General features: G+C 62.2%; 73 protein-coding genes and 1 pseudogene. 53 read left to right on the plus strand and 21 right to left on the minus strand.

The features are described 5' to 3' along the window. On the plus strand, positions 1 to 1,712 hold a 1,712-nt coding region (fusA, locus tag QM609_RS19625), incomplete at its 5' end, for an elongation factor G (protein WP_283337351.1). A gap of 125 nt (positions 1,713 to 1,837) precedes the next feature. Further along, a complete protein-coding gene (tuf, locus tag QM609_RS19630) occupies positions 1,838 to 3,028 on the plus strand; it encodes an elongation factor Tu (protein WP_003941926.1) in 1,191 nt (396 codons plus the stop codon). A 137-nt stretch (positions 3,029 to 3,165) separates the two neighbouring features. Here the strand turns inward: tuf and QM609_RS19635 are convergent, their stop codons facing one another. The 5 genes from QM609_RS19635 to QM609_RS19655 are packed head-to-tail and all read right to left on the minus strand — an operon-like array spanning position 3,166 to position 5,709. Next, on the minus strand, positions 3,166 to 3,729 hold the full coding sequence (locus QM609_RS19635; protein WP_042921019.1) for a hypothetical protein: 564 nt from the start codon (positions 3,727 to 3,729) through the stop codon (positions 3,166 to 3,168). Next, the gene (locus QM609_RS19640) at positions 3,726 to 4,700 is read right to left on the minus strand and encodes an Asp23/Gls24 family envelope stress response protein (RefSeq protein ID WP_007728390.1); all 975 of its coding nucleotides are present in this window, start codon (positions 4,698 to 4,700) and stop codon (positions 3,726 to 3,728) included. Before QM609_RS19640 ends, QM609_RS19635 begins: the two co-directional genes overlap by 4 nt. Then, the gene (locus QM609_RS19645) at positions 4,687 to 4,866 is read right to left on the minus strand and encodes a hypothetical protein (protein ID WP_003942043.1); all 180 of its coding nucleotides are present in this window, start codon (positions 4,864 to 4,866) and stop codon (positions 4,687 to 4,689) included. The genes QM609_RS19640 and QM609_RS19645 overlap by 14 nt, the downstream gene beginning before the upstream one ends. Position 4,867: 1 nt before the next feature. Beyond that, entirely contained in the window at positions 4,868 to 5,245 is a 378-nt protein-coding gene (locus QM609_RS19650; protein WP_042453130.1) for a hypothetical protein, read from the minus strand. Continuing rightward, complete coding sequence (locus QM609_RS19655) at positions 5,242 to 5,709, minus strand: Asp23/Gls24 family envelope stress response protein (protein ID WP_003941912.1); 468 nt, start codon at positions 5,707 to 5,709, stop codon at positions 5,242 to 5,244. Before QM609_RS19655 ends, QM609_RS19650 begins: the two co-directional genes overlap by 4 nt. Before the next feature lie 184 nt (positions 5,710 to 5,893). On the opposite strand from QM609_RS19655, the gene QM609_RS19660 reads away from it, so the two are divergent. Then, positions 5,894 to 7,072 (plus strand): NAD(P)/FAD-dependent oxidoreductase, encoded by a 1,179-nt coding sequence (locus QM609_RS19660; RefSeq protein ID WP_228232526.1) that lies wholly within the window; start codon positions 5,894 to 5,896, stop codon positions 7,070 to 7,072. A 42-nt stretch (positions 7,073 to 7,114) separates the two neighbouring features. Next, positions 7,115 to 7,879 (plus strand): glutamate racemase, encoded by a 765-nt coding sequence (locus tag QM609_RS19665; RefSeq protein WP_042921015.1) that lies wholly within the window; start codon positions 7,115 to 7,117, stop codon positions 7,877 to 7,879. A gap of 95 nt (positions 7,880 to 7,974) precedes the next feature. Here QM609_RS19665 and QM609_RS19670 read toward each other — a convergent pair whose 3' ends face one another. Beyond that, positions 7,975 to 8,343 carry an SPW repeat domain-containing protein gene (locus tag QM609_RS19670; protein ID WP_003941901.1) on the minus strand — a complete coding sequence of 123 codons (369 nt, stop codon included), beginning with the start codon at positions 8,341 to 8,343 and terminating at the stop codon, positions 7,975 to 7,977. A gap of 361 nt (positions 8,344 to 8,704) precedes the next feature. On the opposite strand from QM609_RS19670, the gene QM609_RS19675 reads away from it, so the two are divergent. After that, positions 8,705 to 9,442 carry a DNA alkylation repair protein gene (locus QM609_RS19675; protein WP_042921012.1) on the plus strand — a complete coding sequence of 246 codons (738 nt, stop codon included), beginning with the start codon at positions 8,705 to 8,707 and terminating at the stop codon, positions 9,440 to 9,442. A 38-nt stretch (positions 9,443 to 9,480) separates the two neighbouring features. Then, a complete protein-coding gene (locus QM609_RS19680; protein ID WP_042921009.1) occupies positions 9,481 to 10,785 on the plus strand; it encodes a glycosyltransferase 87 family protein in 1,305 nt (434 codons plus the stop codon). Here QM609_RS19680 and QM609_RS19685 read toward each other — a convergent pair. Next, positions 10,757 to 11,812, minus strand: a complete 1,056-nt coding sequence (locus QM609_RS19685; protein WP_003941851.1) for a ferredoxin--NADP reductase — start codon at positions 11,810 to 11,812, stop codon at positions 10,757 to 10,759. The genes QM609_RS19680 and QM609_RS19685 overlap by 29 nt on opposite strands. 361 nt (positions 11,813 to 12,173) lie before the next feature. Here QM609_RS19685 and mdo point away from each other — a divergent pair, with 361 nt between their 5' ends. From mdo to QM609_RS19705, 4 genes are all read left to right on the plus strand, one after another. Next, positions 12,174 to 13,448, plus strand: a complete 1,275-nt coding sequence (mdo, locus tag QM609_RS19690; protein WP_003942095.1) for an NDMA-dependent methanol dehydrogenase — start codon at positions 12,174 to 12,176, stop codon at positions 13,446 to 13,448. An 86-nt stretch (positions 13,449 to 13,534) separates the two neighbouring features. Continuing rightward, entirely contained in the window at positions 13,535 to 14,617 is a 1,083-nt protein-coding gene (locus QM609_RS19695) for a MadB family AAA-type ATPase (protein WP_047268919.1), read from the plus strand. Continuing rightward, positions 14,614 to 16,137, plus strand: a complete 1,524-nt coding sequence (madC, locus tag QM609_RS19700; RefSeq protein ID WP_050656403.1) for a MadC family VWA domain-containing protein — start codon at positions 14,614 to 14,616, stop codon at positions 16,135 to 16,137. Before QM609_RS19695 ends, madC begins: the two co-directional genes overlap by 4 nt. Positions 16,138 to 16,193: 56 nt before the next feature. After that, positions 16,194 to 16,541: a hypothetical protein gene (locus tag QM609_RS19705; RefSeq protein WP_047268921.1), complete on the plus strand. Its 348-nt coding sequence runs from the start codon at positions 16,194 to 16,196 to the stop codon at positions 16,539 to 16,541. On the opposite strand, the gene QM609_RS19710 is transcribed toward QM609_RS19705, so the two are convergent. Further along, the gene (locus QM609_RS19710) at positions 16,530 to 16,949 is read right to left on the minus strand and encodes an RNHCP domain-containing protein (protein ID WP_037129880.1); all 420 of its coding nucleotides are present in this window, start codon (positions 16,947 to 16,949) and stop codon (positions 16,530 to 16,532) included. The genes QM609_RS19705 and QM609_RS19710 overlap by 12 nt on opposite strands. Positions 16,950 to 16,960: 11 nt before the next feature. Then, positions 16,961 to 17,323 (minus strand): RNHCP domain-containing protein, encoded by a 363-nt coding sequence (locus QM609_RS19715; protein WP_003941922.1) that lies wholly within the window; start codon positions 17,321 to 17,323, stop codon positions 16,961 to 16,963. 435 nt (positions 17,324 to 17,758) lie between these two features. Here QM609_RS19715 and QM609_RS19720 point away from each other — a divergent pair, with 435 nt between their 5' ends. The 3 genes from QM609_RS19720 to QM609_RS19730 are packed head-to-tail and all read left to right on the plus strand — an operon-like array spanning position 17,759 to position 21,061. After that, complete coding sequence (locus QM609_RS19720) at positions 17,759 to 18,964, plus strand: iron-containing alcohol dehydrogenase (protein ID WP_003942060.1); 1,206 nt, start codon at positions 17,759 to 17,761, stop codon at positions 18,962 to 18,964. A gap of 43 nt (positions 18,965 to 19,007) precedes the next feature. Further along, positions 19,008 to 20,381 (plus strand): MadS family sensor histidine kinase, encoded by a 1,374-nt coding sequence (locus tag QM609_RS19725; RefSeq protein WP_003941844.1) that lies wholly within the window; start codon positions 19,008 to 19,010, stop codon positions 20,379 to 20,381. Beyond that, a complete protein-coding gene (locus QM609_RS19730) occupies positions 20,378 to 21,061 on the plus strand; it encodes a MadR family response regulator transcription factor (protein WP_003942005.1) in 684 nt (227 codons plus the stop codon). Before QM609_RS19725 ends, QM609_RS19730 begins: the two co-directional genes overlap by 4 nt. Here QM609_RS19730 and QM609_RS19735 read toward each other — a convergent pair. Together QM609_RS19735 and QM609_RS19740 are read right to left on the minus strand one after the other, a co-directional pair. Continuing rightward, positions 21,058 to 21,597 carry an RNA polymerase subunit sigma gene (locus QM609_RS19735; protein WP_050656407.1) on the minus strand — a complete coding sequence of 180 codons (540 nt, stop codon included), beginning with the start codon at positions 21,595 to 21,597 and terminating at the stop codon, positions 21,058 to 21,060. The genes QM609_RS19730 and QM609_RS19735 overlap by 4 nt on opposite strands. 83 nt (positions 21,598 to 21,680) lie before the next feature. After that, positions 21,681 to 22,175: a GbsR/MarR family transcriptional regulator gene (locus tag QM609_RS19740; RefSeq protein WP_047268922.1), complete on the minus strand. Its 495-nt coding sequence runs from the start codon at positions 22,173 to 22,175 to the stop codon at positions 21,681 to 21,683. A gap of 68 nt (positions 22,176 to 22,243) precedes the next feature. Here QM609_RS19740 and QM609_RS19745 point away from each other — a divergent pair, with 68 nt between their 5' ends. Beyond that, positions 22,244 to 23,179, plus strand: a complete 936-nt coding sequence (locus QM609_RS19745; protein ID WP_003942009.1) for an ABC transporter ATP-binding protein — start codon at positions 22,244 to 22,246, stop codon at positions 23,177 to 23,179. Next, positions 23,176 to 24,846 (plus strand): ABC transporter permease, encoded by a 1,671-nt coding sequence (locus QM609_RS19750; RefSeq protein ID WP_076948840.1) that lies wholly within the window; start codon positions 23,176 to 23,178, stop codon positions 24,844 to 24,846. The genes QM609_RS19745 and QM609_RS19750 overlap by 4 nt, the downstream gene beginning before the upstream one ends. Before the next feature lie 12 nt (positions 24,847 to 24,858). Here the strand turns inward: QM609_RS19750 and QM609_RS19755 are convergent, their stop codons facing one another. Together QM609_RS19755 and QM609_RS19760 are read right to left on the minus strand one after the other, a co-directional pair. Next, positions 24,859 to 25,647, minus strand: a complete 789-nt coding sequence (locus QM609_RS19755; RefSeq protein ID WP_042920993.1) for a thioesterase family protein — start codon at positions 25,645 to 25,647, stop codon at positions 24,859 to 24,861. Positions 25,648 to 25,880: 233 nt separating this feature from the next. Then, complete coding sequence (locus tag QM609_RS19760; protein WP_050656084.1) at positions 25,881 to 26,357, minus strand: MaoC/PaaZ C-terminal domain-containing protein; 477 nt, start codon at positions 26,355 to 26,357, stop codon at positions 25,881 to 25,883. A gap of 110 nt (positions 26,358 to 26,467) precedes the next feature. On the opposite strand from QM609_RS19760, the gene QM609_RS19765 reads away from it, so the two are divergent. Then, positions 26,468 to 26,893 (plus strand): DUF6314 family protein, encoded by a 426-nt coding sequence (locus QM609_RS19765; protein ID WP_003941962.1) that lies wholly within the window; start codon positions 26,468 to 26,470, stop codon positions 26,891 to 26,893. 16 nt (positions 26,894 to 26,909) lie between these two features. Here the strand turns inward: QM609_RS19765 and QM609_RS19770 are convergent, their stop codons facing one another. Further along, positions 26,910 to 27,122: a TOBE domain-containing protein gene (locus QM609_RS19770; RefSeq protein WP_003942061.1), complete on the minus strand. Its 213-nt coding sequence runs from the start codon at positions 27,120 to 27,122 to the stop codon at positions 26,910 to 26,912. Positions 27,123 to 27,263: 141 nt separating this feature from the next. Between QM609_RS19770 and QM609_RS19775 the strand changes: the two genes are divergently transcribed. Next, positions 27,264 to 27,467 (plus strand): DUF4287 domain-containing protein, encoded by a 204-nt coding sequence (locus QM609_RS19775; protein ID WP_007728313.1) that lies wholly within the window; start codon positions 27,264 to 27,266, stop codon positions 27,465 to 27,467. Between the two features lie 6 nt (positions 27,468 to 27,473). On the opposite strand, the gene mftM is transcribed toward QM609_RS19775, so the two are convergent. Both mftM and mftR read right to left on the minus strand, forming a co-directional pair. Further along, a complete protein-coding gene (mftM, locus tag QM609_RS19780) occupies positions 27,474 to 28,307 on the minus strand; it encodes a mycofactocin oligosaccharide methyltransferase MftM (RefSeq protein ID WP_050656074.1) in 834 nt (277 codons plus the stop codon). A 29-nt stretch (positions 28,308 to 28,336) separates the two neighbouring features. Beyond that, positions 28,337 to 28,936, minus strand: a complete 600-nt coding sequence (gene mftR, locus QM609_RS19785) for a mycofactocin system transcriptional regulator MftR (RefSeq protein ID WP_007728311.1) — start codon at positions 28,934 to 28,936, stop codon at positions 28,337 to 28,339. Positions 28,937 to 29,086: 150 nt separating this feature from the next. Between mftR and mftA the strand changes: the two genes are divergently transcribed. From mftA to QM609_RS19905, 24 genes and pseudogenes are all read left to right on the plus strand, one after another. After that, a complete protein-coding gene (gene mftA, locus QM609_RS19790; protein ID WP_063836238.1) occupies positions 29,087 to 29,182 on the plus strand; it encodes a mycofactocin precursor MftA in 96 nt (31 codons plus the stop codon). Continuing rightward, on the plus strand, positions 29,167 to 29,454 hold the full coding sequence (gene mftB / locus QM609_RS19795) for a mycofactocin biosynthesis chaperone MftB (protein ID WP_007728309.1): 288 nt from the start codon (positions 29,167 to 29,169) through the stop codon (positions 29,452 to 29,454). Before mftA ends, mftB begins: the two co-directional genes overlap by 16 nt. Positions 29,455 to 29,530: 76 nt before the next feature. Continuing rightward, on the plus strand, positions 29,531 to 30,748 hold the full coding sequence (gene mftC, locus QM609_RS19800; protein ID WP_003942089.1) for a mycofactocin radical SAM maturase: 1,218 nt from the start codon (positions 29,531 to 29,533) through the stop codon (positions 30,746 to 30,748). A 55-nt stretch (positions 30,749 to 30,803) separates the two neighbouring features. Further along, a complete protein-coding gene (mftD, locus tag QM609_RS19805) occupies positions 30,804 to 31,982 on the plus strand; it encodes a pre-mycofactocin synthase MftD (protein ID WP_003942047.1) in 1,179 nt (392 codons plus the stop codon). Positions 31,983 to 32,008: 26 nt separating this feature from the next. Then, positions 32,009 to 33,940 (plus strand): mycofactocin system FadH/OYE family oxidoreductase 1, encoded by a 1,932-nt coding sequence (locus tag QM609_RS19810; protein ID WP_050656075.1) that lies wholly within the window; start codon positions 32,009 to 32,011, stop codon positions 33,938 to 33,940. Beyond that, positions 33,937 to 34,764, plus strand: coding sequence for a mycofactocin-coupled SDR family oxidoreductase (locus QM609_RS19815; RefSeq protein WP_003941966.1), 828 nt, complete (start codon positions 33,937 to 33,939; stop codon positions 34,762 to 34,764). Before QM609_RS19810 ends, QM609_RS19815 begins: the two co-directional genes overlap by 4 nt. Then, the gene (locus QM609_RS19820; protein ID WP_050656076.1) at positions 34,764 to 36,713 is read left to right on the plus strand and encodes a mycofactocin system FadH/OYE family oxidoreductase 2; all 1,950 of its coding nucleotides are present in this window, start codon (positions 34,764 to 34,766) and stop codon (positions 36,711 to 36,713) included. Before QM609_RS19815 ends, QM609_RS19820 begins: the two co-directional genes overlap by 1 nt. Positions 36,714 to 36,765: 52 nt before the next feature. Further along, a pseudogene (locus tag QM609_RS19825) lies at positions 36,766 to 38,002 on the plus strand (HNH endonuclease signature motif containing protein). A 100-nt stretch (positions 38,003 to 38,102) separates the two neighbouring features. After that, positions 38,103 to 38,795: a mycofactocin biosynthesis peptidyl-dipeptidase MftE gene (gene mftE / locus QM609_RS19830; RefSeq protein WP_042922382.1), complete on the plus strand. Its 693-nt coding sequence runs from the start codon at positions 38,103 to 38,105 to the stop codon at positions 38,793 to 38,795. Between the two features lie 97 nt (positions 38,796 to 38,892). After that, positions 38,893 to 40,290: a mycofactocin biosynthesis glycosyltransferase MftF gene (gene mftF, locus QM609_RS19835; protein ID WP_050656085.1), complete on the plus strand. Its 1,398-nt coding sequence runs from the start codon at positions 38,893 to 38,895 to the stop codon at positions 40,288 to 40,290. Continuing rightward, positions 40,287 to 41,768, plus strand: coding sequence for a mycofactocin dehydrogenase MftG (gene mftG / locus QM609_RS19840; protein ID WP_050656077.1), 1,482 nt, complete (start codon positions 40,287 to 40,289; stop codon positions 41,766 to 41,768). The genes mftF and mftG overlap by 4 nt, the downstream gene beginning before the upstream one ends. Positions 41,769 to 41,873: 105 nt before the next feature. Further along, positions 41,874 to 43,187 carry a sigma-54-dependent transcriptional regulator family protein gene (locus QM609_RS19845; RefSeq protein ID WP_047268928.1) on the plus strand — a complete coding sequence of 438 codons (1,314 nt, stop codon included), beginning with the start codon at positions 41,874 to 41,876 and terminating at the stop codon, positions 43,185 to 43,187. 143 nt (positions 43,188 to 43,330) lie between these two features. Then, positions 43,331 to 44,854, plus strand: coding sequence for an aldehyde dehydrogenase (gene adh, locus QM609_RS19850; RefSeq protein ID WP_283337352.1), 1,524 nt, complete (start codon positions 43,331 to 43,333; stop codon positions 44,852 to 44,854). Between the two features lie 91 nt (positions 44,855 to 44,945). Next, positions 44,946 to 45,506 carry a DUF779 domain-containing protein gene (locus QM609_RS19855; RefSeq protein ID WP_003942021.1) on the plus strand — a complete coding sequence of 187 codons (561 nt, stop codon included), beginning with the start codon at positions 44,946 to 44,948 and terminating at the stop codon, positions 45,504 to 45,506. Positions 45,507 to 45,671: 165 nt separating this feature from the next. Next, positions 45,672 to 47,144, plus strand: a complete 1,473-nt coding sequence (gene eat, locus QM609_RS19860; RefSeq protein WP_149357742.1) for an ethanolamine permease — start codon at positions 45,672 to 45,674, stop codon at positions 47,142 to 47,144. Then, on the plus strand, positions 47,141 to 48,565 hold the full coding sequence (locus QM609_RS19865) for an ethanolamine ammonia-lyase subunit EutB (RefSeq protein WP_007730162.1): 1,425 nt from the start codon (positions 47,141 to 47,143) through the stop codon (positions 48,563 to 48,565). Before eat ends, QM609_RS19865 begins: the two co-directional genes overlap by 4 nt. After that, positions 48,562 to 49,335 carry an ethanolamine ammonia-lyase subunit EutC gene (gene eutC / locus QM609_RS19870; protein ID WP_047268929.1) on the plus strand — a complete coding sequence of 258 codons (774 nt, stop codon included), beginning with the start codon at positions 48,562 to 48,564 and terminating at the stop codon, positions 49,333 to 49,335. The genes QM609_RS19865 and eutC overlap by 4 nt, the downstream gene beginning before the upstream one ends. 82 nt (positions 49,336 to 49,417) lie before the next feature. Then, positions 49,418 to 50,716, plus strand: a complete 1,299-nt coding sequence (locus QM609_RS19875) for an HAD family hydrolase (RefSeq protein ID WP_042922506.1) — start codon at positions 49,418 to 49,420, stop codon at positions 50,714 to 50,716. A gap of 142 nt (positions 50,717 to 50,858) precedes the next feature. After that, positions 50,859 to 51,398, plus strand: a complete 540-nt coding sequence (locus tag QM609_RS19880) for a hypothetical protein (protein ID WP_003942083.1) — start codon at positions 50,859 to 50,861, stop codon at positions 51,396 to 51,398. Positions 51,399 to 51,729: 331 nt separating this feature from the next. Further along, entirely contained in the window at positions 51,730 to 53,007 is a 1,278-nt protein-coding gene (locus tag QM609_RS19885) for an MFS transporter (RefSeq protein ID WP_085998903.1), read from the plus strand. Between the two features lie 207 nt (positions 53,008 to 53,214). Then, the gene (locus tag QM609_RS19890) at positions 53,215 to 54,852 is read left to right on the plus strand and encodes an AMP-binding protein (protein WP_039973143.1); all 1,638 of its coding nucleotides are present in this window, start codon (positions 53,215 to 53,217) and stop codon (positions 54,850 to 54,852) included. Between the two features lie 4 nt (positions 54,853 to 54,856). Further along, positions 54,857 to 56,524 (plus strand): sigma-54-dependent Fis family transcriptional regulator, encoded by a 1,668-nt coding sequence (locus tag QM609_RS19895; RefSeq protein WP_003942072.1) that lies wholly within the window; start codon positions 54,857 to 54,859, stop codon positions 56,522 to 56,524. 108 nt (positions 56,525 to 56,632) lie between these two features. After that, a complete protein-coding gene (locus QM609_RS19900) occupies positions 56,633 to 58,132 on the plus strand; it encodes an aldehyde dehydrogenase family protein (RefSeq protein ID WP_019744236.1) in 1,500 nt (499 codons plus the stop codon). A gap of 45 nt (positions 58,133 to 58,177) precedes the next feature. After that, the gene (locus QM609_RS19905) at positions 58,178 to 59,290 is read left to right on the plus strand and encodes an NDMA-dependent alcohol dehydrogenase (RefSeq protein WP_003942086.1); all 1,113 of its coding nucleotides are present in this window, start codon (positions 58,178 to 58,180) and stop codon (positions 59,288 to 59,290) included. A gap of 55 nt (positions 59,291 to 59,345) precedes the next feature. Here the strand turns inward: QM609_RS19905 and QM609_RS19910 are convergent, their stop codons facing one another. After that, positions 59,346 to 60,794, minus strand: a complete 1,449-nt coding sequence (locus tag QM609_RS19910; protein ID WP_050656079.1) for a zinc-binding metallopeptidase family protein — start codon at positions 60,792 to 60,794, stop codon at positions 59,346 to 59,348. A gap of 223 nt (positions 60,795 to 61,017) precedes the next feature. On the opposite strand from QM609_RS19910, the gene QM609_RS19915 reads away from it, so the two are divergent. The 3 genes from QM609_RS19915 (at position 61,018) to QM609_RS19925 (ending at position 66,248) form a co-directional block, all read left to right on the plus strand. Then, entirely contained in the window at positions 61,018 to 63,264 is a 2,247-nt protein-coding gene (locus QM609_RS19915; protein WP_047268953.1) for an MMPL family transporter, read from the plus strand. A 183-nt stretch (positions 63,265 to 63,447) separates the two neighbouring features. After that, positions 63,448 to 64,887, plus strand: a complete 1,440-nt coding sequence (locus tag QM609_RS19920) for a hypothetical protein (RefSeq protein WP_050656080.1) — start codon at positions 63,448 to 63,450, stop codon at positions 64,885 to 64,887. Further along, positions 64,884 to 66,248, plus strand: a complete 1,365-nt coding sequence (locus tag QM609_RS19925) for an outer membrane protein assembly factor BamB family protein (RefSeq protein WP_050656081.1) — start codon at positions 64,884 to 64,886, stop codon at positions 66,246 to 66,248. Before QM609_RS19920 ends, QM609_RS19925 begins: the two co-directional genes overlap by 4 nt. Positions 66,249 to 66,293: 45 nt before the next feature. Here QM609_RS19925 and QM609_RS19930 read toward each other — a convergent pair whose 3' ends face one another. Then, the gene (locus tag QM609_RS19930; RefSeq protein ID WP_233405670.1) at positions 66,294 to 67,148 is read right to left on the minus strand and encodes a glycosyltransferase family 2 protein; all 855 of its coding nucleotides are present in this window, start codon (positions 67,146 to 67,148) and stop codon (positions 66,294 to 66,296) included. 549 nt (positions 67,149 to 67,697) lie between these two features. Continuing rightward, positions 67,698 to 69,095: a C4-dicarboxylate transporter DctA gene (gene dctA / locus QM609_RS19935; RefSeq protein WP_037129867.1), complete on the minus strand. Its 1,398-nt coding sequence runs from the start codon at positions 69,093 to 69,095 to the stop codon at positions 67,698 to 67,700. A gap of 188 nt (positions 69,096 to 69,283) precedes the next feature. Between dctA and QM609_RS19940 the strand changes: the two genes are divergently transcribed. Beyond that, a complete protein-coding gene (locus QM609_RS19940; RefSeq protein WP_003942027.1) occupies positions 69,284 to 69,544 on the plus strand; it encodes a GlsB/YeaQ/YmgE family stress response membrane protein in 261 nt (86 codons plus the stop codon). A gap of 158 nt (positions 69,545 to 69,702) precedes the next feature. Here the strand turns inward: QM609_RS19940 and QM609_RS19945 are convergent, their stop codons facing one another. Beyond that, entirely contained in the window at positions 69,703 to 70,449 is a 747-nt protein-coding gene (locus tag QM609_RS19945; RefSeq protein ID WP_024487832.1) for a GTP pyrophosphokinase, read from the minus strand. 48 nt (positions 70,450 to 70,497) lie between these two features. After that, the gene (locus QM609_RS19950; protein ID WP_003941968.1) at positions 70,498 to 71,097 is read right to left on the minus strand and encodes an SACE_7040 family transcriptional regulator; all 600 of its coding nucleotides are present in this window, start codon (positions 71,095 to 71,097) and stop codon (positions 70,498 to 70,500) included. 98 nt (positions 71,098 to 71,195) lie between these two features. On the opposite strand from QM609_RS19950, the gene QM609_RS19955 reads away from it, so the two are divergent. The 8 genes from QM609_RS19955 to QM609_RS19990 form a co-directional block, all read left to right on the plus strand. Beyond that, the gene (locus QM609_RS19955) at positions 71,196 to 72,785 is read left to right on the plus strand and encodes a carboxyl transferase domain-containing protein (protein ID WP_042453308.1); all 1,590 of its coding nucleotides are present in this window, start codon (positions 71,196 to 71,198) and stop codon (positions 72,783 to 72,785) included. 5 nt (positions 72,786 to 72,790) lie between these two features. Continuing rightward, entirely contained in the window at positions 72,791 to 74,830 is a 2,040-nt protein-coding gene (locus QM609_RS19960; RefSeq protein WP_050656086.1) for an acetyl-CoA carboxylase biotin carboxylase subunit, read from the plus strand. Next, positions 74,830 to 75,993 carry an acyl-CoA dehydrogenase family protein gene (locus QM609_RS19965; protein ID WP_007730190.1) on the plus strand — a complete coding sequence of 388 codons (1,164 nt, stop codon included), beginning with the start codon at positions 74,830 to 74,832 and terminating at the stop codon, positions 75,991 to 75,993. Before QM609_RS19960 ends, QM609_RS19965 begins: the two co-directional genes overlap by 1 nt. Next, positions 75,990 to 76,478 carry a MaoC family dehydratase gene (locus tag QM609_RS19970; protein WP_003942078.1) on the plus strand — a complete coding sequence of 163 codons (489 nt, stop codon included), beginning with the start codon at positions 75,990 to 75,992 and terminating at the stop codon, positions 76,476 to 76,478. Before QM609_RS19965 ends, QM609_RS19970 begins: the two co-directional genes overlap by 4 nt. Beyond that, on the plus strand, positions 76,475 to 77,302 hold the full coding sequence (locus tag QM609_RS19975; RefSeq protein ID WP_003942031.1) for an HpcH/HpaI aldolase/citrate lyase family protein: 828 nt from the start codon (positions 76,475 to 76,477) through the stop codon (positions 77,300 to 77,302). The genes QM609_RS19970 and QM609_RS19975 overlap by 4 nt, the downstream gene beginning before the upstream one ends. Positions 77,303 to 77,305: 3 nt before the next feature. After that, positions 77,306 to 78,061: a CoA transferase subunit A gene (locus tag QM609_RS19980; protein ID WP_050656083.1), complete on the plus strand. Its 756-nt coding sequence runs from the start codon at positions 77,306 to 77,308 to the stop codon at positions 78,059 to 78,061. A gap of 41 nt (positions 78,062 to 78,102) precedes the next feature. Continuing rightward, complete coding sequence (locus QM609_RS19985; protein WP_179090796.1) at positions 78,103 to 78,708, plus strand: 3-oxoacid CoA-transferase subunit B; 606 nt, start codon at positions 78,103 to 78,105, stop codon at positions 78,706 to 78,708. Between the two features lie 457 nt (positions 78,709 to 79,165). Beyond that, positions 79,166 to 91,355: non-ribosomal peptide synthetase (locus tag QM609_RS19990; RefSeq protein ID WP_283337356.1), on the plus strand; the 12,190-nt coding region annotated here is incomplete at its 3' end.

Below are 91,355 nucleotides of genomic sequence, written 5' to 3' on the forward strand. Positions count from 1 at the left end.
CGCGCATCTGCTTCGTCAACAAGATGGACAAGATGGGCGCGGACTTCTACTTCACAGTCCAGACCATCATCGACCGCTTGGGCGCGAAGCCGCTCGTTCTCCAGCTGCCCATCGGCGCTGAGGACGACTTCGACGGCGTCGTCGACCTGGTCGAGATGAAGGCCATCACCTGGCGCGGCGTGGTCCCGACGGGAACCGCTCCGACCATCGAGGAGATCCCCGCGGATCTCGTCGAGAAGGCTGCCGAGTACCGCGAGAAGCTGCTCGAGACGGTTGCAGAGTCCGACGAAGCTCTCATGGAGAAGTACTTCGGCGGCGAAGAGCTCACCATCGAGGAGATCAAGGGCGCCATCCGCAAGATGACGGTCGCCTCCGAGCTGTACCCGGTTCTCTGTGGCTCCGCGTTCAAGAACAAGGGCGTTCAGCCCATGCTCGACGCTGTCATCGACTACCTTCCGAACCCGCTGGACATCGGCGAGGTCATCGGCCACAAGCTCGGTGACGAAGAAGTAGAGATCACTCGCAAGCCGAGCAAGGACGAGCCGTTCTCGGCTCTCGCCTTCAAGATCGCTGCTCACCCGTTCTTCGGCAAGCTGACCTTCGTCCGCGTGTACTCGGGTCGTATCGATCCGGGTGCTCAGGTGCTCAACGCAACCAAGGGCAAGAAGGAGCGCATCGGAAAGCTCTTCCAGATGCACGCCAACAAGGAGAACCCGGTAGACGAGGCCGTAGCCGGCCACATCTACGCAATGATCGGCCTCAAGGACACCACCACCGGTGACACCTTGTGCGATCAGGCGAGCCCCATCGTCCTCGAGTCGATGTCGTTCCCCGCGCCGGTCATCCAGGTCTCCATCGAGCCCAAGACCAAGTCCGACCAGGAAAAGCTGGGCGTCGCGATCCAGAAGCTCGCCGAAGAGGACCCGACCTTCTCGGTCGAACTCGACGAAGAGACCGGTCAGACCGTCATCGGCGGTATGGGCGAGCTCCACCTCGACATCCTCGTCGACCGCATGCGTCGCGAGTTCAAGGTCGAGGCGAACGTCGGTAAGCCGCAGGTTGCGTACCGCGAGACCATCACCAAGAAGGTCGAGAAGCACGACTACACCCACAAGAAGCAGACGGGTGGCTCGGGCCAGTTCGCAAAGGTCATCATCGCTCTGGAGCCTTTCGTGGGCGAAGACGGTGCTACCTACGAGTTCGAGAACAAGGTCTCCGGCGGACGTATCCCGCGCGAGTACATCCCCTCCGTGGATGCCGGTGCGCAGGACGCGATGCAGTACGGTGTTCTCGCCGGCTACCCGCTCGTGAACCTGAAGCTGTCGCTCCTCGATGGTGCTTACCACGACGTCGACTCCTCGGAAATGGCGTTCAAGGTTGCCGGTTCGCAGGCACTGAAGGAAGCCGCCCGCAAGGCCGGCCCCGTCATTCTCGAGCCGCTCATGGCTGTCGAGGTCACAACGCCCGAGGAGTACATGGGCGACGTGATCGGCGACCTCAACTCCCGCCGTGGCCAGATCCAGGCCATGGAGGAACGCAGTGGTGCCCGTGTCGTGAAGGCGCTGGTTCCGCTCTCGGAGATGTTCGGTTACATCGGTGACCTGCGGTCGAAGACCCAGGGCCGAGCGAACTTCTCCATGGTGTTCGATTCCTACGCAGAGGTTCCCGCGAACGTCTCGAAGGAAATCATCGCCAAGGCGACGGGCGAGTAAGCACAGCGAGCTCCCCAGCCCGCGCCGGCAAGTAACCTCGGTTTCTTCCGGCACGAAGCACGACCTAGTAACAACCAACCGCACTGCTGCATACGGCAAGCAACAACAGTCCAGGAGGACACAAAGTGGCGAAGGCGAAGTTCGAGCGGACGAAGCCGCACGTGAACATCGGCACCATTGGTCACGTCGACCACGGCAAGACCACGACGACGGCGGCCATCACCAAGGTTCTCGCGGATGCATTCCCCGACCTGAACGAGGCTTCGGCCTTCGATCAGATCGACAAGGCTCCCGAGGAAAAGGCTCGTGGCATCACGATCAACATCTCGCATGTTGAGTACCAGACGGAAAAGCGCCACTACGCGCACGTCGATGCACCGGGTCACGCCGACTACATCAAGAACATGATCACCGGCGCAGCTCAGATGGACGGCGCTATCCTCGTCGTCGCAGCTACCGACGGCCCGATGCCCCAGACGCGCGAGCATGTCCTGCTCGCTCGCCAGGTTGGCGTTCCTTACATCCTCGTCGCCCTGAACAAGGCCGACATGGTTGACGACGACGAGATCCTCGAGCTCGTCGAGATGGAGGTCCGCGAACTGCTGGCCGCTCAGGAATTCGACGAGGAAGCCCCCGTCATTCCGATCTCGGCACTCAAGGCACTCGAGGGTGACCCGAAGTGGACGCAGTCCATTCTCGACCTGATGGCTGCTGTCGACGAGTCCATCCCGGACCCGATTCGTGAGACCGAGAAGCCCTTCCTCATGCCCGTCGAGGACGTCTTCACGATCACCGGCCGTGGCACCGTTGTCACCGGTCGTATCGAGCGTGGCGTTGTCAACGTCAACGAAGAGGTCGAGATCGTCGGCATCAAGGAAACCTCGACCAAGACCACGGTCACGGGTATCGAGATGTTCCGCAAGCTGCTCGACTCGGGCCAGGCCGGCGACAACGTCGGACTGCTCGTTCGTGGCATCAAGCGCGAAGATGTCGAGCGTGGACAGGTTGTCGTCAAGCCGGGCACCACGACTCCCCACACGGAGTTCGAGGGCCAGGCATACATCCTGTCGAAGGACGAGGGCGGCCGCCACACCCCGTTCTTCAACAACTACCGCCCGCAGTTCTACTTCCGTACCACGGACGTTACGGGCGTCGTGACGCTGCCTGAGGGCACCGAGATGGTCATGCCCGGTGACAACACCGAGATGTCCGTCAAGCTGATCCAGCCTGTCGCCATGGACGAGGGCCTGCGCTTCGCAATTCGCGAAGGCGGCCGTACGGTCGGCGCCGGCAAGGTTGCCAAGATCATCAAGTGAGACTCTTGTCTCGCTAGCTGATTCACAGCACTGAAAAAGGCGCTCATTCCCTTCGGGGAGTGAGCGCCTTTTCTGTGTCTTCCATCGGTTGGCCTGTGATCGAGTGTTCGGTGATCGGGTGCCTGCGTGGTTCTTGCTTACTTGTTGGCTTCCACCCGGTCGAGGTGCAGCAGAACCTGTACTGCGACGGTTGAGCCGTCGAGGCTGCGCCTGGTTGCGCCGGCGATACGTTCGGCCGAAGCGGTGAATCCGGCGACGTCGATCGACGGATCTGCAGTGACGACAATCGACAGCGTCGGCAATCCGCGATCGACCGTCGCTTTGCTCTTGGTGCTCCGCACGCCGGTCAGCTGAGCGAGCTCGGCCGCTACGCCGTCTGCGACGGGTCCGAGATCCACGCTGACGTCGGTACCGGATTCGTTGTGCCGCAATGTGACTGCGCTTGTACGGCGCCGGCGAAGGTTCAGGTACAACAGCCCGAAACCGGCGAAGACACAGAGGACGAAGGTGCCCGACAGTACCCAGTGCCACCACGGCTCCTCCGGAAGGCCGAAGAGGACCTCCCGATCGAGGCGTGACACCCAGGTTCGAATCAGCGACGCGCCCGCGTCCCACGCGATGGCGTATGCGCCCGCCGCGAGGAGTGCGATTCCGACGATGAGGACGATGATCCGATCGACCACGGAGATCCAACGGTTCACGAGGCGTCCTTTCGTCGTACTACAGTTTCTCGCACGACAACCGAAAGTTGCAGTGGCCGCTGCAGTATCGCGAGATGAGGCCGAACCGCCGCGTCGACGGCTGCGGCAAGTTCAGCTCGATCGCCACCGGTCGATTCGATGTGGACCTTGACGTGTTTACGGTCGACGCTGGTGTGAGCCGAGCCGACGCCGGGAACGACCGCTGCGTGGCTACTGCACAGACGTGCAATGTCAGTCGGCCGCATCCACACCGTCGATGCGCTCGGGTTCCCGAGTGGGACATGGGTTTTCGCACGGCGTTTGATCGCCGACATTATCAGGACAACACCCGCGACAACGGCAGCGATTGCCACCGGAAGTAGCCACGGTTGCCAGTGCAGACGAGACGTCCACTCCACGGAGTTTCGGATCCAGGGTGCCGATTCGAAAGTTCCACGGTTGATGAACCATTCGCGCGAGACGACGAAGGCGAGTGCGAGTAGACCACACGCGATGACGACGGCCGAAACTGCGGCCGCCGGGTTCGCAGAGGGGACACGCGGCGGAATCGGATCCGAGAGTGCCTGCTGTGCCGGGCCCTCCGCGATCTCGACGCCGGAAACACAGGAGTCGTCAGAACCCTCGGTTGCCGCGATCATCACGTTCATGTCGTGGAGTGGAAGCCCGGTCAGCGATTCGACGCTGCGTCCGACTTCCGTTCGCACCCGGCCGGTCAACTCGGTGACCGAACACGGCCAGGACACGGCGAGGAAGAGATTGATGGCGACGGCGTCGCTACCCATCGAGATGTCGGCTCGCGGAAGGTCGCGTCCTGTCAGGCGAGTCAAGCCACCGGACTGGCGGACCACCCCCGGGACGTTCACCGCTGCGGCCGTGGCGATCTTGGCCATCGCACGGTCCTTGATGACCAAGGAGCCGCGTAGACCAGGATCGTCCGCTGCGCTGGGATCGGACGGCTCAGCCACGGCCACGGCTTCGGAGGATCGCGCCGAGGTCGAGATGTCCGTCGCGGTGTGCTCCGATCGCCATACCGGCGGCGCCGAGCAGGACTGCGAAGACGAAACCGCTGAACCCACCCATGATTCCGGCGAGTGCGAGGAGCAGACCGACCAGCAGTCCGACGGTGGTGCTGTTCATGTCAGTTCCCTTCTCGAATGTTCGGTGCAATGTCTGTGACGGTGGCAGGCTCGGTGACTGCATTTTCGGCATCAACGGGTAGATATCCCGCTGTCGACAGGTCGCCGACGGTCACGTTCACCGGTACGTCGACCAATCTCGCCACCACCGCTCGTACGCGTTCGGCGACGCTGCGAACGTCTGCCGGATAGTGAACGGAAATGTGTACAGCACAGGAGTTTTCGTCGACGACGACGCCGGTGATGCGGCGTCCGGGGAGGTAGGTTCCCACTTCGCCGAACTGTCCTCCGTGCAGATCTGCCACTTCCGGGATGGCAAGAACCGCGTCGGCGACTACCTCGGCCGCGTCGATCTCGCGGCCGGCGTCGGCGGTACTCACTGAACCCTCGGCTTGGCTTCCGGATCGGTACTGCCGCCGCTCTCTGCATCCTCGAAGAGCATGACGTCGAAGACGGTGATGTTGACCTCGGTGACCTCGAGACCCGTCATGCTTTCCACTGCGGCAATGACGTTGCGGCGGATACCTACCGCCAGTTCGTGGAGTGCGACGCCGTACTCGGCGACAATGCCGATGTCGATGGCGGCTTGTTTCTCGCCTACCTCCACCGCCACGCCCTGGGCATGGTTGACGCGGGCGCCCGGTATGCGGTCGCGAAGTGCCCCCACCGCACGCGCTGTGCCCCCGCCGACGTCGTACACGCCGTTGATCTCGCGGGTCGCGATACCGGCGATCTTGGCGACCACGGCGTCGGCGATGATCGTCTTACCCTGGGTGCTGACTAGTTCCGCGCCACCGTCGGCGCCGAATCGGACGCTGTTCTTTTCACTGGAATCGCTGGTCATGGGGGCTCCCTGCTCATGTGTCAGTGCGTGCGTCTGAAGTACCTCCAACTGTAGTGACTGGTAGGTGACCATGCGGGATGCACCACACCTACTCCGGCATTTGGTATGGCAGAGTCGGAGGCAAATAGTGACGGCGTTCATAGTGAGCGCTGCAAGTGACGTGGGTCGGACAGGGTGGTACGTGGTGGCACGGATAGTGATCGTGGGTGCGGGTTTGTCGGGACTGCGGACCGTCGAGGAACTGCGACGAGCGGGTTTCGAAGGTGAATTGACGCTCGCGGGTGGGGAAACGCATCTGCCCTACGACAGGCCTCCGTTGTCGAAGGAAGTGATCCGCGGCGACAAGGACGAGACGACCTTGCGTCCGGCCGAGTTCTACGTCGAGAACAAGGTCGATCTCAAGCTCGGTTCGCCGGCAACCTCGGTGGACACGGTCGCCAAGTCGGTGGCGTTCGCCGACGGATCCACCCTGGACTACGACGAGTTGGTCATCGCGACCGGACTGACTCCGCGTCGCATCGCCGGCCTTCCGGAGTTGTCCGGAGTGCACGTTCTGCGCTCCATCGAGGAAGCGTTGGCCCTCCGCGCCGACCTTGCTCCCGGTAAGCGTGCGCTGATCGTCGGGGCCGGCTTCATCGGCTGCGAACTGGCCGCGAGCATGAAGTCTCACGGCGTCGACGTCGTGTTGCTCGAACCCCAGCCGACGCCGCTGGCGTCGGTGCTCGGCCCCACCGTCGGCGCCCTCGTCGAACGTCTGCATCGGAACGAGGGCATCGACGTCCGAGTCGGTACGGGCTTGACCTCGTTGTCCGGCGACGGAGCGGTTGCCGCTGCGACCTTGAGTGACGGTTCGGAAATCCCGGTCGACGTGGTCGCGATCGGAGTCGGTTCGGTGCCGGTCACGGAATGGCTCGACGGTTCGGGGATCGAACTCGACAACGGAGTGCTCTGCGACGGCGTCGGCCGCACCAGCACCGAACACGTCTGGGCGGTCGGCGACGTCGCGTCCTGGCAGATCGGAGATCGACGCAAGCGTGTCGAACACTGGACCAATGCTGGGGACCAGGCCAAGATCCTGGCGGGAGCGATCACCGGAACGGGTGATCCGGATGCGCCGGCGCAGGTTCCGTACTTCTGGAGCGATCAGTACGACGTCAAGATCCAGGCATTGGGGACCGTCGCACCCACGGACACCGTTCACATCGTGAAGGACGACGGCCGAAAGTTCGTCGCCTACTACGAGCGCGACGGTGTGCTGGCAGCTGTCGTCGGCGGCGGTAGCGCGGGAGCTGTGATGAAGATGCGCGCGAAGATCGCAGCCGGCACGCCCATCTCGGACGTGTTGGAGTCCACACCGGCCTGAACGGATGAGGCAGGACCGGTTCCGAGACGATAGATTTGTGCGGTGATCGTTGCACTCATCGACTCGGGACTGGGCCTGCTCCCTACCTCTGCGTGGCTCAGACGCCTGCGCCCGGATCTCGATCTTGTGCTGTCCCTCGATCCGGACGGCGCCCCCTGGGGGCCCAAGCCCGAGGAGTGGGTCGTCGACCGGGTACTCGGTGCGGTGCGCCGGAGCCTCGATCGTGGGGCTCAGGTCATCGTTCTTCCATGCAATACCGCGAGCGTCACCGCTCTCCCACACGTCCGTGAACTGGTCGGACCGGGTGTGCCGGTCATCGGAACGGTGCCCGCGATCAAGCCCGCGGCCGCCGCGTGCGATTCAGTGGCGATCTGGGCTACCGCCGCGACGACTGCCAGCCGGTACCAAGCCGATCTGATCGAACAGTTCGGCAACGGCGCCAAAGTCGTCGGGGTGCCGTGCCACGGCCTGGCCGATTCGATAGACCTCGGTGATCGTGCAGCCGCACTTGCAGCCATCGAATCCGCAGTGGCCCGGACGCCGGACGACGTCAACGGCGTTGTCCTCGGCTGCACGCACTACCCACTGCTCGCGGACGAAATCGCAGCGCGGCTACCCGCCGGCGTCACACTCTTCGACAGTGCCGAAGCCGTTGCACGACAGACCCTGCGGCGGATCGACGGGCTCGGTGACGCGGGTGAAGGATCGGGAACCGTCGAGGTTTTCGTGAGTGGTCGTCCGGGCGCGCTACCGCCCAGCGCCGAAGCCTTCGACGCCGGGCGGTTGTTGGGCGCGATCAAAGCCTGATCCAACCTGTATTCAGCCATTCATCAACGGGCAGCTACTCCGCTCTGTCAATGGGCGGCTACGCCGCTCCGTCAATGTGCGGCTACGCCGCTCCGTCAATGTGCGGCTACGCCGCCGTGACCCCCGTGATGCATCCGCGCACTCATCACCGGCATCGCACTCACCGCGACCACAACGGTCAGGACCCCGACCACCCAGGCCGTCCACGACGCACCGCGTAGAGCGTCGAAGCTCATGACCCAGGGTGAAATGAACATCAAGACGCCGAAAACGCCCATCGCGTAATCCGCCATGGCCATGTCCGGACGTGCCATGTGCGCCAGACCCGACAGTGCAACCAGGACACCCAGGACGACGAGTGACCACATTGCCCGATCGGTGGTGTCGAGCCACATCGGCGAGAGAGCCGCAAAGACGCCGAGAACCACCGCGACGGCATCTTGCATTCGATTCCACGACTTCATGACGAGACCTCCAAAGACGAGAGTGTGTCCACCTGTAGTACACGCCCGCGGCAGATCGAGATCAACTCTCCGCCAATTGCATTCGCGTTGCAGTTAGAGGCGATGTGGCGGCTCGAATATCAAGATTTGTGACTATTCGTCCGGATTGCCACGAGCCCGCGCGGAGCGCTGGCCGCGATATGTCCCGAGAGTGCCATGAGGGTGAGAGTGGTGAATGCGATAGCGGCGGTGATCATGGGTGGTCCTTTCACTGACTGTCCTCGAGTGTCGTCTGCCGACCTGTGGCCGAGCAGGGCACACGGTGTGAGGACGCTGAGAGAATCGAAGAGTCCGCACAGACGACCCGTGAGAAGGTTCTGGGGTGACGCAATCGAGTGCCCAGGACGTGATCGAACAGTTGGCCGACCTCGCGGATCCCGCGGATGCCGTCCAGCTACAGAAGTTCTTCAAGACAGCGCCGGGGGAGTACGGAGAGGGTGACGTCTTCATCGGCGTGCGAGTACCGAAGACGCGTTCGGTGGTGAAGAAGCATGTCGGTCTCGAGTTGCCTCAGGTACGCCTCCTTCTCGACAGCGACGTCCACGAGCATCGCTTGGCCGGTCTGTTGATCCTTGTTGCTCGATTCGAAAAGGTCAGTCGCCCAAAATTTTTCGACGACGAGAGTCGCTCCCGCATCGCCGACTTCTATCTCAGCGCTGTCGAGGACGGGCGGGTGAACAATTGGGATCTCGTGGATTCGTCCGCCGGACAGATCCTCGGCGGCTGGCTGTACGACCGAGATCGCCGGCTGATCTTCGAGCTTTCCGATTCGGGTGACCTGTGGCGACGACGGGTGGCGCTGCTGACGACGTACGGATTCATCACTCGCGGCGACGGGTCGACCACGCTCGAGCTTGCCGCGCGGGTGCTGGGTGATCGACGAGACCTGACCCAGAAAGCGATGGGCTGGATGCTCCGCGAGGTGGGCAAGCGGGTGGACCGGGATTTGTTGACCGGTTTCCTCGCGACGAATGCAGCAGACATGGGACGCACGGCACTGAGCTACGCGTGCGAACACCTGACCGCAGACGAGCGAGCGCACTTCCGGGCGGCCCGCTAGCGAAGTACCGCTCGGTAGGTTGTGGGACGATTCTCGGTATGCCCGCCACCCGTGTCGAGGCGTCTCGAATTGTGACGATCGGTTCACTGATCGCTGCCGGCGTCGCAGCTCTGTGTTATCTCGTGTACTCCGTTCGAGCCGTCGAACCCGTTGATTTTCTCGTCTACCGCTACGCTGCCCAGGCGTTCGCAGCGGGATCGAACATCTACGAGGGCAATCTGTCCGGCCCGTTGATCGTCGACGAGGGTATGCCGTTCACCTACACCCCGTTCGCGGTGATCTTCCTCTGGCCGACTGTCCTCTTCGACTGGTGGACTGCCTATCTGCTGTGGTCGGGATTGTGCATCGCGGCGTTGGTGTGGACGGTTGCGAGGTTCACTCCCGCTCGCGTCCCCAAGCGGCCGCTCGTCATGGCGGCATTGGTCCTGGCCGTGTCGGTGACTCCCATCGTCAGTGCGCACATCTCATTCGGCCAGGTGAACTTGGTGCTGATGGCGCTCGTACTGCTCGATGTGACTCGCCGAGAGGATTCGAGATTCGGCCGGTGGTTTCCGCGAGGACTGCTGATCGGCGTCGCGGCCGCGATCAAGCTGACTCCGGCTCTCTTCATCGTCTACTTCGTCGTCACGAAGCAGTGGCGACTCGCGATCTGGAGTTCGATCGGATTTGCCGCGGCGACCGCCGTCGCAGCAGTGGTGGACCCGGCCGTCAGCTGGACCTTCTGGTCGGACGTAGTCTGGAACCTCAGCGACCGGGTGGATTTGAGCGGGCAGGCGATCGCGAGTGCCGGCAACAGTTCGCTGCAGGGCGGACTTGCCGCGCTGGGCCCATGGACAGCGTCTCTGGCGATGCCGTCGACCGTGCTGTGCGCGGGGGTAGCGCTATGGATCGCCCGAGATGTCTATCGCGTCGGGCGAGCGGTCGATGCGGCGTTGGTGATCGGATTGAGCGCGCCGATTCTTTCGCCGATCAGCTGGATTCACCACTGGGTGTATCTCGTGCCTGCTGCCGTCACGGTTCTCTTTCGGCTTCGATCGCCGCTGCAGTTCGGTGCGGCCGCTCTGGGGTTGGCCATCGTCTACTGCGGGCCGAGTATGGGACAGCAGTTCATCGAGACGTCACCGCTCCTGCTGCCGTTCGGGTTGGTCCTTCGTGAGGGTTTCCTGATCGTGACCCTCGTACTGATTCTTGCCCTGTGGCGGTTGCCCACAACGGCGCCTGCGTGGGTTTCGCGGCGGGACTCGGGAGACTCCGAACATGACGAAGCCCCCGATTCCGCAGGGAATCAGGGGCCGTCATGCATCGAAGCAGGGTTCAGAACTCGATCTTCAGGTGATCGGTGATCGGCTTCGCCTGGCAACCGAGGATGTAGCCGTTCGCCACGTCCTCGGCGTCGAGGATTTCGGAGTTGTCCATCTGAACTTCGCCTTCGGTGACGGTGCAGGCACACGACCCGCACTCGCCTTCCTGGCAGGAGTACGGCACGTCGAGGCCCTTGGCGAGCATGATGTCGACGAGCGTCTGCTTGCGCGGCCAGACGAGGGTGTGGGTTTCACCGTCCAGTTCGACCTCGACGGTTGCGGCGTCGGCTGCTTCCTCGTCGGAGACCTCGGCTACCTCGACGTCACGGAACGGGTCACCCGCGAGTGAATTGAAGACCTCGGCGTGAACCTGCGTGCGGGGCATGCCGGCCTCTGCCAGTGCCTTGTGGACGGCGTCCATGAAGGGGCCTGGACCGCACATGAAGGCCTCGTACGCGACAAATGGCTTGGCCAGTGTCGCCAACTGTGAGACGGCGGGGAGTCCCTGCACGGTTTCGATCCAGTGGACAACGGTGAGGCGGCCGGGGTGTTGCGCTGCCAATTCGCGAAGTTCGGCGCCGAAGATAACGGACTTCTCGTCGCGGTTCGCGTAGATCAGCACGACGTTGCCGCTGCCCTGCGTGAGGGCGGACTTGAGGATCGAGATCACCGGAGTGATTCCGCTGCCTGCACCGAAGAGCAGGAAGTCGTGATCGAGCGACTTGGGCGTGAAGACACCTGACGGCGGCAGCACTTCGATGGTGTCGCCGACCTGGAGCTTGTCGCACAACCAGTTGGAGCCGTAGCCGTCGACGGTTCGCTTGACGGTCACCTTGGGGGCGTCGTCGGTGAAGGGTGAACTGGCCAGCGAGTAGCAGCGTGCGACCGAGCCGGTCTGATCACTCGGGATGCGCAGGGTCAGGAATTGACCTGGCTTGTAGTCGAACTTGTCCTTCAGTTCTGCGGGAATCTCGAACACCAGCGACCGGGCGTCGGAAGTCTCTTCGATGACTCCGGACACGGTGAGTACCGCCGATCGCGAGCTGTGCGGTACCTCGACTGTCGTCATCGCGAAGCTAGTCCTCTCGTGAAGCTGGGTAAAGCGCAGGTCAGTGAAGTGCAACATCTAGAACGTGTTCTAGTTCAATGTTAGCAGTGATGAAAAGCTACTGGGGATCGTAGTCGCCGAGCAACACGTTCCCGATCAGCGGGAACCACGGCGGTCTGATCCAGCCGTCCTGGCAGTCCGGGGTGGCGTCGACCTGCCCGAACGGGCGGTTCGTGAGTGGCGTCCGGGCGGTTGAGCTGCCGAAGTCTGTGCACGGGCTGTTTGTCGGTACACAGTGGGAACCAGGTGAGACGCCGGTCACAAAGATTCGGCTCGAATCCCTCCCGCAGTCACATTCGTGCACATCCCTGAGGAGATACCGATGGCTATCGAGCTCAACCAGATCTGGGACTTTCCCATCAAGGAGTTCCACCCCTTCCCTCGCGCCCTGATGGGTGTGGGCGCTCACGACATCATCGGGGTGGAGGCCAAGAACCTCGGCTTCAAGCGCACCCTTCTGATGACGACCGGTCTGCGCGGTTCGGGCATCATCGAGGAACTCGTCGGCAAGATCGAGTACCAGGGTGTCGAGGTCGTGCTCTACGACAAGGTCGAGTCGAATCCCAAGGACTACAACGTCATGGAGGCCGCGGCTCTCTACCAGAAGGAGAAGTGCGACTCGATCATCTCGATCGGCGGTGGTTCGAGCCACGACGCCGCCAAGGGCGCTCGCGTCGTGATCGCACACGACGGTCGCAACATCAACGAGTTCGAGGGCTTCGCCAAGTCCACCAACAAGGAGAACCCGCCCCATATCGCCGTATCCACCACGGCCGGAACGGGTTCCGAGACGTCGTGGGCGTACGTCATCACCGACACGTCGGACATGAACAACCCGCACAAGTGGGTGGGCTTCGACGAGGCGACCATCGTCACCCTGGCGATCGACGATCCGCTGCTCTACTACACCTGCCCTCAGCATTTCACCGCGTACTGCGGCTTCGACGTACTCGCGCACGGCAGTGAGCCTTTCGTGTCTCGTCTCGATTTCGCGCCTTCGCTCGGTAACGCGATCTACTCGGTCGAGTTGGTCGCGAAGAACCTGCGCGAGGCCGTCTTCGAGCCTCGCAACCTCAAGGCCCGCGAGGGAATGATGAACGCGCAGTACATTGCCGGGCAGGCCTTCAACTCCGGTGGCCTCGGCATCGTTCACTCGATCTCGCACGCGGTCAGTGCCTTCTTCGACAGCCACCACGGTCTGAACAACGCCATCGCGTTGCCGCGTGTGTGGGAGTACAACCTGCCTTCGCGCTACGAGCGCTACGCCCAGTTGGCCGGCGCACTCGGTGTCGACACTCGCAACCTCACCACGGTTCAGGCCGCAGATGCTGCCGTCGAGGCTGCCATCCGTCTGGCCAAGGACGTCGGTATCCCCGACAACTTCGGTCAGGTTCGCACCGACTCGTACGCGAAGAACCAGATGAACACCAAGAAGTACGAGGGCCGTGGTGATGTCATCAAGGGTGACGAGAAGACTGTGCGCGCCATCTCCGAGCACATTCAGGACGACTGGTGCACCCCGGGCAATCCCCGTGAGGTCACCGTGGAGTCGATGATCCCGGTTGTCGATCACGCGATCAACAAGTCGTACTTCTAGCAGGGCCTTCGGCCCCGTGCGCCTTTTTGGTAGCCCGCACTACCAAAAAGGCGCACATGGGCTGTGCCCCTATCGAAAGGTGTTCCATGTCCGGTCGCAGTTTCTCCAGCGGAATCGAAGTGAAAGATGCTCTGCGAGAGCAGGACTACATTGCCGATGACGAGTTCGCGGTAGTCGTTCATCTGGCGACGGCGCTGGGGCGCCCGCTCCTGCTCGAAGGTCCGGCCGGTGTCGGCAAGACGGAACTGGCGAAGTCTCTGGCTGCGATCGGGGGCCGCAAACTGGTGCGATTGCAGTGCTACGAAGGGCTGGACGACAATCGCGCCCTGTACGAATGGGACTACGCGAAGCAACTCCTGCACGTGCAGATGCTCCGCGACCGGATCAGCGATCAGGTTTCCGAATTCGACAGCGTCGCCGAAGCGTCCAAGTTTCTGGCCGATCAGGATTTCGGTTTGTACTCCGAGAACTTCCTGTCCGTACGACCGCTGCTCGAAGCAATCCTCTCACCCGATCCGGTAGTGCTTCTGGTCGACGAGGTAGATCGCACCGAGGAATCGATGGAAGCACTGCTCCTCGAGATTCTCGCCGAACAGCAGATCACCATTCCCGAGGTCGGTACGTTCGTTGCCCGCTCGCAGCCCTGGGTCATCCTGACGTCCAACGACACCCGCGAGCTCTCACCCGCGCTCAAGCGTCGTTGTCTGCATTACCATCTCGGCTATCCGACATCGGAGCGTGAACGCGAGATCGTCACGGCCCGAGCGCCTGAGGTGGATACGGCTACGGCCACCGAGGTTGTCGAATTGGCTCGCATCTTGCGTGATCTCCCGCTGCGCAAGAGCCCGTCCATCTCGGAGGTCATCGACGCGGCCAGAGCGGCAACAGTGCTCGCGGCCGGCGGATTCGACACCGCTTCCGACGCCAAGGTGCGCGACATCCTGCTCACGGCGTTGCTCAAGTACTCGTCCGATGTGACGCTGGCCAAGGAACGATTCGACGGAAAGCGTTTCGAATCATCGTCGCGTGACGGTGGCGAGCCGATCGAGCGGGCCACGGTGGCAAGCAAACCCGCCAACACGACGACGGCCGTGTTCCGGGGCACGGGTGGACGTGACCCTCATCAACAGGGAATCCGCGGCGGCAGCGGAATCCGTTCGACGCGATGACGACGCTCGGTGGCCTTGCCGTGTGGCAACCGTCGTTTGTTCTCGACGTGGTGTCCGCGAGTTTCGGCCGATTGCTGAGGGCGGCCGGAGTTTCCGCGTCACCGGCCGAGGTCATCGAGGTTCGGCGTGTTCTCGCGATGGTCGGCGCTTCGGATCGTGAGACGTTGCGAGCATGTCTTCGGGCAGTGTGCGCCAAGTACTCTCACGAGCAGGCCGGTTTCGATCGGGCGTTCGACGCGCTGTTCCGGCCAGCCGCAGGCAAAGCGCACGCCGAGCGGATGGCTTCGCGCGCCGAGGTGGCGGACGGTCTGCCCACCGCGCTGGGGATCGACGAGGATCAAGAAGTAGGCCGGTATGCCGAGTACAACGAGCGTGCAGCCGAGGTCGGCGACTACTTCGATACTCCGGAAGCGGAGAAGGGGTTCAACCCGCACAAGGACGACGACGATGTGTCGATGACGTCCAGCGATGCGGAACTGTCGGTGGATACCGGTTCGGAGACCGGTCGACGGGGAGTCAGCTACACGGTCGACGTGGACCGTGCCGCATCGGCAGTGGTCGGCGACTTGAGCACCAGTGTTGCTGCAGCAGTGGTCGGTTCGTTGTCCTGGGACGATCCGACGTCGATCCTCGCCTGGCTGGATGCATACGACCCGAGCAAAGCGTATGCGGACGTCTCCGACGACGGGCCGCTGACGCAGGCGCAACTGAACCGGCTCGTCGAGGCGGTCGAAGCGTTCGTGCAAGCACTCTCGGCCGCTGCACTCGCCGAAAGCGCTCCCGATGCGCCCGACAGCGAATCTGCTGCGGGCGCAACGCACAACGACATCGAACTCGCGTGCCACGAAGTGCTTCGGCGGATGAGAGGACCGTCCAGACCGCGGCCCCGAGAGCGCTCTCGTGGGCATCTCGACATGCGGCGCACGGTGCGTTCGAGCCTGCGCACCGACGGGATACCCTTCCATCTCGTCGTGAAAGCTCCTCGCCCCGATCGTGTTCGACTACTTCTCATCGCCGACGTGTCGCTGTCCGTGCGCCCCATCACCGCGTTCACTCTGCGCTTGGCTCAGGCAATGCATCGCCGAGCAGATCGTTGTGAAGTCCTCGCCTTCGTCGATCGTCCGGTCGACGTGACCGACACCCTTCTCGCCAGTAGTGGTGACGGCGCACTGGCCGCGGTACTCGCGCACCCGGGTCTGGATCTGGAAGCCAGCAGCGATTACGGGCGGGTGCTCACAGAATTGTTGGACGAGCACGGAAACACCTTGAACTCACGGACGTCTGTCATCATCGTGGGCGACGGTCGGTGCAACGGGTTGCCCCCGCAGGCGGACAAGCTCGAGGAACTCCGCCGAAAGGTCCACCGTCTGGCCTGGATTACGCCTGAACCACAGCGTTACTGGAACCAGGCATCGTGCGCGATGCCGGAGTATTCGGAGATCTGCGACGAGGTTGTTGTTGCCCGAGATGCCGCGCAACTGATGGCAAAGGCCGCCGAGCTGGGGCACGCACTTCGCTGATGTCAGTGCACTTCACCGATGTCACTGCGCGATCTGTCGTGAACTAGTTTGATCTCATGTCCGAAATCAGGGGATCGATCTGGCGACCGATCGCGGCGCTGACAGTGCTCGGCGCCGTGTGTGGGGTTGTGGCGCTCGGCGTGTTTCAGTGGTGGTGGAAGTCGTTGGCGTCACCGCACATTCTCACCGGAGGATCCTATCGGGAGCCGTTTTCCGAACCGACATACACCGGACCCGGATTCATGGACCTCTTTCCGGCAGAACCTGCCCCGTGGCTGTACTCGGGACTGGTCCTCGGACCGACGGCGGTGGGCTTGCTCGCCGGGATCGTGTTCGTGGTGTTCGTCCGGTGTAATCGTGCGCAGAACCGCACGATTGCACCGGACGAATCATCAGAGCGCTAGCAACGCGCGCGAGCGCAGGCGAGGGTCTGCCAACGGACGTAGCGCCAAGCGCAGCAGGACCAAGACGTTGTCGTCGCCGGCAATCCTGTTGACTTTCAACGTATTGCACTCGACACACTGGTGAACGAGCATCCATTCACCGTCTTGCCGGACCGACAGGCAGAGCGCCGCCATGGCACCTCGGCACTGTTGTGCTCGGTCGCCCGGAACGCGACCGTCCACGTGGCGGCTGGCCAGACAGTTCGGGCAGTGGTTCCGATGAGCGGTACCCGGCGCCGCAGTGGAGATGTCCAAACGGCATGTGAGACAACGGAAGCTCGATCCTTGTTCTCCGCCGATTCCGTGCAGTACGTGCTTGGCCCGTTGCGGTGCCCGCCGCGGGCGGGTGCTGGGATTCCTACGTGGCATCTGATTCCTCCTCACAAGTCGCCGAAGGCTTCGAGCGGGAAGGGCGGTTGCGCGAGCGGCCGCACTGCCATTCTCATCAACAACAACTGGTTGTCGTCTCGGCTGACGGGGTTGGAGGTGAGCTCGAGGCACTGTGCGCAGCGGTGGATGATCATCCAATCGCCACTGCGCAGTACTGCGATCGAAATGGGAGCCATCCGCATTCCGCAGTCCGACGGTCCACCTTCCACCTGGTCGAACAAGTGTCGGGAATGCAGGCAACTGGGGCAGTGGTTTCGGCGATCACCATCGGGGCCGTACGTCATGACTGTGAGTCCGCACTGAATGCACGAGAAGGTGTCGGTTTTCGAGATGGAATTGTGTGATTGAGGCACTGGAGAACTCCTAGCTGAGTGAACAAAGCAGTAGGAGCAGGCCGAGGGGGCCTCGCGGCTGTCAGTCCGACGTTTCGAGGATCAGCATGTGACCCTCGAGGTTGCCGGCAGTGCAGGGGCGGGAGGCGCGCTCGGCGCGGGCTGGGTCATAAACACCTTCTGAATCGGTTCTACGGGCCACTCTGGCCGCAACCGAAAGTACAGCGGGACCTTCTCGCCGCGCCATTCATTTTCCCGAGACGCCTTACCTGCCCGAACGGGTAGGTAAGCGCCTCTCCTTCGGTGGGTGTGCCCCGACTGCTGTCCGCGTAGGCTCGGGGCCAGCGATTGTAAGGTGGATCACACCAGTTTGTGCACGTGGGAGTTGATGCGCTGAGAGCGACGGATGCGAAATCCCGACCGGAGATCTCAGAGCAGCGAGAGGAGAGTGGGGTCGTGTCCGTGGCATACCCGGATGCTGTGAACCACGGTGTTCATCGCCGCGGCACTGCTGCTCGACTGGTCAAATTTCACGCCCCCGAGATCGTCTTCGGTATCGGTTCCCTGGTCGAGGCAGCACACGCGACTCTGAGGTTCGGCGGGTTCCGACCATTCCTGGTCACCGATCCCGGTCTGATCGACGCGGGATGGGTCAGCGAACTCGAAGACCATCTCACGGAGCAGGGATTGACGGCGACGGTGTGGTCAGGGCTGACGCCCAATCCCAAGGACTTCGAGATCGCGGCCGGTTTCGAGGTGTACCAGGAAGGCGAGTGTGACGTCATCATCGCGCTCGGCGGCGGTTCGGTCATCGACGCGGCTAAAGGTGTAGCCGTCCTCGCTGCCAACGGTGGCAACATACTCGACTACGAGGGGGTAGATCAGGCGACCAAACCGATCCCGCCGTTGGTGATGGTTCCCACCACGTCCGGCACGGGCGCGGACGTGTCGCAGTTCTGCATCGTCACGGACACGACCCGCGGCACCAAGATCACCATCATCGGCCGGGCGCTGGTTCCAGATGTGACGGTCATCGATCCGCGGTTGCTCACGACGATGCCCGAGTGGCTCAATGCGGCAACAGGATTGGACGCACTGACGCACGGAATCGAAGCCTTCGTCTCACTGGCGCACAATCCGTTGACCGATCATCACGCGCTCCGCGCTGTCGGCCTCGTGACCGAGAATCTGGTGCACACGATCCAGGACCCGATGGAGATGGAAGCTCGATCGGTGATGGCGCAGGCGAGCCTCGAGGCCGGGTTGGCGTTCACCAACGCGATACTCGGAGCCGCGCACGCCATGAGCCATCAGGTGGGCGGCATGCTCGACCTTCCGCACGGCGTCATCAACGGAATTCTCTTGCCCCACGTCATCCGGTTCAATTCCACCACGGACGCCGCCCCCTTTGTCGCCATCGCTGCGGCACTGAGTCTTCCCGAGCAGCGCGGCACCCCGGAGGAAGCAGCGCTGGCGGTGGCCGACCGTGTCGAACGTCTCGCCCGGGAGGTCGGTGTGCCGAAGGGGCTGGGGGAGTTGGGTGTTCGCGAGGAAGACCTGAGTAGGCTCGCCAGCTTCGCGTTGCTCGACGCCTGCATGTCCACCAATCCCAGGGAAGCGACGCAGGAACAGATGGTGGCGTTGTTCCGAGGTGCCTTGTGAAGATGGACGCTGTGAAGAGGGCCGCTGTGAATTGGTGCAGGCGATGACCGCGGACCTGTCCCGGCTCACCGGATTACGATCGGGTAAGAGTTCGTTCTACCCGCAGTATCGCGGTGCGGCCGAGCGCCTCGAACGCGTCGTGCATGCCTTGGAGTTGATCTCGCGGGCTTTGGTGCGCACCGTCGAGGGGCCGGAAACCCTCGTCTGCGCGGTCGCGGAAGCTGCCCGTGCGCATCTGAGTGCCAACTGGATAGTCTTCGCCTTGGCTGACGGAACTTTGCCCGACGCCGGACCACGGCGACTGGTTCTCGGCCCGGACGCCACCCCTTTTCTGGTCGACAATGTGGAGGGGCCGCCACTTCCGGAGGATGTCGTCGAATGCCTCGACGACATCCGGTACGGAAGAATCGAATCCAACTCGGTGATCGACGCGCACTACGCGTTTGTGCCGATCGTGCTCGGTGGCGGCGTGGTAGGTGCCTTTGCAGCCTGGACGCCGGCCAACCGAACCCTCGACACGACGGACGGAGCCGTGCTCAGCATTCTGGCCAGCCAGACTGCTGTGGCTCTGCAGAATTCGGCGCTCTATCAGCGCGGACAACTGCTGCTCGAGCGTGCCGAAGATGCGTATGCGGAGGCCAATCGTACTGCAGCCGACCTTGCGGTGCGCAACAGCGAATTGGAGTCCACCCAGCGTCAACTCGGAGTGGCGCACCGGCACCAAGTGGTCGACGACGAACGTCACCGGATCGCCCGCGAACTGCACGACAGTGTGACACAGGCGGTGTTGTCGGCCGGCATGCAGATCGAGGTCTGCCGGAGTGACATCCCGGAGGCTGAACGCAGTGAAAGACTGGACTTGGCAAAGGATTTGACCAGGAGGGCGGTCGAGCAGCTTCGTTCGGCGATCTACGCGCTCAATCATTCGTCGGACGCGGACCGGACGTCGTTGCCCGAGATGCTCGAGCAACTTGGCGTGGTTCACATGCCGGACGAGTTGGCGGTGAGCGTTCGCGTCGGCGGTACCCCGACCGAACTTCCGGGCGATGCCGAACACGCTCTTCTCCGGATCGCGGGGGAAGCTCTCTTCAATGCAGCGGTCCATGCTCACGCGAATCGGGCGGTGCTACGTCTGACCTATCGGGCGGACTCCGTGTTGCTGTCGGTCTCCGACGACGGTGACGGCGACCCTGCGCGAATGCGTCTGATCCTCAAACTCGCAGCCACCAACGACGTCGACGGCCGCCATCGCGGTCTCGCGAACATGCAGGCGCGAACACTCGAGTTGGGTGGTGCGCTCGAAGTACGGCGCGCGCGGATCGGTGGGATTCAGATTCTCGTGCGACTACCACTGCCGTTCGACTCGGGCATGGAAAACCTTTGCTCCACCACTGAAATCGAGAGCGAGGAATCATGACCACTGCGCGTCCCGTCATCACCCGCGGAGCATCGCCGGTTCAGGGATTGGTTCGAATCGTCCTGGTCGACGACCATGCAATTCTGCGGCAAGGGCTCCGCTCGGTTCTCGAGCGCGAAAGCGATCTCGAGATCGTGGGGGAGGCGTCGTCCCTCGCCGAGGCACTCGCCGTGGTCGACAAGGTCGGCCCGGACATCGTCCTGATGGATCTCAAACTCTCCGCCAGTTCCGACTACGAGGGACTGACCCTGTGTGGCCAGCTGTCCTCGGCGCATCCCGGCCTCGGACTGTTGGTTCTCACCACGTTTCTCGACGATCAACTGGTGGTGCGAGCGGTGCACGCGGGTGCTCGCGGCTATGTCGTCAAAGACGTCGACACCACCGAATTGGTGCGTGCGATCAGGGCGGTCTCGCGGGGTGAGAGTGCGTTCGATTCGCGCAGCGCGTCAGCTGTCGTGCGATCGCTCAACGGGCAGTCGTCGTCGAAAGAACGATTGACCGATCGCGAACTCGAAGTGCTCAGACTCCTCGCAAACGGCTTGTCCAACATCAAGATCGGTGAGAGATTGTTCATCTCACCGACCACCGTCAAGTTTCACGTCAGCAACATCATGCGCAAACTCGAGGTGAGCCGTCGAGCAGAGGCCGTCTACGCCGCGAGTAAGCAAGGTCTGATCTAGCTCTGCTCGGAGACCGTCCAGGCGCGCAGCGCTTGATGCTGTAGGAGGAGCACGCTCGAACGAGTTGTGCGCAGAGTCGACGCGGTCATCTCGGCAGTCAGACCCACTGCGATTCGTAGTACCAGAACCTCACGTTGGTCGTCGGTCAGGCGACGCGAGCGTTTGAATTGTCCGTCGATGTTGCGTGACTGGGGAATTGACGCAATTCGTCGAGAGGCCAACTCGTACGCGAAGGTCTCGATGCGTGTGTCGGCCGAGATCGTGTCGGACATTCGTGTGACGACGTCCAGGGTGCATTGGTGGGCGAGATCGTCGGCGAACGTCGCGACGGGCGTCCCGAGGAGTCTGGCGCGATAGTAGAGAACGACGCGAGGGTGCAACCGGGCCAGTAGTTTCGACAGTGCATGGTGATCACCGGCGAATGCCTCGGCGGCGGTGCGATTCAGGGAAATCGATCGTTCACAGGTTTCGGGTGAAGCGGTACGCGCGAAGGGTGGAGTCGGTGAAGTGTTCGCGCCCCTGATCGACAGCTTCATCAGCAACTCCTCGATTACACCGCACCTGACCATGCTGGAACGAGAATTGAGGTACCCCGCCGAAATTGCGGGTAAACCTGAAGTTACCTGCCAGGTGTCCGGTCTTTTCGCCGGGAGCGCCAGTCCGCGAGCATTCGCGGCATTTCCGCGGCCATGAAGTCGAAGAAGTCGCGCAGATCTGCCATTCGATCGCCGGCTGTTGTTCCTTCACCGAGGACTCGTATGCCCTCGTCCGCAACTGCCGAGACCTGGTAGAGCGAGGACTGTTTCGTGACAAACGCGTCGGCCCACATGTCGACGCTGACGCAGTAGTGCTGACGCCGCGATCCGGGGACGGCCACACGCTCGATCAATCCGACTTGCTGGAGGTATCTGACGGCTCCGGAAATGGCGGCGGGGCTCACTCCCAACCGAGATCCGAGATCTCCTGGCGTGGACGAGGGTGCCTCGCTGGTCATCAACGCGGCCCAGACGCGGGCGGGCATCGGCGGAAAACCCATGTTGCTCAGTACGAGTGAGAGTCGCTCGACATAGTGTCGGCTCTCGTCCGGTGCAACGGTGTGGCTGGTGTCGGTCATCGGAACCCTTCGATCTTTCCGTCTTTTCTATCTTCACACATTTGTGAAATCGGCGTACGGTCAAATTCATGGGTGCGGCAATTTCAGTGAAAAGCCTCGTCAAGACCTTCGGTACCACCCGCGCGCTGGACGGCCTCGACCTCGACGTCTCGACGGGTGAAGTGCACGGATTCCTGGGGCCGAACGGTTCCGGAAAGTCCACCACTATTCGGGTGCTCCTCGGCCTGCTCCGCTCGGACTCCGGAGACGCAACCGTTCTCGGCGGCGATCCGTGGCGAGACGCTGTCACTTTGCATCGACGTCTCGCCTATGTGCCTGGCGACGTGAATCTGTGGCCCAACCTCACCGGCGGTGAGGCTATCGATCTGTTGGCGGGCCTGCGCGGTGGCCTGGACCGAAAACGCCGCAGCGAGTTGCTCGATCGCTTCGAATTGGACCCGACCAAGAAGGCGCGCACGTACTCGAAAGGTAACCGGCAGAAGGTTGCACTCGTGGCCGCGTTCTCGTCCGACGTCGACCTTTACGTCCTCGACGAACCCACATCGGGGCTCGACCCGTTGATGGAGGCGGTATTCCAGGACTGCGTCGAGGAGGTGGCTCACGCCGGAAAGACGGTACTGCTGTCGAGCCATATCCTCGCCGAGGTCGAAGCGCTGTGCGATCGTGTGAGCATCATCCGCGACGGGCGGACGGTGGAAGAGGGAACACTGTCCGAACTCAGGCATCTCACGCGCACGTCCGTCGCGGCGGAGACGCAGCGTCCGATCGGTGGACTCGACGGACTCGGCGGTGTCCACGACGCGGTGATCGACGGTAACCACGTCACCTGCGAAGTCGACAGCGCGCAACTCGGACCACTCATGACGTACTTGGTCGGATTCGGAATCGTGGCGCTCACTTCCACTCCGCCGACTCTCGAAGAACTTTTCTTGCGGCATTACGGTGACGAACGGGCTAGGGAGACTTCGGTACACCTGCGAGCCGAGACCGGAGTACGGCCGTGACCGTTGTTGTCGAGGCCGCTCCACCGGTACCGGCCTCGGCAAGTCAATTCACCGGCACACGCCGACTGGTTCGGCTGGCTTTGCGGCGGGACCGAATTCAGCTCTCCGTGTGGGTTATCTCCATCGTCTTGTTCATGCTGCTGGTTGTCGCCAGTGTGACCGGGCTGTACTCGACACCCGAGGAATTACGAAACATCGCAGTCAGTTCCGCGGTATCGCCGGTCGCGCTGGCGACCAACGGGATCGTGTCCGGTGATTCGCAGGGCGCGATAGTCGCCAGTCAGTCGGTGCTCGTGTTCGCGTTGGTGGCCGCATTGATGAGCACCCTTGCGGTGGTTCGCCATACGCGACAGAACGAGGAGACCGGCCGAGCCGAGATGATCGGTGCAGCGGTGGTAGGTCGACGAGCGCTCCTGACCTCCGCACTGATCGTAACGGTCGGTGCGAACGTCGTTCTTGCACTGGGAATTGCACTGGGATCGATCGCCGTCGGTTTGCCTGTCGTCGGTTCGTTCGCGTTGGGCGCCTCGATAGGTGGGACCGGAATCGCGTTTGCCGGAGTGGCAGCCGTGACGGCGCAGATCACCGATGGTGCTCGTACGGCCAACGGCCTGGCGGGTGCCGCGATCGGCGTTGCCTTCATGCTGCGCGCGATCGGCGACGTGAACAGTACGGTCGTCGACGTCGGAACTCGCGTGGTCAGTGGCTGGTTGTCGTGGCTCTCGCCGATCGGATGGGCACAACAGATCCGGCCCTTCGACGACGACGCCTGGTGGATCCTGTTGTTGCTGATCGGATTTGCGGCTGTGCACGTGGTGGTGGCTTTTGTTCTCATCGGCCATCGCGATCAGGGAGCGGGACTCGTTCAGCCCCGACCCGGCCCGCCAGTCGCGGCATCGTGGCTACCGTCGGCCTGGGGCCTGGCGTGGCGCATGCAGCGAATGACGATGTTCTGGTGGATCTTTGCCGTTGTCATACTCGGGTTCGCGTACGGCGCTGTGGGCAACGAGATCGACGCGATGGTGGGATCGTCGCAGCAGACCGCGGAGATGTTCGAGAAACTTGGCGGCGGCGGATCGGATCTGGTGGATTCCTACTTGGCCACTGCTCTGGGGCTCACGTCGATAGTCATCGCGGCGTATTCGGTCCAGAGTCTTCTCCGGATGCGGGGCGAGGAAACATCGGGACGGCTCGAACCGTTGCTGGCAACGTCTTTGTCGCGGTGGAGGTGGATGCTTTCCCACCTGGGTGTGGTTGTGGGCGGCGTGATCCTCGCGCACGTCTTGATGGGTGCCTTCACCGGTTTTGCCTTCGGGCTCGTCACGGACGACATCGGCGGCAACACACTTCGTATGACTGGCGCCGCGTTGGCCTATCTGCCTGCGGTGCTCGTAGTCGTGGGGTTGGTGTCGTTGGCTTTCGGACTGTTTCCGACGTACGCGTCGGCGCTCTCCTGGGGAATCTTGGCGGCATGCATCGTGCTCGGGCAACTCGGCACGTTGCTGAAGCTTCCGCAGGTAGTGCTGGATCTGTCGCCCTACACTCACGTGCCGGGTGCCCCTGCCGAGCCGGTGACAGTTCTGCCACTGCTGGCAATGATCGTTGTGGCAGTGGTGCTTTCGACAGCATCGCTTGTTGCGTTCCGTCGTCGCGACCTCCAGGTGTAGGAGAGCTGAAACTCAACTCAGAATTCGACGAAGCTGGCGAGCCCGAGCAGCAAGTCGTCCGGTCGAGTCGAATAGTTCGGATTCGTCAACACAGAGAGTGTCCGTCGCCCAGGCAGTCCCGTGGCGTAGGCGATACCACGGTGACAGCGTTCGGGGATCTGCCGTGAGGTGCTCCGGGGTGAAATGCGCGGTGAACTCGATGGTCGGTATGGCCACGGGCATCGTCAGTGTCGCGAACAGTCCGGGCGGAAGCGCGTCGAGAAGGACCGCGGCGCGCTCTTGGGCCGTGAAATCGAGGTCTGTGAGCAGGCGGATCCAGACGTCGAATTCAGGGGAGTCGCCACCGGCGAACGGCCTCGCGGAATTGATCGGCCGGATGTCGAGGTGCTGGGCGAACGGCACAAAATCCACCGGGATCTCCAGCGGCGGCAGGGTTGACGGGTCGGCCGGAGCCGGTTCGGCGACAGGGGCGGACATTGTTGTAGCTCCTATGTCGCGGGCCAACCGAACGAGAGCGGATCCCGAACCGGTCAGCGTGACGTGGCAACTGACGGTCCGCCCGCCCCGCATCTCGCCGACAGTCAACTCGGCCGGCCCAGGAGGAACGGGGCGGTCCAGATGCGCCGTGACTGCCAGCGGTTCGGCTCCGGACGCGTCGGCCGCCACCCGCAGCATCCGTGCAATTGCGAGTCCGCCCTGGATGCCGTCGAAACTCCGCCAACTGGAGTCGAATTCGGTGTGATGACGCGCTGCGTCGGTCGACGGCGCGGCCGCCACTGATGCCTGACTAGTAATTGCCATAGTCAGCACCCTAGGTGCTGACTATGGCTATGGCAAGCTAGGGTCTATTCGGGAGTGCTGGACGACCCACCGAAGAGCATGTAGATGAGGATCTGAAGAATGCCGAGAGGATTGATCTCGCCGAGGCTGCTCATGTGTGAGGAACTCCTGATTGCAGGGATGGGTATTGTTGCGTCGCAACGTCACTGAAAGTACGGCAATTCGAACAGTGTGGTGCGAAATTTACCGATAATTCACTGTCCGCGAGTCGAGCGGCAGTGCAGGTAGGCGTCAGTGACCACGTCGAGAACGCGATTGCCGTGTGCATCGACCAATTTCGCTGTGATGGTCACCAATCCTCGCGCGCGATTGTCGAACACGACGTTGTCGACGGTGACCTTTCCGCTCAGGGTGTCACCGGGGCGAAGCGGACGGAGGAAGCTCACGTCGCGCATGGTTTTCCCGGCGATCACGTTCCACTGGTCGTAGAGACTGGCGACCACCAACTTCTGGCAGATCGACAGGGTGTGCAGCCCGCTGGCGATCAACCCGCCGAAGACGCCGGACTCGGCGGCTTCCTTGTCGATGTGAAACCACTGGGGATCCCACTGAGTTGCGAACTCGACGATTTCCTCTTCGGTCACCGAATACGAACCCAATGGGATCACTTGGCCGATCTCGAGATCCTCGGCGAACACTGCGCGTTTGTGAAGGGCGGCCGAATCGTTCATGGTTGTGAAAATCTCCTGCGTGTTCCGGGTGTACTCGGAACATACTCTCGCAGTGTGTTCGAGTCGGTCTCCGGTGTCGTCGGGCAATGCAGGGTCACTAGAATCGCCACATGGTCGACGACGCGAAAATCGAGCCGAGGGCGCTGGTAGGAAAGTGGCACTTCGAGCGGGACATCGTCGACCGCCTTTCCGGTTCCACCAAGCATGTATTCGGCGAGACCACTATCTCCGACGCCGGTGACGGTCGGATGCGCTGGTACGAGAGCGGCACGCTGCGTGACGGCGACCTGGAATTACCCGTGTTCCGAACTCTGTTCATTGCCGAGCGCGGCCTCGAGTGGGCCGTGACATTCGAAGACGGCAGAGAGTTCCACGACTGGGCGCCGGGGGAGGAAGTCGAGCACCTGTGCGGTGCGGATACCTACCGCGGGCGAATCGACGTCACTGCCGGAGATCGATCGACCTGGACTGTCGTCTGGACCGTGACGGGGCCGAGCAAGGACTACACGATGACCACGCATCTCACCCGGCCCTGATCACATCGCTCGCCAGTTACTCGACGCCGATCGTCACCTCGGTGGACTTCACGAATACCGTTGCGGCTTGGCCTGGTTCAAGATCGAGATCCAGTGCGGCATCGCGGGTGATCGACGAGGTCACAATCTGATTCCCGCCGTCCAACTTCACCTTGACCGTCGCCATGACGGTGCCGAGGTTGACCTCGGTGATGGTGCCGGTGAGTTGATTTCGTGTGGACAGTCGCATCGCTGAACTCCTGTGCTCTCGGGTGGGTGTTCTTCGACCATAATGCGATGGTCGCGTGTCTACCCAGCGATTCCGCAGGTGCGGACATGCGGGCGCCGCCGGTGCGCGAATATTGTCGGGCGGTGGAGGTAGATTCCGGTCATGACTGAACCCGTGAAAGGCCCGGCGTCGTATTTTCCGTCGATCGAGAAGAAGTACGGTCGGCCGATCGGTGAATGGCAAGAGCTGATCAGAAGCTCAGACCTCACGAAGCACATGGAATTGGTCAACTGGTTGAAGTCGGAGCACGGTATGGGTCATGGGCACGCGAATGCGCTTGTCGCCCATACGCTGAAAGAAGGCTAGTTCTTTTCAGGCGGCCGATGCGTCCAGCACCAACCAGCCGCCGTGATGCTCGAATACCTCGAAGGGCACACGGCTCTGCCGGCCGACCGCACGCAGTGACTCGAGATCGAAAGTGCGGATGTGGCCGTGGCACGCGGTGGCTTCGTCTTCGAAGGGGACTGCAATGACGACCCGTTGACGCGCGATCCGGAGTGCTTGCGCGATCACGGCCTCGCCGACTGCGTCGTCGACGTGTTCGAGGAGATGAATCGCGGTGACGGTGTCGGCGCTGTTGTCCGGTGCCGGTACTTCACCCGCGTCGCAGATCACCGTGTCGATCGTGATGCCGAGTTCGGGGGCGACCGCGTCGAGCAGGATCATCGTTCCGGGCAGGATGTCCGTGGCGGTCACGTCCATTCCGGCGCGCGCGAGCCGCAGGGGCAGGAAACCGAAGCAGGAACCCAGATCGAGTACGGAACCGCGAACCAGTTCTTCGGCTTTGTCGTGAATCGGCGCGAAATCTGCAGTGCCGTCCAATAGTTCGGCAAGGGAGTTCCGGTAGTAGGTGGTCCAGGATTCGAGAGCGCCGTCCACGGTGGACCGAACCAGTCCGACCATCGTCAACTCGAATTCGTCCTGACCGAACTCCGCGTCCTGGATCGACGAGGTGACTCCGGCTACGAGTCGCTCGCTCAGATCGGCGGGAGTGAGGGAGTGCCTGACGTGGAGTCGGCCGCCTCGACGATCGAGCGAGATCGGACCGGAATCGACACGTTCGACGGTGACATGCCCGAACGACCACAAGCCCGGCGTCGACGGTGCCAGCGAATCCAGGACGGGTTCGTTCGTGATGGTGGACATGATCGCCTTTCTCAGGTGGTGATGCTTTCTCAGGTGCTGATACCGGTCCGCAGGGACTGCGTACCTGTTTTCAAGAGTTCCGGTAGCTCGAGTGAATCGTCGGTGAGCCACTGCTCGTACGCCGACATCGCGACCCCGAGCAGAAGATAGCCGACCGTGCGTGGGCCGTGATCGGTCGGCTCGAGATTCATTCGGCGTGCGACGTAGTCGGCGACCACCTGCCGCCAACCTTCGTACATCACCACAGAGTATGCCTGAAGCGTCGGAACTTCGAGGATCAATTCCATCCGTTTGCGATGTACCGCAGTCTCTTCCGGTGGGAAGGTGTTGAACGTCAACAATGCGGATTCGAGTGCGTCGACCAACGGAATATCAGCGGGCAGTGAATCCAGGTGCTCGCGCATCTCGTCGAGATGTCCGTCGAAGTCTCCCCAGGGGACGGCGTTCTTGGACGGGAAGTAGCGAAAGAAGGTCCGACGCGCGATGCCGGCGGCATCGGCTATCTGGTCGACGCTCACCTCGTTGAAGCCGACTGTCGAGAACAGTTCGATCCCGATCGTGCTGATTCCCTCCTTCGTTGTGGAGGGGCGACGACCTATCCGAGCGGACGGTTTCTTGCGGCTACGCATACTTTTTTCGCTCCATGTGTGTCATTCTGCACTCGATGCCATTACAGTGGTGAACCGAGTCACAGTGAAGTCCCACTAGTGACCACCAACTCCCAGGTTGGAAGTCTGATCTACAGACTTCCAGACGGAGTGCGACCGCAGGAGGAATCCATGTCAGATCGTGACAACAAGGCGCTCGAGAACGACCTCGTCGAGGAGTCCCTCGTGGAGGAAGTTTCCATCGACGGCATGTGCGGCGTGTACTGACCGTGTCTGCTTTGGATCTCGATGCGGGGTGGAAACTCCACCCGCAGGTAGCGCTTCGCCCCGAACCTTTCGGGGCGTTGCTCTACCACTTCGGAACACGCAAGCTGTCGTTCCTGAAGAACACGACCATCGTTGCGGTGGTCAAGGCGTTGCCAGACCATCCTGATGTCCGGTCCGCACTACGTGCGCAAGGCATCGAAGATGACGCGGCTCCCCAATATGCCCGCGCGCTGAGCACTCTCGCCGACTCGCACATGATCGTGCCTGTCTGAGCCAGACGCTCGCCCCCACGTGCGGAACAGCCCTTCCGCACGTTCGCCCGCTTCATTTCTTCGCGAGGACACAGCCATGACCTCAGTTCTTGAACAGCCCTCCCCGCCCGCCAAGGTGGGTCGCCTCGTCGATCAGTTCGAACTCGGACTCGACGCCCCCATCTGCCTGACGTGGGAACTCACCTACGCCTGCAACCTGTCCTGCGTGCACTGCCTTTCGTCGTCGGGTCGTCGTGACCCCAACGAGCTGAGCACCGAACAGTGCAAGTCCATCATCGACGAGCTGCAGCGTATGCAGGTTTTCTACGTCAACATCGGTGGCGGCGAGCCGACGGTACGCTCCGACTTCTGGGAGCTCGTCGACTACGCGACCGACCACCAGGTTGGTGTGAAGTTCTCCACCAACGGCGTGAAGATCGACAAGAAGGTCGCGGCGCGCCTCGCAGCCAGTGACTACGTCGACGTGCAGATTTCCATCGACGGTGCCACCGCTGAGGTCAATGACGCTGTGCGCGGGCCTGGTTCGTTCGCGATGGCCGAGCGCGCTCTCGCGAACCTGAAGGAAGCCGGCTTCAAGGACGCCAAGATTTCGGTGGTCGTCACGCGGCACAACGTCAGTCAGCTCGACGAGTTCAAGGCTCTCGCGGACAAGTACGACGCGACCCTGCGCATCACTCGACTGCGTCCTTCGGGCCGCGGCGCCGACGTGTGGGACGACCTGCACCCGCGTCCGGAGCAGCAGCGTGAGCTCTACAACTGGCTGGTCGCCAATGGCGAAGGCGTCCTGACGGGCGACTCGTTCTTCCACCTCTCCGCCTTCGGCGATGCACTGCCCGGTCTCAATCTCTGTGGCGCGGGCCGCGTCGTGTGCCTGATCGACCCGGTCGGTGACGTGTACGCATGCCCCTTCGCGATTCACGAGCAGTTCCTCGCCGGAAACATCGTGAAAGACGGTGGATTCCAGGAAGTCTGGCAGCACTCGGACCTGTTCGAGGAGCTGCGCTCGCCCCAAACCGGTGGCGCCTGCAGCAAGTGCAACCACTACGACTCCTGCCGCGGAGGCTGCATGGCGGCCAAGTTCTTCACCGGACTGCCGATGGACGGACCTGACCCCGAGTGCGTCATCGGCAACGGTGAAATGGCACTGGCGTCGGCGGGAGAGGTCCCGAAGTCCAGCGTCGACCACTCCCGTTCCGGTCAACGTAAGACCCCACGTGCATCGGTGCCACTGACACTGATGATGCGTCCGCCCGCCAAGATTTGTGACGAAAACCCGCTTGCGGGAATGCAGTAACTACTGCGCGATACCGACAGTGCGGCGAAAGCTGCACCCCAGAGAGGTCAGTTCAATGGCTAAGAATGCTTTCTTCGAGACGGTGGCAGAAGCACAGCGCCGTGCGAAGAAGAGGTTGCCCAAGTCCGTGTACGCGGCGTTGGTAGCGGGATCCGAGAAAGGGCTGACGGTCGACGACAACGTCGCGGCATTCAGCGAATTGGGTTTCGCTCCCCACGCTGCCGGGCTGTCGGACAAGCGCGAGATGTCCACCACCATTATGGGTCAGGACATTTCGTTGCCCGTCATGATTTCACCGACCGGTGTGCAGGCAGTGCACCCCGACGGTGAAGTAGCGGTAGCCCGTGCGGCTGCAGCACGGGGAACAGCCATCGGACTGAGTTCTTTTGCCAGCAAGTCCATCGAAGAAGTTGCCGCGGCCAACCCGCAGGTCTTCTTCCAGATGTATTGGGTCGGCAGCCGCGACGTGCTCCTGCAGCGTATGGAGCGCGCTCGCGCTGCCGGTGCCAAGGGCCTGATCATCACCACCGACTGGTCCTTCTCGTACGGTCGCGACTGGGGCAGCCCGTCCATCCCCGAAAAGATGGACCTCAAGGCGATGTTCCAGTTCGCACCCGAGGGAATCATGCGCCCGAAGTGGTTGCTCGAGTTCGCCAAGACCGGCAAGATCCCGGACCTGACCACCCCCAACCTCGCGGCTCCCGGCCAGCCTGCACCGACGTTCTTCGGCGCATACGGCGAGTGGATGCAGACTCCGCTTCCGACGTGGGAAGACATCGCCTGGCTTCGTGAGCAGTGGGGTGGACCGTTCATGCTCAAGGGCATCATGCGCATCGACGACGCCAAGCGAGCTGTCGACGCCGGTGTCTCCGCTATCTCGGTCTCCAACCACGGTGGTAACAACCTCGACGGCACCCCGGCGCCGATCCGTGTGCTCCCGGGCATTGCCGAGGCCGTGGGCGATCAGGTGGAAGTTGTTCTCGACGGCGGCATTCGACGCGGCGGCGACGTCGTCAAGGCGCTCGCACTCGGAGCCAAGGCCGTCATGCTCGGGCGCGCCTACCTGTGGGGCCTCTCGGCCAACGGCCAGGCCGGTGTCGAGAACGTGCTCGACCTCATGCGGATGGGCATCGACTCGGGGCTGATGGGCCTCGGCCACTCGTCCATCACCGAACTGAGCCCGGCGGACCTGGTGATTCCGGAAGGCTTCACACGCACATTGGGTGCCAGCTGAGATTACGGCTCCGATAGAGCTGTGAGTTGACACTCGACGAACACACGACCCTGGCCGGACGCCTCGTCCGGTCCAGGGTTGTTTTCGGTCCGCACGAGACCAATCTTGCTGTGGGACGCTCGCTTTCCGATCGGCACCGTGCGTACTACCAGCGCCGCGCCGAGGGCGGAACCGGGATCGTCGTCACCGAAGTGGCCTCGGTATCGGAGAACGACTGGCCGTACGAGCGGGCGCCGTTGGCGTCGCAATGTGGCCCGGGGTGGCAGTCGATCGCGGCTGCATGTGCTCCGTACGGAACGCTGGTTCTGGCCGGGCTCGGTCATACCGGCATGCAGGGATCGAGCGCATACTCCCAGTCGGTGCTGTGGGGACCGTCAAGAGTGGCCGACCCGGCGACGCGTGAGTTGCCGATGGCAATGGGGCAGCCGGAAATCGACCAGCTGATAGTCGGCTTCCGTGAGGCGTCGGCGCTGGCCGTCGCTTCGGGAATGGACGGAGTGGAACTCGATGCCGGTCCTCGAAGCATTCTGCGACAATTCCTTTCGGGTCTGACCAACACTCGGCAAGACCGATACGGTAGCGATCGCGTTGCTCTTGTTCGCGAGGTCATCTCGGCAGTGCGCGAGGAAGTCGGGTCGGATCACGTTGTCTCCCTGCGGTTGTCCTGTGACGAGGAAGCTCCATGGGCGGGCCTGACGCCCGATCTTGCCATCGGTATCGCGCGTGAAGTGTCTCCGTTCCTCGATCTCCTTGTCGTCGTTCGTGGCGGACTCTATTCGTCTGACCGGTACCGCCCCGATTTTCACTGCCCGCCGAACTTCAACCTCGATCTGTGCCGTGAGATCAAGGCCGCTCTGTCGATTCCTGTTGTCGTGCAGGGGAGCGTCGTGGACATCGCCGACGCTCACGCGGCGCTGGAAGTAGGTGAGTTCGTCGAGATGACCCGGGCCCAGATCGCAGACCCGGACCTGGTTGTGAAAGCCGCGCGCGGCGATCGTCCCCGGCCGTGTGTGCTCTGCAATCAGGCGTGCCTCGTGCGTGATCCTCGCAATCCTGTCGTGACGTGCGTCGGGAATCCGAGCGCGGGTTTCGAGACGGTGGACCCCGATGAGCGAGAGCAGATTTCGACACCGGGAGCCGTGCTGGTCGTGGGGGGTGGCCCCGCTGGGATGGAAGCCGCACGGATCTCGGCGGTGGTGGGGCACTCGGTCACACTCGTCGAGAGTTCATCGCAGTTCGGCGGCATGATCCGAACTTTTGCGCGAGGTGACGGCCGTAGCCGGTTCGCACTCCTCGCGCAGTGGTTGGAGGACGAATGCCGTCGTAGCGGCGTGACGATGCGGACCGGGGCGGCGCTCGACGCCCAAGACCTGGGTGACGCACGCAGCCGGGGCGAGTTTGTTGTCGTTGCCACCGGTAGTGCTGCGAGGCCGCCGACGTATCCGGTCGACGATTCGGTTCGATGGTTGGATGCGTCGGAAGCCTTCGAGAAGTTGAGCACCGTGGGGCCGGGTCCGGTCGCGCTGATCGATCCCCTCGGTGGACCGATCGCGGTGGCGCTCGCAGAAGCACTCGCGGCCCATGGCATCTCCGTCTCGATTGTGACTCCCGACAGCATCGTCGGTTCGAGGCTCGGTGCGAGTGGGGATCTGGTCGGCGCCAACACGCGCATCCAGCAGGCCGGGGTCACCAGGGTGCTCGCGTCACGTGTCACCGAAATCGCTCGAGGGGCCGTCTGCGTCGAACACGTCCATACCGGCGAGCGGTCACAGCTCGAGTGCGAAGTGGTGATCGACTGCTCGCCTCGTCTGCCGAACGAAACGCTGAAGGAAGAGGCCGACATTCAGGTGGGCGACTCGGTTGCCCCGAGAACTGTTCTCGAATCCATCCGCGAAGGGCGCTTTGCAGGGTTTACTACTAGAACGAGTTTCAATTCTGCAGAGAGGGCTATCTCATGACACAGGGTTCAGTTCGTTCGCTCGAAGGTCGCGTTGCTTTCATCACCGGCGCAGCGCGCGGTCAAGGACGTGCGCACGCGGTCAAGATGGCGCGCGAGGGAGCAGCGATCATCGCGGTCGACGTATGCGCGTCGGTGGCGTCGGACAATTCCTACGACGCAGCAACTTCCGAGGACTTTGCCGAGACGATACGTCTGGTGGAAGCGGAGGGCGGGAAGATCCTCGCCCGCGAGGTCGATGTCCGTGACGGCGCAGCGCTCACCGCGGTGGTCAAGGACGGCGTCGAACAGTTCGGACGTCTCGACATCGTGGTCGCCAACGCCGGGGTCTGCAACTGGAATCGATTCTGGGAAATGTCGGACGAGCAGTGGGAAACTCTGATCGACATCAACCTGACCGGAGTCTGGAAAACCCTCAAGGCCTCGGTGCCGGCGATCATCGAGGGTGGGCGCGGTGGATCGATCATCGTGGTCAGTTCGGTGGCCGGACTCAAGGCGCTGCCCGGACAGGCGCACTACGCGAGCGCCAAGTTCGGTCTCGTCGGTCTGACGCAGGCCGCGGCAAAGGAACTGGGGGAGTACAAGATCAGGGTCAACTCGATCCATCCTTACGGAGTGAATACGCCGATGGGGGTCGACCAGGGCGCTCTCGAGGTATTTGCAAAGTTTCCGCAGTACCTTCCCAACTTCACTCCGATCCTCTCGGACATCGCGTTCGCCGAACCCGACGAGATCGCCGATACCGTTCTGTGGCTCGCGGGTGACGGTTCACGCACCGTCACGGCAAGTCATATCGCTCTCGATCAAGGAAACTCCAAGGTCTGATGACGCCGTACCCGCGCCTCTTCGCGCCACTGCGCCTGGGCAACCTGACACTCCGCAATCGGGTCGTGTTCTCCGCACACCTGACCAATTACGCGGAGAACGGGTTGCCGACGGAGCAGCACGCGAGCTACTACGAGGCGCGGGCACGCGGCGGTGCGGGTCTGATCATCACCGAGGAGCACTCGACGCATCCTTCGGATCGACCGTACGAGAAGATGATTGCGGGCTATCGGCCGGAAGCGATCGAGGGATACCGGCGGATCACCGACGCCGTTCATGCGCATGGTTCGTCGATTCTCGCGCAGATCAACCACAATGGGGGTCAGGGCGCTGGAACCTATTCGCGATCGCCGCTGTTGGCGCCGAGCGCCGTTGCGGATCCGTTGTTCCGCGAGGTGCCCAAGGCTGTCGACGCCGCGGACATTGCCGAGATTCTCGCAGGGTTCGCCCTTGTTGCGCGCAACTGCGTTGCCGGTGGCTTCGACGGGGTGGAATTGCAGGCGTCGCAGTCGTCCATCGTGCGCGCGTTTCTCGCACCCTCGACCAACCTGCGCACCGATCGCTACGGCGGGTGCGTGGCACATCGTGCACGGTTCCTTCTCGAAGTGCTCGGGGTACTGCGTAAGGCCATCGGCCCGGATCGTGTCCTCGGTGTGCGCCTGAGTGGACACGAAGGAACGCGGGGTGGCATCGAACTGTCCGACGCAGTAGCCACCGCTCAACTCATCGAAGCTGACGGTCACGTCGACTACATCAATACCACCGTCGGAATGGCCACGGAAACACTGCATCTGGTCGAAGCATCGATGGCTGTACCCACCGGCTACGCCAACTTCGTCCCGTCTGCGATCAGGGAGGTCATCGATCTTCCAGTCGTCGGAGTCGGCCGTTTCAAGACGCCGGAGCAAGCCGAAGCCGCACTCGAGGACGGTGTATGCGATCTGGTGGGCGTAGTTCGCGGGCAGATCGCCGATCCGGATTTTGTGAACAAGGCGCGTGCCGGTCAATCGTCACAGGTGCGAACCTGCCTGTCCTGCAACCAGGAATGCGTCGGGCGGATGGGTCTGGGGCGTTGGTTGGGGTGCACCGAAAATCCGCGCGCCGGTCGGGAATCGGTACCGCTGCCGATGCCGCGGCGACGGGGCCGCACGGTGGTGGTGGTCGGTGGCGGCCCGGCCGGCCTGCAAGCTGCGGCTACAGCGGCCCAGCGAGGTCATGCGGTGACGCTGTTCGAGCGTGAACGAAGACTTGGGGGACAGATTCTTACCGCCTCGGTGGTACCGGCTCGCCGTGAGCTCGCCGACCTCGTCCGGAATCTCGAATCTGAGTGTCGCCGAAGCGGCGTGACGATCGAGTTGGATGCTGGAGCTGATCTCGCGATCATGAAGGAGCGCGCGCCCGAGGTGGTCGTGATTGCAACCGGAGCGCGGCCTGTGCGACCGGCGTGGGCGGGTGGATCAGAGCGTGTGGTGGGTGTTCGAGACGTTCTCGACGGCAAGATTCTGCCGAGTGGAACGGTGCTCGTCTACGACGAACTGGGATTCCATCAAGGTACGTCGGTGGCGGAGTTCCTCGCTGATCGAGGCTGTGCCGTCACGATCGCGACCAACGGCATGGTGGTCGCGCAGGACCTGAGCATCACCCTGGATTTCGAGGGGTGGAACCGCCGAGCGTTCGAGAAGTCGATCGGTCAACGGACAGATCTGATGGTGACTTCGGTGAGCGCTGGGGCCTCGCCGCTCGTGAGCTTGGTTCACCTTCCGACGGGTGTGACCGAGGAAGTTGCAGTCGACTGGGTGGTCTTCGCGACACAGCAGGAACCTGTCGACGAGTTGTGGAACACCTTGCAGGGAAGCTGTTTCGAGAAATTTCGCATCGGTGACGCCTTGTCTCCGAGGCGTTCGCACGCGGCCGTCATCGAGGGGCATCGGGCCGCGTTGGCGATATAAGTCGTCCGTTTTGTCTCTGGTTCTCGAAAGTATGTTCGATTAAACTTTGAGCATGGACAGTCGGGATGCGTGGCAGCTGGATGGTGAGGGCCTCAAGAGTGAGGTTCTCGATCTGGTGCGCGCCCGGCACGAGTTGCAGTCGCGGATGGTGTTGCTGATCGTGGAGATGTTTTCCCGGGAGACTGTGGTCGGGAAGGGTTTTCGGGCGATCGCGCAGTGGTTGCACGGGTCGACGAATCTGGAGATCGGTGAGTGCAGTCTGCTGGTCGGGTTGGCGCGGTTGTTGATGCTCGAACCTGTTGTCGCGGATGCATTCCATCGCGGTGACGTGGATGCGTTGAAGGCGCGGCAGGTGGCGTCGTTTTGTCAGCATCCGCCGAAGAACATGACCCTGGCGGATGTGGACAAGGCTCGCGGGATTCTGTTGGGGTTGGCGTCGAAGAACATTGCGGATTGTGATGCGGTGCGGGCGGCGATTCGGCGGATCGAGAAGCAGTACGGCAAGCGTGAGGACGGTGTCCCGGTGGGTGAGGATTCGGAGCGTAACGAGTTCTATGCCTCGAAAGGTTTGTACGGGCGGGTCACTGTGAAGGGTGATCTGGATGCTGTAAACGGGGCGCGGTTGATCACGTTGCTGTCGAGCCTGTCGGCGCCGACGCCGGAGAAGGACGGCGTGAAGGACACTCGCACTCCGGCATTACGGCGGGCGGATGGGTTCTGCGAATTGTTGCGGCGGTACGAGCGGGCGGGGTTGGGTCCGGTCGAGGGCGGGGTGAAACCACACATCACCGTTACCGCCAGTGCGAAAGACGTGACCGACCTGAAAGCGTTGAAGGATTTGTTGCCGTCGACAGAAGAGCTCGGGTTTGCGTGGACGGATTGGGTGGGCCCGATCAGTATCGACACTGCGCGGATGTTGGCGTGCGACTGCACCGTGACGCGGATCTTGTTGGACGAGAATGGTGTTCTGCTCGACTGCGGCAAGGAAGTGAGAACGGCGACGGCGCCGCAGCGGCGGGTGTTGGCGGTTCGTGATGGTGGGTGTGCGTTTCCCGGGTGCGGAACTCCGTCGGGGTGGTGCGATGCCCATCATATTGTTCACTGGTGATGGTGGCCCAACGGATCTCGACAATCTGATTCTGTTGTGCGGTCATCATCACCAGACGCTGCATCACACGGAGTGGCGGGTGGAGATCGGTCCGGATCGTAAATCGGTGTTCTATCCGCCGATGTCGGTGGATCCGTATCAACAGCCGATCGGCGGGAACAGCCCACCGACAGCGGCGTGAACCGCGACAACTGACGAATACGCCGGGGCACAACAAAATGCCCCGGTGTATCCGCATGCAGTGTTGCGGTGGGAGGGGCCCACACCAATACGATCGGGGGATGAGTTCTCCGCGTGACCTTGCTGCCATCCCGAGTCCTGCGCTCGAGGGCACTGCGCTCACCGTCGTGGTCCCGGTCGGTTCTTTCGAACAACACGGACCGCACCTGCCTCTCGATACCGACACTCGGATCGCGAGAGCAGTCGCACAGGCTCTGCCCGACGTCGTCGTGGCCCCGGCCATCGAATACGGGGCGAGCGGCGAACACGAAGGGTTTGCCGGCACGATTTCGATCGGTGCCGAGGCTATGGAAACCGTCGTCGTCGAATACGGAAGGTCGGCGTTCCGATGGACGAAGCGGGTGCTGTTCGTCAACGGCCACGGCGGAAATGGTCCCGCATTGGCCAAAGCGGTGGCACTTCTGCGGTATGAGGGGCGTGATGCTGCTTGGGTGCCGTGCGCTGTTGCGGGTGCCGACGCTCATGCCGGACACACTGAAACGAGCCTATTGCTGCACCTTTCGCCCGATTTGGTGCACATGAGCCTTGCTGAGACAGGAAATTTGTCTCCTATCGCGGACCTGATGCCAGGAATGCGTTCGGGCGGTATGGTCGCTGTGTCGCAAAACGGCGTTCTCGGCAATCCAGTCGGGGCTACCGCCGAAGACGGCGCATACATCTTCGGTGAGTTGGTAGGACGCGTGACGGATGGACTGGCCCGGTGGGAGCCTGGTCCAGATGGGAGGCTTCGGTGACGACCACGACCGAGTGGGGGCGGACGGTCCACCTGCGACGGCTTTCGAGGCTGCGACGAGTTGCAGCACGACGGGCTACGTCCCTTACGATCATCTGATGCGACCAGCAAGACTCCCCGACGGCTTCGGCATTCGGTTGGACCCCAAGGTGCGCACGTACTCGGGTGGCCGGGTACTCATCGGCGGATCTCCGACGCGGATGCTCAAGCTGGCGCCGACGGCTGCGGCGATGATCGGTGACGGCTTCCTCGAGGTGGTCGATCAGCAGAGCGCTGCGGTTGCGCGACACCTTCTCGATTCAGGTGTCGCGAATCCTCGTCCGATGTCGACGCCGTCCGCTGCCGATGTCACGGTCGTGATTCCGGTCAAGGACAACCAGGCCGGCGTCGAACGCCTATTGCCCGTTCTCAAGGATCTGACCGTCATCGTTGTCGACGACGGTTCGGAAGTGCCGGTGGAGCCCCGTCGCGCCTGCCCGGGCACCGGCACCATCACAGTGGTCCGGCACGAGAGTGCCCGCGGACCCTCGGCAGCGAGAAACTCGGGATTGCGTTCGGCCCAAACATGTTTCGTAGCTTTTCTGGACTCCGACGTCATACCGCGTGCCGGTTGGCTCGAGTTGATGTTGGGCCACTTCAGCGATCCGGGGGTTGCCCTTGTTGCACCCCGCATCGTGGCCCTCGATCCGTACGGGACGGCGCTGGCGCGGTACGAGAACATGCGATCGTCTCTCGACCTCGGACGCAAGGAAGCTGCGGTGAAGTCGGGCAGTCCGGTCGCCTATGTCCCCAGCGCCGCCGTGATCGTCCGGCGCGACGTGGCACTCGAATGCAACGGTTTCGACGAGAGTCTCCAAGTAGCCGAGGACGTCGATTTCTGCTGGCGACTGCAGGCTGCGGGTTGGCGACTGAGGTACGAACCGGTTGCGCATGTCGCCCACGATCATCGAGTTCAGTTCGACAAGTGGTTCGCCAGGAGAGCGTTCTACGGCACGGGTGCGGCGCCGTTGGCTGCAAGACACGAGGGTTCGGTTCCGCCGATGGCGATGTCGTTCTCGACGCTCTTCGCGTGTATCGCCGCTGCAACACTGACCCGTTCCGGTCTTGCCGGCGCACTCGGCGCTTTGCTGTTTACCGTTTACCGGCTGCGAAAGATGTTCACCGGCCTGAGTCAACCCACCCGGATCGCGGCGATCCTCACCGCGCAGGGAGTTGTCGGCGGATTCTGGCAACTCGCCTCGGCAATGTGTCGTCACTACTGGCCCGTGACGCTCCTGGCGGTGATCGCCTCCAGGCGAATTCGGCGGCTGGCCGTCGCTGCAGCAGTCACCGAAGGTTTGGTGGACTGGTATCGCCACCGTGAGCCAGGCGGGCTGGGACCGGTTCGGTACGTCTTCTTCAAACGAGCCGACGACATCGCGTATGGGGCCGGACTCTGGCGTGGCGCATTCGACGCCCGCGACTGGGCGGCGCTGAAACCTCGAATCACCAAGTGACAGAAGCCGACTACGCAGATTTCCTGGTTGTCGGTGGTGGCACGTGTGGTTGCGTGGTCGCAGCCAGGCTCAGTGAAGATCCATCCGCCACGGTGATGCTCCTCGAATCGGGAAGCGGATATCGATCGGCGCTCGAACTCCCGGACGTCCTGGGTGATCCGTACCGACTGCCGGTCGGACCTGCGAGCGAATACACGTGGACCTATCCGGTCGAACTGACGCCGCGTCGGGCGTCCACAATTGCGCGGGGGCGGACACTCGGTGGATCCGGAGCCGTCAACGGTGCGTACTTCACCCGCGCGACCCGTGCTGATTTCGAGAATTGGCCGAGTTCATGGCGATACGACGACGTCTTGCCGTACTTCAAGAAGTCCGAAACGGATCGTGATTTCGAGAGCGAGTTCCACGGGACCGCCGGACCGATCCCGGTCGAGCGTCGAGCGTGGGACCAACTGCATCCACTGAGCGGCGAGTTTCATGCGGCAGCGCTCGGAGCAGGCTTTCCCGACGACGTCGACAAGAATGCGCCGGACTCGTTCGGGGTGGGCCGAGTGCCACTGAACGTGTCGGATCATCGTCGGATCAGTACGGCGATCGGGTATCTGATGCCGGCGTTGCACCGGCCGAATCTGCGGGTGGAATCCGGAGTGAACGTCATTCGTATCGCGTTCTCGGGTACCCGTGCGATCGGCGTCGACGTTCTCGGCGACGGCAATGTCCGACGCATTCGTGCCGACCATGTGGTCGTGTGTTCGGGTGCGGTGGCGACACCGCACATTCTCCTCAATTCCGGTGTTGGTCCAGCGGAACAACTTGTAGGGCAGGGAGTTTCCGTCGTTCTCGATCGACCGGGCGTCGGACAGAACTTCGTCGACCACCCGGAAGTGCTGCTGCCGTACCATTTTTCGAAGCCCCGCACGATTCGATCGCAGACTCCGGTGCTGGAGACGGCCCTCAACCTCGCTGAGATCGAAATCCGTCCGTACACCGCATCTTTCACCGAACTGGTTCCCGGTGTGCCTCGCATGGACCACGGCGTCGGAGTGGTCCTCATGGCGCCGCACAGCCGGGGAAGCATCGAACTGGCATCGCGGGATCCCGCTGGGGCGCCGCGTATTCGGTACAACTACGTCGCGTCGGCGCACGATCGAGCTGCCATTCGGGAAGGGATGCGGATCGCCGAGAATCTTCTCGAGTCGATCGCCGAGACGGGGTTGATCGATCGCCCCGTTGTGGAGTACACCGATGAGTGGGTCGAATCCCGCCTGGGAACGTCGCTGCATATGTCCGGTAGTTGCGTGATGGGTGCCGAGGCGGACCCGTTCGCAGTCGTCGACGGTCGGTGCCGTGTGATCGGCGCGCAAGGACTCAGTATTGTTGACACGTCAATCCTGCCGACGATCCCGACCCGCGGCCCGCATGCGACCGCGGTGATGGTCGCGGAACGAGCAAGCGCCATTCTGCTCGGCGACGAGTGACCGCGAGGGGCAGCAGGCTGGGTCGGCAGTCATACCGAATGGTCGTTCTCGCCTATGGGCTGTGATCGGCGTTACAGTGGTCCACGGAGCGGAGGAACGCAAAATATGGCACGTGAACAGGCTGTGCCCGGCAACCCGTGGGTGGCGGTCAGGCCAGGCGATGACGTCGCGTTACTCGCGCGGCGACTTTCGTCTGCCCATCAGTCGTTCATCGATGCCCGCGGCGTGCCCGGCCAGGGGCTGACCGACGACTCCCATGTCCGCTCGGTCGTACTCGAGTCCTGGATGCGTAGCCGCAACAAGGGGGTAAATCCCGATGTGGTCGGCAACCCTGAGATGCTCGAAGGGTTGGAGCTCGAAAAATATCGCTCCGCGCATCCCATGTCACTGATCCGTCCGGTGATTCGGAAACTCCTGGTGGAAGATGCTGCCGAGACCGGACTGCTGATCGCGATCAGTGACGCACACGGTCGATTGCTCTGGGTGGAGGGTGACAACTCGGCCAAGGACAAGGCGTTGTCCATGAACTTCGTCGAAGGCGCCGATTGGAGCGAAGATCGTGTCGGCACCAATGCGCCGGGAACGGCGCTTGCTCTCGATCACTCCGTACAGATTTTCGGATCCGAGCATTTCAACCGAACCGTGCACGACTGGAGTTGTTCGGCCGCACCCGTCCACGATCCCACCACTGGGCAAATCCTTGGTGCCATCGACATCACCGGTGGTCCCAGGGTTGCGGTTCCCGAAGTGCTGTCACTGATCCGTGCAACTGTCGCGGCCGCCGAATCGGAATTGCGATTCCATCTCTTGAACTCGCCCATCCCACTCAGTGCCACGGCTCCGCGCCTCGAAACATTCGGTGCCGGCCGGCCGACGCTGGTTCGCGGCGGTGACCGCATCCCGATTTCGCAGCGTCACGCCGAGATTCTCCTTCTGCTTTCCGAACACCCGGAGGGTCTCAGCTCCGACCACCTTGCGGTCCTGCTCGACGAGGGCGAACTCGACGCAGTGACCATTCGCGCGGAAATGTCGCGGCTTCGTAAGGTTTTCGGTGCCGACCGGCTGGCTTCGCGCCCCTATCGGATCATCACGGAGTTCACGACAGATGTCGGCGAGGTGCGGGCAGCGTTGGATCGAGGCGACGCAGCGACGGCGATGAAACTGTATTCGGGCCCGGTGCTGGCGGGCTCGGCGTCTCCCGGCATCGAAGAGGTGCGGGAAGAACTACGCACCAGGGTCCAGGCAGCTCTGCTGCGTGGAGGTGACGCCAACCTTCTGGCCCGGTGGACCACGTCGGTACACGGCCGCGAAGACTCAGTCGTGTGGGAGGCCTACCTGTCCACGTTGGATCCTCAATCTCCGCTGTATTCGCAGGTCCAGGCAAGAATTGATCTCCTCGACCGCCAATTGGGCATCTGAGAATCATCCGCGTTTCTCGCACGCAACGTACTTGCAACGTTGCAACTCCTAGTGTTGTGAATCACACCCCACCGGGGGGTGGGATTGCAGTCACCGATTTGGTGGGTGCGCCCAGGAAGAACACGTTTACATAGGAGCTTGCAATGACCGTGTACGCCCGCCCAGGTACCGCCGACGCGATCATGTCCTTCCAGTCTCGATACGACAACTGGATCGGCAACGAATGGGTTGCTCCGGTCAAGGGTCAGTACTTCGAGAACCCGACACCGGTGACCGGACAGAATTTCTGTGATGTGGCTCGTAGCACCGCAGCAGACATCGAACTCGCTCTCGACGCAGCGCACGCAGCAGCTCCGGCCTGGGGCAAGACCTCGGTCGCCGAGCGCGCGATCATCTTGAACAAGATCGCTGATCGTATGGAGGAGAACCTCGAATCCATCGCACTCGCCGAGTCGTGGGACAACGGCAAGCCGATCCGCGAGACCCTCAACGCCGACATTCCGCTCGCCATCGATCACTTCCGATACTTCGCGGGAGCTATTCGCGCACAGGAAGGTTCGCTCTCGGAGATCAACTCCGACACCGTGGCGTACCACTTTCACGAGCCGCTCGGCGTAGTCGGCCAGATCATTCCGTGGAACTTCCCGATCCTCATGGCCGTGTGGAAGCTTGCCCCCGCCCTCGCTGCCGGTAATGCCATCGTGCTCAAGCCTGCCGAGCAGACGCCAGTCTCGATCCTGCACCTCATCGGCATCATCGGTGACCTGCTGCCTGCCGGTGTTCTCAACATCGTCAACGGCTTCGGCGTCGAGGCCGGAAAGCCGCTCGCGTCCAGCCCGCGTATCAAGAAGATCGCGTTCACCGGTGAGACCACCACCGGTCGCCTGATCATGCAGTACGCGTCGCAGAACCTTATCCCCGTCACCCTCGAACTCGGTGGCAAGAGCCCCAACATCTTCTTCTCCGACGTCCTTGCCTCCAACGACGACTACCAGGACAAGGCACTCGAGGGCTTCACGATGTTCGCCCTCAATCAGGGCGAGGTCTGCACCTGCCCGTCACGTTCGCTGATCCAGGAAGACATCTTCGACGAGTTCCTGGCGATGGCAGCCATCCGCACGAAGGCTGTGCGCCAAGGGGATCCGCTCGACACCGACACCATGATCGGTGCCCAGGCCAGCAACGATCAGCTCGAGAAGATCCTCTCGTACATCGAGATCGGCAAGGCCGAAGGCGCCAAGGTCATCACCGGTGGTGAGCGAGCCGAACTCGGCGGAGACCTGTCCGGCGGTTACTACGTCCAGCCGACGGTGTTCACCGGCAACAACAAGATGCGCATCTTCCAGGAAGAGATCTTCGGACCCGTCGTCTCGGTCACCTCGTTCAAGGACTACGACGAGGCCATCGAAATCGCCAACGACACGCTCTACGGTTTGGGCGCCGGTGTCTGGTCCCGCGACGGCGGAGTTGCTTACCGCGCAGGCCGCGACATCCAAGCCGGTCGCGTCTGGACCAACACGTACCACCAGTACCCGGCACACGCCGCTTTCGGTGGATACAAGCAGTCCGGCATCGGCCGCGAGAACCACCTGATGATGCTCTCGCACTACCAGCAGACCAAGAACCTCCTGGTCAGCTACGCCCAGAAGGCTCAGGGCTTCTTCTGATCGACCCACCGGTACCCGTGAGCCCCTCGCTGCGGGTGCCGGTGAGCAAGACTGCAACACGCGAAACCTGCACAAACACACGGAGGTTGGAATGAGCGCCACGGACACACCCGATACCGGCGCCGTTCCACCCCGGTTGGTGACCACCGCTGGGGCGGCTGACCTCCTGCGCCGCCTCAGCGGGACTCACGGCGAACTGATGATGCATCAATCCGGCGGATGCTGCGACGGCTCGGCCCCGATGTGTTATCCCTCAGGCGAATTCATCGTCGGGGACCGTGACGTACTACTCGGAATCGTCGATCTCCGACTTGCTGTCGGAGAGACTCCCGAAGACCTTCCCACCGGAACCGACGCTGTACAGGTCTGGATTTCCGGATCACAGTTCGAAGCCTGGAAGCACACCCAGTTGGTGCTGGACGTCGTGCCCGGCCGCGGCAGTGGATTCAGCCTGGAGTCTCCTGAAGGATTCAGATTCCTCAGTCGAGCAAGGGCATTCACACCGGACGAAAACGAAGCACTCGGCGCGTCGAGCATTCTCGTGGGCGCTGATTGGGAAGCGGGCGTGCGTCCTTTGCCCCCGACGGTTCCCCAGGTGGTCGCCGAGGCCGTCGATGCCTGCCCGGTGCCGGGCGCGGCCGCCCGATCCTGAGAACGGCAGCCTGAAGAAGATCTGAACAGACTCGGGGCCGCTCACATGACAGCCAGTTAACAGCACGGTCATCTCCAGGCGACCTTCTCCGTACATCGCCCACATACCGTTCATTTCACGCGACGCATCCACCGTGCGTCGTCTCATTCTTGACCGATTCAGAGGATGGACATGTCTCTTTCCGACCACGCAACCGGCAAAAACGCCGGTGCCGCGGGTGCACACCACGACGGCGCAGACTTCCATGCGGAAGACAATTCGTACCTGGAGAAACGAACACTCCGAAAGGGAACAGCAGGGTGGGTGCTGCTTGCGGGGTTGGGTGTCAGCTATGTGATTTCCGGTGACTACGCCGGCTGGAACAACGGTCTGGCCGAAGGTGGTTTCGGTGGCCTTCTCATCGCGGCGGTTGTCATCGCGGGTATGTACCTGGCGATGGTGCTCGGTATGGCCGAGATGTCGTCGGCACTTCCGGCTGCGGGCGGGGGGTACACGTTCGCCCGACGGGCCATGGGGCCCTGGGGTGGATTTGCCACCGGCACAGCGATTCTCATCGAGTACTCGATAGCGCCCGCAGCGATCGCGACCTTCATCGGTGCGTACGTCGAGTCGCTGAACCTGTTCGGGATCACCGACGGCTGGTGGGTGTACCTCGCGGTGTACGCGATCTTCATCGGCATTCACCTCACCGGCGCCGGTGAGGCACTCAAGGCGATGTTCATCATCACCGCCATTGCACTCGTCGGCCTGGTCGTGTTCGCGGTTTCGGCTGTCGGCCTTTTCGATTCGTCCAACCTCACCGATATCGCCGTCGACACCAGCGCAGTCGGATCGTCGTCGTTCCTGCCATTCGGTCTGCTCGGAATCTGGGCCGCCGTGCCCTTCGCGATCTGGTTCTTCCTTGCCGTCGAAGGTGTACCGCTGGCCGCCGAGGAAGCACGTGAGCCGGAGAAGAACGTCCCCCGCGGCATCATCATCAGCATGTTGATCCTGATCGTCACAGGCGCAACGGTTCTCTTCCTCGCCACCGGTGCGCTCGGCGCAGACGCCCTGTCCACCTCCGGAAATCCGCTCGTCGAGGCGCTGGGGGACAGCGGAGCGGCAAAGGCCGTCAACTACATCGGACTTGCCGGTCTGGTCGCGAGCTTCTTCTCGATCATGTACGCCTACTCACGCCAGACATTTGCGCTCTCGCGTGCCGGTTACCTGCCGAAGAACCTGTCGGTGACCAACAAGCGTAAGGCCCCCACTCTCGCTCTCGTCGTACCCGGAGTCATCGGCTTCGCGCTCTCACTCACCGGTGAAGGTGCAATGTTGCTCAACATGGCGGTGTTCGGCGCGGCAGTAAGCTACGTCCTGATGATGGTGAGTCACATCGTTCTTCGTAAGCGTGAGCCGAACATGCCGCGCCCGTACCGCACGCCCGGCGGTATCGCCACCACCTCGTTTGCGCTCGTGATCGCGGCAGTGTCGGTGGTGGCCACCTTCCTGGTCGATCCCGTTGCGGCATTGCTGACGTTGGTTGCCTTCGGAGTTCTGATGGCGTACTTCGGTCTCTACAGTCGTCACCACCTTGTTGCCAACTCGCCGGACGAGGAGTTTGCTGTACTTGCACAGGCGGAAGAAGAATTGGGATGAGTCGCGGGATGGCCAAGTATCACCAGCAGGTATCCGGAACCAACTACTCGTTCGACGGTCTCGTCGATCTGATGGCAAAAGCGACACCACTGCGGTCGGGTGACGAACTAGCCGGTTGCGCGGCAAGCTCCGACGCCGAACGTGCTGCTGCTCAATGGGTTCTGGCTGATCTTCCGTTGACGGTGTTCCTCGAAGATCTGGTGGTTCCGTACGAGGACGACGAGGTGACCAGGCTCATCATCGACAGCCACGATCGCCTGGCCTTTGCGCCGGTGGCGCACCTGACTGTCGGCGGACTACGAGACTGGTTGCTCGAGACCGCGTCGGCGCCGGAAGCTTCAGCACGCTTGTCCGCCGTAAGTCCCGGGCTCACCCCCGAGATGGTTGCGGCGGTCAGCAAGATCATGCGCAATCAGGACCTGATCGCCGTCGCGAAGGCCATCACCGTGACCGCGGGGTTCCGTACGACCATCGGACTGCCCGGCCGGCTGAGCACCCGACTCCAGCCAAACCACCCGACAGACGATCCACGCGGCATCGCGGCGGCCACATTGGACGGTCTCCTGATGGGATGTGGCGACGCCGTCATCGGTATCAACCCCGCGACGGATTCACCCCAGGCCACCTCGGATCTGCTCCACCTGCTCGACGACATCCGTCAGCGATTCGAGATCCCGACTCAGTCGTGCGTGCTCTCGCACGTGACCACCACGATCGGGCTGATCGAATCGGGGGTGCCGGTCGATCTTGTCTTCCAGTCGATTGCCGGTACCGAAGGCGCCAATTCCGGTTTCGGAGTGAACATTCCGCTCCTGCGTGAGGGCAACGAGGCCGGGCGCTCCTTGAACCGCGGAACGGTCGGCAACAATGTCATGTACCTGGAGACGGGGCAGGGGTCCGCCCTCAGCTCAGGTGCCCACTACGGCACCGGCGGAGCCCCGGTCGATCAGCAGACACTCGAGACCAGGGCATACGCAGTGGCACGTGATCTCGAACCGCTGCTGGTCAACACGGTGGTCGGCTTCATCGGTCCCGAGTATCTCTACGACGGCAAGCAGATCATTCGCGCGGGCTTGGAGGATCACTTCTGCGGAAAACTCCTCGGGTTGCCGATGGGAGTGGACGTCTGCTACACCAACCACGCCGAAGCCGATCAAGACGACATGGACAACCTGCTCACCTTGCTGGGCGTCGCCGGCGCGGCGTTCGTGATCGCGGTGCCCGGCGCCGACGACGTGATGCTCGGCTATCAAAGTCTGGCGTTCCACGACGCGCTGTACGTGCGTAAGGTTCTCGGTTTGCAGCCCGCCCCGGAATTCGAGACCTGGCTCCACAATTTGGGGATGACCGACGCAAACGGTCGGGTTCTTCCGATCGATGCCGAAATGTCGCCGCTGCGGGCTTTGACGGTGAACTCATGACCGAAGATCAGGCACCGATCCTCGATTTCTGGGGTCCACTGCGCAAGACCACACAATCGCGTATCGGGTTGGGCCGCGCCGGTGATTCGTTGCCCACCAAGCGGGTTCTCGAATTCAAGGCAGCGCACGCTGCAGCTCGCGACGCGGTCCACGAGCCACTCGACTCCGAGACGCTTGCCAGTCGGGTCGAAGGGGTGGGCATCGGGGCGCCGGTGGTGGTCGCGAGCAGCGTCTCCACCCGCAGTGAGTATCTCCGGAGACCCGACCTGGGGCGCCAACCGGCTGACCTGGGTGCGATCTCGAGTTCCGACAAGGAAATCGGGTTCATCCTCGCCGACGGACTCTCGCCGCGCGCACTGATGGACCACGGTGAGCAATTGCTGTCCGCGTTGGTCACGGTGTTGGGGGAGCGGTACTCGATCGCGCCGCCCGTGATCGCCACGAATGCCCGTGTGGCACTGGGTGATCACATCGCTGCCGCGATGGGAGTGCAGACGGCGATCGTCCTGATCGGCGAACGTCCAGGGCTCTCCGTTGCGGACAGTGTCGGGATCTATCTGACTCACCTTCCGCGCGTGGGTCGTACCGACGCAGATCGAAACTGCATTTCCAATGTCCACCCACCCGAGGGACTCGGATACGAGCAGGCTGCTCGTGTCGTCCTGGGATTGGTGGCGGGAGCGCGCCAGTTGGGCCGCTCCGGCGTCGACCTCAAGGACACCTCTCGCGCCGACGCCGTTGCGTCGGGAGAAGTGCTGACGCTCGATTAATTGACAACTGCACGGCATACCCGGGTCGATCGACACTCGGGTATGCCGTCGTACCCGAATCACGACGAAAACGAGGGAATCGATGTTCCGTTCGCTGCATGCCCGCGCCCTGTGTGCGTTGGCGGTAGGTAGTGTCCTGTTGAGTGCAACTGCATGTAGTTCGGCCGAGAGCGCCCCGAAAGAAGATGTGGCGCAAAGTGGTTCGTCCTGCGCGGCGTTGGATCCCAGTCTTGCGTGGTACGGCGACAACCGTGTGACGTTGGATGCCATGATGACGGAGTTCGGAACGTGTGGAGCTGCAGGTGATGTCGATGACGGAGCTCCGTTGGCGCTCTTCGACTGGGACAACACAGTTGTCAAGAACGACATCGGAAGCGCCACCGCATTCTGGATGATCAAGAACAACAAGGTGTTACAGCCTGCCGGAGGGGACTGGGCAACTACCAGCCGCTTCATGACGCCAGCCGGCGCTGCCGCACTTTCCGCCGCGTGCGGCTCCGAGACCGCGCCGGGGCAACCGTTGGCAACCAGCACCGACTTGGACTGCGCCGACGAGATCATTGCGGTACTCGAAGAGAAGACTCGCGACGGCCAGGCCGCATTCGACGGTTACGATCACCGCCGGACAAAAGCCGCATACGCGTGGGCCGTGCAGTTGATGGCAGGGCACACCGAGGACGAGATCACCGAGTACGCCCGCGCAGCGCGTGCCGAGAATCTCGCTGCTGCAGAAGGATCCGATCAGACCGTCGGTACGACGGAAGTCGACGGCTCGGTGCGGTACTACGCGCAAATCGAAGATTTGGTGAAATCCCTCGGCGCTCATGGATTCGACGTGCGGATCATCTCCGCCTCGGCCGAACCGGTCGTTCGAGTCTGGGCGGAACAGCTGGGATTGGACGCCGATCACGTGATGGGAGTTCGGCCCATCGTCGAGGGCGGGGTTCTCACCGGGCGCCTGCGTGGGTGTGGTGGCGTTGCGGACGGCGACGACTCGGTCATTCCGTACATCGACGGCAAGCGGTGCCAGGTCAACGAGGTTGTCTACGGGGTTCAAGGGCCTACGGCGTTCGAGCAGTTGGCCGCCGATCGACGTCAGGTATTTGCTGCCGGTGATTCTGTCACCGACGTGACGTTCCTCGGAGATGCGACCGGCGCGCGCCTGGTGATCAACCGCAACAATCCCGAACTGATGTGCAATGCCTACGACAACAGTGACGGGAAATGGCTGGTCAACCCCATGTTCATCGAGCCGAAGTCCCGGGCGGACGCTCTCTATCACTGCTCGACCGATGCTTACACCGACGCGGCCGGGGCAAAAGGTGCCGTGACTCGCGCAGACGGCAGCGTGATCCCCGATCAGGCCGATTCCGTCGCGTGACGGTCGACTTGTCGCGGTGACTTCACAACGATCGATCGGGGTGTGATCTGATTCTGTCGAGCCCTTTGTCGGGCTGCGGAAACCCACGGGTGTCCGCTGTGATGCTGGAGCCGCAGAGGCGGCACGTGAGTAGGAGAAATCGATGGCCTTCGCTGGCAATGTGGACGAGTTGGCACTGCTCCAAGCAGTACGTCTCAAGGAGCGGGTCGGAGCGGTCGTCCTGGCCGAGCACCTGGGCGTCAGCGCGGCTTCCGGTCAAGCTGCGTACGACGCACTTGTCGCGCAGGGCAAAGCGGTCGAAGCGGAAAACGCCATCAGCCTGACCGAGAAAGGTTTGGCAGAACTCGAAGATCAGTTGGACGCCGAGCGCGTCTCGATCGACGAGGACTCCATCGGTGAGGTGTACGAGGCGTTCCTTCCCTTGGACGAGGAGTTCGCCGCGCTCATCGACGACGCAGATGCGGATTCCCTTGCAGAGCTGGATCGCCGGGCTGCAAACCTGTTCGATGATCTGTCGGCATTCGTTCCGCGGTTGTCTCGCTATCAGGATCTCTTCTCGGATGCTCTCGCGAAAGTGCAAGCGGGGGAGTCTAAGTGGATTTCGGAACCGATCATCGACTCCTACGCCACGGTGTGGGGCGAGATCCGTCAGGAGCTTTTCGGGGCTGCCGGTAAGGCTTGATCCGTAGCGTTGCACCGTGACGCAGTTTCTCGAGGGCCGTCCGATTCGTGTGAACGAATCGGACGGCCTGCGGCATGTCGAGGGTCGTGAAACTCGTTACCATTGCATACAAGTGGTGACTGAGATCACTCCTACCCCCTTTCGGGGGTAGTGCGGGGGTGAGCCACATCACTACCTTTCCTCCTATCGACGGTGATGCCCACAGGGCGACACCACGGGACCACGGAGGAATCGAGTGACCACAGTCTCTCCCACAGGCGGCACCAGTGCCGCCGGCGCCGGGGGTGCGAGTGCCGCAGGTGCGACGCAGCCCCCGCAGAACACCACCAGTGTGCGGCGCGTCGCAATCGCGAGTTGTATCGGCACGACTATCGAGTTCTACGACTTCTTCATCTACGGAACCGCTGCGGCACTTGTCTTTCCGACGGTGTTCTTCCCCGCGCTCGGTGCCACTGCGGGAACTGTCGCATCGTTTGCGACTTTCGCAGTCGCATTCATCGCCCGGCCCGTCGGCGCAATGTTGTTCGGACACTTCGGTGATCGCATCGGTCGCAAGAAGACGCTGATCTCGACGCTCCTGCTCATGGGTATCTCGACGCTCCTGATCGGCTTGCTGCCGGGTGCTGCAACCATCGGTGTCGCGGCCCCGATCATCTTGGTGCTCTTGCGATTCGGCCAAGGTTTCGCGGTCGGTGGTGAGTGGGCAGGCGCAACCTTGCTCACCGCGGAATACGCTCCACCGGGCAAACGTGGTCTGTATGCGATGTTCCCGCAGCTCGGCCCTGCAATCGCCTTCGTTCTCTCGAGCAGTACCTTCCTCATCACCGGCGCAGTTCTCGGCGACACCAACCAGGCTTTCCTCGATTACGGCTGGCGTATCCCGTTCCTGTTCTCCATCGTGTTGGTCGGCATCGGCCTCTACATGCGACTCGCTATCGAGGAGACTCCCGTCTTCAAGGCGGAGCAGGCAGAGCGCGTCGCGGAGCAGAAGAACGAAGCACCGCGCACCCTTCCGTTCCTGGATGCTTGGCGGTTCCAGACCAAGGAGATCCTGCTCTCGGCAGGCGCCCTGGCTTGCCTGTTCGCGTTCTTCTACATGGGCACGGCTTTCCTGACGAGCTACGGAACAAAGACCCTCGGCTTCTCCCGTCCGTTCGTCCTGTCTGTCGGTATCGCTTCCGCGGTTGTCTTCGGTGCGGCGATCGTCGTTTCCGCTCTGTACTCGGACCGCATCGGGCGCCGCAAGGTCATCATGATCTCGTGTGGTCTGGCCGTCGTCTGGGCGCTGGTGCTGTTCCCGCTCCTCGACACGGGATCGCCGATCGCGTTCATCATCGGAATGTTCGGCACGCTCATGATCTTCGGAATCGCCTACGGCCCCTGCGGTGCGCTGCTTCCGGAAATGTTCCAGACCCGCTACCGCTACACCGGTGCCGGCCTCGGCTACAACCTCGCCGGAGTGCTCGGTGGGGCAGTGCCGCCGCTGATCGCCGCACCGCTGGCCTCGGCCTACGGGAGCATGGCCATCGGAGTCATGCTGGCGATCCTGGGTGTGTTGAGCCTGATCTGCACCTGGGCACTCGTCGAGACCAAGGATCACGCGCTGTAACCACTGTGCGCCTTTATTAACCGCCGGCGGTTAATAAAGGCGCACAGCAGGCGGGTGGGGTGTCCGGACTCTGAACAGTTACGGCCACCCCGCACCGGGAAGTATGTCGTGCATCACACCGAATCGAGTAAATTCGTAGATGAGAGGGTCCGCTGCGGCGGCCCCTCTCATAGGTGCCTGAACAGGTAACCGGAGAGGACAGAACACATGAGTACGCCGCTGCCCAGCTATACGTCCGGAGTATGGGACGGTCCGATGCTGGGCGACACCATCGGAGACAACCTCGATCGCACGGTTGCCGCACACGGCGACCGCGATGCGTTGATCGACCACGCCAGCGGTCGACGATGGACGTACCGGGAGTTCGCCGAGCAGGTGAACGGGCTCGCTGCCGGACTACTTTCCCGTGGTGTGGGGAAGGGCGATCGGGTAGGAATCTGGGCTCCCAACTGTCCGGAATGGACGTTCACGCAATACGCGACGGCAAAGGTCGGCGCGATCCTGGTCAACATCAATCCGGCGTACCGCTCGCACGAGTTGCAGTACGTACTCGAGCAGGCCGGGATCTCGACGCTGGTGTCTGCGGCCAGCTTCAAGACCTCGGACTACGCGTCGATGATCGAGACGGTGCGGCCGCAGTGCCCGGATCTGACGTCGGTGCTCCTGCTCGGTTCACCCGAGTGGGACGCGGTGCTTGCAGACGGCTTGGCGGCGCAGGCAAGCGATCCGGCTCCGCTCGCCGCAGCCCAGGCCGCGTTGTCGGCCGACGACGCGATCAACATCCAATACACCTCGGGTACTACCGGTTTCCCGAAGGGCGCGACGCTCAGTCACCACAACATCCTCAACAACGGCTATTTCGTCGGCGAGTTGTGCCACTACAGCGAGGTCGATCGGGTGTGCATCCCGGTGCCGTTCTACCACTGCTTCGGCATGGTGATGGGCAACCTTGCGTGCACCAGTCATGGTGCTGCCATGGTCATTCCGGGTCCGGCTTTCGATCCGCGTGCTTCGCTCGAAGCCGTTCAGGCTGAAAAGTGCACGTCCCTCTACGGCGTTCCGACGATGTTCATCGCGGAGTTGGCGTTGCCGGACTTCGACAGCTTCGATCTGTCGTCCCTTCGCACCGGCATCATGGCGGGCTCGCCCTGCCCGGTTGAGGTGATGAAGCAGGTCATCGATCGCATGGGCATGTCGGAGGTGTCCATCTGCTACGGCATGACGGAGACCTCGCCGGTGTCGTTGCAGACCCGCTCGGACGATTCGATCGAGCAGCGCACCGAAACGGTCGGACGGGTAGGGCCGCATCTCGAGATCAAGATCGTCGATCCGGCAACCGGATTGACGGTGCCCCGTGGCGAGCCGGGTGAACTGTGCACGCGTGGTTACTCGGTCATGCTCGGATACTGGGAGAACCCGGAGAAGACCGCCGAGGCGATCGACGCTGCCCGGTGGATGCACACCGGAGACATCGGAGTCATGGACGAGGCCGGATACGTCGCCATCACGGGACGCATCAAGGACATGGTCATCCGCGGTGGCGAGAACGTCTATCCGCGTGAGATCGAGGAGTTCCTCTACACCCACCCCGACATTCTCGATGCGCAGGTCATCGGTGTACCCGACGCAAAGTACGGCGAGGAATTGATGGTGTGGGTCCAGATGCGCGAAGGTGCAGACGATCTCGACGCCGATTCGGTCCGCGCGTTCTGCACCGGCAAGCTCGCGCACTACAAGATTCCGCGGTACGTCCATGTCGTCGACGAGTTCCCGATGACAGTCACGGGCAAGGTCCGCAAGATCGCGATGCGAGAACAGGCGATCGAATTGATCGGTCAGGCCTGAGAGTATGTCCGCGAACCCAGGGGAGCGTGAGCCGGTACGCCCCGAGATCGCGCTCTCCTGGAAGCGTTCTCGACTCAGTGGCCTCGACCCGTCGTCGGCCATCGCCGTGGACACCGAGGAGCAGGACGGTGAGTCTCGTCTGCTCCGGGCCGCCGCACCCGTGCTCGACGAAGTTTCGCAACAGATCGCGGGCACCGGTTTCTGCGTGCTGCTTGCTGATCGCGAATGCCGCGTGGTCGCTTCGGTGTACTCCGACAGTCGCGTCGAGCGAACGATCGAGCGGTTGGGTGTCGTCAACGGTTCACGCTTCGGTGAAGAGCACGCCGGCACCAACGCGCTCGGTACGCCCCTCGAGGTCGGACGAAGCGTGGTGATCCACGGTGACGAGCATTTCCTCGACAGCCTCAAGGGTTTGAGCTGCTACGGACAGCCGATCCTGCATCCCGTCACACGTCGTGTCGAAGGCATTCTCGACATGACCGGCGTTGTCTCGCAGGCCAACCCACTGTTCGCGCCCTTCCTTGCGCGTGCTGCAGCGGACATCGAGAAACGGCTGCTCGAAGGCTCGAAAGCATCGGAGCAGCGGCTGGTCGACGCATTCCAGCGAGTTTCACATCAGCGCCACATTGCCGTCGCGGCCATCGGCGACGACATCCTGCTGAGCAACCGAACCGCTTTGGATCTGCTCGACACCGCAGACCATGTATCGCTCCGTTCCTTGATCGCCGACCTCAATCCGGACCAATCACGATTGGTGACAGTCGAATTGGCGTCCGGCGCGCTGGCGCGAGTTCAAGCCGACCGGATTTCCGGGGCTGACGGTGGTGCGCTCTTCCTGGTCGAACCACTCCAACGGGAACGGGCACCGATCCGCAGAACGCACGAGCGGGCACCGTCTCCGGGCGAACGACTGCGGCGCGACCTGATGCGGGCGCGGGCAACCTCTGCCGCCGTGGCGATCTCTGGTGAAGCGGGATCCGGCCGAACCTCGGCAGCATCGGATGTCGTCGGCAGTGTCGATGCGAGTTGGCTCGATGCCACGCGAATCGCGTTCGACGGCCGTGAGCAGTGGGTCACCGATCTCGTGCGAGCAGCCCGTAAGCGTTCGGGCGTGGTCGTGATCGAACAGGTACAACTCCTTCCTGACTCGGTGTTGCCGCTGGTCGCAGACCTGATCGACGCCAGCGCCGAGGGGCCGAAAATCGTACTGACCAGCGGAGCGGCAGTTGATCTTCCGCCGACCATCGCCGCGCTGCTCTCACGATGCGCCTCCCGGGTTGTCATCACCCCACTGCGCGAGCGACAGGCTGAGATCGCCGAGTTGGCACAAGTCATGTTGGAGGGGATCTCGCCAGAACTGAGGTTGACCGCCAGCGCTGCCGAAGCACTCGCGGCGGCCAACTGGCCGGGCAACCTGGCCGAATTGCGCGTCGTGTTGAATCGCGCCTCGGATGAACGCTCGAGCAATCGCATCGACGTCGCTGATCTGCCCGAGGACTATCGCACCACGACCAAGGTGTCGCGGTTGGCAGGGCGGGAGAAAGCCGAGCGCCAGGCGATCATCGGAGCGTTGAAAGACTGCGGCGGCAACAAGGTTCACGCGTCGGCGCAACTCGGAATCAGCCGAAGCACTCTCTACACACGGATGCGGGCGCTCGACATCACTGTGTAGTTTGCTGTCCGACTTCAGTTGTACAAAGTTCGGACAGTTAGCACCCCCGGAAGCGCGGAAGTATGGCGTGCATCACATTCGCACCTCACTACTTCAGGGGAGTTTCCGATGACGGCAGTAGCCGAACACACCATCAGTTCCGCGGTACAGGGTTTCCTGAACGGACCGAAGAAGCTCTACATCGGCGGCGAATTCGTCGACGCCGCTTCGGGTCAGACCTTCGCGACGTACAACCCGGCTGACGGACAGAAGCTCGCAGACGTGGCACACGGTCAGGCCGAAGACATCGACCGCGCGGTACGTGCCGCTCGAACGGCTTTCGAGGACGGCCCCTGGTCACGTATGAAGGCAAACGAGCGCGAGCGGATGATCTGGCGCGTCGGCGACATTCTCAGTGCTCGTGCCGAGGAATTCGGTCAGCTCGAAGCTCTCGACAACGGCAAGTCCGTTGCCATCGCCACTGCCGTCGACGTGGCTTGGGCCGCAGACGTTTTCCGCTACTACGCGGGTTGGGCCACCAAGATCGAAGGCAGCACTGTCAACGTGTCGATGCCCTTCTCTCCGGGCGGCGAGTTCCACGCCTACACCCTGCGTGAGGCAATCGGCGTCTGTGGACTGATCGTGCCGTGGAACTTCCCGCTGCTGATGTCGTCGTGGAAGCTCGCCCCCGCGCTCGCCGCCGGCAACACGGTGATCCTCAAGCCCGCTGAGCAGACCCCGCTCACCGCACTGCTTCTCGCGGAGGTCTTCGAAGAAGCAGGCTTCCCGCCCGGCGTCGTCAACATCGTTCCCGGCTTCGGCGATGCAGGTGCTGCTCTGTCCGGCCACGACGACGTGGACAAGGTTGCGTTCACCGGTTCCACCGAGGTGGGTAAGAAGATCGTCGACGCCGCCAAGGGCAATCTGAAGAAGGTTACGCTCGAGCTCGGTGGCAAGAGCCCCAATATCGTGTTCGCCGACGCCGATTTCGATTCCGCGGTGGAGGGTTCGCTCAACGCGTGGCTGTTCAACCACGGACAGTGCTGCGTTGCGGGTACTCGTCTGTACGTCGAGGACACCATCTTCGAGAAGTTCACCGAGGCCGTCGCGCACGCAGCGAGCCAGGTCAAGATCGGACCCGGCCTCGATCCCACCACCCAGCTCGGACCGCTGGTCTCGCAGGAGCAGTTCGACAAGGTGACCGGCTACCTGCGTGAGGGAATCGCCGACGGAGCACGTGCACTGACGGGCGGCAACCGCTGGGGCGATCAGGGCTACTTCGTCGAGCCGACCGTCTTCGTTGACGTCAAGCCCGAATTCTCCATCGTTCAGGAGGAGATCTTCGGACCCGTCGTGGCGGCGCTGCCGTTCAACGCGGACGACGGACCGATCACTGCCGCAAACGATTCCATCTACGGCTTGGCCGCCGGCATCTGGACCCGGGACATTTCCAAGGCTCACCGCACGGCGAAGCGCTTGAAGGCCGGCTCGGTGTGGATCAACCAGTACAACGGCTTCGACACTGCAATGCCCTTCGGTGGATACAAGCAGTCCGGCTGGGGCCGCGAGCTCGGCGCTTCGGCTATCGATCTCTACACCCAGACGAAGGCCGTCAACATCGCTCTCTGACCGACCCCATCGCTCATTCTCGTCCGACAATCAAGGAGATCACCAGTGAAGACCAAAGCTGCTGTACTGCTCGAGCCCGGAAAGCCTTTCGAGATCATGGAACTCGACCTCGACGGCCCGGGTGTGGGTGAGGTACTGATCAAGTACACCGCTGCCGGACTGTGCCATTCGGATCTGCACCTGACCGACGGTGATCTCCCGCCGCGTTACCCGATCGTCGGCGGACACGAAGGCTCGGGCATCATCGAAGAGGTCGGCCCAGGCGTCACGAAGGTCAAGCCGGGCGACCATGTCGTGTGTAGCTTCATCCCCAACTGCGGCACCTGTCGCTACTGCTCGACCGGTCGCCAGAACCTCTGCGACATGGGTGCCACCATCCTCGAAGGCTCGATGCCCGACGGTTCCTTCCGTTTCCACGGCAACGGAATGGATTTCGGCGGAATGTGCATGTTGGGAACGTTCTCCGAGCGCGCCACCATTTCTCAGCACTCGGTAGTCAAGATCGACGATTGGCTTCCCTTGGAGACGGCAGTGGTCGTCGGCTGCGGCGTGCCGTCGGGTTGGGGAACGGCCGTCAACGCAGGCAACCTCCGCGCCGGTGACACCGCGGTGATCTACGGCATTGGTGGCCTCGGCATCAATGCCGTTCAGGGTGCGGTTTCGGCCGGCTGCAAGTACGTCGTTGTGGTCGATCCGGTTGCTCTCAAGCGTGAGACCGCACTGAAGTTCGGTGCTACGCATGCCTTTGCAGACGCCGAGAGCGCCGCTGCCAAGGTCAACGAGCTGACGTGGGGACAGGGTGCCGACGCGGCGCTCATCCTTGTCGGCACCGTCGACGAGGACGTGGTCAGTGCAGCGACGGCAGTGATCGGCAAGGGTGGCACCGTGGTGATCACGGGACTCGCCGACCCCGCCAAGCTGACCGTTCACGTGTCGGGTACTGACCTGACGCTGAATCAGAAGACGATCAAGGGCACGCTGTTCGGGTCCATGAATCCGCAGTACGACATCGTGCGACTGCTGCGTCTCTACGATGCCGGTCAGCTCAAGCTCGACGAACTGATCACCAACACCTACAGCCTCGAAGACGTCAACAAGGGCTACCAGGATCTACGTGACGGCAAGAACATCCGTGGCGTGATCATTCACGACAAGTAACCCCAAGTGCTGTGCGCCATTATTAACCGCCCGCGGTTAATAAAGGCGCACAGCACTATTTCTTGGCTTTCGACAAAATCTGCATCAACTGAAGTAGCGCCGAGAACTTCGCGAACACCGAGCGCGAGACCACCGGACCGAAAGCCGCGGTGTCGGTTGCGTCGAAGGCGTCGAGCAGATCGCGGAAACTTTCGACCTGTTTGACCATCGCGTCGAGATCGACGTGCGTGACTGTGTCGGCGTCACGCAGAGCGAGCAGGTACTGCGGCGCCGTCACCAAGGCGACCGCCGGTATCTTCCGCTCGAACAACGGTTCACCCTCACCGAAATGAATGACCGGTCCTGGCGCCACGATTCGGCGATCGCCTGCCCCGATGTCGCGCCACAGCGGTGCAACGATGTCGTGTACTTCCCGACTCGTCGCGTAGAGCAGTTCCGGTTCCGGAGTGGTCTCCAACGAATAGCTGCCGATCGAGGTGTTCTCGGTATCGCCCAGTGCGCCGAGGTGTTCGATTGCGATCCCCGCTACTGCGCGCGCCTGACCGTCTTCGCCCTTCCACATCTCGGGGTGTGCTTCGAGCCAGGTGGACGTTGCCTGTCCGTGCTTGGACACCGCTGGAATGCGAAGGTGGCCGGTCGTCAGCACAAAAACGTACGACCGTCGATGCGGCTGCGCGACGGCGTGCCGCGCCAAGGCCAACATTCCCAGATGCCCGTTCTCCTCGACGCCGTTGGTTCCGTCGCTGTGAGTGATGAGCAGAATCGTCTCTTCCGGTGATGTCCCCGGGGATACCGCCCACACCGTGTCGGTCCGGGTGTCCGGATGCAGAGTTGCATCCAGAACCAGAGTGGCCCGCTGGCCCGAACGAGCTGCAGCGACAACCTTCCTGCCCTCGTCGCCGGCCACCCAGACGGCGGGGATGTCGTGATATGGCTGCGTGAACGGAAGATATTGTCCCAGTGCGTTGTCCGGAGCGATGTCACGCCACACCGCGATCACGCCGAGGACACCGGCCTTGCGGGCCTTGTCGAGCTTCGGGCCCAGAAGTGTTGCGGAGAGAACCGGATTTCGAAGTGTCTCGTCGGTGGCGATCGGGCCCCACTCGCTGACGAGTAGCTTGCGGGGGAGATCGATGTGCGGGACCTCGATCACTGCGATCGCGCCCTTGGCCGCCGACCACTTGGGGCGTCGCGCGCTGACGTAGACCAGGGGAGCGGAGATTCCCTGTGGCCCGGTCAATCCGGAGTAGGGGAATGCGGACGAAACTCTGATCGGTCCCGTCGGCAATTCGATGCGAAGTCCGTCAGGTGTCGCCGGCAGATCCCAGCGTTCGAAAGTGTGTGAATCACGCCGGACGTCGAGGCCCAGTTCGGTCAGTTCGTTCGCGACTTCTTCCACCACCTCGTGGTGTGCAGGAGAGCCCGTCAATCGTGGGCCCAGCGCGTCGAGTCGCTGTTGGCCGGCAAGGAGGAGATCGCGATCGACGGCCTGGCCGTGATTCATGGGATTGCCTTTCGTACTACGTGGCGTCTGCTCTGGCGAGGCGCCTGCCCGTGTCGTGTCCACGGTACCGAGCGGTCTGAAAACGGGACGAAGGCGCGTCGGATATGCCGTTTTCGCAGATATACCGGGTGCCAACAGGCCGATCGGTCCGTACCGTATGTCCCTGGCACCGAAAGACTCCGTGTTCTTCGGACAGACCAGTCCACGGCGAGAGAGGCCTACGTTGGCTACGTATCTTTACAGGTTGGGGAAGTTTGCTTTCCGCCACAAGTATCTTGTGGTGGCCGCGTGGATTATCGTGATCGCGGTGGTGGGGGGCGCAATCAGCGCCACAAATCCGACGTTCTCCAAAGAATTCAATCTTCCGGGCACTGATTCCCAACGTGCGACCGAGTTGATGAACGAGAACTTTGCAGCGGCAGCAGAGCAACAAACTCAGGCGTCGACCAGCATTCTCATCGCGGCAGACGACGGACTTGCCGCACACAGCGATCAGATCGACCAGTTGATCGCGCAGGCGAAGACGTTGCCGGATATCGTCGATCCCGAGAAGATCGTCAATCCGGTGACCCTCGCGGAGGCAAATCCGGCGGTGGCGTCGGCCGTTCTCGGCGACAACGGCAAGGTCGGGCTGATCCAGCTCAATCAGTCGATTCGTATCGAGGATCAGACACAGGCCAACAAGACGGCGTTCCTCGACTTGATGGCAAAATTCCGCACCGGTGGCCTGCAAGTCGAAGGCACCGGTTCGATGATGCAGGTACAGGCCGCAGGTGGTCTGTCGGAGATGCTCGGCTTCGCGGTGGCGTTCATCGTGATGATCGTGGCGTTCGGCGCGCTCATTGCGGCCTTTATTCCGCTGTTCACCGCAATTCTGGGAATTGCGCTGGCCACTTTGACGGTCACACTCGGTTCGGGCTTCTTCGACATCAACGAAGGCGTCACGGGAATCGTCACGATGATCGGCATCGCAGTCTCGATCGACTACGCGTTGTTCATCGTTTCGCGTTACCGCAGTGAGCTCAATTTGGGCGGAACGAGGGAAGCCGCTGCCGGGCGCGCAGTGGGTACTGCCGGTTCGTCCGTCGTCTTCGCCGGCCTGACGGTTGTGGTCGCGCTGGCAGCCCTGGCGGTGGTCGGGGTTCCGATGATCACCCAGATGGGAATCTCTGCAGCGGTTGCCGTCATCATCGCCGTCCTCGGCGCAATCACGTTGATCCCGGCTGTCCTGGGTATCTTCGGCAGATTCGCGTTCTCGCCTCGTATCCCCGGGCTTCGCCACGGTGACGAGCCCGAGACGATGGAATCCAACGGACATCGCTGGGCCAAGATAGTCACCAAGTACCCGTGGCCGATCGCGGGTGCTGCGCTGGTGCTTCTGGTGATCGCGGCTATTCCGATGACGAAGCTCGAACTCGGACTCTCGTTCACTCAGGACGAAGAGCGGCCGGCACTTGCCCTGCTGCAACGTGGGTTCGGTGAAGGCGTCAATGGCGAATTGTTCGTCGTGCTCGACGCGCCTGACGGCACCGATATCACCGCGATTGCCGAAGGCACTGTCGCGCACATCAAGGGCCTCGACAACGTCGCAACTCCGGATCAGTTGATGTGGGTCGGAAACGGACCCGACGCGGCAAACCCGATGGCGGGCGCCAACTCTGCGCTCATCGCGGTCACCCCGCAGATGTCACCGAGCGGCCCCGAAACTCACGAGCTGATGAATCAGATCCGGGATTACGGATCGACGGTGAAATCGGAAGGCGCAGAACTCGGTGTAGCGGGGCAAACCGCGATCGTAGCCGACATGTCGTCGAAGCTCAGTTCCGCGCTCATCCCGTATCTCATCGTGGTTGTGGGGCTGGCGTTCATCATCATGATGGTCGTCTTCCGCTCGATCCTGGTGCCGCTGACCGCAACTCTCGGATTCCTGTTTTCCGTCTGTGCGACCTTCGGCGCCACGGTGGCCATCTTCCAGGAGGGCGACTTCGGGCTGATCGAGCACACACAACCCATCATCTCGTTCCTGCCGATCTTCATGATCGGTGTGGTCTTCGGGTTGGCGATGGACTATCAAGTGTTCCTCGTGACGCGAATGCGCGAGGAATACGTGCACGGATTGTCGGCCAAGGACGCCATCATCTCCGGCTACACCCATGGTGCTCGCGTGGTCGCGTCGGCGGCCATCATCATGATCTCCGTGTTCGGCGCATTCATGCTGTCCTCGGAGACGACAAGCAAGATGATGGGCTTCGGCCTCGCGGCTGCAGTCTTCTTCGACGCCTTCATCATCCGCATGATCGTGATCCCTGCGGTCATGTCGATTCTCGGTGATTCGGCATGGAAGTTGCCGGCGTGGCTCGACAAGATCCTGCCGAACGTCGACATCGAGGGTGAAGCGATTCGACGGATTCCGATCGAGCAGGATCCGGATTCCGATCCAGACCCGAATCAGGTGCCTGTGAGGGTGTAAGCACTCAGGCAGTCAGAACGGGGTGCCGGTTGCACAGCAACTGGCACCCCGTTCTTCTGTGTTCATACGGAGCCCGCGCGATAGGAAACCATCCGGTTGGTAACAAAAATCGCTGTGATCGCGACAGGACTTCCAGAGGCGACGCGCATCGGGAGCGAGCCGTGACAGTGACTGCGAGGGTACGTGTCGAAGGAGCAAACCGATTCGAAGCGGGCCGAGAAGTGGACCTTCGCGCTGACGGTCGTCTCCCTGATCGCCGGTGGGACAGTGGTTGCCGGGCTGGTAGATCGGTGGAGCAGCTCGCCGTCCGATGACATCTCTGTAGCTGCGTCATCTTCGATCACCATGACGTCTACACCGGACGAGATTCCGGCGGAGGACGTGCCTGAATTCTCGTACGTCACGCCGAGCGCGGTGTACCCGACAACGATTCCGGGTTGTGAAAGCGTCGAAGCGCCGGAGGAGGATTCGTTCTTCTCCTATATTCTCGACGGATCTGATACGTACGACGATCCACGCTTTCCGTGGTTCTCGAGTGCCAAGGCCGCCGCGATGTCGGAAGCGGTCAAGCAGGCGCTCCCGAAAGATGTCGAGCTGAAGTTCGCCAGCCCGGGTAATTCGCTGCAGTTCGGGCCGATCTCTGCACCTTCGAACACAGATGGGCTGCCCGAGGGTTTCTCGCTCGAGGAGTTGGCGTCCACCACTGCGTCCGGGACGCTGATTCGGGACGGGAAGATCGGCGCGCTCAGCCTGATGCTGCACTCGAGTTCTGATCCGATCCCATCGTGTGTTGCGGGGTCGCTCGTCGAACGTCGGGTGCTGGCTGACCAGTCGGTAGTGGATCTGCAGGATACGTGGAGCGAAACCAATGGTGTACGCACCCTTGGTCGGTCGGCGATGTTGTACGGAGTCGACGGGACCCGTATTCAGGCGTATGTCAACGACACTAACAACGACGGAGGTCGGAACGCCGAGAGTTCCGGCGTGGTACCACTGACTCTCGACGACCTTGTAACCCTTGTCGAAATGCCACAGCTGCGAATCACTACTCCAGTTCCCCCGGGTACGGCACCCCTTTCGCCCGGGTGCCACGGGATCCCTCGAGACTCTAGCGACGTGGCTGAACTCGATCGCGCGACGATCGAACGTCTCAACGCGGTACTCGAGATCAGATGGCGCGCTGTATCTCCGGGTTTTCCGATTCTTGATACCGGACCGGGCACTCTGACGGTGGCGGAGAATGACAAGTCCACTGCATGTCAGAGACTTCTCACCCGGACGGGAGACAGCGAGTCGACGCTCAACATGACAATTACCGGCGGACAACCACTCCCTACGGAGCCCAACAAATACGACCCTTCCTACGACGGGCACCCCTTGGAGTTCGTGACGCGACCGGATGGATCCGTGATCGAGCGAGACGAACGGGATTACTCGACCGTACCCATGACAAATGACGGCTCGAAAGCAGAATCGACGCAGGAAACGAGCAGGTCGGTGGTCGTCACCCGACCGAATGGGACCCAAGTCTCGGTTTCGTCGTCGGCTGCGATCCCGAACGTGCCGATGACGTTCGAGCAGTTGGAGTTTCTCGCGACGACCGAAGGCCTGGAGATTCGATGACCACCAGATTCTCCCCGAAATCGCGACTTCGGATCGCGGCCGCCGCAGCCGTAGTCACCGTCACTGCCGCCATCGCCACGGTGGTCACGTCGACGAGTTCCGAACCGACAGCGATCTCGTCGCCGCTATGGAGCGTCGAGGCCTCCGAGATTCTCGGGCGCGAGTTCGCGATCTTCCGGAGCCCACTTGTTGGCACCGAATTCAACATGGACATGGGCGGATTCATCGACGCCGGATCACTCGTGGTCACGATGATCGGTATGCCGGATCGTCAGGCGTATTCGTTGGACGACGCAGAATTGGTCGGATTGGACGCCGAAGATGGCACAGTTCGTTGGCGCACGTCGGCGGTCGACATCGGTGGTTGCTCCGAGACTCTGCTCGGCAGTTCGGTGCTGTGTTTCTCCGGGCCGTACGTATCCGGTGGTTCGTACTCGCTGTTCGACATCGAGACGGGAGAGCGGCGAGACATCAAGACACCGTGGGCACCGATCATCGCGGTTGTCTCGGGTGACACGGTCCTCGCGCTCGAGGGTGATATCGAGAGCAACGACGTTCGCGTGCACAGCGGAACCGTCGACGATCCGGAAGCGAACTGGTCCAAAGCGTTCGACGTCGGTGGATCGTGGGAAGCCGGATACGTCGATCCGGTGATGTCGGTGCACGGCGATCTGGGTGTGATCGCTCTCGACGAGTCTCTGGGATTCGATCTGAAGACGGGCGAACAGCGGTGGGTACACGGTTACTCCACCTGTTCGACCGCGCATACATCGTCGGACGGCGTGACATTGGTGTCGGATGGCGGTTGCGAAGGCAATGGCCGTCCGACAAGTGAGTACGCGCTCGATCAGAACGGGCGCGAGTTCGCCAGGACGGACGAACTGCCCTCGGAGTCCTCGTACTACGGCGGGCGATACAGCCGAGATGATCCCGCGGGAAGATCGACTCCGATCATTCTGGGACACAGCGGATTCGACCGGACTTCCGGCGAGAAATTGTGGTCCAACAGTGAACTCTTCGACACCGCACAGTCGTTGGCGGTGATCGGCAACGTGGTTGCCGTGACCCGTTCCGGTTCCGAACCCGAGGTCCAGTTCGTGGACCTCTTCACCGGTGAGGTCCTGTGGCGATCGAACGCCGAGCGCGCCGGGGAGGTTGTCTGGCACGGCGATGTCGTTATCGACGAGGGAAACGTCTACGGAACGGATGTCCGTACAGGCCAACGTAGTTGGGAGGTTCGGGTGGACCAGGACGGGGACGAAGAGTTCACCCCCTGGGCGATGCCGCGGGAGCTGTGGGCGGGGGAGAAGGTGCTGTTGCGTTCCAGTGAAGACCGCGTCACGGCGTTGAAACTGTCGTGAAATTCGGTGGCTGCGAACCTTCGGTGATTAGCGAAATTCGATGGGTTACTGGTGAACTGGCATGATTCGACCTTTCGACATGCCGAACAAGCGCCTGAACTCCAGGCGCTCCTGCTCGAAGTTGTAGATGCGGTAGACGGGCCACACGAGCGCGTGGAGCATCGAGTCGCCCCAGATGGTCAGTTTGAGGCGCCAATTCATGATGTTGTGAAGGTGCAGAACCGATTCGGATGCTTGGTTGTACTTCAAGTACTCCAACGGAGGGGTTTCGCCGCGTCGGCCGGACGTTTCCGCTCGCATGTCCGCGATCTGTCCGATCGTCATTCCACCCTCCCGAAGGCACAGTGAAAGGTCGATATCTTCGTGGATGTCCGGCCGGTCACTGACTTGCTCGCGGACCGACAACCATGCGCTTTTTCTGATCGCCATGTTCGCTCCGGCGACAGCGAGTACTTGACGTTCGCAATCGAACTTCCCCTGCTTCACCTGCCTGTCCAGTGCGTAGCGGTGGATTCGAGCAAACGGCGATTCGAAGAGGTAGGTGAGTCCGGCAACTGCTGAGTGAGCGGTGCTGCGTTGGAAGAAACCCTTGACCGCATCTGCCCATCCCGGTTGTACCCGTGTGTCCGCGTCGATACGACCGATGATGTTGCCGGTCGAGGCGTCGAAGCCCGCGTTCCGGGCGTGTACGACGCCTTGGCGGGCCTCGAAGACATATCTGACTTTGTCGTACTTCTCGGCGAACTCCTGGATGATCGATGCAGTACCGTCGGTCGAGTTGTTGTCGACAATCAGAATCTCATCGATTTCCGACTCGGTCAGTAGACGCTCGATGCAGCCGGAAACCGCGTTCTCTTCGTTGAATACCGGAACAACCACCGAAAGTCGATTAGTGGACAAGTGTTCAATATCCTGCATGGATGCGGTCACTGTATTCCTTTGCTGGGCAATTGGGTCCAGTCCTTCGCAAAGGTTACGATAGCAATAGGTGACCATTCGGACAATTTGAACCGAGGGCCATATGATCAATCCCGCAACAGCTTATTGCGGGAAACTATCAGCATAAGTGCAGCTGGCACGGCATAAATGCATGCAGAATAAGGCTTTCGGAACTGATTGATTTTTACCCACTCAAGTCTATTCGTCGGTCGAACACCGGACTTTAGTCCTTCTAATTCCGGCAAATATAATGCTGCCCGTTCGCTGAATTGTGAATCGCCACTGCGGCAACCGTCGGGCAATATCTAGATGTAGCAATTTGCTTTTCAGTGAAGTGGAGTCGGTGCAGCGCAAGTGCCATATTTGTAGATTCAACGGACCCTTGACGGCAAGGTTGCCGCCATCTGCAAATATTTGCTTTTGTAGCTGTCGGTCTGGATTTTCCAGTGAAGTCTGCCCCCGCGACTTTTCAGCACCGATTTCCGATGTGCAATCGGTAGCCGGCCCTACCTATCGGGTCAGGATGCCTTCGGTTTCGGGTGCCGGAACGGTTTTCCCCGTGATCGGATCGACTTCCTCGAGCGGTGGAACGTCTTCTCCGTCGAGCACTCGGCGCATGCGCTCCTTGTCGAGCTGCCCCTCCCAATTGGCGACCACGAAGGTTGCGACACAGTTCCCGAGCAGGTTCACCGACACCCGCATCGAGTCCATGATTCGATCCGCGCCCAGTAGGAGTGCGACTGCGGCAACCGGAATTGCGCCGTGACCGATTGCGGCCACGGTGGCGGACAGTGCCAGGAATGACGATCCCGGCACGCCGGCCATTCCCTTTGAGGTGAGCATCAGAACCAGGACGGCAGTGATCTGTTCACCGAGTGTCAGGTCCACGCCGAGTGCCTGCGCCAGAAACAGCATGCAGATCGACAGGTACAGCGTCGCGCCGTCGAGATTGAACGAGTAGCCGGTAGGCACCACCAATCCTGTTGTAGTGCGCGAGCATCCGGCGTTGGTGAGCTTGACCATGATTCGGGGCAGAACTACTTCGGTCGACGCTGTTCCCAAAGCGAGGAAGAGTTCGTCCTTGATGTACTTGACGAATTTCCACAGGTTCACGCCCGCGAAGTACCTGACTATCGCGGCCAGGATGAGGATGAACAGGACGGCGGCGAGATAGCATGCGGCGATCAGCTTTCCGTAACTTCCGAGCGAAGCGATCCCGTACTGACCGACGATGTACGCCATCGCGCCCAAAGCGCCCAACGGCGCCAGTCTCATGATCCAGCCGATGATCGTGAAGAACAGATGGCTCAGACGATCGACGAGTTCGAAGACGATCGGTGGTCCACTCTCACCCGCCTTGGCCAATGCGAGCCCGAACAGTACGGCGAAGAAGAGGACTTGGAGGAGTGCGTTCTCGGCGAAGGCCGAAACTATCGACACCGGAATGATATTGAGCAGGAATTCGACGGTGTGGGGAAGTTCGCCACTTCCGGTCTTGGCTGCCACGGCGTCCGCACCGTTCGCAAGCGTCTCCGGATCGATGTCGAATCCCGCACCCGGCTTCATCAGATTTCCGATGAGCAGCCCGAACAACAGGGCGAAGGTGGTCACGACCTCGAAGTAGATGAGTGCTTTGACGCCGATACGCCCCACGGCCTTCAGATCCCCGACGTGGGCGATCCCGATCACAACGGTGCAGAAGATGATCGGCGCGATCAGCATTTTGATCAGCTTGATGAACCCGTCGGCGAGGGGCTTGAGGTTCGCGCCGAATTCCGGCCACAACCAGCCGATGAGAACACCGATGACGATAGCGGCGATCAATTGCACGAACAGTGATCGGTACCAGGGCGGCTTGTTGGCGAGTCGCGCGAGCTCGCTGTTCGGCAGTTTTACGGAAGTTGGCATGGATGGGAACGGTAGGTCCGCTTGATTGCGAAAAAATAACTCGCGAATGTCGTGGATGTAACGCGTCGAGGTTGCATCTCGGACAACAATTCGGTCAACAAGCGACAGTTGTGTGTGACTGTGGTTATTGTTTCCCTGAGCGGTGATCTTCCGTCCGCGTGCATGCACGACGTGTGAGAGGGGCTGTCATGGGGCAAATTATCGGAACCATCATTTTCGGCGCAGTCATCGGAATCCTGGCTCGTCTCGTACTGCCAGGTAAGCAGCAGTACGGCATGATCGTGACCGTCGTGCTGGGTATCGCCGGAGCGCTTATCGGGTACTGGGTCTGGGGAGCGATCTCGGACAAGGGCGACACGGGTGGAATCGACTGGATCCGCTGGATCATCAGCATCGCCGCGGCGGCCGTGCTCTCGATCGGCTACAGCGCCGTCACGGGCAAGAAATAGCAAGCCGACCCAATTCGAGAAGTGCGCCCTCCCGAAGTTCGGGAGGGCGCACTTCTTTTTGTTTGCCCTAGTTGTCCGACCCCAGTTGTGAGCGAACGGCACTTTCGTCGCCTCAGATGCGCCGAAAGGCGCGTTCGCTCAGGGGAGGGGGACCGAATTCAGAGCGCCCGTCGCTGAAGATGCAGCGCCTCGAGGAACTGCGCCGGCAGATCCTGCTCGAGGATTTCGTCGTCAGGATGCGGTAGCGCTTTGATTTTGGCGAACTCGTCGTTGAGTCGTTCCATCTTGACGTCCAGGCGGTGTGCCGCGGCTGCAGCCTCGGTGAGTTCGTCGAGGAGTTCGACGGGAACCTCGCGGTTGTACTTGTAGTAGATCTTGTGTTCGAGGCTCGCCCAGAAATCCATCGCGATCGTGCGGATCTGAAGTTCGATCGGTACGTGCCTGACGCGGTCACTCATGAAAACCGGGACCTCGACGATCAAGTGCAAGCTCTTGTAGCCGTTGGGTTTCGGATCGGCGATGTAGTCCTCGCGCTCGATCACCCGAAGGTCCGTCTGGCTGGTGAGCATCTCGGCGATTCGGTACGTGTCGGAAATGAAGCTGCAGGTGATACGTACTCCAGCGATGTCGAAGATGTTCTTCGAGATGTCGTCGATCGTCAGCGGGACGTTCAGGCGTTGAGCCTTTCGCAGGATGCTGTCCGGTGACTTGACCCGTGACGTGACGTGTTCGATGGGGCTGTACTGATTGATGTGAGTGAACTCGTCCTTGAGGATGTTCACCTTGGTCATCAGTTCGGAGATTCCGAATTGGTACAACATCATGAAGCGGGAGAACTCGGTCCGCAGTTCGGCGAAATCGGCCCTGCTGACCCCACTGCTGTCTTCCACGTTCGGCACCCTCATCTGTTAGCTGGTGTAACCAGTCTGCCACCGATTGTGCCGTGTCCGGTTTCAGTGGGTGCGCAGTGCGGCGAGCGTCATATCCCGCAGGACTCGACGCGCGCGTGCCGGCGAAGCGGGGTTGGCGCTGTGAGGGGTCGAGTTGATCAGACCGAAGGTGGCATGCGCTTTGATTCGTGCGTCCGCCTGATCGAGTTGGGGATCGAGTTGCTCGAGCACCCCGACCCAGACCTCGACGTACTTGCGCTGCGTCTGGCGTACCTGTCGACGCGCGTCGGCCGGCAGGCTTTCGAGGTCGCGGTCCTGGATGCGGATCAGGTCCGGCTCGCCGAGCGCGAAGTCGAGGTGGAACTCCACCAGTGCGTCGAGAGCAGCGCTCGGTGAGTCCGCTGCCTCCGCTGCCGCAGAGCCGCCTTCGTGCAGGCGCGTGCTGATGCCGACGAGAAGTTCCACGAGGACGGCGTCCTTGTTCGGAAAGTGCCGGTACACGGCCGGGCCGCTGATGCCGACGGCCGCGCCGAGGTCTTCGAGTCGCACACTCACGAATCCGCGTTCGGCGATCAACCGTGCGGCGGCGTCCAAGAGCTGACGTCGACGGTCGGCCTTCATCTGATCGCGTCGCGTCGGAGCTGCTACCTGCTCAGAGGTCATTCTCTCGATCTTTCTTCGCTTGTGTTCTGGACAACTCAGTTAATCATAGTTAATCTAGTTTCAGTTATCGAGCATTAACTCATGGCGAAGGCGGCGGGATGACTCCCAGTGGAATCACGCAAGGATCGGGCTACCGGTCCGATCACACCGTTCTGGTGGACGAACTGAAGAAGAAACTGGCGCAAGCAGCGCTGGGTGGCAACGAGCGCTCTCGCGAGCGTCACGTGAGCAGAGGGAAGTTGCTGCCGCGAGATCGCGTCGACTCGCTGCTCGACCAGGGCAGCCCCTTCCTCGAGCTGTCCCCACTGGCGGCCAACGGCCTGTACGACGACGAGTGCCCGGGCGCCGGCGTCATCACCGGTATCGGCCGTGTGTCGGGTCGCGAGTGCGTCATCGTTGCCAACGACGCGACGGTCAAGGGCGGCACTTACTACCCGATGACGGTGAAGAAGCACCTGCGCGCGCAGGAAGTTGCGCTGCAGAACAACCTTCCCTGCATCTACCTCGTCGACTCCGGCGGCGCCTTCCTGCCGCGCCAGGACGAGGTCTTCCCGGACCGTGAGCACTTCGGCCGGATCTTCTACAACCAGGCGACCATGAGCGCCAAGGGGATTCCCCAGATCGCCGCAGTTCTCGGTTCATGCACCGCGGGAGGCGCCTACGTGCCCGCGATGAGCGACGAAGCAGTGATCGTCCGCAACCAGGGCACCATCTTCCTCGGCGGACCGCCGCTCGTGAAGGCTGCCACCGGTGAGATCGTGACGGCCGAAGAGCTCGGCGGCGGCGACCTGCACTCCAAGGTTTCCGGCGTCACCGATCACTTGGCCGAGGATGACCGCGACGCACTTCGGATCGTGCGCAACATCATTGCCACGCTCGGCCCCCGCTCCGAGCGCCCGTGGGACGTCATCTCCACGGTTCCGCCCGTCGCCGATCAGAGCGAGCTGTACGACGTCGTTCCGACTGATCCCCGTACTCCGTACGACGTGCACGAGGTCATCACCAAGCTCGTTGACGGTGGCGCGTTCCAGGAGTTCAAGGCTGAATACGGCAAGACGCTCGTCACCGGTTTCGCCCACATTGAGGGCCACCCGGTCGGCATCATCGCCAACAACGGCGTGCTCTTCGGCGAATCCGCCATGAAGGGAGCACATTTCATCGAACTGTGCGACAAGCGCAGTGTGCCGCTGCTGTTCCTGCAGAACATCGCAGGCTTCATGGTAGGACGCGACTACGAGGCCGGCGGCATCGCCAAGCATGGCGCCAAGATGGTCACGGCAGTCGCGTGTGCACGGGTCCCCAAGCTGACAGTCGTCATCGGCGGCTCGTACGGCGCCGGCAACTACTCCATGTGTGGACGCGCGTATTCACCTCGCTTCCTGTGGATGTGGCCGAACGCGCGCATCTCGGTCATGGGCGGCGAGCAGGCCGCGTCGGTGCTCTCGACGGTTCGTAGTGACCAGCTCGACAGCGCGGGTAATCCGTGGTCGGCCGAGGACGAAGAATCCTTCAAGGCGCCGATCCGCGAGCAGTACGAGGCTCAGGGCAATCCGTACTACTCCACTGCGCGGCTGTGGGATGACGGTGTCATCGATCCCGCAGATACCAGAACTGTTCTCGGCCTGGCCCTTTCGGTGTGCGCGAACGCGCCGATCGAGCCGGTCTCCTACGGCGTCTTCCGGATGTGAGCGAAATGACTGAGTTGCGCACTATCGATACTGTTCTCGTGGCCAACCGCGGTGAGATCGCGGTTCGCGTGATCCGCACGTTGCGTGAGTTGGGAATTCGCAGCGTCGCCGTCTACAGCGACGCCGACGCGAATGCTCGCCACGTCCGCGAGGCCGACACTGCCGTCAACATCGGACCGGCCGCGGCGCGTGAAAGCTACCTCGTCATCGACAAGGTCATCGACGCTGCCAAGTCCACCGGTGCTCAGGGTATTCACCCCGGTTACGGCTTCCTGTCGGAGAACTCGGCGTTCTCGGCTGCCTGTGCGGCTGCCGGAATCGCCTTCCTCGGCCCCTCCGAGCACGCCATCGAGGTGATGGGTGACAAGATCACCGCGAAGAACTCCGTTGCCGCGTTCGACGTGCCGGTGGTCCCGGGTATCGCTCGCCCCAATCTGACCGACGAAGAACTGATCGCAGCGGCCGAGGACATCGGCTACCCGGTGTTGGTCAAGCCTTCGGCCGGCGGAGGCGGCAAGGGAATGCGTCTGGTCGAGGATCCGGCCAATCTGGCCGAGGCTCTTCGCAGTGCCCGCCGTGAGGCCGCGTCGTCGTTCGGCGACGACACCCTGTTCCTCGAGCGATTCGTCCTGCGGCCCCGGCACATCGAGGTCCAGGTTCTCGCCGACCAGCACGGCAACGTCGTTCACCTCGGTGAGCGCGAATGCAGCCTGCAGCGGCGTCATCAGAAGGTCATCGAAGAGGCTCCCTCGCCGCTGCTCGATCAGGTGACCCGTGACCGGATCGGCGCGGCAGCGTGCAACACCGCTCGAAGCGTCGATTACACCGGCGCCGGCACCGTGGAGTTCATCGTCTCCGCCGACAAGCCGGACGAGTTCTTCTTCATGGAGATGAACACCCGCCTCCAGGTCGAGCATCCCGTTACCGAAATGGTGACCGGACTGGATCTGGTCGAATGGCAGGTCCGTGTGGCAGCAGGGGAGAAGTTGGCCTTCTCCCAGAGTGACATCACGCTGACCGGGCACGCCATCGAAGCTCGTGTGTACGCGGAGGATCCGGGCCGTGGATTCCTGCCGACCGGCGGCCGCGTCGTCGATCTGGTCGAGCCGTCAGGTTCCGGCGTGCGCGTCGATTCCGGACTGCTCGCGGGCACCGTCGTCGGCAGTGACTACGACCCGATGCTCAGCAAGGTCATCGCCCACGCTCCCGACCGCGCGGGCGCACTGCGCAAGCTCGATCGCGCACTCGGTGACACCGCAGTGCTCGGAGTCGTGACCAACATCGAATTCGCACGGTTCCTCCTCGCTGATCCGGATGTGATCGCGGGCAACCTCGACACCGGTCTGCTCGATCGTCGCGTCGAAGACTTTGTCGCAGCCGACGCCTCGGACGAGGTGCTCATTGCTGCCGCGGCGTATCGTTGGCTCTCGCGGTGGACAACCTCGGAACGCTTTGATCCCTGGGATGTCCCGAGTGGGTGGCGCGTCGGAACTCCCGCTCCGACCAGCATCAGGCTCTCCGCCGGCACCCGAACGGCGCACGTTGCGATCGTCGGCGTTCCCGCGGCTGCAAAGGTCGAGGTCGAAGGTTCACAGCCGCGCGCATTCAGCGCGACCCTGACGGGATCCGAACTGGCGGTGGTGATCGACGGACGTCGACGCACGTTTGTCGTCGCCGAGACCGATGGTGGTCTGTGGCTGGCAGGCGGCGGAACCTGGCACGTGCGCGAGGTTGCCGAAGTCAGCGTTCGCGGTGAGGACAAGCATGCCGGTGACGCCGAAATCGCCAGCCCCATGCCCGGTGCCGTCATCGCAGTCAACGTCGAGAACGGCGCGGCAGTGAGCGCGGGACAACCACTCGTCGTGGTCGAGGCCATGAAGATGGAGCACTCCTTGACGTCCCCGATCGACGGGATCGTGGAAGTGCTTGTCCGTCAGGGCGATCAGGTGATGGTGGATCAGGTTCTGGCCCGCGTGGTACCTGTCGCGGACGAAGAGACTGCAGAAGTAAAGACCGAGAACACGACGCAGAAGGAAGACGCCTGATGTCCGATTACCTTGCCACCGGAGCGCTTCCGGACGAATACCAGCAGCTCGCCAAGACGGTTGCGGATTTCGCGAAGACCGTAGTGGCACCGGTTGCTGCCGAGCACGACGCCAACCACACCTTCCCGTACGAGGTAGTGGCCGGGATGGCCGACATGGGACTGTTCGGCCTGCCGTTTCCCGAGGAGTACGGCGGAATGGGCGGCGACTACTTCGCACTCTGCCTGGCGCTCGAAGAGCTGGGCAAGGTCGACCAGAGCGTCGCGATCACTCTCGAAGCTGGTGTGTCCCTTGGTGCCATGCCGATCTACCGTTTCGGTAACGAGGCACAGAAGCAGGAGTGGCTTCCGCAGCTCACCAGCGGCAAGTCGTTGGCTGCCTTCGGCCTGACCGAACCCGGTGCGGGTAGCGACGCCGGCGGCACCAAGACCACCGCGAAGTTCGACAGCGGTGAGTGGATCATCAACGGCAACAAGCAGTTCATCACCAACTCGGGCACCGACATCACCAAGCTCGTGACGGTCACCGCGGTCACGGGTGTCAAGGACGGCGGCAAGAAGGAGATCTCGACGATCCTCGTGCCGACCACGACGCCCGGCTTCACGGCCGAACCGGCGTACAACAAAGTCGGTTGGAACGCATCCGACACCCATCCGCTCACGTTCGCCGATGTTCGTGTCCCCGAAGAGAATCTGCTCGGTGAGCGCGGCCGCGGCTACGCGAACTTCCTGCGCATCCTCGACGAAGGCCGCATCGCTATTTCCGCGTTGAGCGTCGGTGCCGCCCAGGGCTGCGTCGACGAGTCGATCAAGTATGCCAAGGAACGCGAGGCGTTCGGTCGCCCCATCGGACACAACCAGGCCATTGCGTTCAAGATCGCGCGTATGGAGGCTCGTGCCCACGTCGCACGTACCGCGTACTACGACGCGGCCGCACTCATGTTGTCGGGCAAGCCGTTCAAGAAGCAGGCGTCCATCGCCAAGCTGATTTCTTCCGAAGCAGCCATGGACAACGCCCGTGACGCCACGCAGATCCACGGCGGATACGGCTTCATGAACGAGTACGCCGTCGCGCGCCACTACCGTGACAGCAAGATCCTCGAAATCGGTGAGGGAACGACCGAGGTGCAGTTGATGCTCATCGCTCGTGAGGCAGGGCTGTGACGAACCCCAAGAAGATCACTCAGCGCGGGCTCTGGTTCGAGGAGTTCGAGGTCGGCGCGATCTACGAGCATCGCCCAGGCCGGACGGTGACCGAGGCTGACAACGTCCTGTTCACGACTTTGACCATGAACACGCAGGCGTTGCATCTCGATGCCGCGTACAGCGAGGACACTCAATTCGGTGTGCGGCTGGTCAATTCGATGTTCACCCTGTCGACCATCGTCGGCTTGTCCGTCGCGCAGTTGACGCAGGGCACCATCGTGGCGAACCTCGGTTTCTCCGAGATCAGCTTCCCGAAGCCGCTCTTTCACGGCGACACCTTGTATGCCGAGACGCTCATCGCGGACAAGCGCGAATCGAAGAGCCGTCCAGGTGAAGGCATCGTGACGCTCGTGCACACCGGGCGTAACCAGCACGGTGACGTCGTCGCACTGGCCACGCGCAAGACACTGGTGCAACTGCGTCCGGCAGAGGTGTCCTCATGACGTGGACGCCGCCGGGGCCGGCGTGGTTGTTCTGCCCGGCGGATCGTCCCGAGCGCTATGCGAAGGCCGCGGCTGTTGCCGACGTCGTGATCCTCGATCTCGAAGACGGTGTGGCTCCGGCCGACAAGGAAGCCGCACGTGCAGCCCTGATCGACACGCCTCTCGATCCGGAGCGGACGGTCGTGCGCGTCAATCCGGTCGGTACACCTGATCACGAACTCGATCTGATCGCGCTGGACGGCACACACTATTCGCGTCTCATGCTGTCCAAGTGCGAATCGGCCGAGGACGTCCTCTCGCTCGCACCGGCGGACGTGGTTGCGCTCGTCGAGTCCCCGCGAGGAGCCCTCGCCGTGGCCGACATCGCGCTTGCTGCGAACGCCATCGGTGTCATGTGGGGAGCCGAGGATCTTGTGGCAGGTCTCGGCGGTAATTCGAGCAGGCACCCGAACGGTTCGTACCGCGACGTTGCCAAGCACGTCCGATCGACGTCTCTCCTGGCCGCGAAGAGCTACGGCCGGTTGGCTGTCGATTCCGTGTACCTCGACATCAAGGACCTCGTCGGCCTCGGCGTCGAGTCCGCTGATGCCGTCGCAGTCGGCTTCGACGTGAAGGTTGCGATCCATCCGAGTCAGGTCGAGGTCATCCGTGGGGCCTTCGCACCTTCGGAAAAAGAGATCGACTGGGCCACACGAGTGCTTGCCGCGGTGTCTACTGAACGTGGTGTGTTCGCGTTCGAGGGCAAGATGGTCGACGCTCCCGTTCTCCGTCACGCCGAGAAGCTTCTTCACCGAGCCGGAATCTTTCAGCAGAAGGAGAACTAACGGATGAGCAAAGTCGTGAATACGGCAGCTGAGGCAGTTGCCGACATCGCGAGCGGATCCAGGCTCGCAGTGGGCGGCTTCGGGCTGTGCGGTATTCCCGACGCACTGATCGCGGCGATCGCCGACGGCGACGCCACCGATCTCGAGGTGTTCTCCAACAACTGCGGTGTCGACGACTACGGTCTCGGCATTCTGCTCGGCGCGCACCGGATCGCCAGGGTGACGGCGTCGTACGTGGGGGAGAACAAGGAGTTCGCGCGCCAGTATCTCGCCGGTGAGCTCGAAGTGGAGTTGACGCCGCAGGGGACGCTGGCCGAGCGGCTGCGAGCTGGCGGTACCGGCATCCCGGCGTTCTACACTCCGGCCGGCGTCGGCACCCCGATCGCCGACGGCGGATTGCCGTGGCGATACAACCCGGACGGTTCGATCGCCGTGGCGTCGCCACCGAAGGCGACGGCAGTGTTCGGTGGCCGCACGTATGTATTGGAAGAGGCGATCACCGCTGACTTCGCGCTCGTGCACGCGGACTACGGCGACACCGAAGGAAATCTCGTCTTCAACAAGACCGCGATGAACTTCAACCCGCTTGCTGCCATGGCCGGCCGGATCACCATCGCGCAGGTGGAGAACCTCGTCGAGCCGGGCGACATCGACCCCGAGCACGTGCACCTACCTGGAGTGTTCGTCGCGCGGGTCGTGCACACAGGCCCACAGGAGAAGCGGATCGAGAAGCGGACCGTCTCAGGAGGCACCAAGTGACCAGTGCAGATGAAACCCGTATCGGTTGGACTCGCCACGAGATGGCCGCTCGCGCTGCCGCCGAGATGCGGCCGGGGGAGTACGTCAACCTCGGCATCGGCCTGCCGACGCTGATCCCCAGTTACCTGCCCGAGGGCGTCAAGGTGGTCCTCCACAGCGAGAACGGCATCCTCGGTACCGGACCGTATCCGACCGATGATCAGGTCGATGCCGACCTCATCAATGCAGGTAAAGAAACCGTCACCGTCAATTCAGGCGCCGCGTTCTTCGACTCGGCTCTCTCCTTCGGCATGATCCGCGGTGGTCACATCGACACCGCGGTGCTCGGCGGGATGCAGGTATCGAAGACCGGTGACCTTGCCAACTGGATGGTGCCGGGCAAGATGGTGAAGGGTATGGGCGGGGCGATGGACCTGGTCCACGGTGCCCGCCGCGTCATCGTCGTGATGGAGCACACCGACCGCGACGGCAATCCCAAGATCGTCGAGGCCTGCACGCTGCCGCTTACCGGTCAGAGCGTCGTCAACCGGATCATCACCGACCTGGCAGTGCTGGACGTCGCCGCGGACGGGCTGCAGCTTGTGGAGCTGGCTCCAGGGGTCAGCAGCGAGCACCTGAAGAGTGTGACTGGTGTGGGCTTTTCCTGAAGCTTCGTACCGTAAATCGAAGAACGCGCCGACCGCTGGTCGGCGCGTTCTTTCGTCGGTCTGTCGGCGAGTACCGATAGTCTCGATCAGCGACTGTCGAATCTTGTTCGAGCTCAGACACCCAGTACCTGGCGGCCCTGTAAATTGTCCGAGGTGACTGATGTGGATTGGGGTGTAGATCGTCGGTTGCAATTGATTGTCCCAGGGGGAGAGGTATCGCGCGCCGCGTCTGAACGGTGCGTTTCGGCAATGCGATCGGGGGGTAGATGAGCTGGGCGATTTGTAACGAATTGCAACAAAACCGTCGATACACCGGGGTATGGATTTCTCTTGTCACCTATGTATCGGAGACAATGGGTGGTTCTGGCTCGTCGAGGTTGGATGAGGTCGGTAGCTGCTGCGAATCGGACGTTCGGCTCGCACGGGTGCGCAATGGTGTGGAAGAGAGGCTGTGGGCGTGAATTCGCTGGGTAACGGAGAACTGGGGAGCGGCAAGCCGGAGGTCGGCAGCTCGCCGGAAGACGTTCAGCGATCCGACGCATTCCCGCTTTCCGCGGCCCAGCTCGGTATGTGGTTCGCGCAACACCTCGATCCCGCCGTTCCGGTCAACATCGCTCAGTACGTCGAACTCCGTGGTGCTCTGGAACTTGACGCCCTTCGCCAGGCCTGCGCAGACGCCGGTCGCGAAATCGGGTCGGCCTTCGTCCGGATCTTCGAGATCGACGCCCAGCCTTACCAGATCATCGACCCCACACTCGATGATTCGGTCGGTTACGTCGACCTTCGTAGTGAAGACGACTCGCACGACGCTGCCATGCGGTGGATGCGAGCAGATCGCAGCCGGCCGATCGACATGCTCACGGACCGCTTGATCTCTGCCACGATCCTGCGGCTCGGCGAGAATCGCTACTACTGGTACACGCGGGTCCACCACACAATTCTCGACGGATTCGGTGCGTCGACGTTCGTCACTCGTGTGGCGGAGCTGTACTCGGCGCGCGTGGAGGGCCGGGATCCGGAGCCGAGTGAGGCCTCCGATCTCCGGAACGTCTACGAGGTGGACAACAAGTACCGCCAGTCGAGTCGTTTCGAAACCGATCGCAAGTACTGGGCAGACAAGATCGAGAATCTCGACGAGATCTCGAGCCTCGCGGGTCGAAGTGCCGCGCCGGCTCCAGTCAGTCGGATCGACAGTGCAGCGCTGTCCAACCACGTCGAGGCTCTGCTCGGGCGGTTCCTCGAGCGCATCGAGAAGACCACTGTTGCCGGCACTGTCGTCGCGGCGTTTGCGGCGTACCTCGCTCAGATGACCGGGCGAGAGGACGTGTCGCTGAGTCTGCCCGTTTCCGGTCGAACAACAGCCGTGCTGCGTCGATCCGGAGGCATGGTCTCCAACGTCGTGCCGCTGCGACTGACCGTCACTGCGGACACCACCGTCCAGGAGCTTCTGGACGACGTCAGGAACGAAATGTCCGGCGCACTGCGCCACCAGCGATACCGACACGAGGACATGGTTCGCGGCGGTGACGGGCCGGGCCGGGGCGGATTCTTCGGCCCGTGGATCAACATCATGATGTTTTCCACCGAGTTGGCGTTCGGGCCCCTCGTCGGCGAACTTCACATCTTGTCCACGGGTTTGATCGAAGACCTCGGTGTCAACCTGTATCAGAGCGTCGGCGATACCCGCACACACATCGACTTCGAGTCGAATCCCAATCTGTACGCGCCCGCGGACGCCCAGCGAAATCACTCGCGGTTCGTAGAGTTTCTCGAGAAGTTCGTCTCGGCCGAAACGAGCCGCAAGGTCTGGGATCTTCCTGTCGCAACCGACGAGGAGCGAAACAAGGTTGCCTTGTGGAACCGCACCGGCTTCCACGTTGCCTCGCAGACCATCACCGAAGCATTCGAGCGTCAGGTCGAGAGAACTCCCGATGCCACCGCTGTCATTTTCGAAGGCGCCAGCCTCACGTACGCCGAATTCGACTCTCGCGCAAATGGTTTGGCTCGTCAACTCATCGCCATGGGTGTTGGGCCCGAATCGCTTGTAGGACTGTCGATCCGCAGGTCTTTGGACTTGATGGTCGGTCTGTACGCGATTGCCAAGGCCGGCGGAGCCTGGGTACCGGTGGATCCCGACCACCCAGCCGACCGCACCGCCTACATTCTCGAGTCGGCGCAGCCCACGTGTGTTGTGACCACTGCGCGGGACGACGTGGATCTGCCCTCGGGCACACGGGTCATCGAGATCGACACACTGGACTATGGGCAGCTCGACAGCAGGCCGATCGTCAACGCGGATCGCCTGTCTCCCTTGCATTTCTCGAACACTGCGTACGTGATCTACACCTCGGGTTCGACCGGTCGACCCAAGGGTGTCGCGGTCACTCACGCGGCGATCAACAATCAGCTTCAGTGGATGAACGCCGAGTACGGGCTTTCGGCGTCGGACATCTACCTGCAGAAGACCGCTACGACATTCGACGTGTCGCTGTGGGGATTTTTCATGCCGTTGCAGGTCGGCGCCACGCTCGTCGTCGCGACTCCGGACGGTCATCGAGACCCGATCTACGTGGCGAACAAGATCGCGGAGCTCGGCGTCACGATCACCGACTTCGTGCCATCCATGCTCACGCTGTTCACTGCGAATGCACCTGCCGGATCTTGTGATTCGTTGCGCCACGTGTTTGTCATCGGCGAGGCGCTCCCGCCCGAGACGTCTTCCGCCTTCCGCGAACTCTGTGGAGCCGGACTGCACAACCTGTACGGTCCGACCGAAGCCGCGGTATCGGTCACGTACTACGAGGCCGTGGCCACGGATACTACTTCCGTGCCGATCGGTATGCCGCAGTGGAACACTCAGGCGCACGTACTGGACGGGCAACTTCGCCCGACCCCCATCGGGCAGCCGGGTGAGCTCTATCTCGCCGGCGTTCAACTCGCGCGCGGATACGTTGGTCGACCGGACCTGAGCTCGGATCGGTTCGTAGCCAATCCGTACGGCACGGCCGGTGAGCGTATGTACCGGACCGGCGACCTCGTTCGTCGCCGTGAGGACGGAAATCTCGACTACATCGGGCGTACAGACTTCCAGGTGAAGTTCCGCGGGCAGCGCATCGAACTCGGCGAGATCGAGACCGTCCTTCTGGCGCACCCCGACGTTTCGCAGGCTGTCGTTTTGGTGACCGTCACCCCGACCGGTGATCAATTGGTCGGCTACGTCGTGCCGGGTCCAGGCCGAAACATCGATGCTGCGGTGCTCAGTGAGTTCGCCGGCCGAAGCCTCCCGTCGTACATGGTTCCGGCCGCGTTGATGGTGCTCGATGCGTTGCCGCTCAACACGAGTGGCAAATTGGATCGTGCCGGGTTGCCCGAGCCGGTGTTCGCGAGTGCGAAGCAGTACCGCGAGCCCCGCACCGAAATCGAACGCATCGTGGCGGACGTGTTTGCCGACGTTCTCGGTGTCGAGCGCGTCGGTATCGATGACGACTTCTTCGAGCTCGGTGGAAACTCTCTGGTTGCAACACAATTGGTGACGCGAGTGGGTTCGGCATTGGGAGTGCAACTCGGCGTTCGAGAGCTCTTCGAATCCACCACGGTCGCCACCCTGGCGGCCCGCGCCGAGTCGGTGGCGGGCAACGCCAGGCAGCTCACCCCGCTGATCGCCAAGCCTCGTCCCGAGGTCGTCCCGCTCTCGCTTGCGCAGCAGCGCATGTGGTTCATCAACCGTCTCGATCCGTCGACGCCCGCCTACAATCTTCCGTTCACGGTCCGGCTCACCGGTTCGGTGGACCCGTCCGCCCTGCATGCCGCGGTGATGGATCTTCTCGAGCGACACGAGTCCTTGCGGACGATCTACCCTGATGTCGACGGAACCGCGCAACAGCTGGTTCTGCCGGTCGACCGGGCCGCGGTGGAGTTGAATCCGGTCAAGATTCGGAATTCGCATCTCGACGCGGCGCTGTTCGACGTGGCGTCTCGCGGCTTCGACGTGACGCTCGAAATCCCGGTACGGGTTGCCCTCTTCGAGGTGTCTCCGACGGACTACGTCCTGGTGATGGTTCTCCATCACATCGCTGCAGACGGACTGTCGTTCCGTCCGCTCGCACGTGACCTTCTCGTCGCCTACTCGGCGCGAAGTGAGAAGTCTGCGCCGGCGTGGACGCCGCTGCCAATTCAGTACGCCGACTACGCCCTGTGGCAGCGCGAAGCACTGGGATCCGACGAAGACCCGCGCTCGGAGTCGTCTCGCCAGATAAACTTCTGGCGCCGGGCACTTGCCGATCTGCCGGATCAGTTGGATCTGCCGACCGACCGACCTCGTCCTGCCATCGCGTCCAATCACGGCGCCAAGCACCATTTTCAGATCAGCGAACGCACGACGCGCAAGTTGAACGAGTTGGCGCGCTCGAGGAGCGTCTCGCTGTTCATGGTGTTGCAGGCGGCATATGCAACGCTGTTGAGCCGGCTCAGTGGTACCTCCGACATCGCGATCGGTGCCCCGATCGGCGGGCGAGGCGATCAAGCGCTCAACGACGTGATCGGCATGTTCGTGAACACCCTGGTGCTTCGCACCGAGGTCGATCCTGATGAGCCATTCGCCAATCTGATTCAGCGAGTTCGTGATTCGGGCTTGTCTGCGTACGCACATGCGGATGTCCCATTCGAGCGCCTGGTAGAGGCTCTCAATCCGCCGCGCTCACGGGCTCGTCACCCTCTGTTCCAGGTTGCGTTGACCGCGGAGATCAGTGGACGGCGCGAGCTCGAGTTCTCTGGAGTGAAGGCCGTGGCGGCGGAACTCGAGGTGCCGATCGCGAAGTTCGACATCGAGCTGATGGTGTCCGAGGGGCAAGAGGGCGCAACGGACTTCGAAGGCCTGGAGGCGACGCTTACCTACGCGACCGATCTCTTCGATGCTTCGACAATGGTGGAGTTCGCCGAGCGTTTCATCCGCGTCCTGAATGCCGTCGTCGACGATCAAAACACGAAGGTCGGCGATATCGCCGTGTTCGGGAAAGACGAGTCGGCAAGAGTGCTCGACTGGTCGGCGGGAACGCGCTGTAGTGCTCCGGAGTTGTCGATCTTGTCGGCCTTCTACCGTGCTGCAGACGCTCAGCCGAACGCCGTCGCGGTGGCGGACGACGATCGAACACTGACCTACGAGGAATTGGACACACGGTCCAGTCTCCTCGCACTGGAACTGGCCGCGATCGGTGTATGTGCGGGCGACGTTGTGGCGTTGACCGTTGCCAGGTCGTGGCAATGGGTAGTGGCGATGCTGGCTGCATGGAAGGTAGGAGCCGCGTACGCACCCATCGACCCGAGCTTCCCGCAGGAGCGCATCCAGTCGATTCTGGAAGATACCGATGCGGTGTGTGTCGTGACTGTCGACATCATCGAACTCGACATCCCGATACTCGTTGTGAAGTCTGATCTTCCCCCGGCGACCGCCGTTCAGCGCCAGGACGACCCCTGGCTTTCTGTCGGTGCGAAAGATCATCTCGGATATGTGATTTCGACGTCCGGCTCGACCGGGCGTCCCAAGCCGACGATGGTACCGATGCGAGGCATCGAGAACACCGTGGCGTGGTACCGCTCGGAACTGCCCGAAGCCGGGCCGATCCTTGTTGCGTCCTCACCGAGTTTCGACCTCACGCAGAAGAACATATGGGCAGCGCTCGGTAGTGGAGTGCCGCTTCATTTGAGCGGAGATGGTTTCGACCCGCATGCCATTCTCGGGATCGTCGAATCAGCTGGCATCCGTGTTGCGAACATGTCGCCGAGCGCCTTCGTCGCTCTTTCCGATGCAGATGCGGAGGGAGTGCTCACACAACTGGATGTAGTCTTCCTCGGCGGTGAGCCGATCCAACTCCCCAGGCTCTCGCACCTGATGCGGGCTGGAGTGCGAATCGTCAACAGCTATGGTCCCACTGAGGCTTCGGATGTTGTTTCGGCACTGTCTGCGACATCCGAGCACAGCGCCGGAGTGCCTATCGGTACGCCGATTCCGAACATCGACTTGTTTGTGCTCGATTCTCGTCTGCATCCGGTCCCAGCCGGCGTGATCGGCGAGCTGTACGTTGCGGGCGTTGGTGTCGGGCGAGGTTACGGTGCTCGGTTCGACGTGACGGCAGAACGGTTCGTCGCAAATCCGTTCGGCGACGGTGGTTCCAGGATGTACCGGACAGGCGATCTTGTCCGGTGGAACGATCTGGGACAGTTGGAGTATGTCGGCCGCAGCGACTTCCAGGTGAAACTGCGTGGGCTGCGGATCGAATTGGGCGAGATCGAAGCCGCGCTCGTGTCGCTCGAGTCAGTCGTGCAAGCCGTCGTCTTGATGCACAACGACGAACGGATCGGCGATCAACTTGTCGCGTACGTCGTCGCGGACGGTGACACGTCCCTCGAAACTGAGATGCTCACGACTGCCGTCGCGGAGAAGCTTCCCGAGTACATGATTCCTTCCGCGTTCATGATCGTGGAGGAAATCCCCCTGACGTCGAACGGCAAGTTGGATCGTCGCGCATTGCCAGTCCCCACGTTCGAGGTCCGCGAATTCCGTGCACCCACCACGCCGGTGGAAGAGATTGTCGCGCAGGTGATTGCGGATGTTCTCGGAGTGGAACGAGTCGGCCTCGACGACGACTTCTTTGAACTCGGTGGCAACTCCCTGGTGGCTACTCAGGTCACCTCCCGATTGGGGCGGGCGCTCGACACGACGGTGCCAGTGCGAACGCTATTCGACGTTTCCACCGTCGAGGCGCTCGCCGCACACATCGAGTCGCACGTAGGTAGCGGCGGGCAGAAGGCGCTCGTCGCACAGGTGCGTCCCGCGGAAATTCCGTTGTCGCTGGCGCAGCAGCGCATGTGGTTCCTGAACCGCTTCGACACCGACTCAGCTGCTTACAACATCACTTTTGCTCTGCACCTGACTGGTCATCTCGATACTGCCGCGATGGAAATGGCGCTGGAGGACGTACTGGCCCGGCATGAGGTGCTCCGAACGGTATATCCGGACGGGGCTTCCGGACCGAAGCAGTCGATTCTGTCGCTCTCGGAGGCGTTCGGCGGGCTGACCGTGGAGTCGGTTTCGGATCAGGACGAGCTCGAAAGTCGAGTCGCTGCAATCGGATCCTCAGCGATCGACGTCACCGTCGACGTGCCGATCCGTGTCCGCCTGTTGACGGTCAGCGACACCGAGCACACCCTTGCGATCGTGGTGCATCACATCGCCGCTGACGGTTGGTCGATGGCGCCCCTGGCTCGCGATGTCATGATTGCCTACTCGGCACGCAAGGACGGGATCGCGCCGGCGTGGCAGCCGTTGACTGTGCAGTACGCCGACTATTCGTTGTGGCAGCGTGAGGTTCTGGGCTCGGAAGACGACTCGGAATCACTGATCTCGCAGCAGATCTCGTACTGGACCGAGACTCTGGCAGACCTACCGGACGTGATCGAGCTTCCGTCGGACCGGTCTCGGCCTGATGTGGCGTCGATGCGCGGCGAGCGATTCGCGTTCGAGATCTCCGGGGATGTGCACCGTCGATTGGACGCGCTGGCACGGGAGAACAACGCGACGCTCTTCATGGCGTTGCACTCGGCGCTTGCCGTTCTGATGGCCCGACTGAGCGGGACCTCGGACATCGCCGTGGGCACTCCCGTTGCCGGTCGCGGGGACGAGGCGCTCGACGATCTCGTCGGCATGTTCGTCAACACGCTTGTTCTGCGCACCGAGGTCGACCAGGCCCAGGCATTCACAGATCTGCTGGCTGCGGCGAGTGATTCCGCGCTCGGAGCGTTCGCTCACTCGGACGTGCCCTTCGAGCGGTTGGTGGACGTCTTGGCTCCCGCCCGGTCGCAGGCCAGACATCCGCTCTTCCAGGTTGTGCTGTCCTTGCAGAATCTCGCGCAAACGGCATTGGAACTGCCGGGACTGGCGATCAAGGCCGCCGAAATCGACACGACCACTGCCAAGTTCGACCTCGAACTCGCAGTGACAGAGTCGATCGGCGAAGACGGGATCCAGCAAGGGCTCTCGGCCGAATTCACGTTTGCTGCAGATCTGTTCGACGTTTCGACGGTCGAGGGGTTTGCTCGGCGTCTGGTTCGTATCCTCGAGACTGTCGTGTCGGTTCCTTCGATTGTCGTCGGTGACATCGATATTCTCGATGCGGCCGAGCGGGGTGTGCTGGCCGATGTTCATGGAGGTCAGTCGGTCTCGGGAACCCTGGTCGAGATCCTCACAGCGGCGGCCGCTTTGGATCCGTCGGCGGATGCGATTCGCTTCGACGGTCAGTCGATCAGCTACCGCGAACTCGACGAGCGGTCGTCGCGACTCGCTCGTGTTCTGATTGCGAAGGGCGTCGGGCCGGAGGATCGGGTCGCGATCGCGATTCCGCGTTCGGCCGATTCAGTTCTCGCTCTGTGGGCAGTGGTGAAAACGGGTGCTGCATTCGTGCCCGTCGACCCGACGTATCCGGTTGACCGTATCGCCCACATGATCTCCGATTCCGGTGCGGTGCTGGGTCTTGCGCTCAGTGACGTCGAGGCAGGATTGCCGTCGGCGTTGACGTGGGTTGTTCTCGACGACGAGAGGACAGTGGCGGCGTGCGCGGCAGAATCTTGCGCGCCGGTAAGTGATTCGGATCGACGCAGTGCGATCGACGAGCGGCAGCCTGCTTACGTCATTTACACCTCGGGCACCACGGGTCTGCCCAAGGGCGTTGTGGTCACCAATGCGGGTGTGGCGAACTTCTGCGCCGAGCAGGTCGAGCGCTATGCGCTGACCGCGGATGCTCGGACGCTGCATTTCGCCTCGCCGAGTTTCGATGCTTCTGTTCTCGAGTTGCTGATGGCATTCGGAGCAGCATCGACGATGGTGATTGCGCCGACGACGGTGTACGGCGGCGCGGAATTGGCCGAGATCTTGCGCTCGGAGGGCGTGACGCATGCGTTCGTGACGCCCGCTGCGCTGGCATCAGTGGATCCGAGCGGGCTCGACGCGTTGCGGGTGGTTGTCGTCGGTGGCGAAGCCAGTTCGCGGTCTCTCGTTGCCAAGTGGGCGGTGCCGCTTCCGGATGGCGGTGTGCGTGGATTCTTCAATGCGTACGGTCCGACGGAGTCGACAGTCGCCTCGAACATCAGCGATACGCTGACCGCGTTTGATCGTATGAACATCGGCGGCCCGATTCGGGGAATGGCCGCGCGGATCTTGGACGGCCGCTTGCAGCCCGTTCCGGTTGGTGTCGCAGGTGAGTTGTACGTGTCGGGTGTTCAGGTCGCTCGTGGATACCTGGGACAGCCGGCATTGACAGCGGGTCGTTTTGTCGCAGACCCGTTCGGGGCGCCGGGAGAGCGGTTGTACCGCACGGGTGACGTGGTCCGGTGGATCGACGGTGGCGCAGTGGAGTACGTGGGCCGCAGTGACTTCCAGGTCAAGATCCGTGGGTTCCGTATCGAACTCGGCGAGATCGAGGCCGCGCTGACCCGTTGCGCGGGCGTTGCGCAAGCTGTTGCTCTCGTTCGTTCCGACGATCACTTCGGAGATCGTCTCGTTGCATACGTCGTGCCGCAGGCCGGCGCCGAGGTGGATCCCGCACAGGTCATCGAGTCGGTGTCGACGTTCCTGACCGGCTACATGGTCCCCGACTCGGTACTGGTACTCGATTCGATTCCGTTGACCACCGCGGGCAAGACGGACATCAAGGCTCTGCCCTCGCCCGTGTTCGAGTCCAAGGTGTACCAGGCGCCGATCACGACCGTCGAAGAGACTGTCGCGCAGGTGTTCTTCGAAGTTCTCGGAGTCGCACAGGTTGGCCGCGACGACGATTTCTTCGAACTCGGCGGCAACTCGTTGATCGCGACCCGTGTCGCCGCTCGGCTGGGAGAGGCGCTCGACACAAGCGTTCCGGTTCGTGCGCTCTTCGAAGCGTCGACCGTGCAGTCACTCGCCGTCCGGCTCGAGCTGCACGCCGGTTCGGGCGCCACCGCCCCACTGGTGCAGCAGCCCCGGCCAGCTCGGATCCCACTTTCGTTGGCGCAGCAGCGCATGTGGTTCCTGAACAGGTTCGAACCCGCGTCGGCAGTGAACAACGTCCCGGCGGCGATCAGGATTTCGGGCGCCCTCGATGTGGCAGCTCTTGACGCCGCCGTGATCGATGTCGTGGGCCGACACGAATCACTGCGAACTGTGTATCCAGACGTCGACGGCGTCGGCTATCAGGACGTCCTCGACGTCCAAGACGTTGTCGTCGACCTCAGCCCCGTGTCGATCACGGAAGATCGCCTGGCTGCGGGCGTCGCCGAGCTGGCGACAGTCGGCTTCGACGTGACGTCCGAAGTCCCGTTGCGCGCCAAGCTCTTCAAAGTCGGCGACAGCGAATACGTCCTGGTGTTCGTCGTGCATCACATCTCGACCGACGGTTTCTCGATGGGTCCGTTGACCCGTGACGTGATGGTTGCCTACGAAGCACGTACACGAGCGTCGGTGCCGGCTTGGACGCCGTTGCCGGTGCAGTACGCCGATTACTCGTTGTGGCAGCGTGAGGTTCTCGGGTCCGAGGACGATCCGCGGTCCGTGATCGCGAAGCAGATTGCGTTCTGGTCGGATGCGTTGGCTGATCTTCCGGAGCAGTTGGATCTGCCTGCCGATCGTCCGCGTCCCGAGGTCGCTTCAGGGCGCGGAGCCGAGGTCGAGTTCGATATCGACGCCACCCTGCACGAAGCTGTCAATTCGATTGCGCACAGCAGTAACTCGACACCATTCATGGTTGTTCACGCAGCGCTCGCCGTCGTACTTTCTCGTTTGTCCGCAACGACCGACATCGCGATCGGTACACCGATCGCGGGTCGCGGTGAGGCGCAGCTCGACGATCTGATCGGTATGTTCGTCAACACTTTGGTGTTGCGTACCGAGGTTGATCCGTCGATGTCGTTCACGGATCTGTTGGCGTCGGCGCGTGAAGTGGATCTACAGGCGTTCGCGCATGCGGATGTTCCGTTCGAGCGTGTGGTGGAGGTTCTCGATCCGGTTCGTTCGCAGGCTCGTCATCCGCTGTTCCAGGTGGCATTGACGTTCCAGAACCACGAACAGACAACGCTCGAACTGGGCGACCTCGAAGTGTCGATCGAAAGTGCCGATCTTGCGCTGGCGAAATTCGACCTCCAGTTGACCCTGACCGAACGAACCGACGAGGCCGGCGCACCCGCCGGAATGTCCGCCTCTTTGACGTATGCGACGGATCTGTTCGACGAGTCGACCGTTGTGGAATTCGGTGATCGGCTGGTAAGGACCTTCCGTGCGGTGACTGCTGATCCCACCGTAGCGGTGGGTGACGTTGACATCTTGGTCGATGGAGAACGAAACCTGCTGTCCCGCTTCAGTGCCGGCCAGATCGATCGTGGTGTGGATTCGACGTTGTCGGCGTGGTTCGATGATGCTGCTGCGCGGTTTGGTGATCGGGTTGCGGTGCGGTTCGGTGGCGAGTCGTTGTCGTATGGTGAGTTGTCGGTGCGGGCTAATCGTTTGGCGCGCAGGTTGATTGCTCAGGGTTGTGGTCCGGAGTCGTTGGTGGCGGTGGCGTTGCCGCGGTCGGCGGATCTTGTGGTGGCGTTGTTGGCGGTGGTGAAGTCCGGTGCGGGGTATTTGCCGGTGGATCCGTCGTATCCGGCTGATCGTGTCGAGTTCATGTTGGCTGATGCTGCTCCGGTGGCTGCGATTTCGTGGTCCGGGCGTGAGTTGGTGTTGCCCGCTGGTTTGCCTGTGGTTGATATCGACGCGGTGGATGTGTCGGAGTTCGATGGTTCGGTGGTTTCGGATGCGGATCGTGTTGCGCCGTTGCGGTCGTCGAATGTTGCGTATGTGATTTACACGTCGGGTTCGACGGGTCGCCCGAAGGGTGTGCAGGTTCCGCACACGACGGTGGCGAAGTTGTTTGCGAATACTGAGAGTGTGTACGGGTTCGACGAATCCGATGTGTGGACGATGTTCCACAGTTATGCGTTCGACTTCTCGGTGTGGGAGTTGTGGGGTCCGCTGTTGTACGGCGGCACGTTGGTGGTTGTGGATTATGTGACGTCGCGGTCGCCGGAGCAGTTCTTGGAGTTGCTTGCTGCTGAGCGGGTGACGGTGCTCAATCAGACGCCGTCGGCGTTCTATCAGTTGGCCGAGGCTGATCGGTTGGCGTCGGAATCCGGTCGGGCTGCTGAGTTGTCGTTGCGGTGGGTTGTTTTCGGCGGCGAGGCGCTCGAGCTGCGTCGCTTGTCGGATTGGTACGGCCGCCGCGGTGACTTCGCGCCGACGTTGGTGAACATGTACGGCATCACGGAGACGACGGTGCATGTGAGCCATCGTGTGTTGGATGCTGCGTTGGTGGCGGATGCGTCGGCGAGTGTTGTGGGTCAGGCTATTTCGGGTCTGCAGGTGTTCGTGCTCGATACGCGTTTGGCTCCGGTGCCTGTTGGTGTCGCGGGTGAGATGTATGTCTCTGGTGTTCAGTTGGCTCGGGGTTATCTGGGTCAGGCGGGGTTGACGTCGACGCGGTTTGTGGCGAATCCGTTCAATGCCGGCGAGGTGTTGTACCGCACGGGTGACGTCGCGTCGTGGAACAGTGCTGGTGATTTGGAGTATCTGGGTCGCGCGGATGATCAGG

It is taken from the genome of Rhodococcus sp. IEGM 1302, from assembly GCF_030056935.1.
GTDB lineage: Bacteria > Actinomycetota > Actinomycetes > Mycobacteriales > Mycobacteriaceae > Rhodococcus_F > Rhodococcus_F qingshengii.

Bases quoted from the DNA above. Each gene is read 5' to 3' on its own strand.
- QM609_RS19645 (WP_003942043.1), bottom strand. From the start codon at position 4,866: ATGAACAGCACCACCGTCGGACTGCTGGTCGGTCTGCTCCTCGCACTC.
- QM609_RS19655 (WP_003941912.1), bottom strand. From the start codon at position 5,709: ATGACCAGCGATTCCAGTGAAAAGAACAGCGTCCGATTCGGCGCCGAC.
- QM609_RS19670 (WP_003941901.1), bottom strand. From the start codon at position 8,343: ATGAAGTCGTGGAATCGAATGCAAGATGCCGTCGCGGTGGTTCTCGGC.
- QM609_RS19680 (WP_042921009.1), top strand. From the start codon at position 9,481: ATGCCCGCCACCCGTGTCGAGGCGTCTCGAATTGTGACGATCGGTTCA.
- QM609_RS19685 (WP_003941851.1), bottom strand. From the start codon at position 11,812: ATGACGACAGTCGAGGTACCGCACAGCTCGCGATCGGCGGTACTCACC.
- mdo (WP_003942095.1), top strand. From the start codon at position 12,174: ATGGCTATCGAGCTCAACCAGATCTGGGACTTTCCCATCAAGGAGTTC.
- QM609_RS19695 (WP_047268919.1), top strand. From the start codon at position 13,535: ATGTCCGGTCGCAGTTTCTCCAGCGGAATCGAAGTGAAAGATGCTCTG.
- madC (WP_050656403.1), top strand. From the start codon at position 14,614: ATGACGACGCTCGGTGGCCTTGCCGTGTGGCAACCGTCGTTTGTTCTC.
- QM609_RS19705 (WP_047268921.1), top strand. From the start codon at position 16,194: ATGTCCGAAATCAGGGGATCGATCTGGCGACCGATCGCGGCGCTGACA.
- QM609_RS19710 (WP_037129880.1), bottom strand. From the start codon at position 16,949: ATGCCACGTAGGAATCCCAGCACCCGCCCGCGGCGGGCACCGCAACGG.
- QM609_RS19725 (WP_003941844.1), top strand. From the start codon at position 19,008: ATGACCGCGGACCTGTCCCGGCTCACCGGATTACGATCGGGTAAGAGT.
- QM609_RS19730 (WP_003942005.1), top strand. From the start codon at position 20,378: ATGACCACTGCGCGTCCCGTCATCACCCGCGGAGCATCGCCGGTTCAG.
- QM609_RS19735 (WP_050656407.1), bottom strand. From the start codon at position 21,597: ATGAAGCTGTCGATCAGGGGCGCGAACACTTCACCGACTCCACCCTTC.
- QM609_RS19740 (WP_047268922.1), bottom strand. From the start codon at position 22,175: ATGACCGACACCAGCCACACCGTTGCACCGGACGAGAGCCGACACTAT.
- QM609_RS19745 (WP_003942009.1), top strand. From the start codon at position 22,244: ATGGGTGCGGCAATTTCAGTGAAAAGCCTCGTCAAGACCTTCGGTACC.
- QM609_RS19755 (WP_042920993.1), bottom strand. From the start codon at position 25,647: ATGGCAATTACTAGTCAGGCATCAGTGGCGGCCGCGCCGTCGACCGAC.
- QM609_RS19760 (WP_050656084.1), bottom strand. From the start codon at position 26,357: ATGAACGATTCGGCCGCCCTTCACAAACGCGCAGTGTTCGCCGAGGAT.
- QM609_RS19765 (WP_003941962.1), top strand. From the start codon at position 26,468: ATGGTCGACGACGCGAAAATCGAGCCGAGGGCGCTGGTAGGAAAGTGG.
- QM609_RS19770 (WP_003942061.1), bottom strand. From the start codon at position 27,122: ATGCGACTGTCCACACGAAATCAACTCACCGGCACCATCACCGAGGTC.
- QM609_RS19775 (WP_007728313.1), top strand. From the start codon at position 27,264: ATGACTGAACCCGTGAAAGGCCCGGCGTCGTATTTTCCGTCGATCGAG.
- mftM (WP_050656074.1), bottom strand. From the start codon at position 28,307: ATGTCCACCATCACGAACGAACCCGTCCTGGATTCGCTGGCACCGTCG.
- mftR (WP_007728311.1), bottom strand. From the start codon at position 28,936: ATGCGTAGCCGCAAGAAACCGTCCGCTCGGATAGGTCGTCGCCCCTCC.
- mftA (WP_063836238.1), top strand. From the start codon at position 29,087: ATGTCAGATCGTGACAACAAGGCGCTCGAGAACGACCTCGTCGAGGAG.
- mftC (WP_003942089.1), top strand. From the start codon at position 29,531: ATGACCTCAGTTCTTGAACAGCCCTCCCCGCCCGCCAAGGTGGGTCGC.
- mftD (WP_003942047.1), top strand. From the start codon at position 30,804: ATGGCTAAGAATGCTTTCTTCGAGACGGTGGCAGAAGCACAGCGCCGT.
- QM609_RS19815 (WP_003941966.1), top strand. From the start codon at position 33,937: ATGACACAGGGTTCAGTTCGTTCGCTCGAAGGTCGCGTTGCTTTCATC.
- QM609_RS19820 (WP_050656076.1), top strand. From the start codon at position 34,764: ATGACGCCGTACCCGCGCCTCTTCGCGCCACTGCGCCTGGGCAACCTG.
- mftE (WP_042922382.1), top strand. From the start codon at position 38,103: ATGAGTTCTCCGCGTGACCTTGCTGCCATCCCGAGTCCTGCGCTCGAG.
- mftF (WP_050656085.1), top strand. From the start codon at position 38,893: ATGCGACCAGCAAGACTCCCCGACGGCTTCGGCATTCGGTTGGACCCC.
- QM609_RS19845 (WP_047268928.1), top strand. From the start codon at position 41,874: ATGGCACGTGAACAGGCTGTGCCCGGCAACCCGTGGGTGGCGGTCAGG.
- adh (WP_283337352.1), top strand. From the start codon at position 43,331: ATGACCGTGTACGCCCGCCCAGGTACCGCCGACGCGATCATGTCCTTC.
- QM609_RS19855 (WP_003942021.1), top strand. From the start codon at position 44,946: ATGAGCGCCACGGACACACCCGATACCGGCGCCGTTCCACCCCGGTTG.
- eat (WP_149357742.1), top strand. From the start codon at position 45,672: ATGGACATGTCTCTTTCCGACCACGCAACCGGCAAAAACGCCGGTGCC.
- QM609_RS19865 (WP_007730162.1), top strand. From the start codon at position 47,141: ATGAGTCGCGGGATGGCCAAGTATCACCAGCAGGTATCCGGAACCAAC.
- eutC (WP_047268929.1), top strand. From the start codon at position 48,562: ATGACCGAAGATCAGGCACCGATCCTCGATTTCTGGGGTCCACTGCGC.
- QM609_RS19875 (WP_042922506.1), top strand. From the start codon at position 49,418: ATGTTCCGTTCGCTGCATGCCCGCGCCCTGTGTGCGTTGGCGGTAGGT.
- QM609_RS19880 (WP_003942083.1), top strand. From the start codon at position 50,859: ATGGCCTTCGCTGGCAATGTGGACGAGTTGGCACTGCTCCAAGCAGTA.
- QM609_RS19890 (WP_039973143.1), top strand. From the start codon at position 53,215: ATGAGTACGCCGCTGCCCAGCTATACGTCCGGAGTATGGGACGGTCCG.
- QM609_RS19895 (WP_003942072.1), top strand. From the start codon at position 54,857: ATGTCCGCGAACCCAGGGGAGCGTGAGCCGGTACGCCCCGAGATCGCG.
- QM609_RS19900 (WP_019744236.1), top strand. From the start codon at position 56,633: ATGACGGCAGTAGCCGAACACACCATCAGTTCCGCGGTACAGGGTTTC.
- QM609_RS19910 (WP_050656079.1), bottom strand. From the start codon at position 60,794: ATGAATCACGGCCAGGCCGTCGATCGCGATCTCCTCCTTGCCGGCCAA.
- QM609_RS19925 (WP_050656081.1), top strand. From the start codon at position 64,884: ATGACCACCAGATTCTCCCCGAAATCGCGACTTCGGATCGCGGCCGCC.
- dctA (WP_037129867.1), bottom strand. From the start codon at position 69,095: ATGCCAACTTCCGTAAAACTGCCGAACAGCGAGCTCGCGCGACTCGCC.
- QM609_RS19940 (WP_003942027.1), top strand. From the start codon at position 69,284: ATGGGGCAAATTATCGGAACCATCATTTTCGGCGCAGTCATCGGAATC.
- QM609_RS19945 (WP_024487832.1), bottom strand. From the start codon at position 70,449: ATGAGGGTGCCGAACGTGGAAGACAGCAGTGGGGTCAGCAGGGCCGAT.
- QM609_RS19950 (WP_003941968.1), bottom strand. From the start codon at position 71,097: ATGACCTCTGAGCAGGTAGCAGCTCCGACGCGACGCGATCAGATGAAG.
- QM609_RS19955 (WP_042453308.1), top strand. From the start codon at position 71,196: ATGACTCCCAGTGGAATCACGCAAGGATCGGGCTACCGGTCCGATCAC.
- QM609_RS19960 (WP_050656086.1), top strand. From the start codon at position 72,791: ATGACTGAGTTGCGCACTATCGATACTGTTCTCGTGGCCAACCGCGGT.
- QM609_RS19965 (WP_007730190.1), top strand. From the start codon at position 74,830: ATGTCCGATTACCTTGCCACCGGAGCGCTTCCGGACGAATACCAGCAG.
- QM609_RS19975 (WP_003942031.1), top strand. From the start codon at position 76,475: ATGACGTGGACGCCGCCGGGGCCGGCGTGGTTGTTCTGCCCGGCGGAT.
- QM609_RS19980 (WP_050656083.1), top strand. From the start codon at position 77,306: ATGAGCAAAGTCGTGAATACGGCAGCTGAGGCAGTTGCCGACATCGCG.
- QM609_RS19985 (WP_179090796.1), top strand. From the start codon at position 78,103: ATGGCCGCTCGCGCTGCCGCCGAGATGCGGCCGGGGGAGTACGTCAAC.